Origin of the sequence: Haloquadratum walsbyi C23, assembly GCF_000237865.1 — an archaeon.
Taxonomy (GTDB): Archaea; Halobacteriota; Halobacteria; order Halobacteriales; family Haloferacaceae; genus Haloquadratum; species Haloquadratum walsbyi.
The window spans coordinates 1,211,104-1,326,446 of the sequence record NC_017459.1 but is presented as its reverse complement, the minus strand read 5'-3'; the positions used below and the strand labels follow the sequence as shown (position 1 = coordinate 1,326,446).

Here is a 115,343-nt window from a genome sequence, read left to right as displayed (position 1 = left end):
TACCGATAGTGATTTATGAGGGGACGGATCCGGAAGGATAATCGAATCTGTTCCACCGTTGTATTGAATTAAGCGGGTTCCACCGAAGTATGGTTAGTAGAAAATCACTCGCAGGATTGGATGCAATCGCATGGTTTGGATCAATATCGCTCGCCCAACGCCGAATATGCTGCTTTCAGAGAATCACTGCGTAATTATATCTTTCACCTGCGGTTTGGGATCGTTGTTGCCGTGTATATCTGGTTATATAATGTTACAATCCACTGGGTCAGATGTAGAATCTCTCAATTGGAGATGAGAGGCGAACCAGCAACAACCGCGGTGATCCGTGAACTCGCGCGCCGCAATCATCGTGGCTGACGACGGTAATAACATCTCCAGCATCTCATATAAGTACGCGAACATTTATTTGCTCATACATGTATATAGAATTGAGTGAGTGAGAGCGAATGAACATTGATGATATAGCGGATAGCGTGACGCGTCAATACACGCCTGGTGAGATATTTCACTCAGAATGGCTCTCAGACCTTCTAGCAGGTCAATTACTTACATATATTCAATATTCGATAGTTTGAGGACAGTGTGTATGAGAATGACTCTCGTGAAAAGTTTTAATTATCCGATAATACAATGTAAATATAATTATGTCTACGGGTGGGTTGGGAGACTCGGCCAGTAAGGCTCGAAACCGTCCAATCTTTGAGCGATGGTTTGGAAGTGGATTCATCGAGGATGACAGTAAGCTCTATTTTGCGGATACAGAAATGGCAGCCATTAATTCGGTAATGGAGGCAATCGAGCAGACAGAGTCGTCATATATATACGATCCGCTTCCAACCAATGACGTCCCCCTTGCAATTTGTTTAGCGTATCTTCGCTCACAGGATACCCGTTTTCCAACCGATGGAGTCGTTGGTGCCGGGAAGTCATTGATGGCTCTTCCTGCACTGAGTCAAGGGTATGTGACGCGCTTCGATGAACTGCGGGAAGATGGAATCGGTCGAAACCCACGCTTACTTGACCGGCAGTGTATTCAACAATTAAGTCAAGTCCACGATGATGACTTTTATACGGCAAAACATGGATTTGAATTTGATCAGTCATGGTCCAACGACCGCATCGGGGCGATTTTTATTGATTTGCGAAAAGCCGAATGGCGCGAGCCAAGTCGTCGACTAGAAACAATCATAGACTTACTTGACGAGGATACGCCACCGATTATATTCTACACAGACACTAACCGCGGCGTGTTCGACCCTATTCAAGACCAATCTAATAACTTCGCAATCACGAGTGAGCTACTCACCACCGCGAGTCCAGGGTCAACAGCTAAAGCAACGACTATGGCTGCCGGATATGAACGGCTACTTGCCACCTCTGATTTGTCAGTTAGTTGCATTTCTTTTGGATATCCGGACAATGGAAAGGCCATTAACAAACTTAGAGAGATGAAAAACAAACTTCAAGAGCGGGGACTTGCCCCGATGGAAGTCGGATGGGTTTATAATCTTCTCACCAAGCTTCCTGTTAAACCTGAGCACTGGGCAGACGCTGTTACTGGAGATTTCTATCAATCTACAGTAAAAGACCTGGTGCAAGGACTCCGGGGTATTGCACAACGAGCAAATGGGCAGACAGCTGAACTTCTTATTAATTACGTTCAAGGAATCAATCACCTGCAAGGAATATTGAACAAAGAACATCCAGTCCAACAGGCACTGTTCGAAGCTATTGAAAAAGCAGAATTAGAAGGTATTAATCGTACAATAGTGGTCAAGGATGATCACGAACACCAGGCGTTACTTCATGCCATCAACATGGAGAACGGGACAATGCCTGAGAACTATGCATCAATTCAAACTCTAGATGACATTGAGCCCGCAACAAGCGGAGAAACAGTATATGCCCGACCGTTCGAGTATAACTCGCATCCGTACCAATTTCCTCTTTGTTCAGACATCACGACATATCAATTCGTAACTTGGGGCTCGACTGTGTTGGGTCAAATTAAATCTGGACTCGACAATACCAACGCTACCTTTGAGACACAGGTTATTGGTGAGACAAAGTCTCAAGGATCGAGTTCCAGAGAGGGTAATACTGACACTCGTCGAAAGTATCAGCGGAATAAACAGAATGGTAGGTCACGAGGAAGTTCAAAAAGCCAGGTGACTGGTAGCAAGGTGAGAGTTGAACTATCCAATGGGGACGTGCGGACTGTTGGATTGCACTCAAAGTTCCCAGTATACAACGATTCAGGGGAGATTGCGCGAGTTAGGGTTGAGGATCTCGATGTTGGGGATGATATTCTTCTTCTCAGCACAGCAACCGATGATATTTATGAGATGTATCTTGATTCAGCCAAAGAGCAAGATAAGATACGGAAGTGTGGAAGGACAGTACAACAATGGCGTGACGTTCTCCAGTCAAATATCACGGATGGCGATACATCATACTCCGACGCACTCAGAATGATTCGGGCAGCCGGCTCGGATGTGACATCAGAAGTCACTGTTCGACTCTGGACGAATGGTCGCACAATCGGTCCGAGCGATGACAAAGATGTATCTCGTGTGCTTGAAGTACTCCAGCCAGAATTGAAACCACGTGCCCCCGCAATCGTCCAATCAATGAAACAAATCCGACGGATACATCAAAAGATTGGGCAGCGAGCCCGCCGAGCTGTCGAGGCGCAAATGTGTGTTGGCAGCGAGCATAAGTCGACATCTGATGATCTTGATAGCATTGACGGTGTAGAGGAGGATATAACTCAGGTGTCAATTGAAGCAATGGAGAAACTTTCTAATGAGTGATTCAGAGACGCGACAGGTAGATGTCCAGCAGTCAGCAAGTGACGAAAATGACATAAACCTAACTCCAGCACATAAGATTGGGTCACACCTGACAACGGAAACGCTCAAACGCTCACGAGGACAGCATCAGTCCTACTGCTCAGGAAACTTCCCTCACGATCAATATCATATCTCGAACCTCGCACCAGAACATGATCTGTTTGAGGACGAGGAATTTGAAGCAAAGACCAGACCCAGTAGTATTTCACTAGAATTCACTCCAGTTTCAACCGGCGATACGGTTGATATATCACTTTCTTTTGATGTCTATTACCCTGCAGTTCCTACGTACGAGGAATATCTACACCTATTCGAAAAATCATTGCAAGCAGCACAGGTGGAGGCAGCCAATCGAATGGATGGGAGTATCGACCCGTCTGATGTCTCAGAAGAAAATATCAACTTTGATTCATTGTATAATTTAGATAAACGATTCTTTCGTCGTGTTGGCATCAGCGTCGACACAGAGTTTGATCCAACGGCGCATGAGCAGGAGGCAAGCCGCATTACCGAGATGCTTCAGTCTAAGCTTAAAACGACAGTTTCAGACTCATTGGACGATTTTCCTGGGGTGAATAATTCATTATCTGAGCAGCCGATAACGTCAAATAAGACATCAACAACACCACTCTCTGAATCAGAATACACAGCACGCGTTGAGCAGCGAACAAAACTATCCGAAGCGGATCTTAAGTGGGATCTTCAAGCTGAGGTCACCAGAAGTGGTGATGAGTTTGCGCTTGCACTCGCTAACTATTCGCCCGATGGTCAGAGTTCGGATGAGTATGATGGGATATTTGAACGATTTATTTTTAACCCAAAGATCACCGCAGTCGGTCAATTTGAGCCATATACTTTTGATTTGGTACCGGAAGATTATCGCTATGACCAACGGGTGTGGAGTAAGGGACACAACTGCGGAACGACGAGTGAGATAGATGACCATGGGAATCGACGAATTGAGACAACAGCAGTGCCACGTTGTCCAGTCTACGAGTTTGTTTTCAACACGGCATATGAAACCAATTTTGACCAGTTGGCGAGTGGAAAGACAATTGAAACACTCGAAGATATTGAGTCAGGGATGATTGAGTATCTTAATTCATGGCAGGGATCTCGACGAGAGGAGATACGCCGCGAACTGGGACTTTCTCAGGCAGAACTCGAGCAATACGACGCAGCAGCTGAAGATTTTACAACGGAAATTGAGCGGTTTCAACAGGGAATTGACATACTAAAACAGGATAGTCAGGCGCTTCGCGCTTTCCGTCTAATGAACGAGGTCAACGACCGTCAATACGATTTCCCTGGTTGGCGACTGTTCCAGGTTGTTTATATTGTGAGTAATCTCTCGAGTATTGTACGACGGGAATATCCAGAATTTGAGTCACCACATGACGATGCTGCTGGTGTGCTATGGTTCCCAACGGGGGGTGGCAAAACTGAGGCATATCTGGGGCTAATACTGTTTAATTTATTCTACGATCGGTTACGTGGGAAAGAACAGGGCGTCACTGCCTGGATACGATTCCCATTACGACTCTTGAGTCGCCAACAGCAAGATCGGTTTCTTGAAAGTCTTCTCTACGCTGAGGAGATACGTCAGGCAAACAATAACCTCGGATTGGATAGTCGTGGCGAGCCGTTCTCGTTAGGATTCTACGTTGGCAGTCACGATACACCAAACGCTATTGGAACAAGTCGAGATCGGTACCGAGAGGCCTTCTCAGAAAGTCAACAGCGATTAGAGGAGGAGTGCCAGGTTGTAGAAACATGCCCGCTTTGCCAGAGCGACGTTAGGGTGGAATTTGATAAAGAGAAGAATAGTGTCTTTCATCACTGTACTGGCGATAGCTGTATTGGTCAACTGCCGCTCTATGTCGTTGATCGTGATATTTACCGATATGTCCCGTCCGTACTGCTAGGTTCACTGGATAAGATAGTTGTCTCTGGTATGCAACCGCGGTTCGCGAACATACTGGGAAATCTTACCACAGAATGCCCGATTCATGGATACGGCTACTCTGGTAAGTGCTCTGAGCACGCACACTGTGATGTCGACTCAGAAAATCTGCGTGAGGTAGACCCAAATGAGCTGTATGACCCAGTTCCCACGCTACATCTCATCGATGAGGTTCATCTGCTAAGTGAGGAACTGGGGACGTTCTCATCACATTATGAGACACTTTATCTGACGCTTTGCGACGAGATTCATGGAAAGGAGCCGAAAATCCTCACATCTACTGCCACAATTGCCAAGTACGAGCGGCAGATGCAGAACCTCTTCCAAAAAGAAGCAGTCAGATTCCCAGTCGATGGGCCGAAACGCCGGGAAACGTTCTATGGTCACCTTACGGATACGATTCAGCGAGAGTATGTTGGGTTTATGCCTGACAACCGATCTCATCTGTATTCGATTCTAGACACTATTCAGAATTATCACGAACTTATTCGAGATGCACGTGAATTGTCTTCTGAGGAACTCGCAGATAGAGTTGGACTTGATTCATTAACTAAATCGAAAAAGCGTGAACTCCTTGATTTGTATGAGCTAAGTGTAATTTACTTTACTAATAAGGTTGAGAAGGATCGTTATCGGGAAAATATTGCGAAGCATACGAACCCGAAGATGATGGAGAATGGATATGAAAATTCGATAGTTGAACGACAGTTGACTGCGGATACAGAAGATTCGGATCTTCTTGAAACACTTGAGAATCAGGGTGATATTCCATTTGAGAATCGGGTAGATACTGTCCCGTCAACTAGCTTCATTGGTCATGGAATCGATGTTAATAGGTTCAATATGATGATGTTCTACGGATTACCGGCGCAGACGTTCCAATATATCCAGTCTAGCAGCCGGGTTGGTCGCCAATCAGGGGTCACGGGGTTCGTATTTAATGCATTTAATCCACTCGAAGAGCGGGATATGCACCGATACCGGTTTTTCGAGAAAATGCATGAATATCTTGACCGAGCAGTCGAACCTGTCCCAATTGACCGCTGGGCAAAATTCGGTATCGAACGGACATTCGTCGGTGTCGCTAATGCACTGCTTATACAGCACTATCGCCCGACGATGTGGCGATCAGAAACTGTAACCAAGGACACGAAGCAAGTCCGTGCCAATGTACAGAAAGCAAGCCATTTGTATAAGCTCATGACTAGCAACAATTATTCTGATTTCACAAAGCAGAACATGAAAATATTACTTCGTAGCGCCTTCGGGGTTGATGAGCAAACGACCGAGACGCGATATTTCACCTCACAGCTAGATACAAAATTAAATAATCTTTGGCGGTACTGGGAACAGAATCTTCCATCAATGAACTATCCGGAGTTTCCCCGTGATGAAAAGCCGATGGTAAGCCTTCGGGATATCGGTAATTCAGGGTCAATTACCCCGCAATTTAATAATCAACCATTCATCGATGCGTTATTCAAAGGGGATGATGGGCGATGACGATGGAACGTTCAAAATCAAAGTTTATTTTCGACTTTCTTCCAGAGAATACATTCAATCACTCTGAATCTGACTTGAGTGGTATGATTACGCGGCTTCATGAGGACAGAGACGATTCAGGGAATGCAGCTGCCGATGAGTTGCCGGATGAATATATCATCAGACGTGTGCAACGACATGTAAATCGATGGTATAATAGTAGCCAACTTGACTTTGGATTTGAGACTGCGGAAGTTGTCACGCCGGGGGCTGCGAATTTTGAGGTATTCCCAAGAAGTTTCAAATGCGCAAACTGTGGAACTGTAAACCAGTTCACTCCAACAGAGATACGTGATTTCCCGGATGCCGAAACGACAGTCCCATGTGAGCGGTGTGGAACTGGTCTTTCTGACCGAGATCAAATGCGTATGATTTCGTACTGTCGATGTGGGGGCATTCAGGATATATACGTGCCAGAGCATTGTGGCGCAGGAATGGAGTATCGAAACCCAACTGTCCGATTCGAGGACGCATATTGGCGGTGTACAAATTCTAGTTGCTCGTACACGACCCGGTTCAATGGAGGATCAACTTGTTTCAGTCCTAGCTGTGATATGGAAGATATCAAAACGCTCCCTCACTCAGCATCCAGCACATTCTATCCACAGACGCAGACGCTGATTAACGCTCATCAGAAATTGAATGCACTACAGGATAATCAGGAGTATCAGGCGCAGATTATATCTGATTATTTACTCCGTAACAGCGGTAATGACAGTCCAAGCGAGGATGAACTGTTGCAGGAGGCTATGAAATTAATGGCGAATGATGAGGCATCAAACCGGGAACACGCGCTTGAGCTGGCCAAAGAGCGGCTTACTACAGATGCGACTGATCATCGTAGTGAAGTAAAACAGTTCTTACAGGCGGAGTTCGACAAGACGAAGAGACTGCGTCTCAGCGAAGAGCTTTTTGAGTATTTGTCGGTGACCAGCGATGAATACGATGACAATGACCGTATTGAGACATACACATTCAGTTCACTACTCGAAGATGTCGATACAAAAAGTCATCTCTCAGAAGATGAACTTGAATATTATACAGATCTTCGTTCTAATCAGAACCTTTCGGAAATTCGGCTGATTAAAAATTTCCCCGTGACGACCGTTACATATGGATATACTCGAGGGACGCCAATTCCAGGTGGCGACACTGAGGACGAAATGGGACCGCGATTAAATGCATTCTCTAGTGGGCAGTGGGCAGAGACGCAAATTTTCGCTCGGACGATGGACGCGGAGGCAGTTATGATCTCGCTCGACAAGCAGGCAGTGTTAGATTGGCTCTTCTCTAACAATATTGTTCAGTCAACAACTGTCAACAATCTCGACCGTTGGTTCATTGAGAAGATGACTGCTCCAAACCGTTTTGACTCTCTTCCAGCGGAACGAACACCCGCTCGACACGCATTCACACTACTTCACACCCTCTCACACCTATTCACTGACTCGATTGGAGCACTCTCTGGATATGGGCGCGATAGTCTCGTTGAGCATATACTTCCAAGAGCTATGAGTTTCATTATCTACAAGCGGCCGGACACGAACTTTACACTAGGCTCAATCTTCTCCCTGTTTGAAGAGCGTTTTCCAGAGGTGCTCAATCAATTGGAAGAAAGTGCATTTTGCACGTATGATTCTGTCTGCCGACGCGATCACAATGGCTCGTGCGAGGATTGCCTCTTTCTTTCGAACATTACCTGCGCGAATTCTAATAATAATCTCAGTCGATCCGTGTACTTTGGCGGCGAGTTTGACGATGAGACTATTGCAGGATTCAGTGATCAGTAGTAACGACAAATTCTGGACACTGAGTTCTGCTGGTGGTTTTCGGTGTGTGCATCAAAATTATTGTTATGATTACATTTAGTGAATAGGATTTTTATGAATTCAGTCTAGATATACAAACCTCTTCACAGCTTCCTTTGCTGATTTCTCATTTTCATAACAATTGATATCCATTGGCGTTAGATTCCGATTATTAATCACTGGTGCGATTAGTTCCTGCACATCACATATCCGATTGGTCTCCAATTTCTCATCTATCTCATTGGATGAAATGAGCGTCACATTCTCCTCAGCCATCGCCTGATTATCGTCGATTATCTGGAGGAGATGTGCGAACAACGGATCACCTGGTAATAACAACCGCAATGAACCACGCTCATTCACAAGTTCTGTTGAGAACGTCACGACAAGAGCATCCTGCTCAGCAAACACCTCCTGTGCGGTTTGCTCGTCCGAGTCAACCTGCTGATTCAACAGATAATCAACCTCTGACTCATCAGGAATTGACAGCAGATATGCCTCACGTACTGCCTCAGGAAACTCATGCCCACGCTCATGATTCCTCAGGCTCTGAAACGACCAACCAGCAGTTTCGAGTGACGAACTTTGGGTAAATAGATACTCAACAATAGACGGCGTCAACACCGGATCAAACCGTCTGGCATCGCTTCCAATTCTGTTAAGTGCTGAATGCGTCCGCTCGCCCCATCCAACAAGTGCAGCTTCCGTATCATACTCAACATCCGTGAGTCCAACAGCGGCCATCGTATTGCTCATCTCATCAGCATCCCGTGCTTTTTCCTTAGTCAGTTGCTCAATCGTTTCTGTATCCTCTTTCAGTGCGATATCGCGAATTTCGGACTCGATTCCGGCAAGCACAGGTCGCGTATCACCGACGACCTGATCAAAAATATCGAGTTTATCATCAAGACTCTCATATATTTGAGCGTCAATCTCATCTTCGTACGCATAATTCACAATCTTCACCACCTCATTTTCCTGCCCGATTCGATCAATCCGACCGATTCGTTGCTCAACCTGCATCGGATTCCACGGCAGATCATAATTGATCAGTAGCTCGCCTGTCTGAAGGTTGAGTCCCTCACTTGCACTATCTGTGCAGACCAAAATCCCAATTCCGTCGTCATCTGCAAATGATTTTTTGACTCCTTCTTTTCCGACGTCAACCCACTCGTGATTTCTGTACACGCTTCCGCCATCACCACTGAATATGCCAACATCGTTGAGCAACTTCAGCTCATTTGCGATATCATCCATCGTGTCAGTATACTGTGTGAAAATAACGATATCGTGATATCCCTCCTCGCGATATTCATCAATCGCGCTCGATAACTTGCTTACCTTCGGATCGGTCTTTTGTGATCGGAGTTTCGTAATAAACTGCTCAATTTGGGACTGCTCGTACTGTATGATCTTTCGTTTACTCACCTGATACTGATTGATTGTTTCGTCATCCACAATCGCCCTCACGTCAGCTTCTGATGCCTCACTCCCCCGTACTTGTGACTCAAGCTCGTCAGCATCATCAGGGAGTTTGTCACCAAGTGAATTGTATCGGCTCCGTAATGTGCTCTGAATAGCCGCAAAACTGCTCGCTAATCGCTTGCGATAGATTGTCATCACAAATCCAAGAGCGGCTTTCTGCTGGTCATCAAGCACTTCTGTCGACCGCTGATACGTGTTTTTGATGTATGATTCGATCTCGTCAAATAACTCTTCTATCTCATTATCAAGCGGGACATGCTCTGTCGAAACATCACGACGTGGCACTGTCGCGTCTAGACGTCCGTCCTCTTTCGCATCGCGTAACACCTCCCGAGTGTTTCGAAACATACGCGACTGAACTGGATTCATATCTTCGGACATCCGAACGACAAGTCTCCACCCGAGTTTGTCGTCGAGATCATACAGAATCTCCGCAGGATCATCAACAAACCGACGCTCATCAGAATCAATCAATCGCTTCAATTGCTTGCGCAGTGAGAACCGTACTCGCATGCCTTCATCAGTCTCAATAGTATCAGCAAGTTGGTCAATATAGTCAGTGTAGCCCGGATATGACGCGGCGTGATCGGCAATCATTCTTGCGAACTGCTCAAATCGTGCTCTGACTACTTCGAGTGAGAGGTCATTTTCAATATGACTGTGTCTTGATTCGTCAAATCGGTCTGCATACTTTCGCTGGAACGTTCGTTCAATCTCTCGCTCAATATCGCCAAACGAATCGCCAATTCTGCCTTCGGCTAATGTCTCACGGAGGATCATTTTTGTTCGGAAGAAATTCGCCAACTGTTTGCGGTCATCCCAAGAATCAGGCAATTCGGTCAATCGAAGTATGTCATGCAACTCCTCAATCCGAACCTGCATCGGGGTTGCAGAAAGTGCATACAATGCTCGTGAACTGTCTCGCACATCCCCCAGCAGTTTGTAAAATTTCGTGTCCGGATTCCGTGCGTTATGCGCTTCATCGACAACTGTCGCATCCCAGACTGTCTCGTCTGTTTGTGGGGCGACATGCTGTTGATTACCAGTCATGCGGGCACGGTGCCACGATTGGATGATAATAGTCGGACGATCACGCTTGTCAACAAACCCACCAATTGGTGTATCAGACCAGTCGGAGGCTGTCACATCACCACTGAGCGTCACAGTACTGCTGCTTCCATCTCCATATGACCCGGTAACGACAGGATATCCGCTCTGTCGCTCGAATCGATAGGCGTTCAGATTGAATTTGTCACGTAATTCGCGCTGCCACTGTTCCATAAGACTGGCTGGAACAAGTAAGAGTGCAGTCTCAACATCGCCGGTCTGGATTAATCGTGAGAGCGTCAGCCCGACCTCAATCGTCTTGCCGAGTCCAACCTCATCACTCAAAATGAAATTGCTCGGATAATGGCTCACAACAGTATCTGAAATCGACCGTTGGTGTGGCCATGGCGTGATTGTACTCACATCCTCAGCGAGATGCAATCCTCCTGGAGTTTGACCGTTCACAGATAGTGCACGTGCTAGCTCCCATTCTGATGGGGCATTCTCTGGTCGTCCCTCACGAACAGTTTCCCTTGCTTTCTGCAGTTGTTGCCCGCCGTCGGGTTGCCAACTCGCAATATCTTGTTTGTCAGCTTCGCTCAACTCATACACATCAACATATGAGTGGTTATCGTTCCACAACATATCGAATGTCTCCCGATCACGTTCGACATATTCTCTCTCGACATACTTCCACGATCGGTGTATTTTGAACCGCTCATAACTCCGCAACCACCCGTTCGGTGTTTCATTGATGCTTCCTTCGAAAGTGAGCACATCATCATTCGCGTCAACCCCAATCCCAAGTTTTGAATGAAACATACCAGTCTGCTGTGAGACATCAGCAACTTTGATTGACAAGTCACCTCGATCAAATAGTTCGGCGATGATGGCTAACTGAGATTTTGTCCAGTTAGGGAACGTGCCCTCGGTATCGGTTAACAGATATTCTCTCTCGCGCTGTTGCAGGTCAGCGCCAGTAATCACACGAATTTCACCGTCTGTCTCAAGCATCGAGTCAACACCTTCAAGCGCTGCTGCAAGCCCCCGGAGGCTCAAATACCCAGCAATACGATTGTACTGTTCTGCCTCAGATAAAAATGGCTCATAAAAATCTGTGAATAAATCGTCAGTTCCGCTTTCATATGTTAACTGCCAACTATTGTTGCTAAACATGAGCAATACACTCTTGATTACTTATACTCCTCAATACCGCTCTGCCTAGCACTGCTCGAATTACCAATACTGAGCTCTTCGACACTAATATCAAGATAATCACCTGTTTCACCAGCGGTGAGATCTTGAAGTATCTCTCGCGTTCGACTGTCCACAGGCACCGCCTCAAGTAGCGCTTTGATTGCTTTTTTAAATTGCTGATTACTCTTGAATTCACGCTGTGCGAGCCAGTCGCGAGTTGCTCTCTGTCCTTCTTGTTTATATATATGGAGTGCAGCATGAACAGCGTCAATCGTGTATGTGAAGCTGTCAGCCGTCGGATTAACGGGGTACTTTCGGGTTGATGGATTGTCAGCACTGTTATCGCGCAGCTTAACAATATCTTGTACACGATCACTGTGATTGTTCAGACTTACATTACCGCCTGATTTTGACCAAATTTTTGTTGGTCTCTTGATCTCGTTGATATCAATATCGGCACCGATACCAAGCTGATTCGCCTCATCAAATGGAATATCAGCATCATCATAGAGGACATTGGCAAGGATGTACCATCGCGAAACACCATCCAGTCGGTCAGTCTTGGTTGACAACTCATCGTTTGCAATGACACTGTATACCTCGTTTCGAACTGTCGTGAGCACCTGACCCGGATAGACCGTGTCACCGTACTTATCCTCAACTGGATATGCATCTGAGTACGCTTCCAGTGCAGCTCCAAATGCTTCGATTGATGTATCTATTTTACTGATAGTCTCAACAGAGAGTAGCCGCTGTGCTTCCTTCCGAGCGATAGACTCAATGGTATCTCTTATCTCCCTCCATTCAGACGTATCTGTTTCATTTGGCGTGTTGCGTGCTGTAACAAAGATAGAACTTTCAACACGGGCTTTGTCGTGCATACCGGCTTTGTCGCTCGCCTCTGTCTTGATTGGGTGTGCGGCAGTGATTGTAAAGTCAGACTGAATAAGCGTCTTCAGAATTGTATTCCATGCTTTCGTCTCTCTGTCGGTGAACATGAGCGTCAATATACCATTTTCAACGAGAATCTCTCCCAATTCTGCAAACATGTCCCGCATCATTGATTCATAGAATTCTTCTGGGTTATCATGCCGGACATTGTTGACAACCATCTGCTCGTCGTTGCTTAGATTCTGCATCGCGTCAGGAAATATGTCATCAAGCACTTCTCTATGACTGATCATCATGAAATCAGATAGTTCACCATACATAACACTATCAAAATATGGTGGATCGATGACTGCAACCTGAACAGCATTGGCGCTTACTTCCCCAGATAAGGAGGTCGCATCAGTATTATAAATATCAATGTCTGAATCTACTTGGGATACTTGAGATGCTAAGTCCTCATAATTATCAATTACATGTTTAAACCGTCTTTTTAAACCCTTCCTTTCAGCTACTATGTTATTATCAACAAACATTCTCTTCATACTGTAACTCTGACTAGCAAATGTCTCATGACCAGTTCCATGTTGAGGAAACCACTTAGCTAGTCTATTATTAAATAGAACCTGCTGATTAATTGCCTGTGTTATCAGCGTAATAATCAGCTTTGCTTTTTTACTCGCATATGATTCACGTATTCCATTCTTTACTTCATTAATTACTTCAAATAGCTCGTAATGAGTGACCAGCTGCCGCGGTGTGAATAAGTCTCGCCACTGATCTATCCCATAGTTTTTTACTCTATCACACTGTTTCGGAGCGTATTCTTCAACAAAGAAGTCCATCAACTCAAAATCAGACTCAATACGCTCACTGGCTTTGTTTATGCCTCTAAGATCTATTTCATCGCCGGCACGATATTCATATTCGCCAGTCTCACTCTCATAACTGACCCCAAAGACACTGTACTCAAACTCATTATTTTGGAATTTTTCTCTGATTCGTGCTGCATCTGTTGTAACACCACAGTGTGGACATTCAGCGTCTCCACCACGGGCGACAGGTGCATCTGACGGGTCAAACTCTGGTGTCTCTTCTCTCCGTGCATGGTTGTATGATACATTCCCATCCTGATATGTTGGCGTAATCACGTCTCCACCGGCTGCATCGTCATTCAATCGCCAATTGTTTATTAACGGGAGTCGCCCCATACAGGAGTCACAATCAATGATATACGTCATCGCATAATTCAGTATCTGACGACCAGATTCCTTTGTTGGATAATACTGACTGATTCTGTCTTTCGTCCGTTCAATTATCTCCTTTGTCCAACGATCATATGATTCAGCAACAGACCCGACCTCTGGTGCAAGCTCTAATGTAATCTTACTAATAGTAAATGGGACCGGATCAAGCTCATTTGATATCGCTGGTAGTCCGTATCGCATCGCCTCAAATGGAATTGTTCCTCGACCAGCGGTTGGATCAAGAATTGTAGGCAACTCTCCACCCCAGTACTCTTTGACATGTTGTTTATTTTCTTTAATCTGGGATTTAGAGGGGGTCTGGCTATTTGGGTTCGGATAATTATAATGATCGTCTAATGTATCGTATCTATCCTTCTCTTCGGTGTATTTTTGTCTCACATACTGAGCTATATTTGAGTCAATTTCGCTAGGTCCAATCTGCATTAATTTTAGTAGTTCGTCATCAGTTATCTGACGTTCTGGATATACAGACCCGAGTATTGCAAGTCGCACAGCTGGGATTGGTCGGGCGGCAAACCATTTTGAAAACCTCCTGCTGGCGTGCCCTCGGTTTGCCATGATATCCTTTTCATTTTCAATATCAATTGCCATGAGTGGCAAGTCATCTTCAATCGCAACCGTGCTTGGAACAGTATCTTTTGCTTGTTGTGTTTCCCTTTCGGTACTCTCTGTGTCTGAGGTATCGTATGCCATGATCAGTTAATGTGACTACTGAGAAGTATTCGAAGTGCCTTTGCACCACTCGGAACCGTTGGCGACCGCATTTTGGCATGCCAATAGTAACACTCACCAAGTGTCATATTACTCACCCCATCAGCAATCGCCTGAAGTCGATTCTGCTTTCTGACTGGGCGCAACGCTCGAAATCCAATTGACAACCGAATGCCGACCGACTCTGATACTGCAAGCGAGCCGTCACTCCCGACACAGACCGAATCCGTATCATATTCCCCAGAAGTGAGTACTGGTCTCACAAGCGAACTAATCGCGATCTTGTTTCGTTCACCACCGAGCGTTACAATCTTCAACGCTTGCCAGTTCGACCAGTCATGTGTCCCGTCACCGTGACCACTTTTGATATCATTCGGTGTCTGACCGTCTGCGATGATATCAGGGAGTTCGTGAATTGTCAGACTTGCCGACGATGACATATCATCAAATCGCTCCCTACGCGTCTGTGCGATATTATCTGGCGCAAGCTCATACAGTGTCACCTCTGGTCCTTTCTGCTTCCACCGCCGTGTCAATATGAAAACCGGTCGATCACCATATCGACCTGCAGTAAATGCGAATGGCTCTGAATTGTATTGTGTTCCGCTCATGCAGTTATGGAGTCATCTCTTGTTTCTCATCTTCGGTCAATTCAAGAGCTGTTCTCACACTCATTTCGATAGTCGTCGCACCAGGGATAATATCCTCAAGAATATCAAGCCGATTTAATTCAAGTGATGTGTCAGCCTTGATCAAGATTTCAATATACTGATCATCTGGTGACCCACTCGGTTTGTTTGTATGTTTGAGTGTGTCTGCAAACATTTTGCCAGTACCATCGAAGTGAGTCTCAACATGACTGTCATCATATCGTGCCTCATACTCAAGTTCGACAGCAACATTCTGAAGTCCATCTTGCTCTGGCATCTGTTTGGCAATCCACTCACCCTTCTTCCACGCGTCATCTCCCTGTAGTTTGAGAGTCAGTCCGTCCAATGACTGCTTGATTTCATGTGTTGAACTGTTGAAGTTGTGTTTGATTTGGGTCACCTTATCCTCAATCTCTGCGGTAATCGTATCGACAGCTTCAGTGACAACCGCTGGACTATCCGTCTTCCCTACTACTGTTTGCGGCCATGGACACGGTTGGTGCTCGGTGAGTGACTCTTCTGTATTGAACGTCCGCCCGCAGTTACTACAGTCGTAATTTGTACCACATGGTAAGTGCTGTTCATACTCTTGTTGAGTTGAGAAGGTGTCAGGACATTGTCCGCACTCAATTTCTATCTGACATGAGTGCTCAGCATACTCGCGTGTTGAGTCCAAGTAATCACCACAATCAGAGCACTGCCATGTAACGGCGACACTCTCTATCAGCGTTTCAGTCGATTCATATACTTCTTCTGAGCTGTCAATACCCACGTCCTCAAGCTCTTCTGCGGCGACAAGATTATGCGCCTCATCGAATGTGACCGTCTCATTACGCTCATCAAATATTTCCTCAAATGCACTTGGATCCACATACCCACGCTCGTGGTGATGGTTCCAGTAGGCGAATTTGCTGTCGGACTCTCTAATAGCCCGCCTGATTGTTTTCTGTAGTGGACGCGGGTCAAGCAATATCTCCGCACTGCGCTGCTTTCCAATCTGTTGTTTCAGCTCAACTGTTGTCATTGAATCGCCAACAGCCATCCAGAGGTTATTTTCTAACCAGTTCGGGCTGTACGCTGGCTCATTATTTGTAATAACTTCTCCAGAATCCTCCAATTTGGCGATAACTGCGTTAATAAGTGTACTGTCAGTAACGGTGATATTGTAATGTGCAAGTCCTTCATGTGGTTGGTCTGGCGACGGATTGCTCGGGATATATACATGTGAATACGCGTTCTTAACCAAGTTCTCAAGATCACCACGCGCTTCATCTCGCTTTGTTGGGAGTTCATCTAACTGCGCATCCTGCAACCCAAAATCATCTGGATTATCCTGTACAACGCGAACCGAAGCGAGGCGACCTGCCTTGCTCCGAGCGCGCGAAATCCTGATACCCGGCACGAGAAAAATTAGATTGTTCTTATACGTTCGCGGCTTCTTGTTTCCGTGCTTGGAGCTTGCGGACCTCTCATAAATTTTTGTGACAACAGTTTCTGTAATATCATCTGGCTCACTAATCGTGAGTGTCGACGGCTCAACAACCACAAGCTGTCCGAGCGTCTCAATCGTATCGTCAACCTCATGCACAGCCTGTGGGTTTTCATAGATTGTCATTGAGGATCCACCAAGTGCGGCATTGTATAACGTCTCATCAAGCAGATTATCAACACGACTTGTGCGCGGATTCGCCTGATTAATCGCTTTCTCGACTGTGACAATCGTCTTGAATTTCAATTGTTGGTTATTCTCACCATGTAAGTAGAAACATGCTGACTCATCGCTCTCACCAAGGAGATTCCCGATGGCGCTATTGTAGTGATCAATCGTCTCACCAGGCTTCGCGCTCGCGTATCTAATGTAATCACGACTCGTTCCTTTGCTTCCTGCACCTTTTACGAGTGATTTCCAAATTGTCGTCGTTACAACTCGGGTTCCGAGTGGTGGCTGCCCTCGATTGATCCAATATTTATCCTCATACAGGGCATTTGGTGTATCATTCGGATCCGTATTGTATATGTCATCCTTCACCGCAGGCTCAAAGTCCATCTCAATATCACCAAAGATACTCTTCAGCATCTTGCTCGTGCGCTCATCCTGTGGATGTAAATCATACAGACGAATCAGCTCACGATCTGCTGTCAGTGGACCCTGACCTTCATCAGTCCATAATCGCATGACGGCTGGGGCAAGTAACTTGAGTGCTCCACGAGCCTTCTGAAATGATGGAACGGCATCAATCTGCTTCGTTAGCGTGTCGACGACTGTTGGGTGAAACGGATATGTTTGCTCAATTCGTTCGCGTGCTTCCGGCTGTGAGGCTTCATCTGGGAATGAACTACTATCGGCATCATAGAAGTCGTAATATCGTTGAGCGATATCCTCACGCAATCCAGTCTCGATGTTATTTTTGAATAACCGATTTCGCAGGACGTCTGCAACATTACTGTCCTCAACCGGAGTGATTTTATTCGCGACACGCTCCTCAATATTCTGAAATTCCTGAATGGTCTCTTTTGCAATCGGGATGGAAACATCGGCATCCATCACCTCATCATCGTAAGAAAGGTCGCGTTCGAAAATCGTCGCGAAATCTTCGAATGCGTCAGCTGCAACACTCATGATCACCGTCACATCACTATTGTTTGACGCATAATTGAACAGCGCCATCAAGAAATTGAGCGTCTGTTCTGCGAGATTTCCATCATTAACAGACACAGCGGTTGCGTGAGATAAGTGAGCCGCAATCTCATCCATAATGATAACAGCCGCCTCATCAGACAGTGAAAACAGATTACTGAGCAACTGCTCACCAGGAGCAACGAGATTATTCCCACTACTCACTACCTGATATCCTTCAACACCATACAATTGATAGGCGATATGTCCCCAGATTGTCTGTATTTCTGGGGTATGCTCGCCTTGCCGGACTTGTTTTGGCTTGACCGGTTTCGGCGCGTACTTTGTCCCGACAAAAACAGACGTCAGTACTGATTTATTATTTTCGAGAGCGCGATACTCATGAGCTGTTTCGTCACTTTGTGTGTATCGCGTTAGATCAGGAATTTCGTCACTATGTTCAGCAAGATGGTATGCGGCAATTTGGGAGTGCGTCTTTCCTCCCCCAAATGACGTGTCAAGCGTGATAGTCCCATTTTCTTCCGGGAACTCACCACGATAATGCGCAATCACACGTTGAGCAACCGCTTCGATAACACCCGTGACACCAGATGTTGGATATGTTAAATCGAAGAACGTCTCTGTATCATCATATACATCCGGCACGTTATTCCCATATGCAACTTCGTGTGCATCAGCAGCAAGACTCTCATCTCGAATTTTACCCTGGAGAACATCTTCTCGAGGATCCCATGCATCTTGTAATGTTGGAATATCAGTCTCACCCATTGGTTGTGTCATATATGTTGATCAAATGAATCCGCCACATTATCTTATCTTATACGTTATTTGTTTGTCAGTCATAATACTATGCCTCATCTTTTCCTACATTATCTACTCAATCTAATATGTGAGATAAGATTGATATGGTATTCAAATCAATTTTCCGTATCTTCCATTGCTCTACCAGTTCATGTCCGGATAGAGACCACTATATCTCGACAGGCAAGTTATCAGGGTCTCACGCCCGAGCAGTTATACCGTAGCTAGTTCCAACACACTCTAATGACACCTTCGGCTGATTTTTCCAGTATCGACTGGCCACGTGTGATTGAGACTTCAGAAAACAACTTTATCTCAGAGTTTTATGTTCCAATGCTTACTCATGCCATCGAGTACAAGCGCGGAGTTGGCTACTTCACAACTGGATGGCTTGAGTCAGCCAGTCGGGGAGTAATAAATCTCGTCGAAAATGGAGGTGTTGCGAGATGGATTACAAGTCCAATCCTCTCAGAGAAAGACTGGGAGGCAATCAAGAAGGGAGGAGTTGCTCGTTCTGACGAAGTATTAAAGTCAGCACTAGAATCATCAATAAGCTCCCTTGAGGAGGAACTTCATAGCGAAACTCGCAACGCAGTTGCTTGGATGATTGCTGATGGACTCCTTGAACTCAAATTTGCAATACCTCATGGATCGCTGCGTGGTCAGTTTCATGACAAGTTTGGAATTGCTCAGGATACGGAAGGTCACCGTATTGCTTTTCATGGATCTCAAAATGATAGCCAGCACGCGTTTGAGAATTATGAGGCATACACGATTGACTGTGACTGGATGGGCAATCGTGAAGCAGAGGCTGTGGACATTCATGAGCGTCGATTTGACGATTTATGGAATAACGAGAAGAAAAATATAACGACTATTACACCTCCTGAGAGCATAGAGCAAGATATCAAGCAATTAAGAACAACAGACGAACGCCCATATACACCCCCGGATAATATAGAGACCAATCATACTGTGAGTAAAATATCACTTCGTGATTATCAGCAGACTGCTGTTAATAACTGGCATAATAATGGCCGCCACGGTCTCTTCAAGATGGCCACTGGGACTGGAAAGACATACACCGCTATTGGTGCTATGCGTGATATACTGCGAGAGTATGAATATCAAGATGATCCAATGCTCGCCGTTATAACCGTTCCTATGACGCATCTGGCGAAGCAATGGGCAGATAGTTTAGATGATTTCGACTATACTTCATATAAATTACTATATGGGTCGCACTGCTCTGATTGGAAGTCAGCACTACAGACAACAATTGATGGTTTGGAATTAGGGTTTACAGATAGAGAAATAATTATTACCACCCATCAGACCGGATCGACAGACTTCTTTCGTAATCAACTCAAATCAATCCCGTTTGATAGTCTCATTATAGCTGATGAGGTGCATAATCTCGGTGCTGAGATTCGGCGTAAGGGCTTAGTTCCACAGTTTAATTATCGATTAGGGCTATCTGCGACGCCTGAACGTTACTATGATGAAGAGGGGACAGAATTTCTGTCAAACTACTTTGATGACATTGTCTTTCAATATACATTAGCCGATGCAATTCCAAAGTATCTGACACCGTATGAGTATTATCCACGGATAGTGGAGATGGATGGGGAAGAGCTCGCTCGCTACAAGAAAATTTCACATAAATTGGCACGTTTAGGCGACAGCGATGATGACACAGTCGAAGAAACTCGGGAAAGGTTGCTCACAAAACGAGCAAATATACTGAAAAGTGCAAAGCAAAAATATAGTGAAATTGAGAAAATACTTGATGAGATAGATATTGACCACCTTCTTGTGTATACAAATTACCAGCAAATAGATGAAGTACAACAGCGAATGACTAACCGGGGTATCGTACAACATCGTTTTACAGCAGAGGAAGATGACGAGGAACGTCAGAAACTACTCTCTGCCTTTGCAGACGGACGTTATGAGGCTCTTGTTGCGATGAAATGTCTTGATGAAGGGGTTGATGTGCCCTCCACGCGGCAGGCCATCCTGATGGCAAATAATCGTAATCCTAAGGAGTTTGTCCAGCGCCGAGGCCGGGTATTAAGACAGCACCCAGAGAGTGGGAAAGAGAAAGCGAGTATATATGATATGATAGTCGTCCCGGCTGTGGAATCTGATTCTGAACTTGGCGCCTCAGAGAGAGGGATTCTCGAACGAGAATTGGAACGGTTTGAAGAATTTGCCGAAACTGCACTCAATGAAACAAGGGCTCGGTTGAAATTGCAAGATATTAAGCGTGAATTTCAGTTATAAGAGTCCAGAAATTGATATTTATTATGTGGTATCTGATAATTTACGCACAAATTAAAGTAGATGGTCGGATATGCATATATTGATGGATTCAGAAGAAGTCAATGAATTGATCACATCTGAAGTTGACGGGATTTCCGACAGTAAATTGAAAGGATTTATTAAAGAGATATTAAAGATTGAGAGAGGAAATATGGGTAAGGATAATTTTGAGTATAAGGAAGATTATAAAAATCTAATTAAACAATACATGGAGAGCGGTGACAGTTAATGCGATTACTTTCTGTTGAAATATCAAATTACCGACAGTATTCTGGCACACAGACGGTTAATCTCAGGACTGAGAAGAGTACGAATATAAATATTATTGAAGGACAGAATGGCGCAGGCAAATCAAATATTCTTAACGCGCTTACGCTATGCTTCTACGGACGCGAACTCCATCAAGAGTCTCGAAGCGATGATATGGAAACATTGCCATTGGTAACAGAAGACGCACTTGAAAATCTAAGTGCTGGAGAGTCAAAGAGTGGGCAGGTGAAAGTTGAACTCGGAGAATCAGAGCCGAGATATATTTTTGAAAGACAATTCACCACATATAAGATTGCTAATGGCTCATACAACGATGACATTGATGAGCTACAATTACGTCGGAGAGTAGGCAGTCAATATAAAATCATCGAAAATCCAAATAATACGCTCAATCAGATATTACCTCCAAGGGTAAAGGACTACTTCTTGTTTGATGGTGAGGCTCTGACAGAATTTTTCGAAGCAGGATATAAGCAACGTGTTGAAAACGCAATTGTTGATGTTTCACATATCGGCTTGTTAAACAGCTCACATGATCATCTCGAAACTGTTAAAAAAGAAATTAGACGTAAAGCGAATAAGTTTGAGGGTCGGCCAAGTGAGATTCAAAATACCATTGAAGAAATTGAGACAACCATATCTAATAAACGAACTCAAAAAAGTCAGAAGGAAAAAGATATTGAGGAGATTACTCGGAAAATTTCTGATATAAAAGATGATCTCCGAGGTGCAGCTAATGATCGGGCTCGCAATCTTGTAGAGGAACGGGAGAGGCTTGAACAAAAGATTGATCGGCTGAAACGGAAAAAATCTGAGGCACGGTCTGAATCATGTAAACGATTGAATATGGCTGGTCCTGCTGTCTTCACATTGGATGCTCTCAACTATACCCATGAGACTCTCATTGAGATGGAACAAAAGGGACAGCTTCCACCGAAGATCCAAGACTGGTTCGTCCGTGAACTCATCGATGAAGGTGAGTGCATCTGCGGTCGTGAAATTATGGATGATAGTGACGCTCGCAAGCATCTTGAGCAGACGCTTGAGAATGCCTCAGAGGTATCAACAGATAATCTTGAGGGGAAGGCAGAGATTCCACGAATCATCCGAGATGGGAACAATCGGGCTGAAGAGCTTGAAAAAAGACGACGACGAATGACCGATTTGTCCAAGAAAATTGAACAAACAGATAGTGATCTCATGGAAACGAAGGCAAAACTGGAAGGATTCGACGTCCCAGATGATATAAATGTTAGTGCTCTGTCAAAGCAACAAGATGATCTAGAAAAACAAAAGTCTGAATTGGAAACAGAAGTAGGAAGGATTGAGGCAAAAATAGATTCAAACCTCAAGCGGAAACAGAAGAAGGAAAAGGAGTTTCGAAAAGAAGCAAGGAAGCAAAATCGTCATAAGGAGATAATCAATCAAGTTGAGTTTGCTGACACGGCACTTGAGGAGATAGATTCAATCCGCAATACTATTTTGGGTCAGATTCGTGAAGATACACAAAAAAATCTCAATCAATATTTTAATGAACTTATATGGAAAGCTGAAGAATATACTATCCACCTAACAGAAGATTATGGTATCGAAGTCAGCGGACCGGATAGTTCAGATAATCGAATCGGGTCACTTTCTGCTGGTGAAAGCCAGGTGTTAGCACTCTCTTTCATGGCTGCACTATCGGACATCAGCGGCTTTCAGGCACCAATTATAATTGACACCCCGCTTGGCAGAATCGCTAGTGAGAATCGAAAACGAATCGCTCAGAATCTACCAACATATCTTGAAGACAGTCAGATAACGTTCCTGATGACCGACACAGAGTATGACGATAATGTGAGAAATCTTATGAAACACCGTGTCGGGAATGAGTATCGGCTTAATTTTGAGGACGGTCAGACTGAGGTGAGAGAGTATGGTCGATGATTCAGGTGCCCCCCGAGATATTTATATCCCTAAGAATAAGCGGCAGATGTTTAGTGAGCTAACAGAAAGTGAAGACTCTCCATTCCATGGTGAGAATCTAAATGATTTGTTTGTCTTTGCAGCGTGTTATGGGTATAATAAGGGTTTGCGAACAGAGCTTGAAGATTCGAGACATGCACTATTCCAGCGGAGATCTCTTAGTGAGAGTCAAGTCTGGATCCTCAAGTCTATCGCAGTAAAGGAGGTTGAAGATTCAGAAATGCTCAAAGATGGCGCTGGTATATACGAAGTGGCTAGGGAGTTCGCCAATGGTGGTGTCAATCAACTTTATAGCCAGTATACGGGACCGGGCAATCTATTCAGCAGCATAAGCAAAGATATTATCAACAAGTCTTCGACAACTGGCAGAGATGAGTGAACTGGATAATAAATGTTGGATTGAATTGCCCATTGAGGATGAGAGCTTGCAGTTTTCCTCTCGCCCAGCAGGTGCGAAGTACCAGATTGCACATCGTTACGGAACTCCGGAGAACAATGGTCATACAGTACTTCTGACAGACGGCGACCCAACTTTTCATGAGCGGCTAGTCAATCCACGAAGCACTGCCCGATCTGAAGAAGGCACAGCAGCTGTTGCCGACTGGCGTGAGTACGGCGTTTCAACAGGGAGTGAAGTGATAGTCAGAAATGAATCGGGAGACTTGCTATCTCGAATCGAATTAAATGAGAGTTCTCCATTCGTGTCACTCTCTGCTGATGGGTCCTACTTAGCGGTGTCGCCGTATAGTGGCAAGACTCGCGTTATTGAACTGGACACAGAAGAACTCGTGATGCTTCATAGTAATATTCTAGACGATCGACAGAAGCCCCGATTTATTGGTTCGGAACCAAAGCTACAGTTTAGCCAGAATAATGATAATGAACCAGCCTACGCGATTTCACTCACTGATACGGTTGTTTGGCAGAGTGATAAGTTTCAACAACACGATTTTATTAAATCATTGTCACTTGAAAAGGGGGTTGACTGGCACGAGACTTGCACTCAATTACGAGAGACATACGACAATGGCACTGTAGAAATACAGCAACGAGTAGTAAATAAACTTACGCAAGCATCCTTGGCGAATATCAAATCTGCAGACACATTAGAGATGATACGTGATAATGTTCAACAAATGTATTATGCAATGGATTCAGACAACGCTCTTCTGAAGCAGATTGTTGGTCGGGTAAAGCTATCGCCGTGAAAGCGTAGCGGGCAAGAGTGACGCGACGCGTCACCTGAACGCAATGTTCCCATTTGAATTGCTGAGCTCAGAGGCGAGCGCCGCGAACCTGCTGGAGCAGGTTCGCTGGCGAGAGGGCCTCTGTTGCCCGCGCTGCCAGTCTGAGTCGGTAATCAAACACGGCAGCTATCGAGAGTATCAACGGTACCTGTGTAAGGATTGCGACCGCACGTTCAACGACAAAACCGGCACGATTTTTGCGCACGCGAAGATCGGCCTCGATAAGCTGTTGTTCGCGTTCTACTCGTTCCTCCGGTTCAACACGAGTATCCGCCAGTTAGACGCTGAAATTGACGTTTCGTATCGCTCGCTTCACCGGCGCGTCGAGCAGTTCGCCAGAACGCTCGACGCGCCAACAATCGATCTCGTTGGACCGGTCGAGATCGACGAGTTCTATGTCTCTGCTGGGAAGAAAGGTCGCGAGCGCGATCGAGAGTCGCGCTCGCGTGCCCTCTCGAAACGCGGACGAGGAACGTATGAGGGTGATAAACCGCCAGTGTTCACGCTCGTTGATCGGGGCAGCGGTCAGCGATACGTCGTCCCAGCGAAATCCGCCGATGAAACGACCGTGCGACTCCTTCTCGACAACCACGAGAAGGAGTCGCTGAGCATCTATACTGACGGATTTCGTGCCTACGATCCACTCGACAATGATGAGAGCTTCCACCGAGAATCAGTAATTCACGGTGACGGCGAGTACGTTGATGGAGACGCACATGTGAACACGTGCGAGAGCCACGCGTCGCTGGCGCGACGGTGGCTCTCGCCGCATCGAGGCGTCTCAAAGGACAAACTGACAGCATATCTCAGGCCGTTCCAACTTCGGCGACGAATCCTCCGCAAACCGGGACAAGAAGCACTGAAACAGATTATCCGAGAAGTTCTCTGACTCACCAACAATGTACTTCACAAGAGCGTCAGACAATCATCAAAAAGCGGCCAGTATTCTGCTTGGTGATGCAAACTATCGACTGGCGCGTGCTAAAAAACGTGATCGACCCACCAACGAATGTCTTGATGCCGTTGAAGAGGCCCTCAGTTACGGATACGAGGCTCTGCCATGGTATGACGCAAAGACACTCGTGGTCAAATCTTACCGGTTTAAGACTAGGATGTATAAACAAAGAGGTGACATTGGACTCGCGATTGATAACGTAGAACAAATGTTCGAATTTAGTGAAAAATACGATGTAAGGCTCGTTACTGATGCAGATCAGCGACTCCGAAGTGAATTATTGAATTGACTACTTATGAGGAGCTCTTTGATCTGCAGGATTAATTTCACCCTCCCATTCTTTCTCAAAATACTCTGGCGTGTACTGAGATGATCGATCTTCACCCGTATTAGTATTAATAATTGACTGAAAATCAACCAACAAATCATATAACCCCTGTTTTGAGTGGTGTTCACCACTCAGGAACCGCGGAATGAGTTCTTTATCTAAATATGCGAGTTTGTCTTTTTTTGCAATCATATATGGACCTACTTCGGGAGCGAACGAATCGATCGCATTTGCACCCTGAATGACTGTATTTAAACTATTGATTTGACCCATGGAGTTGGAGCTCAATCCAGTATTATTACAGAATTGTTTCACTGCACATGCATACGCTGGATGAACCCCTCCTCGATGAATCCGAATTATTGGAGTCATCCCATAACCAATACTGTATGATGTAGTATGTATTCCAGGTCTGAAAGCAGCTAAAGCGTCTATGATCCCTGCTATGTATTCAACCGGATAGTTATCTCTAAAAGTACCAACTGGAATATCTATTTTATCGAGTGAGTCTGTACTAATATTGAATTTACTCGCGAACTGCTTTGGCTTCGGATGCCATTTGGGAGTTAACCGTTGGTCAAAAAATAATTCATAGATTGCTGTTATTAATCGGTATACCTCAGGTGGTTCTAGAATTTTGGTGTTAAAATGTTTCTGATACGGACCGACCACAAATGATAGTTCACGAATCAGTTGGGTTGATTCGCCATTCAGCAGTCGTCTGATTTTTCTAATATCTTTTCTGAAAAAGACGTGAAAATAATTATACGTATTCTGTCTAGAGAAAATATCGAATTCAATGTCATGTGCCTCAAGAAATTCTCCAATCAGACTAGTAAGATGAGAATCATCTTGAGTGCGAATTCGGAGCGATGAGCGAACTGTGAACGTTGTCTCTCCCTCATCTTGTTGAATATCAAATTGAACCCTCGCTAGTGAGTCTAATACCCCTGCGTAATACGAGATGGGTAAGAGATTATCCTGCATGCTACTCACATATGCAAGGTTTCTAATGAATCTTTCTGGGACATTTCCCCAGTTATTATCTAAAACCAACATATCATTCAGATAATAGTAACTCCTTCTATATGATTGTCTAAATCACAGTGAAATTAGATTCTGGCTATGATTGAAAAGAAAACAATCCAAGTGAGCGCAAATGTGTTTAATAAACTCGCACAAGACATGTGGGCACATAGGGTCAGTGATTAGAACAGATGTATAATAGCATGTGGAACTGATTACGTCCGGTTTCCAAAGACTCAACATTTCAGTGATGGGGGTCTGGACGGTGTTGTCGGCAAGGTCCGGGGAGCATCTGATAGAGATATTGATATTAAAGTTATGTTGTGGCCCCCTAACGGGACGCCAGTAGCAATATTAACTCCTCAGGTTTCACCGGCATAAATTGCCACAACATAGCAAACAACTGAGTCGTCGATCTCCTATCGGGGCGAGTGATTCGAACAAGTGTTTCAAACTGTTCAATACCCGGAGAATGACTGAGCATTCTGGGTCATCAACTCCGGAGTCAGTCGCAGACGATGACCATTCTTATCACACATGAGTAGGAGTCGTATGCACTTCGAGACACCCCACCTTACTCATTTCTCGACATCTTTTTGAACCATATCACGGGTCCTCCAATCCTGATTGGTAGAGAGGTCACAGTATCATGAGATCATATCACGGGAGCACCCAATCAGGGGTCAACAGCGCTGCCGTGGTGACAGCGAAGTGGATGCGTTCAAGTAGCCCCAGAACTGTTTGCGCCAGGCAAATAACGACCCAGTGAGATATCATGCCCTCCGCTCATGCGCTATTCGCCGCCAGCGACGACCGATACTGTCACGTCCCCGATGTCATTCGCCAGCGAGTTTGAATCAAATTTAGATACTCTCATTTCATATGTCAAGAATATTTAAAATGAGAGCAACCCGGTTTAACCAGGTCAAAATGCTTGAGTATATCTAATAAAAAATTAATACTCCCTAAGCAGCGCAGGATTAATTCCTTATCGAACTGTGATGTTAGGGGGTTTAACCAGCAGATTATGTATTGTAAGTATCAAGTGGATCGATGGCTTTGTGAGATACAATTTCTCAATAGACACACCTCAATTGCATCCATCTGTCCTACTGTCTGAATTAAACTCAAAATATTTGTATGCAGTCGAAAGAATTTTACTCCTGATCATAATTAAATATCTTCAAACTCACCCTCCATCTGTTCAAGAATTCCAATTTCCATGCTTTTCTTATTGGTATCTTGTTGCTGCGACTCATCCGAATCCTCAACGGCATTAGCATGATACGTTCCTGCATCATCAACGAATTTAATCTCATCAGCATCCCGCAGTTGTTGGAGAACTTGTCTAATCTTTGCCCGAACGTGATTATTTCGTGGGTGCTTTGAGGCTAGTCGCTGCTCTGAGTAATCATAGAAATCGTGTAATCGGAACTGTCGCTGTTCTTTCTCTTCTTGATACCGAATCAGTTCTTCTCGGATATCCTCTTTCCAAGTCATTGAGTAGATAGTCTCATCCAAATCTTCTAACTAAACTACATAAGTCCACTGGCAGAATGTATAGGACTAAACGAATTGAGTCAGTATAAGCCCAAGCAACGGCTTCGACGGTCGCTCCTATGATGTAGGATGCGGAGTACAAACTAGAGCAGTCTTGAGGGTGATCAAAAGCAAAATTATGTTACGCTCGCCCGCACTGCTCCGGTTCTGTTTCGTCTGTATCAACCGCGATCATATTCAAGATACTTCTTAATTGACTCTTCCCTCCTATGTAAACGCTGATTCACGTCTCATGCCTACGATATATATCTCAGTTACGTACTCAAATTGATTTATTATTTATTTAATGAGCAATTCAAAACCTGATATATTCAGTTTCATTTGAGTAACAAGAAAATGCAGCTCTCACCGATTTAGGATATAGACACGAGAGTATATCAATCGGAAAGGTCAGCATGTTGAGAGAGTAAATCCTGAGATATGACAATGTGAGCATCCCGAGTGACTCTAGCGTCCACACCACAATTATATGCATAGCTAGGCGAGGAAAGAGGTGTGAATCGTCGCTCAGGACTTGCCGTTTCGATGCTTGTTATGAGTCTCTGGATGGGACAGATGGCTTTGAGTGAATCGGGGCTATCATCGGTAGCGCTGGGTGTTGCAACCCTTGCACTGACCTGTCTGAGCGGTGCACTCATCTCTGGATTTTATGAGCCTGAGGCAATCCCTGAGGAAGAATTAAGCCCCCTTAGGAGTCGTATTCTCCTTGCTATGCTTCTGATTGGCGTGGTAGTCTCTTTGTTATCATTCTTTCTCTAGTGTAACTCGGTGCTGACTCGTGGAACGCACCACTTGGACGGGTCAAAGAGGTCAATCAGGTATCTCATAGCATAGTCATACTCTGTTCGAAGAAAGAAGTCCTCTTTACGTTGTCCTGAACAGTTAATAATGTCTTTCCATTCGTCACGAGAGAGAGTCATCTGGATTCTCATCGAGAGAGAGAGACATCTAGCACAAGAAATATGATGTATCGTCAATATCCGCCAGTGTGAACAAGTCGTTGTTGTATCATGGATCACTGCTAAGTTGTGGCGGAGTGCTCGTACTTCTCGGAGCGACGGAGATAGGGACGGAATTCAACAGAGTACTGTCCGTTCTGTTTGGCGTTGGAGTGATTCTTGTCGGTGGATATCAGTGGAAGACGATGTCTGATCCGTCTGTTGAACTCCCCGCAGACTGGGTTGTGTGGGTAATGACTGTGATGACATTCATCTCGATTGGCTTCATAGCCATCACTGTGCTCGGAGTTGGATAACATCACACCTTACAGGTTCAATAACTCTGATTTGTGTCATACTCGCTAAGCGATATCCCATTCTGATAGAAGAGACGATTGCTATTTGCTGTTTGCTATTTGTTGTTTGATATCGATTCATCGATGCAAACGCTGAGTAAAATCCACACGGCGAATACACATCAATCACAACCCTCTCACGGAATTGTTACTGCTTATACTCAACACCCCACAGAGGATTCCCACCCCGTGATGACACGTGTGTTTCACACAGAAGACGTCCAACAGATTGAACAGCTGACTGTCTTCAATTACTGATAGCCGCGTTCACTTTCAGATGAAAATGAATCGTTCGCTTCTGCTCTATTATATATCAATGGTGATTTGTGGTGGTGGATTGATTCGTATCGGGTTGTCAGACACAGGTCTCACGAGCATACTATTTCTCATCAGTGGAATCGGGGTTGTATTCAGCGTGAGCTATGAGTGGGTGACGACATCTGATCGGTCTGAGTTACTCCCCTCTGAGTGGGTTATTTGGGTTGTGACTGCAATGGCACTCATGACACTCGTGTCGAGTGTCGCTATATTTATTCAGGATTACATTTTCGCTCTGAGTTCCTGTGGAGTGTGCAATTAAATTGAATCAGATCAGCGGATTAATTATTAATTCTATACATACCAGCGATGTGATCGGTCAGTGAGAGCAAACACGACCACCGTGAAGCCTGCTCATGCTGCACTACGCACGTAGTTATTTGATGATGTCTTCTGTATTAATTGTGCAATAGATTTATATAAGATGCAAAACATAACCAAGGTGAATGGTAACATCTCACACGGAAACTGTGACGGTTGATCGTATTAGTAACAGCGGCAATCCAATTGCTCAGCAGCAGCATGCTGGCAAGAGTATTCATGTGCCTGCTGGTGATATCGGAGATACCCTTGAGGTTCAGTTGGTAGATAAGGGAGGATATTTTATTGCTCGGCTTGTCGACCGCGCTGATGAAGTCGAACCCCGCCAGCCGAGTGTCAGTTCAACAGCCACAGTTAGTGACAGTGCAGGGAATCTTGGGACTAAAAGCAACTCACAGTCCCACTCATTTACCATCCGAACATCTCCAGCAGGCGGGAGATCTGGGTCCAGTAGCGGAAGACAGGCTCGCGCACGGATGTCTCGCCGGAAGAAATAATAAGTACTCGGTCAGTTCGTGTCATCCCGGATTCTCATTTTTTGTATCAATGAAGCGAGAGATAGTCAAATCATACCTCACGGACATCATTATTACGAGATATAATCAATGATATCTCCAGGCTCTAAGCGTGAAGATTCTCTCACAACCTGTTTTTTCTATCCAGACAAGACATAATCAAGGAGAGCAAGAAGTATAAATCCAATCAAAAGGGTTGCTATTCCGAAGATAATCGGTGGAATCCCCCCAAATATCACAGAATGTTGAGCAACCAGACCGATACCCCATCCACCGATAAGAAGAATGGGTGTGAGGATAGCCATGAGCATCCTCGCGATTCGTGGGTGATTCCATTTAGCATCATCTGTCGAGAGCAATCGAGAACTGAGTCTCCCTACGAGTGTGGACATGCCTCAATTCGATGGTTGCAACGGCAAGTTATCATGGTTATGATAATCCTCAGATTGTCACAGAAATCACTTCAGAGTGAACACCGGGGTCAAGCCCCGAGGTCGTCGGCTTGAACCGCGATACATCATCCTGGATATCAAGAAGTCACACTCCAATCAGGTTCCGGTACGCGAGCAGCCAGGCAGACACTAGCAGTGTCGCCGTGACGACAGCATCGTGTATCTACCGGGCAGAGGCTCCGGGGGAGGGATTCGCCGCGGAACGTCGAGAGGATGGCATCCGCAACATCAGGGTCAGCCGCGATGATGTATCGTTTACCGGCTTCCAGTCGCGTCTCAGAAGTGGTTATCCGATCTCCCCCTGCTCCGAAAATCACGAGACTCTTCTCTGAAAGATCAGCACCGTCGAGAAACTGCCCTGTGACCAGCGACTCGGAATCCAACGCGCCCGCCGCCAGCAATATATGGACGCGCTCTGTGCTCGCCTGTGTCATTTCCGCCGAGATGAACCACCCCGTGGCGTCTGTGCTCTTTCAGTCTTCTGTGCGTTCCTGACGCTGGCGGTCTTTCCGATTGAATCCGCCGGTCGTCCCTTGATTGCGGGCTTGGGAGATACTTTCCGAGACTGACCTGTGGGCTGCTTCGGCGCCATCACCGTCATGAGCCATGTCCAGAGATCTGTCGCGGTCCATTCCCATCTGTTCGGCGGTGAGCGCCGCGTCTTGGTTCGCGCCAATAAACAGGAATTCCCAACCGTGCTCCTCACGATACTCCTCAACCCGCTCGCGGACAACGTTCTGGGGTGTTTCGGAAGCGTTCTCTTTGCCATCGGTCAACACCACGATAATAACATTCTCGACGTCCGCAGCCGCGATGTAGTCGTCAGTTTCATCAATCGCTCGTGCGATAGCGTCGTGTAAAGCGGTCTTGCCACCCGGGCGGTAATTATCGGTGTCCAGCGTTTCGGCATCGGCGATTTCCGACCCCCGGTACACCAACTCGACGGTGCTATCGAAGTCATACAGCGTCACCGCCGCCTCACCCTCCTCTTCGCGTTGCTCCATCAGAAACGTGTTAAATCCACCACGGGTGTCGTCGGCGATTTTTGACATTGATCCCGACGAGTCTAGCACGAATGTGACGTGTGTTTGAGACTTCATGCGCAACAGTCATAATCCCGCAGTCAAAAGTCATTCGACTAATATTATCGGTTTTTGGATATATTCAGGCATCAATCCCCGTCTTAGCGCGCTATCCTATTCAGCAGATTTGTCTTAGCATCTCATCGAGTGAGTGAGAAGCACATATCACTGCATATCAAAACCTAGAATCCAAGAGCACAGACCTAAGGGTCACAATCGGTTTTTGTGTATCAGAGGATATGAGTCTCACAACTACTGACTTGACGGTAGAGTCGGATCATTTGACTTCAACGAACGAAATGGTGTATCCAATACAAGCAGATGGACATGTCACAGCATCATACCCTACCGATGAGACAGCATATTCACGCCAGTGTACGCGGGATATGCTCACTCGGCTGATGAAGCATGAACACGTGTGGGACATATACGCTGGGTTGTCTGAGTTGGCAGATAATACATGCGAGGAGACAGATGATTGATTCACTCCCCAGTCGTCCACTCAAACCCCCTGAGGTGGATGAAGTGGAGGCGCTGGTTGACTCAGGAGAGGTATCACCGTTGACGACGATGAAGGTGTTTCCAGATGATACATTGGCGCCATTTGATGAGATCGATGAAGCCGGTGATTTCCTGCATGTGTATGAGGCACTGCGTGTATACAGTCTCATTCACGTCACCGAAGAACACGGCACCACAGTTGCATTCTCCGAAGAAGATGGAGAGTGGGTGCAGGCGATTGAAATGACAGCAGAGTATGATGCAGATGAACTTGAAACGCGCACACACGAGTTTGTTCAAGAGCACATGAGCATAGATATTGATACTGATTTTAATCCAGTGCCAGTGACATCGGAGTCATCTGATGGAGATAATAATAATGCCGATACATGACCCCCAGGAGGATGGATTTTGCTACACATGCATGAGATGAATTAATTCAATTGAATGCGGATACTCGGGGACTGATGACACTCGAACTCGATTTGGTGACACAGTAGATGATCTGCTATCTGTACTCGTAATCACAATAGAAGTAGGTATGAATCTCAGCGATTCAACGTGACTCATGAGGTCAGGCACGCGCTGGTGGCTCTGTTCTCGCTCAGAGCGTAAACTCTGTCAGCGTCTCAGGATTGACAACGTGCATGGGCTGTTCATCGTTGAGAAGCGCCGTAATATCATTCACGGTCAGTTCACTATGCCGTTCGATGACATCCTGCGACGCTGAGGCGATATGCGGTGTTGTGACGACGTTTTCCATCTCTAATAGCGGGTTGTCTTCAGCAATTGGCTCCTCGGGGTACACATCGAGTGCTGCGGCTTGTATTTCGTCGGTCCTGAGCGCTTCAATGAGCGCGCCGTCCTCAATGAGCGCAGCCCGTGCCGTGTTGACGAAGTATCCATCACCAGGCATTGCCGCGAACTCTGCCGGACCAATCATATTGCGTGAACCTGGTGCAACTGCGGCATGAAGACTGACCACGTCACTCTGTTGACATAATGATTGAACATCTGTCACTTTATCGACCTGGAATGGTTCCATCTCAACGTGGTCAACAAACGGGTCATATGCACGGACATCCATCCCAAAGCCGTCACCGGCTCGCTTCGCGACTCGCCGTCCAATCCGACTGAAGCCAACAATGCCGATTGTCCGATCGCGAAGCTCTGGTCCCCGAAGCGTTGTGTATGGTGATTCGGATCCGATTCCCCACGTTACATCTTCACGCTCTCCACCTGCTGCGGCGTCTTCCTGTGGGGTACCAGTATCTCTGCCCATCCGTAGTCGATGATGAGCCTGTGCAATATTTCTCGTTGCAGCCAACAGTAATCCCATTGTGTGATCGGCAACAGTCTCTGCGTTTCTGCCCGGTGCATACAGGACAGGAATTCCACGATCAGTTGCGGCACTGATATCCACGCTGGCTTCAGGACCACCCCGCGGACAGGCGATTAATTTGAGATCATCGGCAGCATCCATGAGTTCAGCTGGCACACCCTCAAACCCAGAAATAAAGATGTCGACACCTTCCAAACGCTGTGTCAGCGTATCGACCGGCATCCGTCCGTCTCTGGTTTCAATTGGATCAAAATTGACATCAAATCCAAGCTCTGTCAATCGCTCAATTCCGGATTCAGTGAAGTTTGACGTAATGAGTACATTCACAGTTGTGTACAATCTATACAATTACATTATAACAGCAACCTATTAATACTGTTGTATACTCATGTTTTCGCGGACATGACTATCATATAGTATTTCACGTCTGATACACTACCGCGTTTTTGACGTTCTTTTGAGTATATTGACACCCTATGTGTTTCAGGAACACCAACGGGGGCACACGACTCAATCGATGAAGCCCAACTGGTATGTCAGCGTCTACCCAATCTCACGGAGTAACCCAGTTGATCAGTATTCGTGAATCCAAGTGTATCGGGATGCCGACCATCGATAGTGATGTGATGTGATGTGACTTACGTCTCATTAAGACATCCGTGTATGTCTCTTCATGTGACCCGAGGACATGGACGAGTGGTCGATACCACGTGTGTTCAATTCGTCGATAACATGCCCGAAAACCACTAATTCATCCATCGTGACCAGATATTTTAGACTCACTCACTTTGAGATTGTCCCAGAGTTATCGACACTCGATGAGGATTATTGTGGGCTCTCAGCGTAACGGTCGGCGCATGAGCGGTTATGTTTATGTTGGCTTTATTCTGTGATCACAATCACGCCGCAAACCACGACACGAAATGGAAATTGAGTGGGTGAGGGTGACGACGTAACAACTGAAGCTCACGCTCTGAATCGGTCCACAAAGTGAGTGCTTTCGGTGACGTTGCCGTTCATCATATCAATTAACTCTAAATCATCAACAAACTATCGTGTTGTAGACAGAGCCTCAGTTGTGCGTTTCTGTGTTTGTGATTGGTGAGCGTTATTTATATTACTGTGAGATAATATGTATGGATACATCCATATTCTACAGATGCAACGGTTTCAATTGCATATCTATACCACTACACTGGTCGCTGGCGGAGTTTTGATTGGAGGACCAACAGCGTACTCACTCATCAGTGGCGAGTGGAGTCTCCCGTTACTGATCCGGACAATTGGTGGGTGTGGACTGATGCTTGCCGCTGTCGATACGTTACTTCGAACCGACCCTGATGAGTTTTCGATTCCTCCCACAGGGCTGGTGTTGCTGGTCGGTGCTGTCTGTCTTTGCGGTCTCGGGACGGTTCTCTTTGTCATCTCTGGTGGGTGATTCGGCTAACTGATTTAGACTGCCCTCCGAATAACGACCTCATTCGAGAGACAAACTCTGTATTCAACAATAGCTAATGACAGACGGGCAGTCTCAGAATAAATACGACACATGATGTCTGTATGTCTCTTCTATATCAGACGTCCCCACGAACTCAGAGACTAGACACACTTCGGGTAGCAACTATGTTCGAACTCATCGCGAGTGAACTGAGTAATGTCGTCTGGAATTGCCGCGTCATCGCTGCTCAGTTGACATCCTCCTTCGCGTAAACACGGAGGAATCCCACGGCACCGCACCGCTGGATTGGGATATTAGGGTTTGCAGTCTACCACTTGACCCTGCGGTTGGAATCCGCTGGACAAGTCGTGAAGGTAGACTCCGGGCTGTGCCAACCAGCCGGTACTCCTATCCTCGTCCAAACTGGCCGAAGACTCGGAGTTACTTTCGTCGTTAATGTTGAGGCGGATGTTCTCCGCCCCATTCACATCAGCGTTGAACGCATCGTCGTGTTCCTCGCACACGTACAAGCTGCTATTTATAACGCACAAATGCTTACTCAACCGAGAACATCACTCTTTTATTGATGACTTCTGTCACATGTTCAGCGGCGTCTCCCATACTCATATCTGTCGTTCCAGCGGATATAGTAATATAATCCAATTTGACATTCTGATACCCCCGACAGATGAGATTACTGACCGTCACTATAATATGATGACTTACGTGAATTATATCGGTGTGCTTTCTCGTATCTGCTCGTGGGTGCCCGGTCTGTTGCAGGGTGCATGTATCCTCCGAGTGATAATATCTATTTATCGATATGACAATTTTATTGATGAAATTCATGAGATAAAACGTGATATACATAATAGAATTGTGAATACGCATAATATATCAATAAAAACTATCTTACACTTTTCGGCTCAGATGAATTATTAAATTAATGACTACTATATACGGATGTTATAACACCCGTACTCTCATTATACTCTACATAATTTGACCTGCTGGAGATGAGATATGATACTCAAACATAGCACTGGCAAACTACATGATTCAATGATTCATGATTGAGCACAGGAAATAAATGCAGGAGTGATTTCATGATGCTCCGTGTATTTGATTACTGAATCGTTACTTCTCCATCCTCCACAGTAATATCAACTAAGCTTGTCACGTCATGTTCAAGTTCATCCATCGCAGACTGACCGATTTTCCGTATGACGACAACAATATCTATTATTTCTGTCCCGATATCGTCTAATGCCCCACAGATTGCTGCAAGTGTTCCCCCGGTCGAAAGCAAGTCATCAATAATCAGTATACGATCACCTGCTTCAATATCGTTGATATACATCTCTGATTCGGAGTATCCGGTTGATTTGTGCAATGCTACTTCTCCAGGGAGACCATACGAGCGTTTGCGAATAACGACCAGTGGGACATCCGTCTGAAGCGACAGCGCTGTCGCTAGATGTATACCCATCGCCTCGGGAGCGACAATTTTGTCAACATTAAAGTCAGACTGCTGCATGATGTCAATGACGACTTCCCGCAACAACCCCGGTTCCAACACCGGGACTCCATTGCTGATTGGATGGACTAAATACTCGTATCCATCCTTATCAATAATCGGTGCTTCATGCAGTGATTCATGCAGTCGTTCCATATGCTGCCGTTTTCAGCAATAGTAAAATACCCTTTGTAATCGGGTTTAGTACTCACAAAAAAGCCAGAGAATCCCAAAGCCAAACTAACGATCTTAATCTAACACTGGCTGGACCAGTCTAGAAATGTGACCTCTCTCAAAACCCGCTATTGCCGGTGCGACGGGAGTTGTCGGGTCATGATGGAGCGACCGACTCCCACGGACATGTCGAGTGTTCAGGTGTTACTTCGAGCCGATCCATCATCGAAAGTCGGGAGGGATTAATTTCTGTTTTCGGACGCAATGCAGCCGAAACAAGGAAGCCTCGGGGCTTGACCCCGAAGTGGTTCACTTCATTGTCTATGCTGGGGGAGTGACTTACGCCATTTTGATAGTGATATCCTGTGTGCCGTCAGTAAGTGTACGCTCTTCAAGCGTTTTGAGTTCTTCGCGGCTTGCATTCACCGTCGCAAAATGGTTACCCGCCAGTTCACCAGCAGGGCTTTTGAAACAGGTCGGTCCGCAGGACCAGAGTATCTCCTGTTCATTTTCATACCCTGGATAGAGCAGTAAATCACCGATAGAGGGATAGACGGTGTGGTTTTCACGTGGTAGTTCCGACAACTCGATATCGTCGATATTGATCCATGTCGCGATACCACTCCATCGAACGTGCATGAGTTCTGAGTGAAGCGGCAGAAAGTCCAGAACAGCTTCGACCGATTTGGGGGCTTTTGTCTCCAATAATGTTGCCGTGTATGATTCATCGCCCACAGTCAATTTGATCTCACTCATTGATTCCTCCAACTTCTTATTTGAGAGGATTGATCCCGTTGGTTACGGTGGCAGTCAAAAACAATGGCATTTGCAACAATGTAATCTATCACATCTAATAGCAGCGTAATCATGCATAAATAACACGAAGATGTTGACAATTCTTTCCAGTTATCGACGAAAATATCGATTAAATTATTATACCACGAAACACAGTGGCAGCGTGAGACGTATGAATCTCTTTTACAATGATCAGAAAATCATCGTTACAGATAGTCGTACGGTCGGATGGGACATGCAATTGTCAGTATATCTGCCTCAACGTACGCCATCAATAGCAACATATGATGATAACCCAGTCACTAGAATAACATTAACATCCGAACAAATGAGAAAACCTGACTCAAGTGCAAATCCCAAGCCGAAGGCAACAAATTGCGGTGGAAACTCGGTCAGGACCGATATATGAACGTTGATTTACTCGTCAAAAACGGGACACTGGTAACAACTAAGAACACTATAGAAGCTGACCTTCTTGTCAATCAGGGAAGTATCGTTGGGATGGTCGCACATGGAACACATGTCGATGCTAACGCTACTGTCGACGCATCTGACCGATTGGTGCTTCCCGGGATTGTTGATCCACATGTCCATATTGAGGGTCCAAACACCATCGATTCCTATGAGACCGGAAGTCGGGCCGCAGCCCTCGGGGGCGTAACGAGCATCATCACCTTCGCCTGGCAGGCATGGGACGAACTGGGACCACCATGGGCAAGTGATCGCACACTTCACGATGCGGTTGAACGTCAGTTTGACGCCGCAACGTCCTCACTCGTCGATTACAGTGTTCACGGGACAATTGGTCGAGACGACCCAGCGGTCCTTGATGAGATTGAAGATCTTGTGGAATCTGGTATCGTCTCGTTCAAAATGTTCACAACTTACGACTTTGGACTCTCAAATGGGTTCATCGAGCGTGTCTTCGAGGAGATCGAAGCGACTGATAGTGTCGCCGTGCTTCACACTGAAGATGATACCATCTGCTCAACACGGGAAGCGACGATGCGCAACACCGGGCGTGGGGAGCCGACAGCGTACCCAGAGTCCCGACCAGACCACGCAGAAGCGATGGCTGCGGACGACGCCGTCCGAATGGCACAAGCAGTGGGTAACAAGTATTACGGCATTCATACATCTTGTCAGGCAGCCGTTGAGGTGCTCGCCGCAGCCCAAACTGATAAGTCTCAGATTCGTGGCGAAACATGCGTTCACTACACCACTCTCGATAGAAGCCGATATGCCGAACAGGGGTTATTACCAATGATTGCACCGCCGCTTCGAACACCCGATGACATCGAGGCGATGTTCAAGCATCTACAGAGTGGGACTCTTGATGTTGTTTCGACCGACCACGTCGCATTCACGCGCGAGGATAAGCAAGCGGACAACTGGTGGGACTCAGAATACGGAGCAAACGGACTTCAGCGCTCACTTCCGGTGTTCCACGACGAGGCAGTCGTCCAACGAGATCTGTCGTATCCAGATCTCGTCCGATTGATGTGTTCGAATCCAGCTCGTATCTTCGGTCTTGTTGATAAGGGGACGCTCGAGCCGGGCACTGATGCTGATTTTGTGCTTTTTGATCCAGACGCGACTCAAACAATCGATGCAACCGATAATGCTTCGCGAGCTGATTTTTCAATCTATGAAGAAAAAGAAGTAACCGGAAGGGTCGACGCGACATACCTTCGGGGTGAATGTATTGCAATTGACGGGACGGTTGTCGGTGAAAGCGGGTATGGAAAACAGCTAAATCGAGTCCCGCCCAATTGGGAGAAGTGATGTTGATACGGTGGGCTGAACATCAGAAGCGTCGAGACGACTGAGAGTTCAGTTATACATAAATAACAGTGCCCTGCTCTCATTATTATTACCAATCATGGTTTCTGGTCCTGCGCGTCAGCTCGTGCATCAGATATATCAAGCGACTCGGCAACCTCTGTGGCTGATTGACGAATCGAATCAGCGTCGGCGATAGTGACCGTTCCGTTTTCCATCAGTATGTTACCATCGACCATCGTAAATTTGACATCATTACCGCGTGCGGCAAATACAAGATATGAGAGAACATCGTACAGTGGTGTTCCTCGTGTGGTATCCGTGGACAGTCCGATGATATCAGCCCGCCAGCCTGGTTTGAGCTCTCCAAGCCGGTCAAATCCAGCGGCTTTTGCACCGTTAATTGTCGCCATTTCAAAGATATCTTCCATCGCTGCCACAGTTGGGTCTAAGTTATCGACCTTCTGTAACACGCTTGCTTGTTTCATCTCGGTAAATGGGTCAAGCGTATTGTTACATGGCGGACCGTCGTTTCCAAGCGCGATGTTAATTCCCTTATCGAGATAATCGACGACAGGAGCGATCCCACTTGCGAGTTTCATATTCGATGAGGGGCAGTGAGTGACGTGGGTCCCGGTCTCTGCGAGTAACTCGCGCTCAGACTCATTCGTCCAGACACAGTGTGCAAGAACAACATCCTCACCCGTAAGCCCGACCTCATCAAGCCAGTGAATATTGCGGTGCCCCGTGTCCGCTTCGACGGTCTTGATCTCATTTTGATTTTCGCTTGCATGGGTATGAATACGGACACCGTCATACGCATCTGCCAACTCTCTCGTCCGACGAAGACATTCTTCTGTGCAGGAGACGGCAAACCGTGGCGTCACAGCATAACGGATACGATCATCATGACTTCGGTGGTACTTTTGAATCAGTTGTTCTGTTTCAGCAAGCGCATCCTGTGTCTCCTCAATCAGTCCATCTGGTGATCGCTGGTCCATCAATACCTTACCCAGCACGCCACGGATTCCCATTTCGCCAGCAGCCTCAAACGCCTGCTCAGCATGGGCGACCGAAAGGTGGTCAATCGCCGTTGTGGTTCCTGTTTCAATCAATTCGAGATAGCCAAGTTTAGCGGCGATTTCCATCTCATCAGCAGTCAATGTGGCTTCCATCGGTAGTATGTAGTCGTACAACCAATCGATAAGCTCTGTGTCATCGGAGATACCACGACCGAGACTCTGGACAGAATGAATATGACCGCCAACCATACCTGGCATAATAATATCGTAGTGCTGTTCAGGGTGGTCTGGATACTGCTCACATATATGCTCCCGATCACCAACTGCAATGATTTCAGTATCTTCGACGACAACCGCCCCATCCGGTATTATTCTCGAAGAATTTTGAACGATATCTCCAGATAATTTCATCAGTTTTGCTAGAATGTGGTCTCATACATAAGTCATCTGCTCGTATTGGTGTCATTGCAGTCGATATCTTGAAACCGTTGAGTTATCCCTCATCTTCATTTGAGGAGTTTTTTGAATTCTGTTTCGATGACAGCATATGTGAACACCGATTGACCAGATCAAAGTTATATTCGTAGACGGAATTTCGGTGGATATCAAATTCAATTTGATGCTGAAGAGCGTGTGATTATTTTCCTTAGAATACGAGTTCTTTCATATACCAGAATGATGTGACCAACCGTCTCTACGCTCGAAGGCATGGTAGCAGACCTTGGATATCTTGTATTACTGATTACTATGAGGGTTGTTTGTTGTTAAGATAGGCTTTCAAAAGCATTAAATTGTGACCATGTAAATACAAACTAATGGACGAAATCGGATGTATGCAGTATGATTATGGATATATCACGGCGTAGAATACAAGATTTCACATTTCATCCTCACGGAGGAAGAGATGAATAACGAATTAGAGATAGATCGAAAGGCCGTGCAAAATGATCTTGAACGGTCGGCTAATTTCGGGATGGTTGATACCGATGACGGTATTGGGCGCACCGTGCTCACTGGGACGCCAGCGAATTTTGCTGCTCGTAATTACTTTGTTGATCAGCTGGTTACCGCCGGACTTGATGTATCAGTCGATGCCGTTGGTAATATTACCGGGCGCTGGTCACCGCCAGAATGTGATGACTCTGCTGACCCAGTTGCCGCAGGCAGTCATCTCGACTCCGTTCCTGAGGGTGGGATATTCGACGGACCACTCGGTGTCTACGCTGCGCTGGAAGCAGTTCGCACTCTTAAACGGGGCACTCAGACGGTTGACCGCCCGATAGAGGTCGTCTGTTTCACTGGTGAGGAAGGAACACGATTCGCAGATGGAGTCCTAGGCTCCTCAGTCGCAACAGGCAAACGATCCGTTGAGGATGCACTCTCGCTCAGTGATGGTGAGATAACCCTTGAAGCGGCATTAGAAGATATTGGATTCCGCGGTGAGGGGCGAATTGACGCCAGCAAATGGGATTCATGGATTGAATTACACATCGAACAGGGGATGCTATTAGAGCGCGCCGAGGAGCCGGTCGGCGTGGTATCCCGAATTACTGGAACAACACGATGTCATATCCATATTGAGGGTGAAGCAAACCACGCCGGGACCACGCCAATGCATGACCGAAACGACGCACTCGCTGCAGCAAGCGAACTCATTCTGACGATTGAGTCTGAAGCACAAGACATCGCAAATCATGAAAGCAACTCAGCTGTTGCGACCGTCGGGTCGCTCAATGTTGAACCAGGCGCAATAAATGTCATTCCTGGGACTGCGACACTAGATATAGATATTCGAGATGTGAAACACTCCTCAATCGATCGGATACTGCAAACGATCAAGGACACTTGTGAATCAATTCGAAAAGACAGAGGTCTGTCGGTTTCAATCAAAACGCCGTATAGCATTCCTCCGCAACCGATGACAGAGCGGGTCCGCAACGCGTTACGAGATGGTTCCGAGCGATTGGATATAGCGCCACCCACACTTTCCTCGGGTGCAGGTCATGATACGATGCAAGTCGCTGATGTCACTGACGCTGGAATGCTTTTCGCTCGATCTCGTGGCGGTCATTCTCATAGTCCTCTTGAACATACGGATTGGTTAGACTGTGCCTTTGCAACGCAGGTCTTGACCAACGCAGTGGCTAAACTTGCCGGTGCAGAGTGAATACCTCAATAGCCATGGACGGTAAGCTCACACCAGGACAGTCACCTCGACTATCTGTACGACTATTCGTTAACAAAACCGGAAGCCACAGACCGGTTAATTATTTCAACAGCGATGTTAGCTCCCTCGGTAAGTCGTGTATCCACCCGGTGACAGTAATAATGGAACATGGTAATGTTCGTCTGCGTTATCGATTGTGAACCGGACTGGGACCTCTCCGAGGAAGGTGCTTCCAAGTGGTTTCTCTTCATAATACGTCCCAACATCAAACACGAGTTCATAGGTTCCAGGCTCAATCTCTTCGGGACCTAATAATGGTTCCTCAAGTCGTCCATCGTCATTGGTGATGCCTGATGCAATCGTCTCGGAATCCTCCTCAAGCCGTTGGAGCGTCACAGAAACACCTTCTGCGGGACCCTCTCGACTGGTATCGAGGACATGTGTTGTCAGCCCAGCACTCATTTTTCGCTCCTCTCAAGATCACTTCGATCCATCGAGAACTGTTGAAACCCGGTTGGAGCGGGTGGTTCTCGGAGCACCTTACCATCGTCATCAAGATCATCATCACGCACACCAATCCACGTCCGATTGTTGGCCTCAAAGCGCACTGAATTGAGCTGGGAGAACCGTTTGAGGATTCGTTGTCCAATTTGATAGATCAGTTCTTGAATCGAGTTGACATCCATGTCATCAAAGACAACTTGAACGATATCACTCACCTGCTCGGCTGGGACGTATGCTTCAGGATCCGAACCAAGGGCGGTCTCCGCGTTGTCGTATGTCCAGAAAATATCGAGACCAACATACAATGTGCGGTTTTCTCGTTCTGGTAGCGTTGTATACTCGTCTTGAACATATCCAGTGAATGAATTATCTTTGACCTTCACCAGTTCGATTCCGGTGACACCGCTTGTATGTTCAGTAATTGTTATTCCGGCATTTGTTTCATCAATACGGAGTTCAGCATAGCCTGATGGACTATCTGAAACGCCAAATACCAACTCACTTGGAGTGAACTCTCCGTCATCTGGAACCTCCGTTTTATCGAATGGGAGTTGGTCGGCTGACATGGTCACAGCCTCCATCTGTGAGTATGTATCAAGTATTTCTGACCCAATGTATTCAAGCAACCCCTCGAGAGTCGCACCGTCATACTCGCCCATATGATGATAGATGAAGTTCTTCATCGAGTCAGTTGCCACTACCATGCTGTTGTCACCGTCACTGAATGATGGCAGAAAGTCCTCGCCTTCTACCTGCATTCGGATATCTGCCCCAAATAGAATATTCTCTCGACCGTCAAACGTAGATTCCGGTATTGTGCGCACACCTTTCAGTGGTGTTGCATACGTTCGGTAGACTGAGACGTTCTCTTTCCCGTAGTTCATTGTCCGGTCGTCAGTAGAGGAGTTCTCGTCGCTGATCATCGCTCAATAATATCTCCACATTGCTGTCGGAACATGCAATTCAATGATTGTTTTACTTTTTCATCGCTCACGTTGTCAATTATCATTTTCCAGTTCTAACTCTCGAACCAACGTGCAATATATCTTGTTTTTCAATACGATATTCAAAATAGATATCTCATAGCTACCGTTATGATTCAAGAAAATGCTACGGCGCGAATAACTCCTGAAGACGGAGCTTTGCGATTTCATGCACCTGACTGAGTGCAGTTTCAAACTCCTGGTCTCTCTCGTGTTCGACTCGATCCTCCATTGTGGTCTGTATCGCCTCGGGCGACTTATTTTTAACAGCCATGATGAAGGGAAACCCGAACTTCTCGCGATACTGGTTGTTTAATTGCTGAAACGTATCGTACTGCGCTGGGCTTAGATCGGTGAGCCCAGCAGAAGCCTGCTCGGTCTCTGAAGCATCCGTCATTTCGGTCTGCTCACCAAGGTCAGGGTGAGCCCTGAGCAGTTCCAATTGTGTATCCCGGGATGCGCTGTCAACCGTGTCCCGCATCGCATCATTCAGCGCTTGGACCGATGAAAACGGTCGCTTTGAGTGAACCTGTTCTGCAACCCACGCAGATTCCTCATATACATCACTCAGCAGTTCGACAAACTCATTTTTCTCAGAATTATTTAATTCCTCAATACTTTTATGTTTCATCTTGTGTAAATATGTAACTCTGATTATTTAAACTTCGGATTATAGATATTTTTATTTCAGCAGTTTCTTCGTATTAAATTCACATATAGATTAAAAAACGCAACTTTATTTGATTGATATCAATAATATAGCTATCAAACCATACATTTATCGAATATAAGGTATATATTGGGTGGATTGATATATCTGTATATTTCAGATTTTGTATGGGAAAAGAAGAAGTGGCTAGTGACGGGGGTAGTTCGGTCGTACAGTACGGCATTGAGGACCGCCCACCGTTAGGAGAGGCACTCCCACTTGGGATTCAACACGTCCTTGCAATGTTCTTAGGTAACGTTGCGCCACCATTGATTCTTGCGGGTGCAGTTGGTTCGGTTACCGGTCAAACGACCTTTCTCGTTCAGATGGCACTTATCGTCGCCGGAGTCGGAACAATCATCCAGGCATTCCCGATTGGTCCAGTCGGTGCACGATTACCCATTGTCATGGGGACGAGTTTTGCTTTTTTGGGACCGCTAATTGGAATTGGCAATCAGTTCGGTATCGCCGCGGTCTTCGGTGCTGCGTTGGTCGCAGCGCCGGTCGAAATAGGAATGGCGTTCTCACTCGATCGATTTCGAAGCTATTTCCCACCGCTGGTAACCGGTATCGTCGTGATGCTTATTGGGCTCACTCTGATCCCGACAGGAATGAACTACGCAGCCGGTGCCTCAGCAGGACCATCAGTCGAAAGCTATGGGTCATTACTCAATCTTGGGCTGGCAGGGCTTGTGCTCGTTGTAACAGTCGCACTCAACCAGTTTTTCAGTGGATTTGTCCGCGTCATCAGTGTCTTCGCCGGTATCGCCGTTGGGTACGTCGCAGCACTTGCCGTTGGAGTCGTTGATTTCTCTGCTGTTGCAAGCGCAGGATGGTTTACTGTGCCAATTCCATTGAAATATGGACTTACATTCGAACCAAGCGCGATACTCACCGTTGCGTTTCTTTATATCATTACTGGCGTCGAGACGATCGGAGATATCTCCGGGACAGTGTCAGCAGTTGGTCGTGATGCTGATGAGAAGGAATTCCGAGGCGGACTCATGGCTGATGGTGTGATGAGTATCTTCGGTGCGATATTCAATGCAATGCCAAATACATCATACTCCCAGAATGTCGGTCTCGTGAATTTTACCGGTGTTGCAAGTCGGTACGTAGCCGGTATCGGTGGCGTGGTTTTGTTAGCGCTTGGCTTCGTTCCAAAAGTCGGTGCCGTTGTTTCGGCGATGCCTGATGCGGTGCTTGGTGGTGGTGCTTTGATCTTGTTCGCAATGATATTTTCTTCTGGAGCACGCATCATCAACCAGAACGTGACACTCAATCAGCGAAATTCAACTATTCTCGCGCTCTCGATGGCACTTGGACTCGGTGTAGCGTTTCGACCTGAAGTGCTTCAGCAGTTCCCGACTGAGGTTCAGACACTGTTTGGCTCCGCTCTTGTCACTGGTGGCATCGCAGCACTGGTGTTGAATATCATTCTTCCCGGTGGCAGTGTTGGCGTCGGCGAAACTGAGTACTCACCCGGTCTCCGACCCGATGATGAGGCTCCAGACGCTGTAGCAGACGATTAATTTCAAAATAAACACTAATCGAATTACCAACCATTTGTATGAAGAATCACAGCGAATTAATGAATTCGAGATAACTAGTTTGAGATTGCTTTTTCGAGTGAGCGACGGACATACGGTCCAAGCAGAGCCTTCCGATAGTCGGCAGATGCCTTTTTATTATCGAGTATTACGTCGGTATCTATGTCATTGCCAGCAGCATCTGCTGTTGATTCAATTGTTTCCGGGGTAATTATGCAACCTCGGAGAGCCTCCTCAGCAGCGGTAATCCGCACAGCATGCGTTTGGAATCCGTTTGCTGCGATTCGAGCTTCACTGACGCGACTGCTGTCTGCATCCTCAAATAAAAGATCGGTCGCAATCCCAATAACCGAGCCACCTGATGCAGGCTCTTTCTTTTTTGCATATCCTCCACAGCGTTTTTGTTTCCAGCTATCGATTTCAACGGCTGTCACAAGCTGTGACTCCCCAAGGCACGTCTTGCAGGCACCGCAAAAGAACTCCGCTGCTGGGACTATCTGCTCGCCGTCTGGACCAGCAATGTGGATGCGCGCCTCGGATGCACGCAACGCTCCGGGATAATCGTATGCTGGGTGTGCACGCGCGATATTACCACCAATGGTTGCGACATTGTGGACCTGTATTCCGCCACTAATCTTCGAGATCGCCGCTGGGAGTACAGGCACAAGACGAGCAAGCAAGTCGGAATTTGTTATTTCTCTGTGCGTACTAAGCGCACCGATTCGAACTCCTGAGTCTGTCCGCGTTATGCCATGCAGTTCGTCAAGATGACTGATATCGATGAGCGTCCCGGGTGCGATTTTGCGCTTTTTCAAGAGTGGAATTAGTGCTTGCCCACCAGCCAATGGCTGACTATCCTCGATTTCCTCGAGCAGACGGATAGCATGCGAGACGCTATCGGCGCGAGTATACTCGAATGGCTCTGCATGCATCTATGTGCCCTCCGTGTTGATTGCCCGCCAAATCTTTTCAGAACTAATCGGCGGTGTCATCGGTTCAGGGTCGAACGGCTCAATTGCGTCTTCGATTGCATTCAATATGGCACCAGGAGCCGCAATCGATCCCATTTCGCCCATGCCTTTTGCCCCATGTGGCGTATGCGGCGAGGGTGTTTCGGTTGAACGAATGGTTATCTCAGGCATATGCTCTGCTTTCGGAAGCGTGTATCCGCCCCGAGAGCCGACTCGTTCTGTACGGAAGGAATCAGACAGAAGTGTTCCGTCCTCACCATACTCGACATCCTCATACAGTGCCTGTCCAACCCCTTGTGCAATTGCGCCGATGAGCTGTCCCTCAACGATGGTTGGGTTGATTTGAACACCACAGTCCTCAGTCGCAACGTAGTCGAGAAAATCGAACTCACCTGTCGTGGGATTGACTTCGATGACGGCAATGTGTGTCCCAAACGGCCATGTGCAGTTTTCAGGGTCATAATATGTTTCTGCCGCAAGCCCTGGTTCCATATCATCAGGGATGTTTTGTCCTAAGTGAACCTTTGACGCCATTTCATCGAACGAGAACGACTGTATATCACCGTTCTCAGTGGTAGCGGTGAACTCCCCATCGTCATATGTAATCATCTCAGCGGGGACAGCAAGTTCGTCTGCAGCCACTTCGATACCTTTTGAGATGATTTTTCGGCAGGATTTGGTCACAGCACCCCCACTGAGTGCCGCGGTACGACTCGCGAATGTCCCAACTCCCTCATTTACTTCTTTTGTAGAGTTTTCAATAACACGAACATCATCGAATGGGATATTGAGCTCATCTGCGGCGACTTGTGCTAAGGACGTTTCGTGTCCCTGTCCATGATTTGAGCCGCCAGAGTAGACAGTCACATCTCCTGTTGGATGTACCTGCACACTACCATATCCCCATGACGGAGCGTCAATGTGACTAGCCGGACCAAGACCAGCAACCTCAGTTGCACAAGCGAATCCAATACCAATATATCGGTCTTCCTCTCGAAGACGTTCTTGTTTCTCGCGGAGGAGTTCATAATCAATAGTCTCTAACCCGAGGTCGAAGTTTCGTTCATAATCACCACTATCATAAAGAGCGCCACCTGGGGCTTGATATGGAAATTGATCAGGCTCAACAAAGTTTTGCTTTCGGACCATTGCCGGATCCATATGTGCCTGTTTCGCAACCTTGCTGACCAGTCGCTCAAGCATTAATATCATTGGCACTGATGAAACGCCACGATATGCGTCAACACGGGCTGTGTTGGTCACGACACCGGTGACGTGAGAGTATGCAGTTGGGATATCGTACAACCCGGTCATGAGAAGATTGCCAGCCTCTGCAAGAGAGGCTGCCCCCCATGCAACCCACGCGCCAAGGTCATATCGAATATCCGCCCGGACCCCGAGGAGATCGCCATCATCAGCCATCGCGATTTCCCACGTTCCCTCATAACCGCGACCGTCGTTCTCGACGAGTTGATTTTCAGTTCTGGTTGCTCGCCATCTGACCGTCTCTTCTAACTCGATAGCACACCACCCAAGGAGCACATCAGCGGGATAAGGATGTTGACGGGCGCCGAATCCCCCACCCATATCAGGAACTGTCACGTCAATATGATGTTCTGGATAAGCAAGCATCTGTGCCATCAATCGCCGGTACGCATGTGGGATTTGCGTCGTCGCCGTGAAATCAAGATGTCCTGATGCTGTATCATACGCAGCGATTGCCGATCGTGGTTCCAGTGGACTCGGTGAAAGCCGCTGTGGGTCTTTTTCGAGTTCAGCGGTGTAACTTGCTTGTTCGAACATCTCCGCAACCGACGCCTCATCACCCTGACCAGCCGAAAAAACAATATTATCTGGGACTTCCTCGTGTATCGCTGGCGCGTCACTAGCAAGCGCTTCGGTTGGCGTCAGCGCCGGTTCTAAAACGTCATATGTGATATCTATCGCCTCAAGCGCATCGCGGGCGATTCTTTGTGTCTCCGCTACGACGAGACCGAGGATCTCTCCGTGATAATGTGCTTTTTTATCGGCGAAACACCGTTGCCAGAGCGCCTTATCAGGATAGTCAAGACCAGGCATCGGCGCGGCAAACAATCTGAATGGGAGTGGTGTCGATGTCTCACATTGCTTGATATCTTCAGGAGTGAATACCTCAACGACATCGTTCATCTCGCGTGCGGTCTCAGCATCAATACTAAATCGAGCATGAGCCTTTTGACTGCGGATAAACTGAATGTGGAGTGCATCCGAGACATTGATGTCATCTGTTCCTTTTGATTCCCCAAGCAGAACTCGCCTGTCCTCTCTACGCTGTACATCACTACCAATACCACTGTCGGTCGCCATATCTACTCCTCCAATGCGTCAGACGCGACATCAATCGCATCAACAATATTCTCATACCCGGTACAGCGGCAAAGATTCCCCTGTAGAGCCTCACTCCGAATCTCGTCTCGTGAGGGGTCGGGATTATTATCAAGATATTCATCAACAGTCATGAGTATTCCTGGGGTGCAGTAGCCACACTGCAGGGCGTGTTCTTCTGAGAAGGCTGTCTGAAGATCTCCAAGAACCCCATCATTAGATAATGTTTGAACCGTTCGAATCTCGGAGCCGTCTTCTTGAACGGTTAATCTTGTACATGATTTTATTGCTTTCCCATCTACGTGGATCGTGCACGCACCACAAAGCGTTGACTCACAGCCAATATTGATACTGGTATAATCGAGTCGCTCGCGGAGCGTCTGTGCTAACAGTTCTCTTGGCTCGACGGAGACAGAATGAGACTCACCATTCACTGTCAAATTGACGTCCACTTTTTCCGAGCTCATTTGTATATCTAGCCTATATCAGTGTATATTTGTAAATAATTTCTTCGATATCTGTAGACATACATACGAAAATAAGCGAAAAATAACATAGATCATGAATGTATCCGCCTTCGTTGCGTCAATCCTCTTGATGTCCTAACAATATTATCGGCACGCGTTGGAAGAGATTAATCATACGACTACCGACTGCCACAGTATGTATACACCCACTGTTCTACTTCGTTGTCGTGAGTGCTGATATTAATGCACGTAGTTGGAGACGATGCGTCCAAACAAACATTGCATCAGTAAAACGAATAAAAAAGATTATAGCTGAATGTGAACGTTAATATTCAGGCGTATCGAACCAGTCGGCGCCGAACGCGCGCTCGCATTTCTTCGACTTCTTTATCGGTTGATTTCTTCGCGGGAGCGTTTATTACTATATTGTCCATATGAACAATTATCAGCCGATAATTAAACATTTTTGGTATATCTGAAAATGTGATAGGCGTGAGGTTTACATTTACAAAGATCTCCCGAATATCGTTCTTTGGTATAACATATAGAAGTTAGATCCTATATTAGTTGATATGGTATCATAACTCGGTATATCTCATAATTGCAGCATCGAATATAAGAGACGATTACACATCTTTCATGACGTGCAATCCAAACCGAGGGGGTATTACAGTATCCGATATCAAAGTATTCCGTTCAAGAACTTGGCACTTCTCCTTCGATACCCTCAACATAGCTGCCCATCTGGCTGAAGAGGAATTCATCAGATTCACCTTCGAACTGGCTTCCCTCCCAGACGCTGCGCTCACCGTTAATAATTTCTTGTTTTTGTGTTTCGACTTCACTGACAATATCATCACTAACCTGCGGACCGAAGTCATCAATATCGATCACGCCTGACTCAAGTCCCTTCCAGTACGCATCAGACTCCCACTCGTCGTCATATACTGACTGTAGCGTAGGCTTGTAGAATTCTTCCCAATTAAAGATAGCCGAGCTACCATAAAATTCGCCACCAGCGTCAGCCATTGACGTTGTGTATGTGAACGCGTAGGCGTCGTTCTCGGCGGCGGTCTGCACAGCTGCGGTTGAGGTTTGATGATTGTTGATAACATCAGCGCCGTCATTGATAAGCGTATTTACAGCCTGCGTGACAGTTGGCGGATCTAACCATGCGTTTGTCCATCGAACACCTGCAGTCACATCTGGATTAACACTTCGCGCACCGAGCACGAAGGCATTGATCTGACGGACCAATTCGGGAATCGGGAACGCACCGACATACCCCAACTGGTTCGACTCGGTTAGCAGCCCGGCAGCAACACCACAGAGATATCGTGCTTGATACAATCGACCATAGTATCGACCCATATTATCCGTTGTTTTGAATCCTGAACAGTGCTCAAAAACCGTGTCTGGGTATTCCGGTGATAGTTCGGCTATTGGATCCATAAAGCCAAATGTTGTCCCAAAAATCACGTCTGCTCCACCGGTGATGTACTCTTCCATGACGCGTTTAACATCACTGGAATCAACCGCTTCAGAGAATCGAGTATCCAGCCAGTCGAATTCGTCATCAACAGCTTGTCGGGCATCCTCATGCGCTCGGTCCCAACCGACTTCACCAACCTCAGACTCATACAGGAATGCTGCAGTCAAACTATCTGTGGAGTCACTACTACTATTATCACCACTACTACTAGTACCACTACAGCCAGCTAACCCGGCTATACCTACCGTTCCTGCCGCTTTTAATGCTGCTCGTCGTGTGATCGGCTTTTTACTCATCGTGATTAATTCCTCCTTCGGTATCGTCAATTGCTGTTTGAGTGCTCGTCGTTTGTTCGCTTATCATTAATAATTGGTATTGTTTCATATTTGGCTTAATTATATAATGTTTGTTTACTACTTCTATTGGCAGTTTGCCATTCAGACACATATTCTGCATATTTATAAATATTTGTTATAAGTCGATTTTTACCTGACAGTATGTCGACTCAGGGTGGTGATTCCGTATAGATCGTGTATATATTCATGTTGTGGTCCTCGAGTAAGCCGTTAATCAATCTCCCGACTGTAAGACTGAACCAGGGCTGAAGGCTGCGCGAGTTGACGGTTCTCTGCTCGAACAACGGTAATGACCAACACGAGCAGTGTAACTATATACGGGTACGTTGACATGATAGTTGGATTCATGACAAACTCGATCATTGGGTTAAGCAAGCCAGAGAGCGCTGTTTCTGGCGCGAGGGTGAATTTCAGACCTTGAGAGTACAACTGAATCGCATTTAATAGCCCAAACAAGTATGCGCCAACAAGTATTCGTCCCGGTTCCCACCGCGCGAAAATAACCAAAGCCACAGCAATCCAACCGTTTCCAGCAGTCATGCCTGATGACCAGATTTGATTGAACGCAAGCGAGAGATGCGCACCTGCAGCACCAGCGAATAATCCTCCAATAATCACAGCCAAATATCGCATTTTAAACACGTCAATACCCATTGTGTCTGCTGTCTCTGGGTCTTCACCAACAGATATCATTTCAAGTCCAATATTCGTCTTATAAAGAAACAGCCAGACAACTGGGATCAATAATAGCGCGATGTAGTCTGTAGGCGTGCTGTTGAATAGCGCTGAACCGATTATCGGAATCTCAACCAGGAATGATCCAATGATTGGCAGAGTCACTTCGGAAAATCCTGAAACAGAGTCACCTGTCCAGGGATTTCCGAAGTATGTTGTCAAGCCAACACCAAGAAGTGTAAGCATAATCCCACTTACAGCCTGGTCAGAATTAAGTGAGACACATAAAAACGCGTGTAGCAATGCCATTGCACCGCCAGCGAGAATCCCAATGCACAGACCGAGCCACGGACTTCCAGTTATCGATGTGACAACGAAACCAGATAGCGCACCGACGAGCATCATCCCCTCAACACCGAGATTAAGCACGCCTGATCGCTCACTTATCAATTCCCCGAGTCCTGCAAGAATGAGTACCGTACTCGCGTTGACCGTTGCATTTGCCAACCCGGTTACGAATCCCGACATCACACATCACCTTCCGGGTCACCGGGTGCACTTGGAGTTGGTGTCTGGTCGAGTGATAGTCCCACACTATAATTCTTGAAAAATTCTGCGGTGATAAGGAATAATATAATCAATGCTTCCATAACATTGGTAATTGCCGAAGGGACGCCGAGGCTTGTCTCAATGCTGGATCCACCAATGAACAAAACAGCAAAAAACAACGCTGCGAGTAACACTCTGAACGCGCCGTTACGACCAAGTAGCGCAATTGGAACTGCAGTAAATCCATATCCAGGATCAAACGATGCCCGCAATCGACCCTCGACACCGGATATTTCACTAATACCAGCGAATCCAGCCATCGCACCGCCAGCCATGAGTGCAATGAGATATATCTTTAGCTTGCTCATCCCAGCATGCTCGGCTGCGTTGTCGTTTGCACCCATGAACGTGATTTCATATCCAAGTCGCGTATAATTTATAATAGCATATGTGACTGCAACGAGGACTATCGCCAACAGAACTCCAGACGGAAATCCAATTATAGGGATAGACGGAAGTGTCGCTGCAGTCGGAAGCGATGCCGACTGTGGAAAATTTGATTCAGCTGCCTGTAGTGGTCCACGAACGACATAATTCAATAGCGACTGCGCAATAAAAACGAATAATAGCGTGGTTATGATTTCGTTGATACCATATCTTGCCCGTAGCCACGCCGGGACGGCAATCCACATAGCACCTGCGATTCCGCCGGTAATAAACATCAACGGTAGTAGCGCATATATCGGAAGCGAGACACTCAACCCAACCGCCGTACCGACAATGGCTCCGATTATAAGTTGTCCTTCTGCACCAATATTCCATAGTCTCGCTTTGAGCGGTAGATACACTGCCAATCCAGCAAAAATCAATGGCACGGCTTTCACTAATGTGTTGGTAATGCCAAAGCTGGTAGTCAGCGTCTGGACGAACATGATATTGTAAGCTACCAAGGGATTAACCCCTAAGCTGAAGAGTGCAAATCCACTTACAATCAGCGCAGCCAGTATTGTGAATACCGGAGTCCCATACGCCATCCACGTTGGAATGTTTGACCGTGGGGTTAATTCGACATTCAATTTCATTAGAAGCCACTCCTGCCACCGTCAGCAGCTATTTGCGTCGGTTGCTTGACTTCCTCTTTGCCACCGTTCATTTCAAGGCTAATGCGTTGGCGATCGGCTTCTTCTGGGGTTGTCTCGTGAACAATCTCTCCCTGATAGATAGTCAGAATTCTATCGCTGAGGTCGAAGAGTTCATCAAGATCTTCAGATAATAAGAGGACCCCGGTTCCCGATTTTCGCTGTGCAACGAGTCGCTCCCGAATGAATTCAATAGCACCCACATCAACCCCCCTGGTCGGCTGGTTCGCAACTAACAGATCTGGTTCACGCAACATCTCTCGTGCAAGAATGAGTTTCTGTAGATTCCCTCCAGATAATTCTCCTGCATTAATTTCTCGAACATCATTAATTCCTCGGACGTCAAACTCCTCGACCAAGGTGTCTGCATATTCCTCCATCGCCTCATAATTGAGTTTGAATCCATCAGAGAATTCAGAATCGGCGTATCGTTTCATTACGGCGTTATGCATGATAGAGAGTGTTCCTGCACAGCCGTCTCTGTGTCTATCTTCAGGAACAAACGATACACCATTATTGATGAATGCATTTGGCGACTCATTGGTTACATCATCGCCAGTTATTTCTATTGAGCCGCCTAGCGTCTCTCGGACGCCGACAAGGGATTCAGCGAGTTCTTTTTGCCCGTTTCCACTGACTCCCGCAAGTCCGACAATCTCACCGGATCTGATACTCATGTCCACGCCAGAGACAGCTTCAATACCTCGATCGTTTGTTGTCCGAAGTGATGAAACATTGAGTACCGTTTCGCCCACCGAGACGTCATCTTTGTCTACATTGAATAATACTTCCCGTCCAACCATCATCCGGGCGAGGTCATCAGAGGTCTGCTCGCTTGTTTCGACGGTTCCGATATCTCTGCCATCTCGAAGGACTGTCACACGGTCGGTGACTTCTTTAATTTCATCAAGTTTATGTGTAATTATGATAACCGTGAGACCTTCATCTGTTAACGTTTTAAGCGTCTCAAATAGTCGTTCTGCCTGTGTGGGAGTAAGCACCGCTGTTGGTTCATCAAGAATTAATAAATCGACATCTCGATACAGTGCTTTGAGAATCTCGACACGTTGGCGTTCGCCAACACCGAGTTCCCAAACAGGCACGGTAACATCAATATTAAATCCATAATTATCAGATAACTGTTGTATCTGTTTTTCCGGTGTATCAAGTCCGAGCGTGAATCGTGAAGCAAGGCCCTGGACGATGTTGTTAGAAGTGAGTGAGTGAAGAACACCTGATTCGGATCCACTATTATCTTTGAATGCCGCAATTGGCTCTCGTTTCCCTAGAATAATATTTTTCGAAACAGAGAGGCGTGGAATCAATTTAAAGTGCTGGTGAACCATACCAATACCTGCATCAATTGCATCTTGCGGAGAGTCCATTTCAAGACGATTATTATCAAGCCAGATATCCCCTTCATCAGCCGAATACAGTCCATATAGGATCTTCATCAGCGTGCTCTTGCCTGCTCCATTCTCGCCTAATAACCCGTGAATCTCGCCTTTTTTTACTGACATCGATACGCTATCATTCGCGACAACCCCCGGGAAGGTCTTAGTAATATTTTCCATCCGAACAAATTTGTCATCACTCATTTATTTATTGTAAATCTATGTCAGCTATTAATATATAATTCCTTTTTCTTTGGACAAATTTGCGGACGAACGCAGTTATTCTATCTTTTTGGGTGTTATTATATAACACTCGATAGTAATTGAAAAAGCGTCGAAATCCAGTGCTAAGATGATATATAATCAATTGTCTATCAGGAAAGCCAGATTACTAAAATATGTATTGTATTATCATATCATCATATCATCATATTATCATATTTGACGTGAGAAAACCATAGATGTATATTAATCATGCAAAAATAATATGTTATCACATGTATATCCGATCCTTTGTAAAGATATTTATCTTCACACCAATAGATGCCGCCGTATGAACAGACAGTCACGGTCGAAAAATACCAGTGAGAGCCTCCATGATCAAACAATTCAATCACGGACAACATGCCGATGACGGAGTTGCTTGTTATCAATGGGACGGTTATCACACAGGATGCCGACCGAACTGTGCTCACAAATAGTGCCGTTGCTGTCCAAGATGGCAACATATCCGCAGTTGGACCGACTGCTGATATCACCACCAATCATGATGCTCAGACGATTATTGATGCCGACGGCGGAGTCATTATTCCTGGGCTCATTAACCCACATACGCACGTCTCGGATATCCTGCTTCGGGGTTCATTCGCTGAAAACCGCGGTCTACTTGACTGGTTATATAATGTCAAACGACCGGGAACACTGGCGATGCAACCCGAAGAGCATGCCACTGCAGCGACACTATACTGTATCGAGGCAATTCTCGCAGGAGTGACGACATTTGTTGAGAACGACACCGAGGTTCTCTGGGATGATTGGACAGATATTGAGGCGAAACTAGAAATATACGATCAATCTGGTATTAGAAACATCTATGCAGCGGGAATGGTTGACTGCGGCGCAGATAATGCATTCCAAGAGCTTGTGTTGGACATTCAGACTCGAGATAATGATGTTGACCATCCACCACTGGAAAGATTTGTTGAGGAGACCGACACTGTTCTCAAAGAGGTCAATTCACTCATTGAGGCATATAACGGGACTGCTGACGGTCGGCAATCGATATGGCCAGCACCAGTCGTCGTTGAAACTACAACGAACCGCTGTTTCCAAGCGGCTTATGCTCTTGCTGAAGAACACGATGTGATGACGACTGTCCACGTTGCAGAAGCAGAAGCACAGGAGCAGCGCTCACTGTCAAGCATTGAGTATCTTCGAAATATCGGATACCTGGGTGATAGGGCGCTGTTGGGTCATTGTGTTCAAATCGATGAGAATGATGTTCGTATTATCGCTATGACTAGTACTAAGATTGCACATAACTATATGGCGAATATGCGTCTTGCGACTGGATTCGCGCCAGTAGCGGCGATGTTGGACGCCGGGGTGACGGTCGGACTTGGCACCGATAACTCGATCTTGAATGATACGGTCAATCCAATAAGTGATCTCCGAGCGATGACTGGAGGGCACAAAGGATATCATCGTGACCCAGGTGTCGTTTCGACTCAGAAAGCATTCGATATGATTACCATTGACGCCGCGAGAGCTATTGGTCGCGCCGACAGTCTTGGCTCCTTAGAGGTTGGAAAGCAAGCAGATATCGCTATCGTCGATTTTGACCATCCGCATCTGACCCCCAGTCCGAATCCAGTATTCGGTCTTGTCCACGCCGCACAAGGATTTGAAGTCGACACTGTGATATGTGACGGTGATGTTGTGATGCAAGACCGACAGATACGCTCGTTTGATGAGCCCGTTGATAGTGTCTTATCAAGAGCTGAAAGGATGGCTGCAGATCTCGTTGACCGCGTTGGATATGCCTAATACTGCCGGTTGTGTCAGACTAATACGGTTCAACATCGGTGTGTCACCGTTTTATGCTTCGCTGAGGAATGCTTACTCCTCTCGATTTGCGCTGTTTGAGTCCTGTCATAGATTCCGGTAACAGGCGGGGGAAACGAAATCATCAGTATCGTTCGAGTTAATATCAAAATGATGTCTAATACTGAACACGTGCATGAGCAGGTTGATGAATCGGTTGAAAATCGCGAAATGTGGGCTCGACGTCGTCGAGAAGGGATTCCGACAAATGAGAATTTACTTGTTATCACTTGTATCGACGAGCGTATTCCGGTTGAGGAAACTCTTGGGATTGAACTTGGTGATGCGCAGATCTTTCGTAATGCCGGTGGTAAAGTCACTGACGATGTGATTCGCTCAGCCGCGCTGACAACGAACTTCTTTGATACTGACGAGATTATTCTTATCAATCATACAGATTGTGGAATGATGAGTGCCCCTGATGAAGCGGTTCGTGAGGGATTTGAAGCCGAAGCTGGTGATCTTGATCAAATCGATCTTGACCCATCATTACCAGCATTGAACATTGATGATGCTGATATCATGGATTGGGTGAAAATGACGGATGATATTGATGAAGCCTGCGCTACACAAGTTGAACACCTGCGTCAGTCTGAGCTGATTCCTGACTCAGTCACGATTACAGGATATGTCTATGAGGTTGAATCTGGTGAGTTACGGCGTCCTGGTGACCGCGTCGGTGAGATAATCAGCGAGCGTCAGTAATACGCATGAGCACATCATTCACGCGAATTGCCTGAAAGATCTAATAGCTTATCATACAACGACAAATCTGAGATCAACTAGCCTCTGCATCGCACACTGGTCGTCTGTTGTGTGCGATAGTCAGTAATTGTGTTTATCTCATATTCTTTTGACTCCGGCGGTCATCATGTGAGAAGGAGACGAAAATCCGTAGCTTCAGCATATGTATTGCTCTATAGATATATTAGCAAGCGCCATGTGACCCTCCAGCAAGAATATTAGTATGCAAGATTCGAATACGCAACCAAACTATCTACTACTGATCACTCAATGAGTACTATTGGAATTATCACCGATATTCATCTCCGAGAAGCGTATCATGATGAAATTATTGAACGACTGCATAAAATAAAGCACGAATATATGAATACCGGTCAAATTGCACATACATTTATTCTTGGAGATTTACTACAGGACTCGGCTCTGCACGTTTAAATAGGGGCGTGATGTAGGCAGCATTGAAACTTGATGCTGCCGATTACGGATTTCCTCTCGTGCACCGACGTGCTGGATGAATTCGACTCGCTATCATATCATCAAACGACTCACGCCAAAACGTACGTGACAGGTCTTGCTGCGGGCCGCAGCAAGACTGTAACCGGAATTGCACGAGAGGTCCTTCCTGCCGGAAGTGACCGAGCACTCAACAAGTTCATCACCGAATACGATTGGGATGAGGATCAGCTCAATCACGAGCGGTTAGAGGAACTGCAAAAACACGGAGAGACACGCTGGTCACAAAACGGCTATATCGTTATTGACGATTCAGTCATCCAGCGAACCGGGAAGTCCCTTCCCGGTGCTGGAGAGTTCTACGATCACTCTGAGGGTGAGCCTGTTTGGGGACAGAACCTCGTCTACGCGTTCTATACCGATGATAAAACGTCCTATCCACTTGCTTTTCGCCAGTACGAGAAGGTCGACGACGAGGACGAGGAAGACGAACAGGAGACAAAATACGACCTCGCACGAGAGATAATCACGGAATTAGAAGAAGAGGTAGGTGTGCCTGCGGGCACCTACCTCTTCGATGCATGGTTTGCTCATGACTCCGGTCTGATCGAACACGTCGAATCACACGGCAAGGACTGGATTGGACCACTACGGGGCAACCGACAGGTGACCTACGCGAACAAAGAGAGACGCGTCGATGCGCTCGAAGAGTGCATCGACAAGGAAGAGCGAGAAGTTGACGGTGAAACGTACAAAATTTGGACTAAGACAGTCCCTGTCTCGAAATTAGGTGAAGTTCGGCTGGTAATCACAGAGAAGGTTACCGATGAGGACAAAGAGAATCCAGTAAAGTATCTTGCGACGAGCAAGATTGACGCGCCTTCGGCACACATTATTCGGAGCTATTCGTACAGATGGCGAGTAGAGACATTCTTCGAGGACTCGAAAGAGGATCTTGGCTTAGGAGACTGCGAGGTTCGTGATTCTGACGGTGCCAGTCGTCACTGGCACCTTCAGATGCTGGCCTACAGCCTTCTTCGGCTTGGTCCGGAATCGAGCGCCTCGGAGCGACTTGTCTCGAAAGCCTCGTCGCTCCGATCACAACTCGAACACGGTCTCAAGGAGACGATCTACAACATGTTTTCCTGGGTGCGCGATCAACCAGACCGCGATCTCGATGGACTGATGGAAGACATTGACCACCTCTTTCTCCATTCTGAGGGTAGTTTATAAACGTGCAGAGTCGAGTACAGGAATCAACAAATCACGCTGATCGAGAGCATTTAGATGAGATCAAATCAATATTTGATGAATGGGTGTCACCAGTAACCTATCTACTCGGTAATCATGATGTAGCCACACATTCAAAGGACGAACTCAGTGAAATCCTTGATCAAGATAGATTTCATGGGATAGTTTGGATTGATAATCAAGCATATGTCTATCTTGACTCCGTCAGGGAAGATGTCGGGGCTCGTGGAATAATCGGTCCCGAACAGCGCAGTTGGCTTGATGACACGCTACCATCAGATGCGATTGTATTATCACATCACCCGCTTGGACCATTTTCAATCGAAGATAATGTGTGGTTTGGAAACTATCCAGAGCGTGCATACCCATGGGATCGTCAAGAGACGCTTGAAATCCTCCAAAAGACGGCTAAAGCAAGCGTAAGCGGTCATATTCACCAGCCAGGACGCACGGCATTCCGTGGAGTTTCACATATATCGGTTAACGCCGTGAGCAAGCAAACCCCAAAGAACCCTGTCAGTGGGAATTATGCACGTCTCAATACTGGGGAGTCACTTGAAATAAAAACAGGTCATGTAGAGTAACGGAGTCACATGCTGTGTAAAATACGTCAGTGCACGATAACCCCCGAATGGCTGAACGGATGGACAATATAACAGGGATATCATTTCCTTTGCCACCGTCTATGATAGTAACTTCCAGTGCGAGGCGAACAAGCGATGTGATGAGGAATGTGCTACCCGACTGATTGACAAGATTGATTATATATCATCGTATAACTAATGTGTCAGTTCAAAAGTAACGCTCGTAGAACTACTCCAAGTGGGACTTCACTTGGAACATACACGTCACGTGAGTTATTTATGATTTCAGGATTTGACCCAGTGGCAGTCACGTATGGCTTTTGAAGATATTCATTAATTTGACCCTGTCCGGAAACAGCAATGAACCGATCAGCAATTGATCGCATTCGAAGGTCTCGAACAGTATCTCCCGCTGCAACAATGCGGTCCCAATCATGCTGTTCATCCAGCGTTGTGAGCATTTCAGATTTATTTATTGAGTGAAATTCCCCGGTAAAGCGTTCTGTCTGGTCGGTCTCAAATCTCGTCGCAACGGTCGTTTGAATCGGAGCTTCAATTGCCTCGCTCGCGAATGTCTCAGCTATCGTAGTTGGCATATCTGTGATAAGTATGATATCAAGTGATGACGATGATGTGGAAATATCCTCCAATGCGGTGGCTGTTGTTTTATCGATAAGGGTACATCGACTGATGATGTCATTAATTGCTGTTCGGAGCTCACTCTGATGATGGGTGGTGATTGCTTTCGCGTACGTCGTGAGCAATGAGATTCGCATTTCGTCATAATCGCTTGCCGACGGCGAGTTGAATGTGTATTCAGGATCAATCACACTGTTGAGTTGTGTCTGGAACTCTCGAAGCGTGTCAAGTAATGAGAGGGCTATCTCATCAGTTCCAATACGCTGAAGCAGGTCCACTATTCGGAGTGTTATCTGCCAGCGTTTTTCTGTCCATGCGTTCCCATAATAACGCCCAACAAGCCCAATCGCCTGTCGAAGCACATGACGGTCAGTTGGTGACCAATGACCGGATTGAACGAATGGAAGATAACTGAGTGACTCTATAAACACAGACCCGCCACGATAAAGCGTGCCATCAATATCGAGACACAGTGCTGTTTTTGAATCCGATTTAGACATTGTATACAGCCAGTTGAACAGTATCACTCAATTTGTGTGTGATTTTATTATCTCTAATCATCGACTCTCGATTTATCCCAGGACGGAAGTTCATAACTGTAACTTCGAGATTGATATATCATCGATAGGCAGAATATGAATATACAGCGTTTGATGAAATATTAGAATAATAAATTGATCTGAATTAATGATACTCAAGTCAATTTTGTTAATCGGACTCAACATTCTCGCCCCAGTCTCGCTCAACTGGCGTATCGCTTGCATCAATTTGATTTTGAAGCCATGTTATTGCACTCGTGAGTGTCTCTCCATCAGTGGCTGTCACTTTAATCCGATTATGACCCGCATTTCTGTCTGGATAACAGCCGATTGTCACATCAAATTCCTCACTAACTGTTTTCAGTGCCGAAACGATGTTTGCCTCTGGTTTGACCGTGTAGAGGACGCTTGAAACTGCTTCACCAGTAAATTCCTCTGCGATTTTATTGAACATCGTTTTTAATTCACTCGGAATTCCAGGTAAAACATAGACATTCTCAACAACGCATCCAGGAGCCAATCCTTCAGTGTTGAGCAGTGGGCGTGCATCCTCGGGAATCGTCGCTTCGGCATCAATATCTACATCGATATTCGGCACTGTATCGCTAAGAGCTTCAAGTGTCTCTATGACATCAGCCCGGGCTTGTTCGCTAATCACAAGATTGCGGTCAAATGCATCCGCAACAGCATCAACAGTCACATCATCAGGCGTACTACCAATACCACCAGTAACAATCACCGCATCAAAGTTTCCACTATACTCACGAACGCGCGATCGAATAAGAGAATGTTCATCAGGCACAGTGAGTATCCGCCTGACTGTGACACCGCGTTCTGTCAGGCGCTGTGCAAGCCATGTTGCGTTCGTATTGGTTGTATCACCTGCAAGGAGTTCATCGCCAATAGTCAGGACGGCAACTCTCATTCATATATCATACATACGTATCGTATAATACCACTTTCGTCTATGAACAGATATCATTCATCTTTAATGAAGTATAGATTATACGGATTTGAAAAGAATACTTGCAGCTTTCGCTATCCCCAGAAATCTGTGAGTTCTAGTGTGCAAGCGAGACCAGCGATCTCGGTAACGCAAGATGAATTCGACAATCCGGACTCATTCCACGTTCGACTGCTCACCCGAGATTTCACTCCGTGATCTTAATTCGCAGACAACTCTCTTCAAAAATAGGAGTTAGGCGAGAATAGGGTGATTCCCGCCCAGTCTGACGATGGCGACCTGCTCGCCCCAAACGATCAAATCATAATCGGAACAATTGCAGCGTCGCTATAGTGTGAGTATCCATTAGGTGAATAGCAATATTTATATCAATTATTTTATGACCGATAAATTATTATTTTGAGCAATTTAATCCTGAATAATACCAGATTAACATATGTCTACGTATTTATCAAAATATAATTGTATAATACACAATTCCTGCATTCATATATAGGATGTTTGGCGTTACATTTATTATCATTTGTTACATACGTTATTCATACTCATGGGAATTAGTGAGCTACTGTATATCCTACCAACCAACGAGGCTGATCAGACGCCTGCCACAGACGCACATATTGAGTGTCGTAATTGTGGCACGAATCTCAAGCCTGATTTGGAGACATGTCCTGATTGCGGGGGTAACCCTGCAGTATATGAGATATCATAGTGTGTCTATCGGGAAGCATATGATATTAGTCGATGAGATATGGATATTATTATTAGCTCTTGAGACTCAATTTTTTTCTTCTGCCCCAGTATTTGTAGTTATTGTCAGTCACTTGTGATATCGGATGAGACTGATAGGATCGAGTTATTATAGATTCGTTCGTATAATCTCATTGATCGTTGCCACTTTATTAGGGTTGAATGTCCACTCAGCTTTCCACTCGTTTGGGGCAACCTCAATTGCCATCAATGCTGCTGCTGCCGTCTCAGACTGATGGACAACAAACCATGAGTTGCGATAATCACACATGTATCCGCCATGTATTTTGACATTGTACCCACGTGGCGGGACTTGATCCGGCACTCCATATACGTGCGTATCGACGTCAGCATCCCCAAGCCGCCGATAAACGCTCTCAGTCCCACTTTCATCTAGTAATCGAGAAAGTCGCTGGAAAGATGCCCGATGGACACCTCCATGCTCATATGATAACCGCTCAATATATCGTGAGATAAGTACCAATATCAGTTTTTCTTTATTTGATTCAGGATAGCCTTGAAGACGAAATTGTGCTTCAGTCAGAGCTGTAATAACATCCGGATATTCGATATTTTCAAGACTTGCCGCACCAGTGATGTATCTATCTGAGTTAACCAGCAGTAGCGACGATTCAATCTCCTGCAGTGGCGAACTCGCTGCGATACGACCATTATTTAGCAATATGAGTCGACTCTGCTCATCGCCACTCAACGCTTTGGTATCGACCTCGACAGGCTGTCGGGTGAACATGTCTTCAATCATCTGTCCAATAAGCGATGGTCGATCTGCATTCTCAATAACAAGCGCGTATTCTGTATCGTCAGTACCGGCGATGTGCTGATTCAAAACGGATTCTTCTGGAGGACACGACAGTTCCGTTGTCAATGTAACGGTTATAATACCTTGCTGGTATTAAACCCAATGCAAGCGAATTCGTGTATTTCAGAGGCTCTAAGCACAATATAAGGTAGCTGTAAAGAACAGATGACTGGCTTATCTGATGAGTGGAATGATAAATTCGCGGATTTATACCTATGGATAGGCTATATAAATCGGATATGAAATTCGATGCAGACGACAATAGACCGGCCCTGCTAGCCGCCGGGGTAATGGGAGCTGTAGCGACCGTTGCTGGGAAGCAGATTGTCGCACAACTCACACGCGGTCGTTTAGGTGACGCTGAGGAATATAATGTAGCAAAAGTCATTATTTCGGGACCAATTCAGCGTGACCGCGGTCGACCATCACCATTATCAGCTTCAGGGGCGTCAGCCGCCGATGATATTGTCGAGCGGATTGAGGATGCTGACGATGATGATGCGATTGAGGCACTTCTTGTTGAACTCAATACACCTGGTGGAGAGGTGCTTCCAAGTGATGATATCCGTCGGGCTGCGATTGAATTTGATGGTCCAACAATTGCGTATGCGACTGATACATGCGCATCAGGTGGATACTGGATTGCGAGTGGATGCGATGAGATGTGGGCAAGAGATGTCAGTCTTATTGGCTCGATTGGTGTTGTTGGATCCCGACCAAATGCGTCCGGATTAGCTGATAAACTTGGTATTTCATATGAACAATTCACCGCTGGAGAATACAAGGATGCTGGTGTTCCCCTTCGCGAGATTGAAGACGGTGAACGGGAGTATCTCCAAAGTATCGTCGATGGGTATTATGACCAGTTTGTTGAGACCGTGAGTGAGGGTCGTGATATGGATCCTGAGCAGATCCGTGACACAGAAGCCCGCATCTATCTTGGAAATGATGCACTTGAGATTGGACTTATCGACGAACTTGGGACAGAAGATGACGTCAAAGATCGAATCGAGAATCTAATTGATGCCGAGCCTGAAATTCAAGAATTCAAGCCGAATAGGAGTCTTGCTGAGCGACTGAGTATCGGTACAGAACGTATTGCTTTCGCTGCTGGAAGCGGGGTTGCAAGTGTGTTTACAAGTGATGGAGGCGATATTGATGTCGAATTAAAATAACAAGCATAGGTATAAGCATAAGTATAAGTATAATTTATCTCGAGATTGATTGTCCACTAATCTCATTTTCTTTCTACTCATAGTGTTGCTATGGATTCGATGACGTTTTACTGCATTATTGATTTTGATAGCGCACAAACAGATCAACCAGAGGGAATCATCCGAAGTGCTGTCCAACAGATACTCGATTGTGGCGATGCGGCAGTCGACTCATTTGATGTTGAGAAAGCCGACATGGTTAATGAATATACTGAGCGAATCGCCACACAGGCAACAGTCCAGTTGAGGGTGAATGGATTACAAATAAAAATAGAGACCGATACCGACACTGACACCGACACTGACACCGACACCGACACCGACATCGACACTGACACCGACACTGACACCGACACTGACACCGACACCGACGCAAAACGATGGATTGAGACTCGAATGAATACTGAAACCCCCGCGGGTGTTTACGGGATTCAACTGACCAAACGGTGACATTTGACGAGTGAATAACTGTATAAAAGTATGACTTCTTGATATGATATGCATCAAACTAAATCTTAGCATTGGGTCAGATTTGATGTGAAACTGTACATATCTATTATTTATACATCTTTGAGCGCCGAGGACACCGATAAAAATCGATATTATGAAGATTCATTTACCCACAAATTACAATCAGAGTATGTCCAAGGATACGATACCAACGCTGGTCAATCCAGAGTGGCTTGAAACCCGACTTGATGTCTCTGATGTGCAAGTGCTTGATTGTACAGTCTATCTGCAGGCTGGAAGTGGTGAGAAGAATTATGATCTCAAATCTGGGTATGACCATTGGAGTGAAGCACACATTCCAGGAAGTCAGTTTGCTGATCTTATTGAGGATCTCTCTGAAACCGAAAACCCAGAATACCCATTTCAGTTACCAACACCAGATGTGTTCGCCTCTGCAGTGAGTGAGTTAGGAGTGAGTAATGACTCACGAGTTGTTCTATATGATACTGTCGATCAGGGAAACAATAATGAGTGGGCAGCTCGCCTGTGGTGGATGTTTCGTGTATTTGGGCATGACCAAGTTGGCGTCCTCAATGGTGGCTGGCCTCGGTGGACAGCTGAGAATCGACCGATATCATCAACGGTGACCACACCAACATCGGCTAATTTCACCGCCGAGTATCGCGAAGAACTCGTTGCCGATAAGGAAGATGTTCGAACTCAGATTGAGGATTCCGATGCGTGCGTTATCAATGCGCTTCAATCAGGCGACCATGCGGCCGAGCGGATTCCAAACAGTGTTAACGTCCCTGCAGTTGGTGATGAGGGTGTGCTTGATACCGATGGTACATATGTGTCTGATGATACGCTTCGAGAGCAGTTCTCAGAAGTTGGCGCAACAGATGCTGATACTGTTACTACCTACTGTGGTGCTGGTATCGCAGCAAGTAGTGAGGCATTAGCACTTCATCAAGCTGGTATTACTGATGTTGCTGTGTATGATGGCTCACTCAGCGACTGGACGGCGGATCCAGACCTTCCGACTGAGCAGGGTGAATGATGGCGCATCGACCGCAATCCACAGATTGCGACTGCGATATCTATTGAAGTCTTCTTTCGATGATATGAACGCCATTTGATTGCTTTTGATTGCTTTTGATTCCTTTTGATTCCTGATTTCTCATATCCCGATTATAATTGGGCACTATATCACTAGAGCTCGCCGACGGAGGTATGTGGATTACGCTCTAATATATACTACTGAGATGACCCATCAATCAAGCCCTGCTGAGCAGGCGGCGGCGTTGGTCACTAATCCAAACCTCTACGACTCTCTCGTTGATGAATATGACACAGAACTCGAGTTTTATTCGACGCTCAGAAATGATGCACAAAAGTCACTAGAAACGTTTGAGGAGTATGTCAGACTCCGAAGCGTGTTCTTGAATCGAGGTCCGACTGAGGCAATCCGTTCTCGAATTGAAGACCGACTTGACCGAAGTCTAAAAAATATGGTATTGAATAAAAGCCCTCGCGGTCGCGCGTATGCTGTTGATACGCTCACTGAGCTTGAAGGACGTCGACAGACATTTATGCGATTGAATGTTGAAGTCCCTCGGTTGATGACAGTCGTTCAGACAACAATTGAACATCTATATGATGACGTTTCCTCGCCAACGGACGTTCGTCAACCCTGTGAGTCATTACTGGAGGCAACACCAGCAAATCAACGAGGCGCAATCGAATATCTCTCACGGGTTCGACTGACAGAACAACTGCTCGCCTCTGATAGCCCGCAATCCGATATCAACACTGTCGCACTACAGTATCTCGAAAACATATCTTTCCCGAATGTGGACACAGAAATGACAGCTGCGGAGTATCAACGAGCCGCTGAAGAACGGTCGCCTACCGACCCTGATAAGCAACGTCTCTATGAAGCTGCACTACACGCTGACCCATCAAGCGCACGAGTAAGTGACTATCTGTATTTCACAGCATCAAATCTTATTGAGGACTATCGGCATGGAGGAGATAATATAACCCGGGCTGAACTCATTGTCGCACAAAGACAATTACAGGCAGTTGCCCATATCAATCCAGAGACATGGGATCAAACAAAGCAGGCATATGCCGAATCATATCGGCATATAGCAGATGCCATTGAGGCGGGTGGTGGTCGATGGTTCTCAACACATGCTTCCAATCTTCCGCCCGAGTGGTGGAGTGTCGCTGAGGCGTATGTCAAAGCAGCACAAGCAATCGACGCTGTTGATATGGTTCGGGCAATCAAGTATCTCAGTAAATCTGTTCGACACGCCGCGCATGCAACAGATGACTGGAAAATCCGAAAGCATCTCCATCGAACAGCATGGGCGACGTTCGACCGGTTTGATTCGACAGGTGTTGCTGAAAACCCTGAACAATCACGAAGCGTCGAAGAAATTGAGACTGCAATTGCAGGCACACGCTCGGTTCATCAGTGTCGAGAGTGTGAGGCGTCTGCACACGTCGCATTTGAAGCGGGTGATTATGAGACAGTCCACACTGCTAGTGACCGCGCACAATCCGCTGCAGAGCAATCTCCACAAGAGTATATTCATTTTCGAGAATTAGAGGCGATTGAAACGATTGCGACCGCTCGTCAAGCTGAGCAGCGCGGTGAGTATGAAACCGCATTGAAACAGTATCAGCAATTTGATTCTGAGGAATCGCACCTCCAATCAGGAGCTGCCTATCATGCACAACTGTGTGAGATCAAACAAGCAGTGAATAATGATCGGCATAACGATGCACTTCGCATCGCACATCAAGAGTTTAATTCAGAATCCATCATTGTCATCGCGACTGAGGCTAGTTGTGGTGTCCTTCGAACGGACTTTGATGATAGTTCTGAGCTTACCGTTACAGACCAGTTTTTATCGATCAACACTGATGCTGTCTCTACTCTTTCTGTCATCCTTCGTTTGTTACAGACTGGCGGGACAACAACGCAGCTACTACAACAGCAGGCAGCTGCCTGTCTTCAGAATCTCTGATAGTGATTAGTTTGAATAGTTTCACTGACGATGTCGAATGACGCGGATTCAGCGGCTCCCATCACCGACACCGATAATCACGGCGGTAAAGACTTGCACTAATCACTATGAATCATATAGATAATAAATTACTAATGAACTATACTCGAAGAATAGCGATATATGATATAAATAGTATATTCGATGCTGATTACACTGATGCGCAAGCGATACGAATATCTGAGAGCTCACATATATTTTCAGATCAATCTCATTCTTACATTTCAAGTAGTCTGCGTTATTTGTGTGGAATCTCCATCTCTGACGACCACAATCTCCCCATCAAATTGTTTGTTTGCCTGCGATTCGAGTTTCTGCTCATCACCCTCATGTCTTGGGGAGATATGCGTGAGCCAGATCTTCTCACTATTAGATTTTGACGCCACTTGAGCTGCTTCTGACGCGGTTGAATGACCAGTCGAATGGGCTCTTTTTGCCTGCGCTTCGGTAAACATTGCACTATAGATTAACAACGATGCGTTTGACGCTGCATCAACAATAGCATCGGATGGTCTGGTATCTCCAGTATACACTATTTTTCTTCCAGGCATTGGGTCTGATAACACATCCTCAGGTTCGATTGTGTCTCCATCATCCGTCTCAACGGTATGTCCATCTTGTAGTTTTCCATATTTCGGACCAGGATCAACACCGAGCGCTTGGGCTTTCTCAACAAGGAATTCCTGTTTCGATGCCTCTTGTATGGAGAACCCATGGGAGTGTTCTGTGTAGGGAGTCTTGAATGGATGAACAGTGTAGTCTTCTGTGTGAATTGCTGGTTCATCGCTCTCATATCCCTGTATCTCTACTGGATAGCTTGGCCATTCATACGCCCCTGTAATCATATCGATTGCTCGTTGTCTTCGTTGTTCTGGGACATAGATATCAAGGGATCTCTCACGCTCATCCATCTCAAGAGCTTGTATGAGTCCAGGCAACCCGAGCGTATGGTCGGCATGAAAGTGACTAATGAAAACAGCGTCAACGTTTGGTGATGAATTGTATTTCATCAAACGCTGTTGAGACCCCTCTCCACAGTCAAATAGAATTTTATCACCAAATACATTCAAATAGATACAACTTGTCCCGTATTGAGAGGTGGGAACACCACCGCTTGTCCCAATAGCAGTAACCTGCATACCTCAGTCTATACATCCACATGACTAAATCATATGCATCACACATCGCTCATGACCCGACATCAAGGATAATTGTACAGGCGGTCAAGGCGACTGCCCCAGGGGTGAGTTCACGACGCAGACTAATATATCATCGAATGACTTGGACAGCGTTAGGCGTGTTACACCATTCGATTCGACAATTGAACATGACAAGTGACTGTATTTATGCTCTTCATCACGGTAAAGCTGGTATTGTAATTCACCGCCGGTATATTACATCTATATTTCAAGCTACGACACGCAAGATATGAAATTTCAGTAAGTGAGGAAACAACAAAACATACTCACATATACAAAGAGAGAACGTCTACTCAAGTCAAGTTAATCAGTAAATGCCCGTTATTGAATATTACTTTCTCATCAGATTAATACAACTCATCCCATTTATTCATAAATCATCGCACAGTATCAAAATTACATGATTCGTAGATAAATTCAAATATAGGGTATAATATCACAGAATTTTGCTATTATTTTGGCAAGGCTATAAATATATGATCCAAAAACGGCTATTGATATGTACTTTATAATAGCATAGCGGCAAATATCATAATTCAATTTATGATTGAATGGTTATTATTCGACGGTATCAACAGCACATGTTCCCGATCGATCAAGCGCTGATAAATTTGCGGCATTACCATCCATTGGGATCCCGCCAATAGGATCCTCAGATAATAACAGTGATCCATCGAGATCGACATAATCGAATAGGGGAGCAAGATTCCAAGCCGCTGCGATTGATACGTTTGATTCGACCATACAGCCAAGCATTGACTCACAATTTACAGCATCAGCGACAGCAGCGATCCGACGCACCTCGCGGAGAGTGCCGCATTTCATGAGCTTTGCAACAATGATATCGACTGCATCGGACACCCGAGAAACGTCTGCGGCTGTAATAACTGACTCATCAGCTGCAACTGGAACGCTCCCGTACGCTTGAACGAATTGTAACCCGTCAATATCGTCAGCAGGCACCGGTTGTTCGAGAAATTCAATATCATAATTAGCCAGGATGTCAGATATCTCAACAGCCTGTTGTGATGTCAATGCAGCATTGGCATCAGCCCGAATTTGTGCATCGGGTGTTGCTTGACGGACTGCTGCTATCCGCTTGTGATTACGCTCATTATCATGACCAAGCTTCAGCTTCAAAATATCAAATCCGTTGTTTACTGCCGTTTCTGCCTTCGCTTGCATTGCACGAGGGGTATCTAAACTGATTGTGTATGAGGTTTTCGGGATATCAGTTGGATCTAACCCCCAGAGCTCATAGAGGGGCATGTCTGCTCGCTTGCCAGCTATGTCAGCCAATGCCGTTGAAACAGCAGCGCGAGCGGCTGGATTCCCTCTGACGTGATTATAGAGACGCTGCTCGATAGCATGGCGCGGTTCCATGCCATGACTTTCAATAATCTCAAGAAACTCCGGCAGAATAGCTCGCATCGTGGCTGCGGTTTCACCATAATACGCTGTAGGTGTAGCCCCACCAATGCCGATATGCCCATTCTCATCTTGAATTCTGATAAGAGTGATTTCGACTCTTTCAGTTGTTCCTCGAGCGATATTGAAACTGCCCGTGATATTGAGACTGATTTGATTGAATGAGGTTTTCATTTGAGCACCGCATTGAGAATCTTTGTTGCATCAAATCGAACTGGATCCGTGGCAGGCGCATCAATAGCAGCAGCATAATCTGCAACCGCCGTACGTGCTTTTGCCTCTTCGATATGATGCGTATTGATCGCACCTGCAACGACCTTCGCTGGTGATACGAGTCCAGAAAGTTGTTCATAAGTTCTGGTATATTCATCAATCGGTGGAAGCGAGATATGGTCATATCCTCGGATAGCTTCGCGGTTGGCAGCATGACAGAGGATAAGTCCGTCTGGCATTGCTCCGTGGAGAATACTTGTCGTCACGCCTGAGTATGCAGGGTGAGCAATCGACCCCTGTCCTTCAACGATAATAAGATCATTCTCAGCAGCTACCTGCTTGATCATACGCTCAACTGCGCCAGCAGCAAAGTCTGAAATGACACCATCAACAACAATCCCCCGGTCTGTGATCATAACACCAGTCTGACCGGTCGGGATAACGGCTGCATCGATTCCCTGATCACGAGCCGCCTGTAGAAGTTCAAATGAAGTGGTCATTTTTCCCGATGAACAATCTGTGCCGACTGTAAGAACAACCGTAGCGTCGACATTGTCTGCAGTGCCATCGCTGACGGTCAAATCATCTGGGGGCTTACGAACATCCCATATCTCACAGTTATGTTCATCAGCGAGGCGAGAAATACGTTTGTCATCTTCTAAAAAGTAATGGAGTCCATTAATGATGTCACAGCCATTAATAAGCGCGTCTTGGATATCAGAACGCCACGTGGAATCAAAATCACCACCAATCGGGGCAATGCCGATACTCAGTGCATCAACTTCACTGGAGACTTGACTCATTTCTTCAATGATAGGCGCGTCTTGAACATCTGAGACATAATCACAAACGCGTTCGCCTATCTTTGTTCTGTCAAGAACCGCAACGACATTGTGATCGCTATACCGAAGAATTCCAATGGCGGTCTTCGCGTGGTTTGGGAACTGTTCATGTGCAAGTATCGCAATACGCATATATATTATATACCTCTAAACTGAGATAAATCGATCTTATTTATAATCTTAGGCAAGCAGAATGCAGAAAGCAGATATAACCTCAAATCATCGCTTCTCGACGCTCAATAGAGGATGATAGTATGACACTCCTAGTCTCTCTGGTATCAAAGACTCAATCGTGATTAACCATACCGTTTGAGAAAGGTGAGATGACATAGAGAAAATAGTTCATACGATGATGCTGTGACTTCATGAGCTTCGGGTATGTACTGAAAATCTCTCATATCACCACTATCCAGATATTTTTGAGTGAGACTCCATTATGCTCTAAATATGGGCATTGAGTCGGAGAGTGGTGATACAAAGAAGCTGAATGACCACGCCTCATTGCGGAGAGAACTCGGCAGTGAAGATATTGCGTTTGTGAATGATATAAATACGCAGATTGGGGATCTTGTCGAAGGAAGTCCGGCGATTGAGCATGAATATATTCTTGGAGATATCTCCGATTACAGTATCTCCTCGAATGGTCATGGTCACTTTGATTTGGTTCATGAGGATTCATCACTTCACTGTGTTATATTTCGCTCTCGAGTAGACAAGCTTCAAAATGATATTGAGCAAGGAATCTTAGCCGCGGTGAGTGGAGATATTTCTTATTATGAAAGTGAAGGAAGCGTCTCGATTATTGTTCGAGATATAATTGCGGTCGGACAGGGGATATATCAGCAGACATATCAGGAAAATAAACAGACACTCGCAGAAAGTGGCTATCTTGATGAATCAGCCAAGCAATCACTTCCATATTTGCCGAAGCATATTGGGATTGCAACTAGCGGTGACAGTGACGCTCGTCAGGATGCCGTGACAAGCATCCATGATCAGTATCCAGACGTTAATATCACTGTTCAAGATACGAGCGTTCAAGGAAACAACGCATTAGTCTCGTTGATGGATGCAATCAGCAGTCTTGACGATAATGCACGTATCAAATTAATTATCCTGACTCGTGGCGGTGGTGCAGAAAAGCATCTTCGGGTATTCAATGAAATCCCATTATGTCGTGTGATTCATGAGACAACAACGCCCATTGTGGTTGGTGTTGGTCATGAGACGGACCGAACGCTTGCTGGGGCAGTCGCAGATACACGCGTTATGACACCGACTGAGGTTGGCAAGACTGTTCCAGAAAAAGACGGGTTGCAGGAAGAACTTGAACGACTCTCTGCCGATCTTAATCATGCGTATACCAACACAGTCAAACAAGCAATTGAACAGAAGCATGACCGCCTAAACAGCGCGTATGATCGTCAGGTTACAGACGAACTTCGATCGGTGTCCAACCGTCTTAATACTGCATATGAAACGGTTAAACAACAGAAGGCACACGAGCGTGAGAGAGCCAAAATGATCAAGCCATATGAGCGTACGATTCAACGACAGCGGCTCATAATCGGAGTGTTAAGTATATTACTTGTGGTAGCAATCATATTGATTACTGGTAATATATGAGCGATAACCAAACACACACAAGCGATGAGTCAATCACGGCACAGATTGAGCGTCTTGAAGCTATTATCACCGAACTTGAGGGTGGTGATATCTCATTAGAGCGAGCACAGCAGTTACACACTGAGGGAGAGCGTATCCTCAAAGCACTTGAAGATGAGTTTGATCTTGGCGAGGGAAAGATTATCGAGCGATCAGAAAATCACAATTGATACTGATTAAGGCGAATAGTTCCATTGACGGTGCCGGAAGGTGCATTTTCAGCGACTCCAGTCATTGATATGGATCGCCACGGTGCTAAAGACTCGAAGTAATCACAATTGAGAGTTGAGAGATAGTCCCGCACATGACTATCACATGTATATATCTCATGTATATGTGTATGCTCGACGATTCGATGAACCGTCTCAGCCTCTCGATAGCCATTGATTGACATCCTCCCGCGCTTGTATTCTATAATAATGGATAGGCAACAGAGATCATAAAAGTGAAATTACTATCCAAGTCATAAAGCCAAACTCTGATTCCAAAGTATCAAGCGTTTTCTCACCCTGGTGAATGAGTAATGTCGGGTCAGACGCCTCATGGGGGTCATCATCCTGGACCACCTCGTTTTCTTTCCTGCAGTGATTGTATTGTCGATCCAATATTTGTTGATACGGAACATGGATTCGATCGTGATAATCTTGCTCCGACAATATCAGGTCAGCCGAATAAAGATCCTGAAAACTATGATTCGGATGCGTTTAGCTGGCGTGTCATTACTCGACCACCACAGAGTACAGCCACAATTGAGCATGCATTGAGCCCATACGACCATCGAGAGCGTTACGACCATGGATTACACAACACCGCTGAGTTCAATCCAGATGAACCAGGAACGTATACAATTGAATTGAAAGCTCCTGATACGACACATGAATTGACGATCCATGTATTCGACAGTCCAGGTAAGCATCAAAAAGCGGATGATATAGCGGATAATGCTTCTCCCCCACGTATTAGTCTTGATGGGTATTATGATGCAGAGATAGAATCATTTGTAATTGAGTCACATCCGGCACTTGCACCCAATAGTGAGGCACGTGACTCAGATCTTATCGTTGAGTTTCTCCCACACGATGCGAGTGAGCTTGATGCTGAGGATATCAATATAACTGAAACAAAAGCACAGATTCCAATTACGGCACTAAGTTCTCCAACAAATGTGTATGCTGCCCCTTTCGATGGTCAGTGTGTCGGTGTGCGGGATCAAATATGTCTTGACCCTGAAACAAAGACAGTTTCACTCCCAAATCGTCCACCTGATTGGCTCGACAATGCCGTAATATATGAGATTTTCACTCGTTCATTTGCAGGGACCCCCGGTGAAACCACATTTGAAACGCTGAGTAAACGAGTATCATATCTGAGCTCTTTAGGTATTGATGTTGTATGGCTGACCCCAATTGTTCCCGCATGGAGCCCAACCGTGGACCGTGCTCCAGGCGGACCACATGGGTATAGCGCAACCAATTATTTTGATATTGCTGATGATTTAGGTACGCTGGCGGAATTTGAAACATTTGTTGAGGAATGTCATGATCATGATATTCGCGTCTGTTTTGATCTTGTCATTAATCACTGTGGATGGCCGCATACGTTTTTTCAGGACACTGTTGCTAAGTTAGATACTGATTCGGATTCAGATGATATCAGCACCTTTCCGGATATTACATCCTGGAATACCAACTCAAAGTATTTTGATTGGTTTGACCGCCAGCAAAGAGGGAATAAACACGATGCTGCCCCTGCACAGACAAGTTTCTTTGATGTGAGATATCAGCCAAATCTTAATTTTGGTAATGTTGCGCTTCGGGAACATATCCTCGCTAGCATCGAATTCTGGGCTCGGCGGGTTGATGGATTTCGGTGTGATATTGCATGGGGAGTACCGCACAGTTTTTGGGTAGAGGTTCGTGAGCGAGTTCGGGCACAGAATTCTGAGTTTTTCCTGCTTGATGAAGCAATCCCGCGCAAGGCTCGCTTTGCCGCCTCGGAGTTCGATTGTCATTTTGATACGTCAGGATTCATGCGATCTGTGCATGCAATCGCACAGGGGAAACGGTCACCAACAGATCTCCTCGCCGATATTGCAGCCCGCAGAAACGATGGATTCCCACAACATACTCACTTACTCAATGCGACGGAGAACCATGATGAAGCTCGATTAACCTATCAGGCGATGCTTGCTCAACGACCCGCTGCAGAGAAAATCCAGCGAGCGGCAATGGCAGCAGCAGTCATGCTTCCGGGGATTCCAATGGTATATTATGGGCAGGAGCGATTGATCACTAAGCATGGTCAGCGTCGAGAGGCTGCATATCCGGACGACCCGACCCAAAGCGATGATATCGAGTCAGATCCATATAAGCGAGCGTTCATAAACTGGTCGACACTTCCTACAGAGCACTTTGCCTTCTATCAGCGTCTTATCGCGCTGTATCACGACTCACCAGTGTTTGGGGTGAAATCAAAACTCACCCGAGTCGCTCACCGGAGTGAGACACCCACGGACGTGCTTGTCTTCGCTCGAAACGCGGGGATGAATGAGCCGAAGCGAGTAATTATCATTAATTTCGCTGAAGAGTCCCGATACGTGGACCTTCGGGCAGTTGTTGATACGACAGACCAGTTTACTGGTAATGATATCAGCGTGGATACAACACCATCTGAAGATATTGTTACTGTTAACGTTGAGACAGTGGCAGTGCTCAAGACTCCATCACTACTTGGACAGAATGTCCCGCCACAGTCATGATGTTATGTATGTATTGTTTATGTATTTCAATAGAGTGAATTGTGGTAAGATCACTTACTGGGTTTCTCTGGATTCTAGAGCATGACATCCTCCGCGCTGTGAACGGCGCGGTTTCCTCCGTGGGAGTGTTGGAGATTGCAGGGTGCAGTCCCACCGACCCTCGGAGCTGGTGTTGCCCGGCGAGAGTCGAGTCAACATCAGCGGACTCGGAGTTACTGCGTGTCTGCTTCCAGTAGTCAACTCCAGTCAGTTTCTATGAGAATACGCTGGGTATCGACTGGTTCCGATAATCGCTTGGGTACCGTGGGCGGGCAGGTCGCCATCGCAGGACTGCGCGGGGAATCGCTCTGTTTTTAGTGTGTTTCCTACATAGTTCACTGTGAGCGTTCACATCTTAGCGTGGTCACATCACGTGGATAGATTCCCAAGTGATGGCGCGTATCCACGGTCTGCGTGGGATTGCGCCTGTTCATCAGATAATTGATTAAATGATTCTGAAGCGGCTAGCAAGCGATTGTGCAATATCGAATAAGAATAATATTTTATCAATTATCCGTTGTATCCACACGACAGTGTCTATGATGAATGTCAGAGGCTTAGCTTATAGTGAGTGATTGATAATTATTGATTATACAACTATTTGATACGTAAGACTGACAGACTCAGTATTACGTGATTTTCCTTTGGCATCGATTCCGCACTGTCGATTGCTCGTTTTTATCTAGGCGTACTGTTTGTGGATACGGTCCATGCGTGCGGCCATCACAAAGTCCGTCTTATGCAGTCCGTCGATTTTGTGTGTCCACATTTCAATATTTACTTCCCCCCATTCGAGGGAGATATCTGGATGATGCCATTCTTCCTCAGCGAGTTCACCAATTTCATATGTGAACTCAAGTGCATCACGAAAGTCCTCAAAATTATATGTTGCCTCAAGATGATGATCATCAACGACCTCCCAAACATCACCTCTGAGTTCAGTATGATACTCTGCATATTCGCTCTCAACAAGCGGTTCATCTTCTGAGGTACATGCCTCACACGCTTCATTTGCTAATTCTAACATCACATGCAGTATATGCTTGCTTTGTGTTTATATTTTGATATGCATAGTGATACACGGTTTATCCATCAACAATAGATCGCCGGACGGATTCACGTTTTAGTTTATTTGACGGTTATCTTGTACGGGGGTGATAAAACTCACATATCCATGATCAAACTTAAATATAAATTGGAGATGACTCACTGGATAGAAATAGATGCCATAGAACTCATTATGAACAGGGCTGACCATCTATTATGGTAGGACCTCGTACACTGACAACTGATGCCGTCATTGAATTTGATGGAAAAGTACTTCTCATGAAGCGAACTCATCCCCCGTTTGAGGGATCATGGGCACTTCCTGGTGGATTCGTTGAGCAAGATGAGACAGCACGAGAGGCATGTGTCCGTGAGACAAAAGAAGAGGTTGGTCTTAGCATTGTCATTGAGGAATTTATTGGTCTGTATGACGGTCCTGACCGTGATAAGCGCGGAAACGTGACCGCAGCCTATCGATGCAGAAGCAATACCAATGAAACACCAGTTCCACGAGAGGAAGCCGCTGAGGTAGGGACATTCAATTCAAATGACCTCCCTGAGATGGGATTCGATCATAAACAGATTGTGATTGATGCATTGGATGGATGATGATCATATCGGTGATATTTCATTGTAACCGGTCATGACAGATTTAGTATCCTGGATTTTGTATTTACCACCGGCGGTGGAGTTCCTTGAGCAATCTCATATACTGTCTCATAACAGCTAGTCTCGGCAGTGACTGGATGCAACTCCCGAAGTGTGAAGTTCTGAATATAACTGATTCTACTGGTCATTCGATATCTTAGGGACATAAGATAGCAAATTGCAAAACATATTTTCTTTTGAATTCCATTACCAGCAGTGTCAGGGTTTAATGAAATAGGTTGTGGTCAATAGAGAAGAATCAACGACTCACCTGCACAGACACCAATGAGGTTCATCTGGTGACAGCTACAGCATCCATGCACTTTGATTATGAATTAATAGAGATATTTTCAACTCGAGTTTTCAGATATGATTGAAGCTCATCATCACAGCAGTACAGATAGCAGCCTTTCATCCCACGGGTCAACAGTGTCCGATACGTATTTTTAATTACCTCTTCAGCGGTCTCAGCCGCTTTGTTAGGATTCTCTCGAAACATTTTCTTAATCCCGAATAATGATCTGTCGGTGCTCGCTCGCTCTTCATGATCTACGATGATATCTCCATCGCGATATTTCAAGTCCTCACCAATAATTACGCCAACGTAATCAAATTCAAGTCCCTGACACGTGTGAATGCACCCGACTTGATCAATTGACCCCTCAGTAATCGCCCATGGGTCATTTGTATCAAGATTCCAACTCCGTTCGTAATTACCAATCGTGATATCACTGATAGAAGGATCAGCGCGACCGTCTTTTTCCCACTCCCAACAGTATCCCGCTACAACACGCGAAACTCGGTTCTGATTATTCTTTTGTTCAATCGCCGTATGAAGAGCATGTGGGGAATCAAACACATGTATATCAAACTCAAGATCAAATCCATCTGCGTTGGCTGTCTGTCGAATCTGTAGCACATCATCTACCCAGGCGACGTATCCTCTTGACCCATTGCATCGGAATTGTGATGTAAGGGTCATCTCTTCAATATCAGCATTCAAATTGCGTGCATGCTGCCGGATTTCTTGTTTTGAACCGATATCGTCGATATGGACGCGCTGATTTTCGTCAATAAAGAAAACGCTAAATTTGGCAGCATTGATAATTTCCATAATTTGGTTTTCACCGCGACCAAAAAATGTCGATTCCTCGTTTAGCCGATGAGCCTCATCAGCAATCAATGCAGGAATTGTATTTGTCTCTGTCTCAACGAAACTACCCGCGCCTGTGAATAGATGTTTGATCTCTTTAACTAATTTATCTCCACGAAGTTTCTGTTCATAGACATCTCGTGGCGCTCGATTTTTTGAGACGTATTGCGTAATCATATCCTGTTGAATTAACTCAGCGAGGATATTGATTGCAACAACTGTCTTGCCTGTTCCCGGACCGCCTTCTATGAGTAATACACGTTTCTGCCCATCACGTCGTGACTGTATTGCTAGTTCAACGGCTTTTTCAAAGACAACTTTTTGTGAATCAATTAATGTGAACTCGTCCTGACGTTCGAGCATTGATAATAATGAGCGTTGTAATGATTTCGCCGGTCTGATTTTCCCGTTGCTCATCTCATAGAGATTCTTCCTGTTGTCTCCAGTATCAATCTGTGATGCAACGAATTCACGCAATTGTCTTGTATCCTCACGGATATAGAGCGGTGCTTTCGCAATATATGATTGATATGTCTCATTATCGAGCTTTTCTCGATGCTCCGATTCGAAGTTATGAAGATATGCCAGTGGATATAGATTAATCGGCTTTTCACGAACAGTGACGTTGAAATCTTTTAACAACTGAGCGTATGAGCTTGCTTGATAACTTGGATGGGTTGTCTCATGTATACCACCCCCCAGGGGAGTCTTCACAATTCCATCTTTATCTGCGACCATTTGAGTGCTGTCGCCGCTCCACTGTTTAAGCTCAATGATTATGACATTCGCATTATCCGCATTATCATATCCTGAAAGAAGAAAATCGACTCGGCGTGAGGTAAGTGGGATTTTAAATTCGATTGCTACCCCTGCATTGTCTGGCACTGAACTGTTAACCAAGACTGTATGCATGTACTGCAGTGAGTTCTTCCAAGACCGAATTTCATTGGAAGCGCCCATCCCAATCCCGTGTGATTGATATCCCCGCTTAATCTCTGAAACTAACCGACCTGCCAGGACATCATCTAAGAATCCAGATTTTGTACTCTCATACACAAACATCGGCAATTACGTGTTAGTATATTGAATGTCTATGATTATATTAATTTGTTGATATTACTAATCAGAATGTCGTATATACAACGCTTATGAGAGCGTCCATCAGCGTCGCATAATCTCATTTTATAATGTCCTCATAGAATTGCGAGGTAGTATCAAGTGTTAGCGATTTTATCATATACTGCGTGCTCAGTGAGAATATCAGTGCGGACGGATAGTGGTGTCTGATCTTTCATATAGACGACGAAATTGTGAGCGAGAGACTCGAACATCGCCAATGCTAGTTATTGATGTATCCACCCCATGGCAGTCCGAACCACCAGTTTGCAATAAATCGGTCTTATTCGCCAGTGTCGTTGCTCTTGGAGGGCTGAATCCAGATGCACCATACTCATATGTCACCTCTATTGCGTCTAATCCTGCCGTTTTGAGTCTCTGAATTAATGACGCAAGTGAATCAAATGTATGTTCTGATGTGGGTGGTTGAAAATATCCGGGATGTGCAAGCGATGCAACGCCACCCGCAGCATGAATCGCGCTGATGACTATTTCACACGCAACTAACTTGAGTGGCTCATGTGTTTTGACACCGGATTGAAGATATTGCTGAAACGCCTCGTCATGTGACTCAACAATGCCCTCACGTTCGAGTTGCTCGGCTAAGTGCGGACGTGTCAAAACACCATCAACACGATGAATGAGCATTTCGTATGTGGCTTCCAGTCCGGCGTGAGTGCGGAGTGCATTCACAATGGTTTGATTGCGGTTGATTCGGTGTTGTTGGACGCGCTCAAGGACATCTTGAAGCTCTGATGATGTCGGATCTAAAAATAGTCCGAGAATTTCGATCTCATGACCTGCGACACCCGCTCGAATTTCAGCCCCATTAATAACGGCACAATGATCTCGCTTCATAATTGGTTTCGAGAACGCTGGATGAACACAGTCATGATCAGTTACAGCAAAGATAGGAAGATCGACCTCCCTAGCACGGGCACATCGTTCAGAAAGCGTGTCAACCCCATCAGATGCAGTTGTGTGAACGTGCAAATCCGCAAATCCGTGTTCGTTTATCATTTCTACGTTCACATCGGTGTGCGTACGTGATAATCACCCTCATATCAGTTGTTGATGCGTTGACAGTGTTTCTCTCCGAAATTACACTCAATTGAGTTGAGTTGGCGCGCTCCATTCGGTTTCACATACTGACAAAGAAACTCACAGTATCGACAGCTGATCTAATATACACTCCCTACATATCGATATAATTCGGTCTAGTACAATCCTGACAGATAGTCTCTTTATTAGGTGTGAACGCGTGGTATCAGCATAGTGAGTGATTGTCGAAAGACAATTTCCTCTGAAGCAATCATATACATTTATGTCGACTCACCCAGGGTTCCGCTCTCTTCAGTCAGAGGTCGATAATAAACAACTTGAGACTCAAGGGACGGTTCCTGCGTGGCTTGAGGGGACATTGATCCGGAATGGACCAGGGCTGTTTGATATTGATGGGACGCGTGTCAGCCACTGGTTCGACGGATTGGCGATGTTACGGCGATATCATTTTTCTAACGGAAACATCAGATATAGTAATCGATTCCTCCGAACTGATGCATATGCTGATGCGGCAGATGGTCGACTGACCGGTCAATTTGGGACCGATACACGAGGATGGCGGCGATTGATTGAACCGCTTCGTTCAGGACTCCCAACACCCACAGATAACACAAATGTACACGTTGCACGTATCGACCAGGAGTATGTGGCACTGACCGAGGCGCCGCGCAGAGTATCATTCGACCCTGAGACACTACAAACGCAAACCGAGTTTGAGTTTACTGATGAAATAACTGAACATCTTACCGCAGCGCATCTTGTTGATGATCAAGACCAGCGTGAGCTTATTGGATTCGCAACACAGTTTGGGCGCGTACCCCAATATCACATTTATAAAATTCCATATGAGAGTCGACAACGAGAGCGGATTACATCAGTTGACGCACGTGGACCGGCTTATATGCACGATTGTAGTGTCACAGACGAACATATCGTTCTTGTTGAGGTACCACTCGTTATTTCCGCGTTACAGACGCTTAATCCATTTTCTGAGGGAATTCAGGATCTTCTTAGTTGGGAACCCGATCGTGGAATGAGATTACTGGTAATCGAGCGGGAATCTGGTGAACTCATCGCAGACCCAATCGTGGACTCAGCATTTGTCTTTCATCATATTAATGCATATATTGATGATGATACAATTATATTAGACTTGATTGAGTACTCGGATAACCGTGTTCTTGATGCGATGCAAATGCAGCAACTCGATGCGTTCAGTTCAAGTCCAGCCCCAGATGGGAACCCTATCCGATATCAAATTAATATAACAACGGGGTCCGTTGAACGCTCGCCACTCAGCGATGTTGGTATGGAATTACCACGTATTGCACAACCTGATGTCAGCGGACGTCATCGATACACCTATGCACAGTTGACAGATCAAGAGGGCGGAAATGGACTTGTGAAGCTTGATTGTGATACTGGAGAGACACGTGAGTGGTGGGAGCCATCTGTGTATCTTGAGGAACCCCTTCCAATCCGAGACCCCAATGGTCATGCCGATGATGATGGTGTCGTGATTGCGCCAGCACTCGATGTCGAAGAAGATCGAACGACGGTGATGATATTTGACGCATCAACACTCGAAATACAAGCACGGGCTCAACTGCCGCACTCAGAGCCATTCGGATTTCATGGTCGGTTCTTCCCGTCGATGCAGACTGAGACTCACCCGACGATTAACTGAAGCGAAGCTACTCGGAGGGCTGTATCACTCACGTCTCAGATTGCGACTGTTATATAAGTAATCCAATATAAACCGACAATAGCAGAATGGATGATACCTTCCGTGAGATAATCTCATTCGATTGGCGGTGGTGTATCATCGCTTCACATGAACTTTTTTTGATGATTGACGTTCGGGCGTGAGAAGATGATCGGAAGTGATATGATACGTATGAGAATCAAACTCACCCACGCAGCGATTCCACCGGTGGTTCCCATGCTGCTTTATATGCTGGGTAGAGTCCACCGATAAGGGCAACAATAACGCCAAATCCAAATCCAATAAAGACAATAAGTGCATTCAATGGAACGAATATCGCTGAAATCGGGAGTTGTGTATTCATCCCAACCGCGATTACTGTGATCACTCCACCACATGCTCCGACAAACCCACCGGCGACGCCAAGCAGTGTTGATTCAATAATGAGTGTTCGAAGCACCTGTTGGCGGTGAATTCCCACTGCACGTAAGACACCAATCTCCCCACGACGTTCGGAGACTGTCATCAGCATAATATTAAATATTGACACACCCGCAACGACCAATGAGATGCTTGCGATTGCGAGTAAAAATCCGTTTAACAAGCCGAAAAACTCCTCAATCTGTGTGAGAACGCTTTGCAGTGAGAATACTGAAACCCGATTTTCTCGTCCATTAAGTCTCGATCGAACCTCTGTTGCAATTGCGGTTGCATCCCCCCCTGAATTTGCTTTGATTACTACTTGTGAGTAACCACTTGTGGTGAACGCACTCGGTGGAAGGATGATTGCAGAATTTCCTTGAATTGGTGAAATACCAGTTTCAGCCTCGAGAATAGCAATCACGCGATAGGAATTCGGTCCCACTTGCACCTGTGATCCTTGTTGGACATTAAGTGAACTCGCTACGTCTGCCCCAACAATTGCCCCTTGGCGATGAAATTCTGGAATTGAATCATCGGCATTAAACAATGTTTTCGGTGTTGTTGTCCCATACACCTGTGTGGCAGTCTGAGCCTCGCCATTGCTCGCTGTGGTACCGGTCGTCTGCAGTGGAATTACTGTTCCTCGACTAGCAGCAGCACGTTCGATTGCCTGAAGATCGCGACTGTTTAATGCCTCATTTGATGACTCCTCAGACGGGCTAATAATAACTTGATTCCCTAATCCCCCAAGTTCAGCAGTCGCTGCCACTTGTAGGGCAGTTCCCAGCGTCCCAAGGGTCACAACCGCAAACACGCCAATGACGATGCCAAGTGCTGCAAGCGCCGCCCGAGCGCGTTGTCGAGAGAGATTTTGTCCAGCTAACACAGCCGCTGGGAATCGCTGCTCAAACAGCTTACGAAGCATCTGTTAAAACACCATCAACTAATTCAACCGTCCGATCAGTGTACTCACGAACGAGATCATCATGTGTGACAGCGACAACGCTAACACCCTCATCAGCGATTGCCCTGATTTCTTCAAGAACTGCCGCGCCGGTCTCTGAATCGAGATTCCCTGTTGGCTCATCTGCGAGTAACACATCTGGCTCATTAATCAGTGATCGAGCAATCGCTACGCGTTGTTTCTGCCCCCCAGAGAGTTCATCAGGAGTGTGGCGGAGACGGTCACCAAGACCGACCCGAGTGAGCAGATCCTCAGCACGTGCCGTCGCATCCCCCGGAAGAAATGCTGTGGGTAACCGGACATTCCCAACAGCACTGAGAGTCGGAATCAAGTGAAAATCCTGGAAGACAAATCCAATCGTCTCACGCCGAGCAGTCGTTTTCTCTATAGGAGACAGCCCTGTTGCAGGCTCATCATGAAGGAGAATACTCCCTTCAGTCGGCTCATCAAGAAGACCCAATATATTCAACATTGTCGACTTGCCTGACCCTGAAGGACCAATCACAGCAACGACCTCTCCAGCATTAACACAAAAATCAACCGTGTCAAGTGCCGTCACCCGGTCCATGCCACTCGCATAAGATTTCGTTACGTGTCGTAATTCAATTGGGGTCGAGTGCGTCTCCTCTGTCTTTCCTGTCGCTTTTGTATTGATTATACCTTCAGTTTCACTCATTCTCGACGCCTCATAATGAATACACCACTAATCACAATTACTGCGCCAACAAGGAGCACACTCAATATGACACCTACTTCGCCTCCACCTGGAGTGGTCCCATCTGTTTCATCATTCGGGGGAAGTGAGATCGTAGTCGTCTCAACAACGCGGTCAGCACCGACAGTATATTGAATGCGAACCGGAACCTCTGTTGCATTCTGCACATCAACTGAAGCAGTTAATTCAACCGGTGCGAATTCACTGCTACCAAGTGTTCCAACGAAGTAACTTCGTCTTGGATACTCGGGTGTAACGTACTCGCTGCTTACCACTTGCACAACTACACCAGAAATCTCACTGCCGCCAGTATTGGCGAGATTACTGCGTAAATCAACCGATCCATTTGATTTGACCGAAAGATCCACGCCAGTGAGATCAACCGCACCAGGAGTCTGTCGATTAAATTTCGCGGACACGGTGTGACGTTCACCGGCAAGTTCATATGCTGCAGCGAATTGTAGTTGTCCAATCTGCTCGGCTTGGGCTGTGTCGACAGTGACAGTTGATGCAGTTCCTGGTGACAATGTCTCATCAACAATCACACGCCCTATCTCCGTGACAATCGTTCCATTAGCTGTTTGTGGAATGACAACAACGGAATCAATCGGAGCGTTTCCAAAGTTTGAGACAGTCACGTCCACTTCACTCTGTTCAGCCCCATCTTGCTGTGACCCACCAGCTTGAAGATCGCTCTGTCCACCAAGAATCCCACCAATCCCACCTGCGACTCCGCCTGCATTATTTTGATCATTTCCTGTGGAACGACTAACGCGAACACCAACGTCATTCGCCAATGGTTTCACGCGCATCAATTCCGTTTCATCTACGGTTTGGACCGTCCCCGAAGGTGTTAGATATGAGATATCAGCAGTTAGTTGCTGTTGTCCAGGTTGCCGGGGTTGAACTGAAAGGTTCAACGTTGTTGTCGTTCCAGCAGCTAAGACTGGGATTTCACGAACACTGCGCTCACCTGTCTCAGGTGTCATAATACGCACCGATAGATTGCGTAAGGCAGCATTTGTTGGATTTGATACCGTTGCCTGCACAGATGAATCTGCTCCCACAACAGCATTTGGTGCATCAAATGAGACCTGCGGAACACCCTGTTCAACAATAACAGAAATTGGTCGCGTGACTGTCGTTTCGTCATTGTCAGCATCAGTAACAGTCGCTCTGATTCGGAGATCATGCTCACCTGGCGTATCGAATGTTGCTGTGATTGGAACTGTTAGTGTCTCACCAGCTGAGAGTGACCCAAGGTCAGTCGCACGAGCCACTACATCGTCACGGAAGTTGTCATCATCTGAACTAACAAGGTCAACACGATCAAGTGTTACAGCAGAGGTACTCCCACCTGACAATCGGACCGTTGCAGTGACCGTCGTTGGAGCTCCTGCTGTTGGTGTTGCAGGTGTCACTGTCGCATCAGACACTGCAACTCGCGCAGCAGGAACCCCAATCGCGACGCCACTGGCAAACACTGTCAGCAAAAGTAGGACAACAATGGTCAATATCGCCATCCTTTGGCGCCGTCCGGATTGTTTCATCTATTCATTATTGCATACGCACGCTGAATACATTGTTGGATGGCAGTTATATTTTTAATCACTTGATTGTATAGCGGTTCTCGCTCGAGAGATTTAATCAAAGGTAGTAATATCCACTATCGTATTGCTGAGATTGACAACGCAATACTGCAACAACCATGCAAGTGACAATCGATTGTACTATAGATACTATTCGGTCGCTCCTGAAGTGCAGTGCCCATAGCATATTCACAAAATTACAAGCCGGATGCTACAGGGCTTGACCCTGAGGCACTTCACAGTTGATATACGAAACATCTTTTTGCGTCTATATGATATTATGAGATATGAGAAAAATTATGCTTGCGGCACTGATTGTGCTTGTTGGTCTTATTGCGGCAAGTGGAACTGCCGCTGCAGCAACGGGCAGTGGAGATCCTCTATCAGCACTCCAAGGTCTCATCAGTGCACTTGAGGAAATTCTGGCAACCTTAGAGACCCTCAGTCCGTAATACAATAATTCAGTTGAATATCTGCATGGGTATTAAATAACCAACTATTCTAGCGTGCTCTGATTTGTATGTGTCACTCAAATGCATCGTAATATCCTGACTGTCCAATCGTATTCTGGTATTCGTATCTACATCTAGTGTTCTCATTATTTCAATGATAGATCATAGCTCTCGATCATCTCCCAGTCTGGGACTTCTTTTTTTGTATTAATGAGTGCAATCTCATCAGAGTAGATTGTACCTTGCAATGATGAAACATCAGTCGAATTAATAATTTGTAGTCGCTCCGTTATATTCATTTCACTGTATATGATGCTAAGATGTGGAACATACATTCTGTGATCAATATTACATGTATCTCTCATTGCTTTATGTGCAGAAAGAATGTTCACCGTCGGTTCAACTAATAAAAACACACATTGGTGTTTCGTTGTCGAACACTGTACTCCCGTCAACACAGTTTGCACTGGATTACATTCCTCAGCGAGATTTTTCACATCCTTTTTTAGAGTTGAGACATCGCGGTCAATTCCACCAAGGATGGTGATGTGCGGTCTGAACTCAGGGGCATCGTCATACATCTCAGCGTACTCACTGATTATAGTTGATAAGCGCCGATATGCATCCGAGTCACGGTCAGGAATGAACCATATTGAGTACTCATTTGACACGAATAAATGCTCTACATATGCTATTTTACTTTTGCGGGATTAAGATTGTGACACTTACCTTGTCCTACCTGTACAAAAGAGCATTTAATTAACACCGTCAACAGTCATATATGACTGATTGGATTGGTGAGACATTCACAAGTAACATCGGATGGAAGCATCTTGAGAGGCTTGTTGATATCGATATCCGGATGGCTGGCAGCGGTGGGGAACGCCATGCTGCTGAGGTGACACGTGATGCACTTACAGATGTTGGTGTACGAGATGCACATCTCGAAGAATTTGAAATACAGGGCTGGGCGCGTGAGTCTGCTGCGATACATGCTGGGGATACAGCGCAGGACTGCATTGCTCTTCCTCGCAGTCCAAGCGGAAATGTAATGGGTGAATTAGTTGATATTGGGCACGGACTCCCCGCTGACTTTGATTGTGATCTTAATGAGAAGGTCATCCTTGCTGCCAGTGACATCCCAGATTGGCACGATCGTTACGTTCATCGACGAGAGAAATATTACCGAGCAGTCAATGCTGGAGCCTCAGCATTCATCTATCGGAACCACGTCAACGGATGCTTACCCCCAACCGGTAGCGTTGGAACTGAGGAAGCTCCGATCGGAGAAATCCCAGCAGTTGGTGTCTCAAAAGAGGTCGGAAAACGGCTTTCTCGACGATTTACAGGGGATGATGTGGTTGTCAACACTCATGTCGATATTTATGACACGACAAGTCAGAATATCCATGCTGACCTTGGTCCAAAGACAGAGAATGCTGTTTTATTGACAAGTCATGTTGATGCCCACGATATTGGAGAAGGGGCGGCTGATAATGCTGCTGGAACCGCAATAGTGCTCGAAGTTGCACGCGCACTTGCACAGCGTGAATCTGAGCTTGATACCCGCGTGCATCTTCTTGTGTATGGAGCCGAGGAAATTGGACTCGTTGGGTCGCAATACGATGCTGATTCGCGTGATTATGAGACGATTAAGGCAATTATAAATAATGACGGGGTTGTTCGGAATCGAACGCTCGTGTGTCATGCACATGGGTTTGATGATCTTATCGACGCTGCTGACCGCGTTGCTGCCCGCATGGATCATCCGATTGATGTGCCACCTGAATTGAATCCACACAGTGACCATTGGCCATATGTCACATGGGGTGTCCCGGGGTATCATATTCGAGCAGATACAGGCGATGTCGGTCGTGGCTGGGGTCATACTCACGCCGATACACTTGATAAATTATCGGTCCGTGACCTTCGTGAGCAAGCGATTTTATTGACCGAACTGGTTATTGAACTCGCCAGCGACGATACAACAGTCGCCCATCGCCCACCATCAGCGATTGCTGATCAACTTGAGCGTGAAAATCGCGCTGAAGGGATGCAAGTCATTGGCGATTGGCCGTATACGAAAACTATAGATCGGTGATTCCGTCCACTCTTCTCAGTCATTTTATCTTGGCGGTGTACCTCTTTGCTCAAGCCTCTGGATTGTTCCACCCAGAGAATGGCAGGTTGCGAATTTCAATATCCCAACGCCTGAGAATCCTCGCCCTCCAGGATATGGAGAATATCAAATCTCGATGGTGAGGTCATCATGTTCAAATAGATTAGCAAGTGCCCGGAATTATTTGATGAAAGCAATCAGCAATCCCTGTAATACTGTAATAAAGCGCCACTGAGAATAACTCTAGGGCTCAAAATACTAATTCGACTGACAAGTGAGATGGAGTAGCTTACTTACAGAAATGTAGCACATATGTTAAGTATGTTAAGATATTAATTATAAAACATGATGAGAACGGATCCAAACTATTCTGTCGGCGATTTACATATCTGTCGTGATTGTGGAACTGGTGTCGAGGATGTAGAAGAGCAGAGTCGTTGTCCAAAATGTGGCGGCACAATGAGAAATACGACTGTCGCACACGACTAGTGTGTAATCTGGGACATTCGTTTCGACAAAGACGCGCTACGATCTTGAGGCGCCGAATCGTGTGATTCCCCTCCGACAGTGAGAGAGATTCAAAATTGGCGATTGTGGTCCAACCAGAGATCAATGATATCTCATGAACCTCATAATGTTGTCAACAAGTCACCACAACTTTGTTTTTATTGATCTTATGATTCGGATAATATATACTATATCTAGTTTATCTGATCTTATTCAATTGATTCTGTTTAAGCGGTTCCAACTACACGAGCAGAGGGATGAGACTTGGAGTCGTCGGACCCATATCCAGTGACGTGGTACTGTGGAATCACTCTATGTCATATGAAGAAGCGGTAAATAGGGCACGCAAGCCATCCGCTACATTATCAATACACTACATGTCTAGAAAATAATGACACTGCTCCTGACGGTACCGCACGTGGAGGCGGATCCTACAAGTCTCGTTCGCAACCAATTGAAATGAGCTCTGTTTCACACGACTCACATTCCCCTCGCTCGCTTGCGCGTACGCCGCAGGTAGGACATTCATACATCTCACACTGCTCAATGTCGACGCTCGGTCTCATGCATGAATATAAGAAATGTAGTCTGATATGCCTTCTGTGACAGCTTTGATATTCTCACCGGATTGAATCACGAGGCTTCCCTCGTGGAGCAGCACGCTGGTTGTGCATCCTCGACAGGACCCTGGCCGAGACCATCGGCATCTCAGTTATGATTTGTATACAGGCGGTCAAGGCAACTACCCCGAGGTGAGTTCACTACATCGGGTCTCGCTCGAGGTGAGTTCACTATATCGGGTCTCGCTCGAGGCGAGGCGTGACATGCTTGGGGCTGGGTATCCGTTTGGATCTCACAGACACTGCCATCGATCCGACTCACCCACGAGGGTGAGTGGTTATCCGACGCAGGATTGCTTTGTGATACTGGAGACCTCAAATCAACTCTAATCTTCGTCTGATGTACTTACGACTGAATGTGCTATCACGCAAATTAATACTTCGCGGGTGGCGTCCCTCATGTCGGATTTCCCCACAACAAAGCGCGAAGCTTTCTTCTTGAGATTCCGTAATTAGTCTGTGCACACATTATATGATGTTCATAAAGAGAGGGTTGTTTCGATATTGATCAAGCCTTGATGAATTCATTGCTCTGGGACTCAATATCAATCTGTGAGTTCACGCTGTCTATCCGTTATGTCATCAAATGCCTAATATAATTGATAAATAAGTCGTCTCAAGGTAATGAGAGAGACTATCAAGTAGTTGTTTGGACCTGGTTTACAGCAAGTTCTTTTCCATCACATTCAATCATCACATCAGCCTGAGTATGGAGCCATGATGGTACACGGTCAACATACGACGCATGAGTCTGTGGTCGATCTGCGTTCTCTGCATGCAAGATTGCCGGTTCGGAGTAGTGTGTTACTGGACATACACCCCACGTATCTGCAGCCAACGCGAATGCTTCACGATATGTGGTCCCGTCCGTAGAGAACGAATGATGATGATAGTCGAATGTGATAGGACAGTCAGTGATAGTCGAGATACTTTCAACAAGTTCTGTCACAGACCAGAGATTCGGGCTATCATCATTTTCAATCACAAGTCGATCAGCAACACTTGATGAGACCGTCTTCATAAATTCGATAAAGCGGTCTGCTGTACTCGCTTTGTCACCGTAATGACCGCCAATATGGATATTAATCGGATATTCATTCGTTTGTGGGAGACCCATCAAGTCGAGCCATGAGCCATGATTTTCAAGACTTTTTCGAGCTTTCTCGCGGGTACTTCTCGTCGTGGAAGCCGGTTTAACGAAATAGTCTGGGTGAAATGAAAGCCGCATATCGTGATCTTGAATAAATTCACCACATTGTTCAGCGACTTCTCGAATCGTGTCGATATTTGGGAGTGATTCAATATTATACTGAGAATTCCACGGGACAAATGACTGTGATGTACATCGATAGAACCCGATATCGTGTTCATAGTTCCATTGAAGAATAGTTAGCAGGTCGCGGAAGTTCTGTTCAGCAAGTTCACCAGCGTATGGGAGTCCTTTGTCCTCCCAGGTTTTCTTTTGCATCCCTCGGTTGCATCTCACTGGGGGTTGGTGATCCCGAAGCGTGTTGTTACGACCAGCGTATCCAAGCATGTATAGAATGAATTGGACGATTGGTTTGGGTGTATCGAATCACCCCACACATTGAGTCCCATTATCAACGACGATTAGCGTATTAACACTATACGAACCGAATAAAGCCAGTTCAACTGTTCGTTAGTATTATTCTGAGTTAAATCTGGTAGTGAGTGGCTATGAGTATCTCTGTCTATTGGTACACATTCTTTATCTATGCTCATTCAATCATATCCGCGATAGAACAATCAAACGCCAATAATCAAAGAGAAACTGAAACTGAACGGACGTTTATTCGAGAAGAATGAGATTTTGAGCAGGAATATCGAGTTAATGCCGCCGATGCTGGTCGGTTCCTGATTGAAATCGGCGAACAATTTCAAGAAGGCAACGAGTTAACACTCATCGATCAAGATTGGAAGTTGCCATGCATATTTGGGGAGCCGATTGGACTCGAAATAGGATTTGAGAGTTATGATGATGCAAAATACCGGCTGGAATCAATACAGGACATTAGAGGACCGATTAACGCAGTAAGATACATTTCATCTTCGAGAAGTTGGAGGAATGATCAATACAGCGAGGTTGACTATACAATCGTCAGAAGAGTGAATATGACGAAAGTGCTGGTCATGAGACATCAACCTCGGGTGCTGCCTGAAGTGATTCTAATTCAGTGAGAAGGGTCTTAATATCAGGTCGATCAAACGTTGAACTTCCTTTATATGTATACGCAATTTCCGTTGGTGAGAGACGACGATCGAGAATGACAACCGCTGGCATCCGACCGAAGAAGTCGCTGAATCGTCCTAATATTCCAAACCGAACAGGTTGGTCATAAGCCTCTCCAGTTTCGGCTGCTGGATCGGCTAATAGTGGATATGGAAGATCATATTTCGACTGCCATTCTGCGACACGCTCGACAGGCTCAGGGACGATCGAAACAGCTTCTGCGTTATGCTCGTGAAAGGCATCTATTTGTTCGGCGATTGCTTGTACCTGTTTACGACAGTTGGTGCAATAGTGATCACGTTGAAAAAAGAGAACGACAAACTCAATCTCCTCCGATAATGTAGCTACCGAAAACGGGTCCGGTCCAGCAGATACATTAGGTAATGAAAAATCAGTTAGTCGAGTTGACATACGAAAAAGAGTCCCTCATGAGGCTTTATATTATCGATTCATTGATTTCTTAATTGCCTCAACAACCGACTCTGTTGTCGGAACCTGGTGTCCCTGTGAAAGACGAGTCCCCTCAACAACGATAACGGGCGGATGATAGCCACCATAGCGAAGTGCAAAAGGAAAGTGTGTCCACCACGAGACAACTGATACATCTACATCGACATCAACCTGTGCGGCCGCAGCATCTGCGGCTTGGACAAACAAGTTGCACTCCCGACAGAAGCTCTCCGGGATTTTGAGCTTTCCATGGTATCCAGTCACGATATATAATTTAATCTCGATATCAGATTCAGATCCAGACCCAAATTTAGACTTCGATCTTGACTCCGGTCCAGATGACCGCCATGGTAACAGCGATGCCACCGGAGGCGACGGTGAATCGCTCAAGTGTTCTTTTGACTTCTCGTTATGAGATATATGATGCGTCATCTCCTGTGTTGGTTCATTTGATTCGACTAGCTCCTGAGCAGGGTCCGAAGACACAGATATTGTCAGGTCCTCGTGTATCATACATGAATATATACGTTGAAGATATATTTTGCTTCGCCACAATTGTATATATTTCACATAGGAATAACGTATATATTCTTCCCACAATGCGAATTGATATGAGTCAAATCAAACGGAGACTGGAGTCAACGACAAGCCTCTGTCCGAGTTGTCTTACTCTCATTCCGGGTGAATATGTCACCGATGATAGCTCAGTGTATCTTCATCGTGAATGTCCAGAGCACGGTGAGACGACACGGAAAGTTTGGGATTCACTTGATCACTGGGAGTGGGCAAAGCAATTTCAACCTGATGCCGAATTTAATCCGGATGGGGATTTCACTGTCAGTAATGACCACGCTTGTCTGGCAGTCATTGAGGTGACCTCTGACTGCAATCTTTCATGTTCATTCTGCTTTGCAAGTTCGGGACCCGGTGGGACACATCGATCATTCGAGACTGTTGAAAAATTGTTACAGACAATTGTAAAGAGTGGTGGTCCACGACCGATTCAGTTCTCTGGTGGTGAGCCGACAGTTCGCGATGACCTCCCAGAGATTGTTGAACGAGCAGTTCAGATGGGATTCGAACACATTCAAATCAACACAAATGGTATTGAGCTTGTTGAAAAAAAGGGGTATGCCAGTCGACTCTCTGACGCTGGGGTTACTGCGATATATCTACAATTCGATGGGCTTCAATCAGAGACATATGAAGCAATCCGAGGGGTTGACTTAGCCGATCTTAAGCGTGAAGCAGTCAAGACCTGTCGAGAAGCTGGACTCTCTGTTGTATTAGTACCGACAATTGTTCCTGGCACGAATGATCACGAGATGGGAGATATTGTTCGATATGCATTAGAAAATCGCGATATTGTTGAGTCCGTCAATTTCCAGCCGGTGGCTCACTTTGGTCGGTATGAGACGAATGACGGTCGATTCTCATTAGATACGGCTGCGAAACGTCTTGCTGAGGGATTTGAAGTGATTGAGCCACGGGATCTCATGCCCGTTCCGTGCTGTTCGGCATACTGTCAATCAGCCACTGGGTTACTCCCTAGTGAACAGGGTCCAGTTCCAGTGACAAAGTTCCTCTCAGCGGATCTGTTCACTAACATATCTGGTCTGGTTGATGAAAGTGACTGGATGGAATTAATTGCAAAAACTCCGGCTGGTGGTGAGGCTGCCTGTCAGACGGCTAATTGTTGTGGAGGAGATGCTCCTTCGCTCCCAGCAGGCGCGGATGAAATGCTTGATCGTGTGCTTCCAATATCATTAACCGGGTTCATGGATGCCGATGCTGCCGATGCCGGTCGATTAGATAATTGCTGTATTTCTGTGCCGACCGAAGATGGTGAATTAGTCCCATTTTGTGGATATAATATGACGACTGATGACGGTGAATATGCACTTCGGAATCGAAACAACTGGGGAGGGAGACCAGGAGTCAATGAGCCATTACCTATTGATGATGACGCTGGGTGTTCTGTTGAGGATGCTGAGCAGGATTCCAGTGTCACTGAGGCAATAGAAGTCACCGATCAATCAGCATCACGTGGTGAATAATATGCAGGGAATGCTTGAGACTGCGCTTGCAAACCCATGGGATACGCTTCGCAGCATTCTTGATGATCCGCTTCACCCAGGCGGTCGCGAGGCAACAGAGGAGCTGTTAGATCGCGCCGCGGTAACTACAGGAACGCAAGTTGCTGACATTGGCTGTGGAGCCGGTACGTCGCTCTCCATAGCGCGTGACCGTGGGGCTAATGTTGTGGGAGTTGATCGTTCACCAAGCGGGAGAGAGACCGTCCGCGGTGATATGCGACAGCTTCCGCTTTCAAATAATAGCGTCGAGGTCGTGCTTGCAGAATGTGTAATGTGTCTCACTGAACAACATGAAACCGCACTCACTGAAACGGCTCGAATCGTCGAGCCAGACGGATATCTTGCGCTTTCAGATGTGACTGTTGAGGGACAACTGCCTGATTTACCAGCCCCAATTACCACTGGACTCTGTTTAGAATCCAGCCGCAGTCGACAGGGAACAATCGAGGCAATTGAAGCGGCTGGATATGACGTGATAGACGTTCAGAACCATCGTGATGACATCTTAGCGATGCAAGAGAAATTAGAAAAGAAAGTTGATTATGAACAAATACTTGGACTGCTCGGTGAGCGCGGACGGCGGTTACTTGATGGAATTCACGAAGCGGAAGCCGCTGTTGCAGAGGATCGTATTGGCTATCTCTCAGTGGTCGCGCAGCGGTCTATGTAAACTGTCCTAGCCTATTCTCTTAGAGAATCACTGCTTGCTCAGGGAGTCTTTCTTTTGAGTTTGATGAGAAAACACCGATAGACGACAACATCAATGGAAGCTTGGACTCATTAATATCGCTGCTGTCCCAGAGACAATAACAACAGCAATGACGTGGATGATCAGGACATTTTGAAGTACTGACCCTGTTTTCAGAACGGGAGCGATCGATAGTTGGAGCAGACCAAAAAGTGCTGTTTCAGAGTCTGCACGGCGAAGAAGGCGAGCCGTTTCTGGATCAAGATTAAATTCATGCGAACCCTCATTTGAAATTCGGTACCGACCTGCTCGCCAAAGTCCAAGCAAGCTTGCCCACCAGTTCGTCCCAATGCGATATGAGATATCCCACCCAACGAGCAAAAGCACATACATGACAACAATTGGTGGGTTCGCTCCGAGAAGCGAATGCAATAACGGTCGTACACTCTGTTGGGGCTCAAATACAAACAGATGGGTGATAAGTGCCACATAAACCAACACTCCCAGAACAGTCTCTACCTTTGAACCAAACAATAACCGCTTATAGCTTGTTGGTACTGCCCGCGAGCGGACAAGCCGACTGATACGGAGCATCTCGACACTACCGAGTGTGGCAAGCAGAACCGCAGCACTCCCAACGATTGCAATCGCGCCATTATTATCCCACACTGCGAAGGCAAGAACTGCTGTCTCGAAAAAGACAAGTTGAATTCCAATCGCAAGGGTATTCGGGATATCGATACCAGGAAGTGCGCTGATAATACTTTCATACACCCATGTTTCACCGAACTCTTTTTGATTTGCAGTTGTCATGACTTTGCGTTCGGCATCATAGAGGTCTCGGTTGGTCTCAGCACCTCATCAACAGCTGTTTCGAACCTGATCGGGTCAACACCAAGCGCTATTGCTGGCTTCGGGTCTGAAACGACAGCAGGTGTTGACAGGCTCTCGACAAGTGGCGAAACCGTCTGGTATGGGACATCTGTGACTGCAGCAAGACCAAGAGCTGCCGCAGGAAGTGGCATTCGAGGGATAATGTGAACGCTGAATCGTGTCTGAAGTGCATTAGCAACCACTCTCAGTAAGTCGGCATACGGTCGAGCATTCGGTGCACCGACCTCAATCACCTCAGCAGTGGTCTTGGTATTGATGATAGCAGTAAGATACTGCACGACATCGCGTACGGCAATTGGTTGACATGGTGTATTTATCGCCGGGGGAACCGGCGCAACAGGGACCCGAGCAGCACATTGTCGCATTAATTGAAAACTGAGGCTATTCGAACCGATGACGACACCCGCTCGAACTGTTGTCAGTTGATAATCATACCGGTCAGCACCGAGAACAGATTCGACTGCCCTCCGAGAGTGGAGATGATCATCCCCATCTCCGTCTACATCTCCGAGACCGCCGAGGTAGACAACGCGATTGATACTAGCCGTTGATGCAGCACGGGCAAAGGCTGTCGCAGCCTGACAATCTCTATCTGCGTAGTTTGAACCTGATCCAAGTGAGTGAACGAGATAGACACCAATGTCTGCATCGCAACAGCACTCGTCAACACCTGCTGGGGTGAGCAAGTCGCCTTCGACAACTCGAACGCCTGGGGCTGAAACAAGCGATTCGGAACGAGGCGCTGAGGCATCGCGGACAAGTGCTGTGACTGTATGACCAGCATCAAGAAGCCTCGGGATTAATCGGCTTCCAACGCACCCAGTCGCTCCAGCAATAGCGATACGCATCAATGTACCCCACAAATGGGAGAGGCGCAGATCGGCGCATCATTGCATGAGACAGTATAATAATTGTCCATGTAAGATGTTCACATGCAGGCATAAGTGTGTTATGCGGCAACAAAACACATAAGCTTATCAAAGAGCATCTCAGCGAAATCAATGAAATAGTTGATACTCAACAAATCGACAGTCTTTGTGCTTGCACACACCCAGCAAGGATATATGATGCTGCGGCGAGCGCACATGCGAGTGGCGCAAATACAAATATGTCAGTAGATCTGGGACACCGAAATATAAGTAAATGCTTAGTATGGTACCATTGATTCAGTATTTTTGGATTACTGTCATATTCAGAGACTAGAGAGTACACCGTCTCCCACAGGATTGTTATCCAGAGAATCTCCAATCAACTTCACTCCGCCGCGATTGGCTACTCTGTGGAATTACGACGGAATGAAACTTATCAGACCGATGAGAGCCATAATTCCTGCTGCTGCGTACCCCCACCGATACTGATTAAAATCAGCGATAATATCTGTTTGGGTCTGGTCAGAAATAATTGTTAATTCCTCACCCTGTCGAGGTTTCAGGACTATGTCATCTGGTCCAGTCGGATGAGTTGTCTCGCCTGTTGCTGTCGCTTCACAAAGGAGATATATTTCCTGTCCCGGAGTGATTGTTTCCTCGAAGTATCGGCGTTTACTTTTGCTCTCCAGATCCATCTCCCCAAGCTTGATTGTCGATTCAGACCGCTCTGGAATATCGGGGTCAGCGCTCTCAAATGCGGCAATTTGCGGTGGTAACTCACAGTCGGATGATACGGAGTGCTCAACAGAGAATTCATCAAACACACAATATACATCATCAATCGAGACTCCAACCGAGAGCATCCGGTCAATGTCGAGTCCGCGCCAATTAATTTCCCATTCCGAATTAGATTTCGATTTGACATGATCCTCAATATCGACCCGAGTCTGCCCTGTTCCATCATCAATAATAAACGGTCTTGCGTCGATGCCTGAAACCCGAGTTTCCCACCCAGTATCATCATATTCATCGACTTCCCACACCGAAAGGACACATTCCTTATTTCCGATTGGTGAGTCAAATGTTTCCCCATCGATCACCTCGGCTTGAACCTCGACGATTGGGGCTTCAGAGAGTTGTCCGAGATCAGTCGTCGGTGTTTTCGATATAATCGACTGGCGTCGGTGAAGTCGTCGACTATACCACCCAATGAGCACCGCCGCAATCAACAATACCGTGCCGACAACTGGCGCATGGAACGAAATCATGATCATCGTGTGCTGATTCTTGACATTTGAAATCAAATCAAGACACGGAATTGAGTTTTTTTATTCAGCCGTGACTGCGGGCTGGGGTCGAATTATCTCATAGAATACCCTTCCGTGCAAATACAGTGCAACAGAGATCGGCAAAATTGGCATGGGTATCTACTGATAGATAGTATTGACAAACTGATAATCACGACCACAGACTCCTCTGTTGTTCTATTATCTTTAGATCATAATTGATCTGTTTGGATGTCTTAAATAGCAGCCATCGATTCTCCAAATGAAACTATTTCACCAATCAAAAAGCGTGCAATCAGGAAATCCACTTCGTGGACTCCCATGGGTTGAGATGTGTGATCCGGACCTCAATCAGAGGTTTCCACCAGCAGGTCAGGACCATTCCGCCATTCCTTGGGTGATCCATCATACACAGCGATCTCTTCAGATAGGTGACTGTGGATGATACCGGACGATCCTCGCCTGTCCAGCGCTTACACCCGCCATTTAGGATATCGACCTGATCGTGTCTGAATGCACGTAATATCATGGAGAAATAACAAAATAATAAGTTCTAATACCATGACGCACATATAATCTATTGATGGCAACTGTAGAATATCTGAATTATGAGACCCTTGATGATAAGGGCTGGGAAATGGATGATAATGATCTTTTCGAGAAGGCTGCTGATTCCGATCTCGATACTGAAGATTACGGATCACTTGAGGTAAACGAGGGCGAATACATTCTTGAAGCTGCAGAAGCACAAGGGTATGATTGGCCATTCTCCTGTCGTGCAGGTGCATGCGCAAACTGCGCTGCAATCGTGACGGAAGGAGAAATCGACATGGACATGCAGCAGATTCTTTCCGATGAAGAAGTCTCTGAAAGGAACGTTCGGCTGACATGTATCGGATCACCAGCAGCCGATAATATCAAGATTGTTTACAACGCAAAACATCTTGATTATCTCCAAAATCGCGTCATCGGCTAACGTATATCAAATCACCAGTAGCCGATGGAATCCCAGATTGTCCACAATCTAAACCATCCCGATTCGGTTCGAAACCGGGTTGTCGGGACAACAGAAATGATGGCATAGTAATCGAAATCCCGATTTCAAGATACTCAAGCGATTAGTTCTGAGTGTTATCATATTGAATATCGGGTCTCGAATCTGAGTTAGTATCAATAGGATATGATGTCAGTATGGAGCACGGATGTGAGTTCCATTTCTATTGAGAAGATTTACTTGGAGAGCTAAGATGTATATTCTGCTCAAATACTGATACCACATTTGTCGATTCTGAGAACTGAGTCACAGTGCTGTATCATCTCTTTTTGCGTGTGCACTGTTTTCGTCATAATTGTCTCAGAGTAATTAGTGCAAGTCTTTACCGCCGTGATTATCCGTGCCGTGATAGGAGCCGCTGAAACCGCGTCATTCGACACCGTCGGTGAAACTATTCGAACTAATCACTCTCAGAGTGCCGCCGCTCATCGATTGGGATATGAGTTAACGAATGACTCTTAATATCTCCTCCGACCTGAACGATGGGATTTTATTTTATATTTTCATAGTTAGCTGCTGTTCATATCACCAATTACCGTATACAGATCTGCTTGAATGTTTTATGACTCAATGCTATCTTCAAGATATCTAACTGCCTCTATTGGTACTTCAATATGTTCGATACCGTAAACACCATTAACGCGATGTGTATCAAGACCAGCCACTGGTTTCTTAAATGTAAGCGCATGCCCTATTTCTGAAAGTGTCCCAGGACCACCATCAACAGCAACGACGCCATCACCATTCATTACAATAACTGGATTCCGTGCATCATTGATTCCTGTTGCAATCGCTGTTTCAACATATTCGTTTGCTTGCTTCGGATCCTTGCCTGGAATGATACCAATTGTATGAGCCCCTGTATTTTGTGCACCCTTACAAACCGCTTCCATCACGCCACCTAACCCCCCACAAATGAGTTCGTGACCCCGCTCACCTACTACCTCACCCAGACGCTCTGCTCTTGCGTACTCATCATCTGTAACCGTACTTCCACCAACTACACTTATACGCATACTCTATGATGGGTCCTGATGATGCTGATAGTTTTGATTTCTTGTGTCGGAGTATGATATATCCTGGGACCGTATTGTGATTGGAGATTCTGGAGTTGGTGAGCTCATGGCACTTGTTCGTCATATAATTTGTTTCGCAGTCTCATTGTGCACTCTCTATGTGTCAGCGAAGCGCACTTCGGCAATCATGTCTGTGGTCTTTCGATCATATCGCAAAAGTATCATGAGTGGTTCGGTTATACTGAGTTTTACCGTTTAAAGGTGTGTCATCAATTAAAATCTGTAAAAAATATCTTCTCGATTGAGATCAAGTTCGGTCACCGCTGCAGGTGCATCCTGTCGAGCAGCGAATAAGATTGCGCCGACAACATCAGTCACATCAAGAGTTGTATCTGAATCAAGCGTCTCGTTATTTGAACGTTCGCGGAATTGCGAACCAAAGTTTGTCGTAACTCCAGACGGATTGATGAGGGTTGTCGCAACTCCATCTGGTCCGACACGACCGGCCACGCTGGCTGCGAATCCCCGGAGCCACCATTTTGAAGCAGCGTATATCGGCGTTGATGTACTCGGATATTTACCTTTGAAACTCCCGATGAAAATCAGTGATCCATTGGTTTCTCGCAAGTGAGGGATTGCTGCACGAGTTGTATAAAACGCACCGTGGACATTCGTCTCAGTTACTTGTTTGAATTGCTCAATAGGTATCTCTGGGAGTGCGGTGTCAGCGGACTCGCCGGTTCCAGCATTCACGATGCAGATATCGAGTTGATTAAACCGTTCAATGGTGGCATCAATGAGCGCATCAACTGCGGTATGGCTGACGACATCTGTGGGGACCGTAAGCGCGGTCCCGCCCATCGCCTCACACTCACTTGCCACTGTCTCGAGCGTTGCTTCAGTCCGGGCAGCGAGCACAACAGTCGCTCCAGCACTCGCAAATCGCCGCGCGGTCGCTGCTCCGATACCTGAGCTCGCACCTGTGATAAGTACGACTTGTCCGTCAAATGACTCCATATTATTCATATATAGATTTCCTAGGCGATATTTTAGATATGATCAGCCTGCCTCTCTTGATGTTTATATCGATCCGACGAGTGAAGATTGGTTGAGATATTGAGTGAGTCAGAGTAATACAGATACTAACGGTATATTTGATATTATCACGCTATTGGAAAAATGACTGAGACTCGTGCATTCTCTTTTATATGAATCCCTGTCGAAGGAACAGACAATGGAATCATTGGGAGCGATTCGACGCGTATCGATGGGTGAGTGGCTCCTTGTTCAAGCATTTCTGTCCGGGGTTGAAGATGCGCTTTTGTTGACAGTGATTCGTTATACTCAATCAAATATGTTCCCTCATCAAGATGCCACCACTGGTAAGTATCGCTCTCGTTGTGAAGCTGTTTTGAATGCGACTGTACGTCTGCAGGCTTAATCTCACTACCACCAAAATCGAGTTGTCCAGGCTGCTGTATGTTATATATTTCATTCACGGTGATATCAACCCCACCATCATCGCGTATTTGTGTTGGTTCATGTATAATTTCAGCCACTGCCTCTCCAATCGAATCCATACTATGCGCTACATCAGTTAATCGATATAAACCCGACGTTGGACTGCATCCGATTAAATAAGACCGTCAGCGACTCTCACGGAACCGTTGCCAGTTTCGATGAGCGCCGTCTGGTCTACACCGCTTCCAACACGGCACTCAGCCATGTCGACTGATCCAGTTTCAATCTGTGCCGTGATGGTATATGTTGCAGCCTCACAATACATTTCAACGGTAACTGCCCGTGAGGGGGTAGCCTGTAGTGTTCGCTCATATACACATTTTCCTGCAGCGTTATGAACTTGCACATGAACTGTATAGGTCTTAGAGGCGTCATAATTCCGAATGACCAGCGTCTGTTCACCATTCTGGCGGTTTTGGCTATCATTCGGTATGTCTTGACCGGATTGATTATCAGAATTGACTCGTACTTGCTGTGTTGGCATAGGTTACACATCTGGTGTATCTGATATATAACCACAAAGACTCTCTCAGAGTGAGAAACATTAATTAAAATGACTTGATTATGGGAGTCCTTTAGAACAATTCATACTAATGAGCATATCTGATTACCCCTTTTCGATGAGATATTCAATTTTGTCACGGAGTGTCTCTAATTCAGCTTCAAGTCGTTCTTGACGTTGTCGTACCTCCTCAATGTCACTGTCTTTGATACCGGAATTGGAGGTAGAAGCCGAAGTCGGAACGGAATCAAGAGCAGGCTGCTCATCACCGTTTCCACGCTCAGTTTCGATTGGAATCGGCTCAAGATGTTGTGCTACCTGGATTGTGCTCGCGGTCGTGTTATCAGAGAGGTACTCCTGCAGATGTGCCGCAGCATTAGGAGGTCCATGGATAAGTGAAATACCCTGTGGATTTACCTGCCGGGCGAATGACAGCAGATCATTCGCGCCCGCGTGAGCAGACATGCCACCAATCTCGTGAATCCATTCAGTTGGCACATGTATTTCTTGATCCTGAAACGCGAATTCACCAGTCACAGGGTCATAGTCCTCACTGGCGGGCAGTGCAGTCACATGCACATCGGCAATATCGCCTGATGCCTCAATGAGACGTCTTCCTGGAGTTCCCTGTGCTTGATACCCAATAAACAACACCCGTGCATTCTCATAATGTCGCGTAAGATCACGAAGGTAGTACGGTGACCACCCGCCTGTCAGCATCCCTGATGGTGCAATAACAATCGATGCCTCATCACCAGTGAGGAGTTGTTCGCGTTCATCCATTGTATCGGGTGTTCTCGCACACTCAGGTGTGAATGGTTCAACATCACCAGAATTGATTCGATAATTAAGCATCGATTCAGACATAAATGCATCCTGACAGAACACCTCATAGACAGACATCGAATCCGTTATCATTCCATCATAGATGATTGAAGGCTCGCCATTAACGGCATTTCGCAGGTCAGTCTCACGCTCACGAAAGATTTGGAGAATTTCTTGTGCTCGACCGACAGCAAACGTTGGAATGAGGACTGGAATCCCACTTGCAAGAGCCTGTTTTGCTTGTTGATAGAGTTCAGTACGAGCGTCAGTGAATGAGCGATGCTGTAATGTCTCTCCATATGTTGATTCAAGGAAAAGCTCATCTGCCTCAGGGGGGTCATCAATATCGCCGAGATGAGCGCTTCGACCGCCAAGATCTCCAGAGAATACAATACAGCGGTCATTATACTCAATAGCAATCCACACACTGCCGAGAAGATGAGCGGCATCCCCACATTCATATGTGATGTTCAGATGCTGATTACGGTCATAACCAATAGTCATAATCCTGGAAAGAACTTGTTCAATGTCGGTGGCAGTGAATTGCTGAGGCTGATTGAGCTCTGCGGTCTCTTGTTTGTGAATCTGTAACGAATCGTGAAGAAGAATACTTGCAAGAGCATTTGTCGGACGAGTCATGAAAATCGATGCATCATCATCAAGAAGTCCGTGATGCTCAGCAACAGGAAGTCCACCAATATGATCAATATGTGCATGTGTAATGAAAACTGCGTCAATCTGTCCTTGGCTTACATCTTCGAAAAGGGGATACTCAGGGGTTTCAGACTGTTTCAGCCCACAATCAATAAAATAGTCATAGTCGCCAGCCTGGAGATGATAACACGACCGACCAACCTCATCTCCCCCGCCACGTGGAGTGACAATCAAATCGCTCATAGCTTACATCTCGACACTCAATTTAATTATATCAATCGGGACACTTTCTTGCCATTCATCGTTTGTCAAGAGAGATATCATGTGCAGAGGAGAGGAACCGTCACGGTCATAATGTATGAGTTTAGCAATACCGTTGAATTGGTCCATCAGCGGATTCCAATTGCGGATGCACCTGCTCTCAATACTGAGAATTATCGACTATGCGAGAAGACTGCAGTTCATAATGCGATCGCGTGGGCGACTGATGAGACAGCGAATCAAATCGGGACACACCAGAGAGTAACCACCTCGATACGGTCAATGAAGCCATTCTGATAGATGGCAAGGAGAACGCCTCCAAAACGTCACGCACTGTCGTTCGCGATCGTATTAACCATCGACAGAGGGGTTAGAATTTTTATTTATCGACAGTAATCAGAACACTGCGCCGACAACCGAAGCGTATGCGTCGACCTCGAAGAATATCAGCCATGCAAGACAGGAAGGGAAGACTGGAGGATACACAGAAGAGGACCGGAAACCATAATTAAAGCCAGATGACTGCTAATAAGTTCATATAATAATGACGGTGTGTGTAATAGTTATTGAATAACATCTGAGTAATCTACCTCGGGGTCATATCAACCCCAGAACACACCCTGTTTCTCTGTAGAAGGCTCAGCACAAAACGTTATGAGTATTTACTTGATATATCAAATCCACTATCAGACCAGAGAGGACAGTCGCTATCTTAACAGCGGCACTCTAAGTCAGTAATGATCATAACCGACCATGTCAACATAATGATACCATTCTGAGTATCCCGACTAGAAGATTTTATTTTTGCTCATCGATATATAATTAATGTGCCAAATACAGAGACGACAAATCGAGTTCTCGAGATACTCGAATCAGCTGACGAGCCACTATCGGCGTCAGCAATCCAGCATCGCATTGCAACGCGAAGTCGTGATATGACGACGGGAATTATCAGAGATGTCTGCAAGGAACAGGTCGAGGCGGATATGATTGAAGCAACCGATGATATCCCGCCAGCATACCAGCTTGCTGATGAGTGATTAACGGAAGCCCTAGCGTGTAGGACTAAGGAGATGTCAGATTAGAAATACTGTCTACTTACTAGGACATTATATTCATATGAGGTAATGAAATGAGTCGATATATTATTTCGGATCATCACTTTGGGCGTTTACAGGTCATCGAGGACACAGACCGATCATTTGACTCAATTACTGAGATGAATCGAGTACTCTTGAATCGATATTATCGGACGGTGGGTGAAGATGATACCATCATTCATCTTGGTGATGTCGCCACGGACACGCGCGATGGAAGTGAGACGATTGCATTCTTTAATCATCTTGATGGTGATATGCTCATCCGTGGAGATCATGATACCAGCTTAGACGCTGCAGATGCCCCGTTTCCAGTGGTACAGTCGTGTATTCTAGAACATGGTGAGCGACGATTTTATTGCACGCACCAACCTGAAACAATTCCTCCCGATTGGGATGAGTGGGCAATACACGGCTACGTTTGTGATAATCCTGAAGATTTCCCGTTTATTGCGTATGACGACCGCCGAATCAACGTGAGTAGCGAATTACTCAACTATCGACCAATCACACTCAAGACATTAGAACACATTCTCGATTGCTGTTCTCCTGGATCACGATTCCGTGATATCACCGCTGCCCGAGCCACACTCGGGAAGCATAGATTGGAATGATACATAATGAATTCAGTGAACTCGCATGTATTACTGTTCAAGACTGCGATGCATCCATGCATTGTATTCAATATCAGTATATGTCTGAATGAATGTATTCAGCTAAAGACGATGACAGTCTCTCAAATTGGTCGGTTCAATCCCTGGTTAAATTTGATTGATAAAAATTCATGTTTCTTCTAGATATGAGTGGTATTTTTGAAACTACGGGATATCAAGGAGAATGCCCCGAGGCTTGACCTCAGGATTAACTCCGATACAGTATGAAATAAATCATCAATCTATAAGTAACAAATAAAAATTATGATGGCATTAACCATGTCTGAGTTAGTATCCGGAAATAAGGAGACTCAGACGCTTTGCCGTCGATATAAGAGGGTTTAGGTAGATAATGAATCCACGCTTGTGGAGACTAGAACCTCCGTGTCTGCATTAGATGCAAGTTCCGTCGGATAGTCAAAAACTCCTGGGGGGCTTTGATTTGATCTAGAAGCGCTTCACTAGCTAATTAGCTAAATACAGGTGCTAAGCCCCCGTCCTCAACAAGCGAGGGCGGATAGCCCCGAGCGCGGCAGGTCAGGGCAGTTCACTAGTCATACGACTAAGCCAGGACCGTTTGTTATCAGGCATTCATAAACTATCATCGTCCAACGTCCAAACGGGGTATACCGCAGCGCTGAATATGAACTCTCCTACTGTTTCTTGACGATAGATCTGGGACAGTAGAGTTTATTCGAGTGGGTTTCGCCGTATCTCTTCATATGGGATGAAATATGAAGTCAATCCGGCAATAATTCAGTAATTATCCGAGATACATTCATTTCGCCAAAAGTAATTATATGAATCCAATTGAGTAGTGATATATACTATATTTCGGCATATAGTGCACGGTGATGCCGTTTGTTGATATATTAGCTCACAACGCTGACGAACATTGGAGTATATAAATACAAATATGCAATAAGAAAGGTATATGTCATTGAATCATAACTCAGCATCGAGATTATGTGTTCACATTTGTGCTATCTATCGAATCGATAGACATTTTATCAAAATGTTATAACTGATGTACTTTCGTTATATGATTAGTATCTTAGGTGTAATCAACCATAGCAATCACATATGGAATGAAAATAACTGCTAACGGTATCTCATCGCAGTATGAGAGCTAATATAACACTATTTTACATATTTCTATTTTCTGTAGTCTCATCCCCATGCTGAGTGGTAATAAGCATCAGTATCGATAGGATTATAATAAAAAAGGCTACTCCGATGATATAACACTATATTTTATGGTATTTCTTTTTTATCCTATCAATTAGAAAAATGTACTTGGAAAATGGGGTATTGTATATACAATTATCAGGTTATTTTAAATTCAAATCCATAAATTGAGATATCAATATAGTTTGGACACGGGGCTCGTCAGACAGTTCGCAATTGATACTGTATTTAATGATGAGCGATATAGTAACATTGAGTACGGACGACTATTATCTGCGGAGTGTTTTGTCAGTGAGTTACCCTACCCTACTCCGCTATCGATCCGTTGAGGGTGGGGCTTCTGTGCTCTTGCATCGGACTTTCTGTTTCTGTGACAGTATTTGCAAGTGGTACGTCCGGATGACGCGTACCCACAGTGCTACCAGTCTCCATAGACGTTCTGAGTCGGACTGTCCCAGCCCTACGTAATAGTGACGACGATAACTCAAGCTGACCGTGGTTAGTATCCCGCTCTAAGTCAGTCTGATGAATACTGCTCGTCACAATTTAGTGTTAAAAAGCATGCTAGTCATTTCTTGGCAAGATAGTGTACGGCTGTATCCCTTCCCTACTCGTTCGTTTCACTCACTCCTTGAGGAAGAGGACTTAGCCTCGTAATTATTAAAATTCAAGAGAATAATAAATATTTAGTTATATTAAATACTAAGTGAGTATTTCTACATATCATATTCAAGCGTGAACGTTCAATATCTTCAGTACGTGTGTTCTATATATCATGTCCTCACAGGACTCATCCACAGATCAATGTCCACGTTCACGTTCACTTGAGGAGTTACCAGTAACGGATGCTGGTCAACCCACTGAGTCGACAACGCGTCAAACAATGTGTACGGATACTGTATCGGATATTGATGCAGGGTGGACACCATACTTTCGATATGACACAATCTATGCGGATCAACGCGCTGCAATTGAGTCATTTTTAGATACTCTTGGAGAGCAGGGCTATTATCTGAAAGAGGGTGCATGTGGAACTGGCAAGACACTCGCTGCGATAACAGCGAGCATTCATGCAATCCGAAATCCTAAGCAATTGAACGATCGGTCACCGACAAATGCATCCGCTCCAGAGTATGATCGAGTAATAGCTGTCACGCCGGTCAAGAAACAGCTTCAACAATTTATTGCCGAATTACGTGGCATAAATGCAACACTTCCAGCGGAGACGGACCCGATACAGACGGTCGTCTTGCGAGGACAAGCTGATATGATGGCGATCAGGAACGCAGAGCTCCCAAAAACAGACACTCAAGAAGCAACCCAGGATCTTCGTGCCACTACGAGAGAGGTCATTCGATTCAATAGTGATATTCCACTTGACTGGCCAGATAATCTTAGCCCCCCAGCGTACTCAATGGCTGAGTATGATTGGTCAACCCCGAGTGAGGGGGCGGTACAGGCGCAAGAAAATCATCAGTATGATCCAAACAGAGCGGAGGCTATCAGACATATTGTTGCACAATTAGAGCCGCGAGATACAGAAAGTAACGCACAATTGTGTATTGATGGTATTGAGACCCCGTATCCACAGCATGTCCCGCATACCTCAGAAATTGTCGATTCAACTCGGCTTGACTCGAATTATAATCAATTACCATCGGATCTACAAGGTCGATTTGACCCATTCTATGCGGCGACACTCGCAGGATTACAGGAATCAATCGTTGAGTTTGCGGATGCTCCATCTCATGTTATCGATAAACAAACACTGTTTGAGGCAACGGTCGCGAGTGGATGCTGTCCTCATGAATTAATGTGCATTCTTGCACAGCAGGCAGATGTTATTATCGGGAATTATAATCACCTGCTTGATCCCGAAACTCGGTATTTGACTGATAGAAAACTAGGGTTGCTTAATGAGCGAACAATTGCAATTATCGATGAAGCACATCAACTTGAGGAGCGTAGTCGAGATAATCTTTCCACGTCAGTTGATCTGTATACCCTCATGAAAGCTCGTAACGATGTTAGAATTGCCCGTCAATATGCGAGTGGCAGCATTGTTGACAGCCCGACTCCAAATCTTCCTCGTGAGGATGCGGAACTAGCGCAGAAAATTGTCGAAGACGGAGCAAAGTTGAGAACGAGCGGGATTGAGGTTGAGGAATTGCGAGCTGTAGAGAAACTATTGAATATTGCAAAGCAGAGACTCATCGACGCAAGCGAAACAATTGATGCAGTAGGTCTGATACATCGATTCGGGCAAGAGGATTCGGAAGCACAAAGCCGGGAAATAAAATCACTGGTTGATCCGAATAATCTTAATTGGGGAGATCAGTTGACAAGAGATCTCGAGAGAGACGAATCCATCTCAATGTCGGTAATGCAAGGCGCGGAGCGAATCATGAGCCGATTAGAAAAGGTATTTACTGCATTCACCGAGCACGGGATTCTCAACCGAACACCACAGGGTCAAGAGGTAGGGGCGTTCTTCCGACAGTGGGCACAGGCTCCGCATGCGGTATATCATCCGGAAGTTCGCGTTATTCCATCACAAAAGGAGTCATTTCCAGACCAGTTCCCAGCGTGGGTCGAACACTGGACGCCGGAGTTGCGATTATTTAATTGTATTCCAAAGCGCGAATTGCGAAGAGTGTTCTCTGAACTTGGGAGCGGGATATTGATGAGTGCAACTCTTCGCCCAAAGGAGCCATTTCGTGAATCGATTGGTATTGATGCCGTGCCACAACTTGGTGAATTAGACACAAAGGTGCAATCTACGGAAGATGAAATGACACTTTGGATGAATGGGATTACAGATGAAATGACTGAGGATGTCGAAACCCGACCAACGACATTCGACCGATTTCCGCTTCGCTTCTCGCCGAAGAATCGACTGTCTGTCGTGGTCGACCTCCCGAAATTCACGAAAGCCAATCGTGGTGAGCGAGAGACTAATCATCAGGCAATGACCGATATTCGCGAGCAGTATGCCGAGGTGATCGCACAAGTAGCACGGACGGAGGGTAATATCCTCATTGCAATGCCGAGTTACAGCGAGGCTGCATGGGCATATGAATATCTTAGAACATTGTCAATCGAAAAGCGCTGTTTTGTTGATAAATCCAGTACAGCTGACGAGACCGACACGTTGTTATCTAAGTTCTTCGAGTCAGGAGATGCGATTCTTTGCACCAGCCTCCGTGGTACAATCACAGAAGGTGTTGATTTTGACGGTGAAAAGCTTCATACATGTCTATCAGTCGGAGTGCCACTGGCTCCGCCAAGTTCAGAGATGGATGCAGTTGAGATTGCATATCAGCGAGCAATCACTGAAACAGGTGGTCAGGAGGCGGCTCGGCTAATTCCATCAACACGGAGGGTTCGACAGTCTGTGGGGCGTGTGATCCGTGGTGTGAATGAGACTGGTGTTCGTATTCTGGCGGATGAGCGGTATGGGACGAGTGACAGCACGAATCTCCGTAGGTATCTCTCACCACAGCAACAGCGAGAATTCACACCGGTCGAATATACCGACCTGGGAGGTGCAATCACACGATTCTGGCAGTATCACAAATAGTTCTTATCAAGTTTATAAGCCAATTTATATAAAATAAATTGTACTTGAGTCGCTAGCTGGGAAACCAACTCATTGGATAAGAGCGGCACTGTCAGAACTCATCCGATATGTGTATTTCAACGCTAGAATTTGGATATCCAGACATATGAAATACAACCTGATGAGTTATTTCTTGGGTTTGATGCATAATTCACGCTATATCTATAATAAAATACTGTTCGGATTGATAAAACAGAATCCTGGTAACTTAGCTATGTGACGCCTAAATATGATTCAGATCCGACTGATATGTCAAATACAAATAGACCGTACGATATCGTCGTTTGGGGTGCAACTGGGTTTACAGGAAAATTAGTGTCTGAGTATCTCACAGAGCAATATACACAGGATATGATTTCACTGGCACTTGGTGGGCGAAGTGCAGATCGTCTTGATTCAATCGTATCAGAACTCACCACACAGAACAAGGGGTGGGATAGTATTCCAACAGTGATTGGCGACGCAACAGATCAAGAGAGTCTCCGTGAGATTACACAGGACACGCAGGTGATCTGCACGACGGTCGGTCCATACACAAAGTACGGAACCCCATTGGTTGAGGCATGTATTGAGACGCAGACAGAGTACTGTGATCTGACCGGCGAAATAAACTGGGTGAGAGAGATGATTGATCGGTTTCACGATGCAGCAGTCAACGCTAACACGCGGATAATTCACAGTTGTGGATTCGATTCTGTACCAGCGGATGTCGGGACATTACTCGTCCAGTCATTTGCGATTGAAAACTTTGACACTCACTGTGAGATGGTTCGAATATATCTTGAGGAAGGAAATGGAGGAGTAAGCGGTGGAACATTGGCTAGTTTCGCCGAGTTATTTGACGCTGCTTCTGATGATCCAGTGACTCGGCAAACACTTCAAGATCCATACTCGCTTGCGCCACCAGGTGAGCGAGATGGAATTGACGCAGGCGGACAGCGCTTACCACGGAGTGATCAATTACGGTCAGTGTGGACAGCACCATCTCCGATGGCACCAATCAATGAACGTGTTCTCCGACGGAGCAATGCACTTCTCGGATATCCCTGGGGTCGGGAGTTCCGCTGTACAGAGGTCATTCCAACCGGCTCTGGAATTGGTGGTGCAATCGGTGCCAGTATTGTCGCCGGTGGGATTGGTCTCTTTACAACTGCAATGTCTATTGATACTGTTCGTTCAGGAATCCGGCAGTTTGTGTTCCCCGACCCGGGAGACGGACCGACGAAGAAACAGATTGAGAACGGTTACTTCACCGTCCGTGCGCTCGGGCGTGGCACGGGTACAGATGATCCATTTACCATCGAGGCTGAGTTTAGCTCGAAGTTGGACCCTGGATACGGTTCGACTGCACGGATGCTTGCCGAGAGTGCACTGTGTCTTCTCCGGAATGAGACCAACTCATCACTGTCTGGTGGGATACTGACACCTGCATCAGGCATTGGCGAGCCACTGGCGACGCGACTTCGTAATATTGGATTTACTATCACCGTCGGCGAGCGGACCGAATCTGGATCCTCTTGATGCAAGGATGATTGATATTTGTTACTTCCGGGTAGAATGTGAATCGCCTCGGGGTATTCGCCTTGTTTTTTAATAGAAGACTACAACCGCGCGATTTTGTGGTTACATCCATGGTGGCTGTTGACTGCGGCGACAATGATGTGAAAGTTATACAATTCAATGGTTAGTATGCTTTGCTTGAGCCGAATCATAAAAGAATTTGCTATACAGATTCTGTCATCACTAATCCGTGTAGTGGGTCAGTCTTTTCATTAAATCCTGGTGAGGGGACGTCATGAGCGAGGGTTCCCAGCGCTTATTGCTATGTTAGCCGAATCACGTTCGATGGACGACCGGAAGTATGATATTTTGACCGAATCAGAGATTGACGACGGTCAAGCGACGGCGGCGTACTTTCTACGCACTGAAACCATACTCGACCACGTTGATGAGAACCCAACAGTCACTGCAGAGCTTTCCGCGCCTGAGGGGTGGCACTTGCTCGCGGGTCTTAATGATGCCGCTCAGTTGCTGGAAGGACTTCCTGTTGATGTATATGCACCTCCCGAAGGGACGCCAATCTCTGGTGGTCCCATATTACGTATTGAGGGTCCGTACCGCATGTTCGCACGGTATGAATCATCGTTGTTAGGATTTCTTGCT

Annotated in this window: 92 protein-coding genes and 1 pseudogene (1 of these 93 running past the window's edge); 45 read left to right on the top strand and 48 right to left on the bottom strand. The window is 46.0% G+C overall.

All coding sequences use genetic code 11. The features are described 5' to 3' along the window. Nucleotides 1-647: 647 nt before the first annotated feature. The 3 genes from HQRW_RS05790 to HQRW_RS05780 are packed head-to-tail and all read left to right on the top strand — an operon-like array spanning nt 648 to nt 8,150. Nucleotides 648-2,816, top strand: coding sequence for a DrmE family protein (locus HQRW_RS05790; RefSeq protein ID WP_014555854.1), 2,169 nt, complete (start codon nt 648-650; stop codon nt 2,814-2,816). Then, nucleotides 2,809-6,321, top strand: a complete 3,513-nt coding sequence (locus HQRW_RS05785) for a DEAD/DEAH box helicase family protein (RefSeq protein ID WP_014555853.1) — start codon at nt 2,809-2,811, stop codon at nt 6,319-6,321. The genes HQRW_RS05790 and HQRW_RS05785 overlap by 8 nt, the downstream gene beginning before the upstream one ends. Next, entirely contained in the window at nt 6,318-8,150 is a 1,833-nt protein-coding gene (locus HQRW_RS05780) for a hypothetical protein (protein WP_014555852.1), read from the top strand. Before HQRW_RS05785 ends, HQRW_RS05780 begins: the two co-directional genes overlap by 4 nt. A 99-nt stretch (nt 8,151-8,249) precedes the next feature. Here the strand turns inward: HQRW_RS05780 and HQRW_RS05775 are convergent, their stop codons facing one another. The 4 genes from HQRW_RS05775 to HQRW_RS05760 are packed head-to-tail and all read right to left on the bottom strand — an operon-like array spanning nt 8,250 to nt 18,832. Beyond that, nucleotides 8,250-11,876 carry a DEAD/DEAH box helicase gene (locus HQRW_RS05775; protein ID WP_014555851.1) on the bottom strand — a complete coding sequence of 1,209 codons (3,627 nt, stop codon included), beginning with the start codon at nt 11,874-11,876 and terminating at the stop codon, nt 8,250-8,252. Nucleotides 11,877-11,893: 17 nt separating this feature from the next. Then, nucleotides 11,894-14,746, bottom strand: coding sequence for a DUF1156 domain-containing protein (locus HQRW_RS05770; RefSeq protein ID WP_014555850.1), 2,853 nt, complete (start codon nt 14,744-14,746; stop codon nt 11,894-11,896). Nucleotides 14,747-14,748: 2 nt separating this feature from the next. Then, nucleotides 14,749-15,375 carry a DUF7680 family protein gene (locus HQRW_RS05765; RefSeq protein ID WP_014555849.1) on the bottom strand — a complete coding sequence of 209 codons (627 nt, stop codon included), beginning with the start codon at nt 15,373-15,375 and terminating at the stop codon, nt 14,749-14,751. 4 nt (nt 15,376-15,379) lie between these two features. Then, on the bottom strand, nt 15,380-18,832 hold the full coding sequence (locus HQRW_RS05760) for an ATP-binding protein (RefSeq protein ID WP_014555848.1): 3,453 nt from the start codon (nt 18,830-18,832) through the stop codon (nt 15,380-15,382). 264 nt (nt 18,833-19,096) lie between these two features. On the opposite strand from HQRW_RS05760, the gene HQRW_RS05755 reads away from it, so the two are divergent. The 7 genes from HQRW_RS05755 (at nt 19,097) to HQRW_RS05725 (ending at nt 25,907) form a co-directional block, all read left to right on the top strand. Further along, the gene (locus HQRW_RS05755) at nt 19,097-21,139 is read left to right on the top strand and encodes a DEAD/DEAH box helicase family protein (RefSeq protein ID WP_014555847.1); all 2,043 of its coding nucleotides are present in this window, start codon (nt 19,097-19,099) and stop codon (nt 21,137-21,139) included. 82 nt (nt 21,140-21,221) lie between these two features. Further along, nucleotides 21,222-21,407, top strand: a complete 186-nt coding sequence (locus HQRW_RS05750; protein ID WP_014555846.1) for a hypothetical protein — start codon at nt 21,222-21,224, stop codon at nt 21,405-21,407. Then, nucleotides 21,407-23,377: an AAA family ATPase gene (locus HQRW_RS05745; protein WP_014555845.1), complete on the top strand. Its 1,971-nt coding sequence runs from the start codon at nt 21,407-21,409 to the stop codon at nt 23,375-23,377. The genes HQRW_RS05750 and HQRW_RS05745 overlap by 1 nt, the downstream gene beginning before the upstream one ends. Beyond that, nucleotides 23,367-23,795 carry a hypothetical protein gene (locus tag HQRW_RS05740; RefSeq protein WP_014555844.1) on the top strand — a complete coding sequence of 143 codons (429 nt, stop codon included), beginning with the start codon at nt 23,367-23,369 and terminating at the stop codon, nt 23,793-23,795. Before HQRW_RS05745 ends, HQRW_RS05740 begins: the two co-directional genes overlap by 11 nt. Beyond that, complete coding sequence (locus HQRW_RS05735) at nt 23,788-24,624, top strand: hypothetical protein (RefSeq protein ID WP_049891714.1); 837 nt, start codon at nt 23,788-23,790, stop codon at nt 24,622-24,624. Before HQRW_RS05740 ends, HQRW_RS05735 begins: the two co-directional genes overlap by 8 nt. Nucleotides 24,625-24,667: 43 nt before the next feature. Next, nucleotides 24,668-25,552 carry an IS1595-like element ISHwa6 family transposase gene (locus HQRW_RS05730; RefSeq protein ID WP_014555843.1) on the top strand — a complete coding sequence of 295 codons (885 nt, stop codon included), beginning with the start codon at nt 24,668-24,670 and terminating at the stop codon, nt 25,550-25,552. A gap of 10 nt (nt 25,553-25,562) precedes the next feature. After that, a complete protein-coding gene (locus HQRW_RS05725; protein ID WP_049891711.1) occupies nt 25,563-25,907 on the top strand; it encodes a hypothetical protein in 345 nt (114 codons plus the stop codon). Here HQRW_RS05725 and HQRW_RS05720 read toward each other — a convergent pair whose 3' ends face one another. Next, a complete protein-coding gene (locus HQRW_RS05720) occupies nt 25,908-27,005 on the bottom strand; it encodes a hypothetical protein (RefSeq protein ID WP_149031521.1) in 1,098 nt (365 codons plus the stop codon). Nucleotides 27,006-28,145: 1,140 nt separating this feature from the next. After that, nucleotides 28,146-28,472 carry a hypothetical protein gene (locus tag HQRW_RS05715; RefSeq protein WP_014555840.1) on the bottom strand — a complete coding sequence of 109 codons (327 nt, stop codon included), beginning with the start codon at nt 28,470-28,472 and terminating at the stop codon, nt 28,146-28,148. Nucleotides 28,473-29,027: 555 nt separating this feature from the next. Here HQRW_RS05715 and HQRW_RS05710 point away from each other — a divergent pair. The 3 genes from HQRW_RS05710 (at nt 29,028) to HQRW_RS05695 (ending at nt 30,962) form a co-directional block, all read left to right on the top strand. Continuing rightward, nucleotides 29,028-29,291, top strand: coding sequence for a hypothetical protein (locus tag HQRW_RS05710; protein ID WP_014555839.1), 264 nt, complete (start codon nt 29,028-29,030; stop codon nt 29,289-29,291). Between the two features lie 229 nt (nt 29,292-29,520). Then, nucleotides 29,521-29,787, top strand: a complete 267-nt coding sequence (locus tag HQRW_RS05705; RefSeq protein ID WP_014555838.1) for a hypothetical protein — start codon at nt 29,521-29,523, stop codon at nt 29,785-29,787. A gap of 803 nt (nt 29,788-30,590) precedes the next feature. Continuing rightward, the gene (locus HQRW_RS05695; RefSeq protein WP_014555835.1) at nt 30,591-30,962 is read left to right on the top strand and encodes a hypothetical protein; all 372 of its coding nucleotides are present in this window, start codon (nt 30,591-30,593) and stop codon (nt 30,960-30,962) included. A 158-nt stretch (nt 30,963-31,120) separates the two neighbouring features. Here the strand turns inward: HQRW_RS05695 and HQRW_RS05690 are convergent, their stop codons facing one another. From HQRW_RS05690 to HQRW_RS05680, 3 genes are all read right to left on the bottom strand, one after another. Further along, a complete protein-coding gene (locus HQRW_RS05690; protein WP_014555834.1) occupies nt 31,121-31,372 on the bottom strand; it encodes a hypothetical protein in 252 nt (83 codons plus the stop codon). A gap of 137 nt (nt 31,373-31,509) precedes the next feature. Beyond that, complete coding sequence (locus HQRW_RS05685; protein WP_014555833.1) at nt 31,510-31,866, bottom strand: hypothetical protein; 357 nt, start codon at nt 31,864-31,866, stop codon at nt 31,510-31,512. A gap of 39 nt (nt 31,867-31,905) precedes the next feature. Continuing rightward, on the bottom strand, nt 31,906-32,532 hold the full coding sequence (locus HQRW_RS05680; protein ID WP_011571334.1) for a vWA domain-containing protein: 627 nt from the start codon (nt 32,530-32,532) through the stop codon (nt 31,906-31,908). A 221-nt stretch (nt 32,533-32,753) separates the two neighbouring features. Between HQRW_RS05680 and HQRW_RS05675 the strand changes: the two genes are divergently transcribed. Both HQRW_RS05675 and HQRW_RS05670 read left to right on the top strand, forming a co-directional pair. Further along, a complete protein-coding gene (locus HQRW_RS05675) occupies nt 32,754-32,996 on the top strand; it encodes a hypothetical protein (RefSeq protein WP_014555832.1) in 243 nt (80 codons plus the stop codon). Further along, nucleotides 32,989-33,408: a hypothetical protein gene (locus HQRW_RS05670; protein ID WP_014555831.1), complete on the top strand. Its 420-nt coding sequence runs from the start codon at nt 32,989-32,991 to the stop codon at nt 33,406-33,408. The genes HQRW_RS05675 and HQRW_RS05670 overlap by 8 nt, the downstream gene beginning before the upstream one ends. Before the next feature lie 211 nt (nt 33,409-33,619). Here the strand turns inward: HQRW_RS05670 and HQRW_RS05665 are convergent, their stop codons facing one another. Then, the gene (locus HQRW_RS05665) at nt 33,620-34,684 is read right to left on the bottom strand and encodes a 2-hydroxyacid dehydrogenase (RefSeq protein WP_014555830.1); all 1,065 of its coding nucleotides are present in this window, start codon (nt 34,682-34,684) and stop codon (nt 33,620-33,622) included. An 832-nt stretch (nt 34,685-35,516) separates the two neighbouring features. On the opposite strand from HQRW_RS05665, the gene HQRW_RS05660 reads away from it, so the two are divergent. Next, nucleotides 35,517-35,795, top strand: coding sequence for a hypothetical protein (locus tag HQRW_RS05660; RefSeq protein WP_014555829.1), 279 nt, complete (start codon nt 35,517-35,519; stop codon nt 35,793-35,795). Between the two features lie 314 nt (nt 35,796-36,109). Here HQRW_RS05660 and HQRW_RS16380 read toward each other — a convergent pair. The 3 genes and pseudogenes from HQRW_RS16380 to HQRW_RS05640 form a co-directional block, all read right to left on the bottom strand. Next, nucleotides 36,110-36,337, bottom strand: a pseudogene (locus HQRW_RS16380) (RNA-guided endonuclease InsQ/TnpB family protein); the annotation flags it as partial. Between the two features lie 584 nt (nt 36,338-36,921). Further along, the gene (gene hpt, locus HQRW_RS05645) at nt 36,922-37,467 is read right to left on the bottom strand and encodes a hypoxanthine/guanine phosphoribosyltransferase (RefSeq protein WP_011571316.1); all 546 of its coding nucleotides are present in this window, start codon (nt 37,465-37,467) and stop codon (nt 36,922-36,924) included. 357 nt (nt 37,468-37,824) lie between these two features. Further along, nucleotides 37,825-38,241 carry a DUF3830 family protein gene (locus HQRW_RS05640; RefSeq protein ID WP_014555828.1) on the bottom strand — a complete coding sequence of 139 codons (417 nt, stop codon included), beginning with the start codon at nt 38,239-38,241 and terminating at the stop codon, nt 37,825-37,827. A 444-nt stretch (nt 38,242-38,685) separates the two neighbouring features. Here HQRW_RS05640 and HQRW_RS05630 point away from each other — a divergent pair, with 444 nt between their 5' ends. Further along, on the top strand, nt 38,686-40,065 hold the full coding sequence (locus HQRW_RS05630) for a dihydroorotase (RefSeq protein WP_014555827.1): 1,380 nt from the start codon (nt 38,686-38,688) through the stop codon (nt 40,063-40,065). Nucleotides 40,066-40,160: 95 nt separating this feature from the next. Here the strand turns inward: HQRW_RS05630 and HQRW_RS05625 are convergent, their stop codons facing one another. Continuing rightward, nucleotides 40,161-41,495: a 5'-deoxyadenosine deaminase gene (locus HQRW_RS05625; RefSeq protein WP_014555826.1), complete on the bottom strand. Its 1,335-nt coding sequence runs from the start codon at nt 41,493-41,495 to the stop codon at nt 40,161-40,163. A gap of 493 nt (nt 41,496-41,988) precedes the next feature. Here HQRW_RS05625 and HQRW_RS05620 point away from each other — a divergent pair, with 493 nt between their 5' ends. Continuing rightward, nucleotides 41,989-43,251: a Zn-dependent hydrolase gene (locus HQRW_RS05620; protein ID WP_014555825.1), complete on the top strand. Its 1,263-nt coding sequence runs from the start codon at nt 41,989-41,991 to the stop codon at nt 43,249-43,251. Between the two features lie 117 nt (nt 43,252-43,368). Here HQRW_RS05620 and uraH read toward each other — a convergent pair whose 3' ends face one another. The 3 genes from uraH to uraD all read right to left on the bottom strand — a co-directional run bounded on the left by uraH (nt 43,369) and on the right by uraD (nt 45,369). Further along, on the bottom strand, nt 43,369-43,713 hold the full coding sequence (uraH, locus tag HQRW_RS05615) for a hydroxyisourate hydrolase (RefSeq protein ID WP_014555824.1): 345 nt from the start codon (nt 43,711-43,713) through the stop codon (nt 43,369-43,371). Continuing rightward, entirely contained in the window at nt 43,710-44,678 is a 969-nt protein-coding gene (gene pucL / locus HQRW_RS05610; RefSeq protein WP_049891695.1) for a factor-independent urate hydroxylase, read from the bottom strand. The genes uraH and pucL overlap by 4 nt, the downstream gene beginning before the upstream one ends. Nucleotides 44,679-44,865: 187 nt before the next feature. After that, the gene (gene uraD, locus HQRW_RS05605) at nt 44,866-45,369 is read right to left on the bottom strand and encodes a 2-oxo-4-hydroxy-4-carboxy-5-ureidoimidazoline decarboxylase (RefSeq protein ID WP_014555822.1); all 504 of its coding nucleotides are present in this window, start codon (nt 45,367-45,369) and stop codon (nt 44,866-44,868) included. Between the two features lie 206 nt (nt 45,370-45,575). On the opposite strand from uraD, the gene HQRW_RS05600 reads away from it, so the two are divergent. Beyond that, the gene (locus HQRW_RS05600; RefSeq protein ID WP_014555821.1) at nt 45,576-46,979 is read left to right on the top strand and encodes a uracil-xanthine permease family protein; all 1,404 of its coding nucleotides are present in this window, start codon (nt 45,576-45,578) and stop codon (nt 46,977-46,979) included. Nucleotides 46,980-47,053: 74 nt separating this feature from the next. Here HQRW_RS05600 and HQRW_RS05595 read toward each other — a convergent pair whose 3' ends face one another. The 7 genes from HQRW_RS05595 to HQRW_RS05565 all read right to left on the bottom strand — a co-directional run bounded on the left by HQRW_RS05595 (nt 47,054) and on the right by HQRW_RS05565 (nt 56,608). After that, nucleotides 47,054-47,929: an FAD binding domain-containing protein gene (locus tag HQRW_RS05595; protein ID WP_014555820.1), complete on the bottom strand. Its 876-nt coding sequence runs from the start codon at nt 47,927-47,929 to the stop codon at nt 47,054-47,056. Next, on the bottom strand, nt 47,930-50,314 hold the full coding sequence (locus HQRW_RS05590) for a xanthine dehydrogenase family protein molybdopterin-binding subunit (RefSeq protein WP_014555819.1): 2,385 nt from the start codon (nt 50,312-50,314) through the stop codon (nt 47,930-47,932). 2 nt (nt 50,315-50,316) lie between these two features. After that, a complete protein-coding gene (locus HQRW_RS05585; protein WP_014555818.1) occupies nt 50,317-50,799 on the bottom strand; it encodes a (2Fe-2S)-binding protein in 483 nt (160 codons plus the stop codon). Between the two features lie 696 nt (nt 50,800-51,495). Further along, nucleotides 51,496-52,587, bottom strand: coding sequence for a BMP family ABC transporter substrate-binding protein (locus tag HQRW_RS05580; RefSeq protein ID WP_014555817.1), 1,092 nt, complete (start codon nt 52,585-52,587; stop codon nt 51,496-51,498). A 270-nt stretch (nt 52,588-52,857) separates the two neighbouring features. Continuing rightward, nucleotides 52,858-53,850: an ABC transporter permease gene (locus HQRW_RS05575; RefSeq protein ID WP_014555816.1), complete on the bottom strand. Its 993-nt coding sequence runs from the start codon at nt 53,848-53,850 to the stop codon at nt 52,858-52,860. Beyond that, nucleotides 53,850-54,953, bottom strand: a complete 1,104-nt coding sequence (locus tag HQRW_RS05570; protein ID WP_014555815.1) for an ABC transporter permease — start codon at nt 54,951-54,953, stop codon at nt 53,850-53,852. Before HQRW_RS05570 ends, HQRW_RS05575 begins: the two co-directional genes overlap by 1 nt. Continuing rightward, the gene (locus tag HQRW_RS05565) at nt 54,953-56,608 is read right to left on the bottom strand and encodes an ABC transporter ATP-binding protein (RefSeq protein ID WP_014555814.1); all 1,656 of its coding nucleotides are present in this window, start codon (nt 56,606-56,608) and stop codon (nt 54,953-54,955) included. The genes HQRW_RS05570 and HQRW_RS05565 overlap by 1 nt, the downstream gene beginning before the upstream one ends. Before the next feature lie 420 nt (nt 56,609-57,028). Here HQRW_RS05565 and HQRW_RS05560 point away from each other — a divergent pair, with 420 nt between their 5' ends. The 5 genes from HQRW_RS05560 to HQRW_RS05545 all read left to right on the top strand — a co-directional run bounded on the left by HQRW_RS05560 (nt 57,029) and on the right by HQRW_RS05545 (nt 61,539). Then, nucleotides 57,029-58,450 carry an amidohydrolase family protein gene (locus HQRW_RS05560; RefSeq protein WP_197535325.1) on the top strand — a complete coding sequence of 474 codons (1,422 nt, stop codon included), beginning with the start codon at nt 57,029-57,031 and terminating at the stop codon, nt 58,448-58,450. A gap of 168 nt (nt 58,451-58,618) precedes the next feature. After that, nucleotides 58,619-59,212 (top strand): beta-class carbonic anhydrase, encoded by a 594-nt coding sequence (locus HQRW_RS05555; protein WP_011571312.1) that lies wholly within the window; start codon nt 58,619-58,621, stop codon nt 59,210-59,212. 309 nt (nt 59,213-59,521) lie between these two features. Beyond that, a complete protein-coding gene (locus HQRW_RS15445; RefSeq protein ID WP_231852444.1) occupies nt 59,522-59,686 on the top strand; it encodes a hypothetical protein in 165 nt (54 codons plus the stop codon). Between the two features lie 33 nt (nt 59,687-59,719). Continuing rightward, the gene (locus HQRW_RS05550) at nt 59,720-60,937 is read left to right on the top strand and encodes an IS701-like element ISHwa4 family transposase (protein WP_014555765.1); all 1,218 of its coding nucleotides are present in this window, start codon (nt 59,720-59,722) and stop codon (nt 60,935-60,937) included. 2 nt (nt 60,938-60,939) lie between these two features. Further along, nucleotides 60,940-61,539, top strand: a complete 600-nt coding sequence (locus tag HQRW_RS05545; RefSeq protein WP_049891694.1) for a metallophosphoesterase family protein — start codon at nt 60,940-60,942, stop codon at nt 61,537-61,539. A gap of 203 nt (nt 61,540-61,742) precedes the next feature. On the opposite strand, the gene HQRW_RS05540 is transcribed toward HQRW_RS05545, so the two are convergent. From HQRW_RS05540 to HQRW_RS05530, 3 genes are all read right to left on the bottom strand, one after another. Continuing rightward, nucleotides 61,743-62,678 (bottom strand): HAD family hydrolase, encoded by a 936-nt coding sequence (locus HQRW_RS05540; protein WP_014555811.1) that lies wholly within the window; start codon nt 62,676-62,678, stop codon nt 61,743-61,745. 208 nt (nt 62,679-62,886) lie between these two features. Then, entirely contained in the window at nt 62,887-63,642 is a 756-nt protein-coding gene (locus tag HQRW_RS05535; protein ID WP_014555810.1) for a competence/damage-inducible protein A, read from the bottom strand. Nucleotides 63,643-64,540: 898 nt separating this feature from the next. Then, nucleotides 64,541-65,317 (bottom strand): DICT sensory domain-containing protein, encoded by a 777-nt coding sequence (locus HQRW_RS05530; RefSeq protein WP_049891692.1) that lies wholly within the window; start codon nt 65,315-65,317, stop codon nt 64,541-64,543. Nucleotides 65,318-65,490: 173 nt separating this feature from the next. Here HQRW_RS05530 and sppA point away from each other — a divergent pair, with 173 nt between their 5' ends. From sppA to HQRW_RS05510, 4 genes are all read left to right on the top strand, one after another. Then, nucleotides 65,491-66,426, top strand: coding sequence for a signal peptide peptidase SppA (gene sppA, locus HQRW_RS05525; protein ID WP_049891684.1), 936 nt, complete (start codon nt 65,491-65,493; stop codon nt 66,424-66,426). Nucleotides 66,427-66,516: 90 nt separating this feature from the next. Beyond that, nucleotides 66,517-66,915: a hypothetical protein gene (locus HQRW_RS05520; protein ID WP_014555807.1), complete on the top strand. Its 399-nt coding sequence runs from the start codon at nt 66,517-66,519 to the stop codon at nt 66,913-66,915. Nucleotides 66,916-67,105: 190 nt separating this feature from the next. Continuing rightward, nucleotides 67,106-67,975 carry a sulfurtransferase gene (locus HQRW_RS05515; RefSeq protein WP_014555806.1) on the top strand — a complete coding sequence of 290 codons (870 nt, stop codon included), beginning with the start codon at nt 67,106-67,108 and terminating at the stop codon, nt 67,973-67,975. A 205-nt stretch (nt 67,976-68,180) separates the two neighbouring features. Next, entirely contained in the window at nt 68,181-69,953 is a 1,773-nt protein-coding gene (locus HQRW_RS05510) for a hypothetical protein (RefSeq protein ID WP_014555805.1), read from the top strand. A gap of 263 nt (nt 69,954-70,216) precedes the next feature. Here HQRW_RS05510 and HQRW_RS05505 read toward each other — a convergent pair whose 3' ends face one another. The 3 genes from HQRW_RS05505 to HQRW_RS05495 all read right to left on the bottom strand — a co-directional run bounded on the left by HQRW_RS05505 (nt 70,217) and on the right by HQRW_RS05495 (nt 73,806). Further along, entirely contained in the window at nt 70,217-71,131 is a 915-nt protein-coding gene (locus tag HQRW_RS05505; protein WP_014555804.1) for a ribonuclease Z, read from the bottom strand. 618 nt (nt 71,132-71,749) lie between these two features. Then, complete coding sequence (locus HQRW_RS05500) at nt 71,750-72,793, bottom strand: dipeptide epimerase (RefSeq protein ID WP_014555803.1); 1,044 nt, start codon at nt 72,791-72,793, stop codon at nt 71,750-71,752. After that, a complete protein-coding gene (locus HQRW_RS05495; RefSeq protein WP_014555802.1) occupies nt 72,790-73,806 on the bottom strand; it encodes a DUF1611 domain-containing protein in 1,017 nt (338 codons plus the stop codon). The genes HQRW_RS05500 and HQRW_RS05495 overlap by 4 nt, the downstream gene beginning before the upstream one ends. A 315-nt stretch (nt 73,807-74,121) precedes the next feature. On the opposite strand from HQRW_RS05495, the gene xseA reads away from it, so the two are divergent. The 3 genes from xseA to HQRW_RS05475 all read left to right on the top strand — a co-directional run bounded on the left by xseA (nt 74,122) and on the right by HQRW_RS05475 (nt 78,097). Next, nucleotides 74,122-75,300 (top strand): exodeoxyribonuclease VII large subunit, encoded by a 1,179-nt coding sequence (xseA, locus tag HQRW_RS05490; RefSeq protein ID WP_014555801.1) that lies wholly within the window; start codon nt 74,122-74,124, stop codon nt 75,298-75,300. Beyond that, nucleotides 75,297-75,509: an exodeoxyribonuclease VII small subunit gene (xseB, locus tag HQRW_RS05485; protein WP_011571300.1), complete on the top strand. Its 213-nt coding sequence runs from the start codon at nt 75,297-75,299 to the stop codon at nt 75,507-75,509. The genes xseA and xseB overlap by 4 nt, the downstream gene beginning before the upstream one ends. A gap of 353 nt (nt 75,510-75,862) precedes the next feature. Continuing rightward, nucleotides 75,863-78,097, top strand: a complete 2,235-nt coding sequence (locus tag HQRW_RS05475; RefSeq protein ID WP_014555800.1) for an alpha-amylase family glycosyl hydrolase — start codon at nt 75,863-75,865, stop codon at nt 78,095-78,097. Between the two features lie 721 nt (nt 78,098-78,818). Here HQRW_RS05475 and HQRW_RS05470 read toward each other — a convergent pair. Next, on the bottom strand, nt 78,819-79,163 hold the full coding sequence (locus HQRW_RS05470) for a 4a-hydroxytetrahydrobiopterin dehydratase (RefSeq protein ID WP_011571297.1): 345 nt from the start codon (nt 79,161-79,163) through the stop codon (nt 78,819-78,821). Between the two features lie 236 nt (nt 79,164-79,399). On the opposite strand from HQRW_RS05470, the gene HQRW_RS05465 reads away from it, so the two are divergent. Beyond that, complete coding sequence (locus tag HQRW_RS05465) at nt 79,400-79,792, top strand: NUDIX domain-containing protein (RefSeq protein ID WP_014555799.1); 393 nt, start codon at nt 79,400-79,402, stop codon at nt 79,790-79,792. A 367-nt stretch (nt 79,793-80,159) separates the two neighbouring features. Here HQRW_RS05465 and HQRW_RS05460 read toward each other — a convergent pair whose 3' ends face one another. Both HQRW_RS05460 and HQRW_RS05455 read right to left on the bottom strand, forming a co-directional pair. Beyond that, nucleotides 80,160-82,046: a DUF2075 domain-containing protein gene (locus HQRW_RS05460; protein ID WP_014555798.1), complete on the bottom strand. Its 1,887-nt coding sequence runs from the start codon at nt 82,044-82,046 to the stop codon at nt 80,160-80,162. 198 nt (nt 82,047-82,244) lie between these two features. Continuing rightward, the gene (locus HQRW_RS05455; RefSeq protein ID WP_231852443.1) at nt 82,245-83,132 is read right to left on the bottom strand and encodes a PHP domain-containing protein; all 888 of its coding nucleotides are present in this window, start codon (nt 83,130-83,132) and stop codon (nt 82,245-82,247) included. Between the two features lie 292 nt (nt 83,133-83,424). Here HQRW_RS05455 and HQRW_RS05450 point away from each other — a divergent pair, with 292 nt between their 5' ends. After that, complete coding sequence (locus HQRW_RS05450; protein WP_014555796.1) at nt 83,425-84,849, top strand: carotenoid oxygenase family protein; 1,425 nt, start codon at nt 83,425-83,427, stop codon at nt 84,847-84,849. A 223-nt stretch (nt 84,850-85,072) separates the two neighbouring features. Here HQRW_RS05450 and HQRW_RS05445 read toward each other — a convergent pair whose 3' ends face one another. The 3 genes from HQRW_RS05445 to HQRW_RS05435 form a co-directional block, all read right to left on the bottom strand. Beyond that, nucleotides 85,073-86,215, bottom strand: coding sequence for an ABC transporter permease (locus HQRW_RS05445; protein ID WP_014555795.1), 1,143 nt, complete (start codon nt 86,213-86,215; stop codon nt 85,073-85,075). Then, entirely contained in the window at nt 86,205-86,822 is a 618-nt protein-coding gene (locus tag HQRW_RS05440; protein ID WP_231852479.1) for an ABC transporter ATP-binding protein, read from the bottom strand. Before HQRW_RS05440 ends, HQRW_RS05445 begins: the two co-directional genes overlap by 11 nt. 104 nt (nt 86,823-86,926) lie before the next feature. Next, nucleotides 86,927-88,492: a CARDB domain-containing protein gene (locus HQRW_RS05435; RefSeq protein WP_231852442.1), complete on the bottom strand. Its 1,566-nt coding sequence runs from the start codon at nt 88,490-88,492 to the stop codon at nt 86,927-86,929. A 353-nt stretch (nt 88,493-88,845) separates the two neighbouring features. Here HQRW_RS05435 and HQRW_RS16090 point away from each other — a divergent pair, with 353 nt between their 5' ends. After that, nucleotides 88,846-89,010: a hypothetical protein gene (locus HQRW_RS16090; RefSeq protein WP_014555793.1), complete on the top strand. Its 165-nt coding sequence runs from the start codon at nt 88,846-88,848 to the stop codon at nt 89,008-89,010. 146 nt (nt 89,011-89,156) lie between these two features. Here the strand turns inward: HQRW_RS16090 and HQRW_RS05430 are convergent, their stop codons facing one another. Further along, nucleotides 89,157-89,681, bottom strand: a complete 525-nt coding sequence (locus tag HQRW_RS05430) for a 2'-5' RNA ligase family protein (RefSeq protein WP_014555792.1) — start codon at nt 89,679-89,681, stop codon at nt 89,157-89,159. Between the two features lie 110 nt (nt 89,682-89,791). Here HQRW_RS05430 and HQRW_RS05425 point away from each other — a divergent pair, with 110 nt between their 5' ends. Further along, nucleotides 89,792-91,111: a M28 family peptidase gene (locus HQRW_RS05425; protein WP_014555791.1), complete on the top strand. Its 1,320-nt coding sequence runs from the start codon at nt 89,792-89,794 to the stop codon at nt 91,109-91,111. A 363-nt stretch (nt 91,112-91,474) separates the two neighbouring features. After that, nucleotides 91,475-91,618, top strand: a complete 144-nt coding sequence (locus tag HQRW_RS15440; RefSeq protein WP_014555790.1) for a rubrerythrin-like domain-containing protein — start codon at nt 91,475-91,477, stop codon at nt 91,616-91,618. Between the two features lie 1,275 nt (nt 91,619-92,893). Here HQRW_RS15440 and uvsE read toward each other — a convergent pair. From uvsE to HQRW_RS16375, 3 genes are all read right to left on the bottom strand, one after another. Continuing rightward, nucleotides 92,894-93,793, bottom strand: coding sequence for a UV DNA damage repair endonuclease UvsE (uvsE, locus tag HQRW_RS05420; protein WP_014555788.1), 900 nt, complete (start codon nt 93,791-93,793; stop codon nt 92,894-92,896). Nucleotides 93,794-94,405: 612 nt separating this feature from the next. Beyond that, a complete protein-coding gene (locus HQRW_RS05415) occupies nt 94,406-94,918 on the bottom strand; it encodes a peroxiredoxin family protein (protein ID WP_014555787.1) in 513 nt (170 codons plus the stop codon). 30 nt (nt 94,919-94,948) lie between these two features. Then, on the bottom strand, nt 94,949-95,470 hold the full coding sequence (locus tag HQRW_RS16375) for a hypothetical protein (protein WP_231852441.1): 522 nt from the start codon (nt 95,468-95,470) through the stop codon (nt 94,949-94,951). A gap of 98 nt (nt 95,471-95,568) precedes the next feature. On the opposite strand from HQRW_RS16375, the gene HQRW_RS05405 reads away from it, so the two are divergent. Next, nucleotides 95,569-97,014 (top strand): radical SAM protein, encoded by a 1,446-nt coding sequence (locus HQRW_RS05405; RefSeq protein WP_231852440.1) that lies wholly within the window; start codon nt 95,569-95,571, stop codon nt 97,012-97,014. Nucleotide 97,015: 1 nt separating this feature from the next. Beyond that, nucleotides 97,016-97,723, top strand: a complete 708-nt coding sequence (locus HQRW_RS05400) for a class I SAM-dependent methyltransferase (protein WP_014555784.1) — start codon at nt 97,016-97,018, stop codon at nt 97,721-97,723. A gap of 90 nt (nt 97,724-97,813) precedes the next feature. On the opposite strand, the gene HQRW_RS05395 is transcribed toward HQRW_RS05400, so the two are convergent. From HQRW_RS05395 to HQRW_RS05385, 3 genes are all read right to left on the bottom strand, one after another. Then, a complete protein-coding gene (locus HQRW_RS05395; protein ID WP_014555783.1) occupies nt 97,814-98,554 on the bottom strand; it encodes a DUF7530 family protein in 741 nt (246 codons plus the stop codon). Further along, nucleotides 98,551-99,483, bottom strand: a complete 933-nt coding sequence (locus HQRW_RS05390) for an NmrA family NAD(P)-binding protein (RefSeq protein ID WP_011571274.1) — start codon at nt 99,481-99,483, stop codon at nt 98,551-98,553. The genes HQRW_RS05395 and HQRW_RS05390 overlap by 4 nt, the downstream gene beginning before the upstream one ends. A gap of 437 nt (nt 99,484-99,920) precedes the next feature. After that, the gene (locus tag HQRW_RS05385; RefSeq protein ID WP_231852439.1) at nt 99,921-100,772 is read right to left on the bottom strand and encodes a hypothetical protein; all 852 of its coding nucleotides are present in this window, start codon (nt 100,770-100,772) and stop codon (nt 99,921-99,923) included. Between the two features lie 601 nt (nt 100,773-101,373). Between HQRW_RS05385 and fer the strand changes: the two genes are divergently transcribed. Then, the gene (fer, locus tag HQRW_RS05380) at nt 101,374-101,766 is read left to right on the top strand and encodes a ferredoxin Fer (RefSeq protein ID WP_014555781.1); all 393 of its coding nucleotides are present in this window, start codon (nt 101,374-101,376) and stop codon (nt 101,764-101,766) included. Between the two features lie 638 nt (nt 101,767-102,404). Here the strand turns inward: fer and HQRW_RS05375 are convergent. The 5 genes from HQRW_RS05375 to HQRW_RS05355 form a co-directional block, all read right to left on the bottom strand. Further along, nucleotides 102,405-102,860 (bottom strand): TIGR00725 family protein, encoded by a 456-nt coding sequence (locus tag HQRW_RS05375; protein ID WP_011571270.1) that lies wholly within the window; start codon nt 102,858-102,860, stop codon nt 102,405-102,407. 273 nt (nt 102,861-103,133) lie between these two features. After that, on the bottom strand, nt 103,134-103,886 hold the full coding sequence (locus HQRW_RS05370; protein ID WP_014555780.1) for an SDR family oxidoreductase: 753 nt from the start codon (nt 103,884-103,886) through the stop codon (nt 103,134-103,136). Nucleotides 103,887-104,023: 137 nt separating this feature from the next. Further along, complete coding sequence (locus HQRW_RS05365; RefSeq protein ID WP_014555779.1) at nt 104,024-104,440, bottom strand: dCTP deaminase/dUTPase family protein; 417 nt, start codon at nt 104,438-104,440, stop codon at nt 104,024-104,026. A 53-nt stretch (nt 104,441-104,493) separates the two neighbouring features. Further along, complete coding sequence (locus tag HQRW_RS05360; RefSeq protein ID WP_014555778.1) at nt 104,494-104,865, bottom strand: hypothetical protein; 372 nt, start codon at nt 104,863-104,865, stop codon at nt 104,494-104,496. A gap of 123 nt (nt 104,866-104,988) precedes the next feature. Beyond that, nucleotides 104,989-106,605 carry an MBL fold metallo-hydrolase gene (locus HQRW_RS05355; RefSeq protein WP_014555777.1) on the bottom strand — a complete coding sequence of 539 codons (1,617 nt, stop codon included), beginning with the start codon at nt 106,603-106,605 and terminating at the stop codon, nt 104,989-104,991. Between the two features lie 111 nt (nt 106,606-106,716). On the opposite strand from HQRW_RS05355, the gene HQRW_RS05350 reads away from it, so the two are divergent. The 6 genes from HQRW_RS05350 to HQRW_RS05325 all read left to right on the top strand — a co-directional run. Beyond that, nucleotides 106,717-106,920, top strand: a complete 204-nt coding sequence (locus tag HQRW_RS05350; RefSeq protein WP_049891678.1) for a hypothetical protein — start codon at nt 106,717-106,719, stop codon at nt 106,918-106,920. A gap of 530 nt (nt 106,921-107,450) precedes the next feature. After that, nucleotides 107,451-107,663 carry a hypothetical protein gene (locus tag HQRW_RS05345; protein WP_011571265.1) on the top strand — a complete coding sequence of 71 codons (213 nt, stop codon included), beginning with the start codon at nt 107,451-107,453 and terminating at the stop codon, nt 107,661-107,663. Between the two features lie 92 nt (nt 107,664-107,755). After that, nucleotides 107,756-108,334, top strand: coding sequence for a metallophosphoesterase (locus HQRW_RS05340; protein ID WP_014555776.1), 579 nt, complete (start codon nt 107,756-107,758; stop codon nt 108,332-108,334). A gap of 2,002 nt (nt 108,335-110,336) precedes the next feature. Beyond that, nucleotides 110,337-113,141 carry an ATP-dependent DNA helicase gene (locus tag HQRW_RS05335; protein ID WP_014555775.1) on the top strand — a complete coding sequence of 935 codons (2,805 nt, stop codon included), beginning with the start codon at nt 110,337-110,339 and terminating at the stop codon, nt 113,139-113,141. Between the two features lie 288 nt (nt 113,142-113,429). Next, nucleotides 113,430-114,701, top strand: coding sequence for a saccharopine dehydrogenase family protein (locus tag HQRW_RS05330; RefSeq protein ID WP_014555774.1), 1,272 nt, complete (start codon nt 113,430-113,432; stop codon nt 114,699-114,701). Nucleotides 114,702-115,004: 303 nt separating this feature from the next. Further along, nucleotides 115,005-115,343, top strand: the start of a protein-coding gene (locus tag HQRW_RS05325) for a nicotinate phosphoribosyltransferase (protein ID WP_014555773.1). 834 nt of this gene lie beyond the right edge of the window; only the first 339 of its 1,173 coding nucleotides appear in the window; the start codon lies at nt 115,005-115,007; the stop codon falls past the right edge of the window.

What these genes read in the sequence shown, in the direction of transcription:
- HQRW_RS05790 (WP_014555854.1), top strand. Translation starts at nt 648, where the DNA reads ATGTCTACGGGTGGGTTGGGAGACTCGGCCAGTAAGGCTCGAAACCGT.
- HQRW_RS05785 (WP_014555853.1), top strand. Translation starts at nt 2,809, where the DNA reads ATGAGTGATTCAGAGACGCGACAGGTAGATGTCCAGCAGTCAGCAAGT.
- HQRW_RS05780 (WP_014555852.1), top strand. Translation starts at nt 6,318, where the DNA reads ATGACGATGGAACGTTCAAAATCAAAGTTTATTTTCGACTTTCTTCCA.
- HQRW_RS05775 (WP_014555851.1), bottom strand. Translation starts at nt 11,876, where the DNA reads ATGTTTAGCAACAATAGTTGGCAGTTAACATATGAAAGCGGAACTGAC.
- HQRW_RS05770 (WP_014555850.1), bottom strand. Translation starts at nt 14,746, where the DNA reads ATGGCATACGATACCTCAGACACAGAGAGTACCGAAAGGGAAACACAA.
- HQRW_RS05765 (WP_014555849.1), bottom strand. Translation starts at nt 15,375, where the DNA reads ATGAGCGGAACACAATACAATTCAGAGCCATTCGCATTTACTGCAGGT.
- HQRW_RS05760 (WP_014555848.1), bottom strand. Translation starts at nt 18,832, where the DNA reads ATGACACAACCAATGGGTGAGACTGATATTCCAACATTACAAGATGCA.
- HQRW_RS05755 (WP_014555847.1), top strand. Translation starts at nt 19,097, where the DNA reads ATGACACCTTCGGCTGATTTTTCCAGTATCGACTGGCCACGTGTGATT.
- HQRW_RS05750 (WP_014555846.1), top strand. Translation starts at nt 21,222, where the DNA reads ATGGATTCAGAAGAAGTCAATGAATTGATCACATCTGAAGTTGACGGG.
- HQRW_RS05745 (WP_014555845.1), top strand. Translation starts at nt 21,407, where the DNA reads ATGCGATTACTTTCTGTTGAAATATCAAATTACCGACAGTATTCTGGC.
- HQRW_RS05740 (WP_014555844.1), top strand. Translation starts at nt 23,367, where the DNA reads ATGGTCGATGATTCAGGTGCCCCCCGAGATATTTATATCCCTAAGAAT.
- HQRW_RS05735 (WP_049891714.1), top strand. Translation starts at nt 23,788, where the DNA reads ATGAGTGAACTGGATAATAAATGTTGGATTGAATTGCCCATTGAGGAT.
- HQRW_RS05730 (WP_014555843.1), top strand. Translation starts at nt 24,668, where the DNA reads ATGTTCCCATTTGAATTGCTGAGCTCAGAGGCGAGCGCCGCGAACCTG.
- HQRW_RS05725 (WP_049891711.1), top strand. Translation starts at nt 25,563, where the DNA reads ATGTACTTCACAAGAGCGTCAGACAATCATCAAAAAGCGGCCAGTATT.
- HQRW_RS05720 (WP_149031521.1), bottom strand. Translation starts at nt 27,005, where the DNA reads ATGTTGGTTTTAGATAATAACTGGGGAAATGTCCCAGAAAGATTCATT.
- HQRW_RS05715 (WP_014555840.1), bottom strand. Translation starts at nt 28,472, where the DNA reads ATGACTTGGAAAGAGGATATCCGAGAAGAACTGATTCGGTATCAAGAA.
- HQRW_RS05695 (WP_014555835.1), top strand. Translation starts at nt 30,591, where the DNA reads ATGGTAACATCTCACACGGAAACTGTGACGGTTGATCGTATTAGTAAC.
- HQRW_RS05690 (WP_014555834.1), bottom strand. Translation starts at nt 31,372, where the DNA reads ATGTCCACACTCGTAGGGAGACTCAGTTCTCGATTGCTCTCGACAGAT.
- HQRW_RS05685 (WP_014555833.1), bottom strand. Translation starts at nt 31,866, where the DNA reads ATGACACAGGCGAGCACAGAGCGCGTCCATATATTGCTGGCGGCGGGC.
- HQRW_RS05680 (WP_011571334.1), bottom strand. Translation starts at nt 32,532, where the DNA reads ATGAAGTCTCAAACACACGTCACATTCGTGCTAGACTCGTCGGGATCA.
- HQRW_RS05675 (WP_014555832.1), top strand. Translation starts at nt 32,754, where the DNA reads ATGAGTCTCACAACTACTGACTTGACGGTAGAGTCGGATCATTTGACT.
- HQRW_RS05670 (WP_014555831.1), top strand. Translation starts at nt 32,989, where the DNA reads ATGATTGATTCACTCCCCAGTCGTCCACTCAAACCCCCTGAGGTGGAT.
- HQRW_RS05660 (WP_014555829.1), top strand. Translation starts at nt 35,517, where the DNA reads ATGCAACGGTTTCAATTGCATATCTATACCACTACACTGGTCGCTGGC.
- hpt (WP_011571316.1), bottom strand. Translation starts at nt 37,467, where the DNA reads ATGGAACGACTGCATGAATCACTGCATGAAGCACCGATTATTGATAAG.
- HQRW_RS05640 (WP_014555828.1), bottom strand. Translation starts at nt 38,241, where the DNA reads ATGAGTGAGATCAAATTGACTGTGGGCGATGAATCATACACGGCAACA.
- HQRW_RS05630 (WP_014555827.1), top strand. Translation starts at nt 38,686, where the DNA reads ATGAACGTTGATTTACTCGTCAAAAACGGGACACTGGTAACAACTAAG.
- HQRW_RS05625 (WP_014555826.1), bottom strand. Translation starts at nt 41,495, where the DNA reads ATGAAATTATCTGGAGATATCGTTCAAAATTCTTCGAGAATAATACCG.
- HQRW_RS05620 (WP_014555825.1), top strand. Translation starts at nt 41,989, where the DNA reads ATGAATAACGAATTAGAGATAGATCGAAAGGCCGTGCAAAATGATCTT.
- uraH (WP_014555824.1), bottom strand. Translation starts at nt 43,713, where the DNA reads ATGAGTGCTGGGCTGACAACACATGTCCTCGATACCAGTCGAGAGGGT.
- pucL (WP_049891695.1), bottom strand. Translation starts at nt 44,678, where the DNA reads ATGATCAGCGACGAGAACTCCTCTACTGACGACCGGACAATGAACTAC.
- uraD (WP_014555822.1), bottom strand. Translation starts at nt 45,369, where the DNA reads ATGAAACATAAAAGTATTGAGGAATTAAATAATTCTGAGAAAAATGAG.
- HQRW_RS05600 (WP_014555821.1), top strand. Translation starts at nt 45,576, where the DNA reads ATGGGAAAAGAAGAAGTGGCTAGTGACGGGGGTAGTTCGGTCGTACAG.
- HQRW_RS05595 (WP_014555820.1), bottom strand. Translation starts at nt 47,929, where the DNA reads ATGCATGCAGAGCCATTCGAGTATACTCGCGCCGATAGCGTCTCGCAT.
- HQRW_RS05590 (WP_014555819.1), bottom strand. Translation starts at nt 50,314, where the DNA reads ATGGCGACCGACAGTGGTATTGGTAGTGATGTACAGCGTAGAGAGGAC.
- HQRW_RS05585 (WP_014555818.1), bottom strand. Translation starts at nt 50,799, where the DNA reads ATGAGCTCGGAAAAAGTGGACGTCAATTTGACAGTGAATGGTGAGTCT.
- HQRW_RS05580 (WP_014555817.1), bottom strand. Translation starts at nt 52,587, where the DNA reads ATGAGTAAAAAGCCGATCACACGACGAGCAGCATTAAAAGCGGCAGGA.
- HQRW_RS05575 (WP_014555816.1), bottom strand. Translation starts at nt 53,850, where the DNA reads ATGTCGGGATTCGTAACCGGGTTGGCAAATGCAACGGTCAACGCGAGT.
- HQRW_RS05570 (WP_014555815.1), bottom strand. Translation starts at nt 54,953, where the DNA reads ATGAAATTGAATGTCGAATTAACCCCACGGTCAAACATTCCAACGTGG.
- HQRW_RS05565 (WP_014555814.1), bottom strand. Translation starts at nt 56,608, where the DNA reads ATGAGTGATGACAAATTTGTTCGGATGGAAAATATTACTAAGACCTTC.
- HQRW_RS05560 (WP_197535325.1), top strand. Translation starts at nt 57,029, where the DNA reads ATGCCGATGACGGAGTTGCTTGTTATCAATGGGACGGTTATCACACAG.
- HQRW_RS05555 (WP_011571312.1), top strand. Translation starts at nt 58,619, where the DNA reads ATGATGTCTAATACTGAACACGTGCATGAGCAGGTTGATGAATCGGTT.
- HQRW_RS15445 (WP_231852444.1), top strand. Translation starts at nt 59,522, where the DNA reads ATGAGTACTATTGGAATTATCACCGATATTCATCTCCGAGAAGCGTAT.
- HQRW_RS05550 (WP_014555765.1), top strand. Translation starts at nt 59,720, where the DNA reads ATGCTGCCGATTACGGATTTCCTCTCGTGCACCGACGTGCTGGATGAA.
- HQRW_RS05540 (WP_014555811.1), bottom strand. Translation starts at nt 62,678, where the DNA reads ATGTCTAAATCGGATTCAAAAACAGCACTGTGTCTCGATATTGATGGC.
- HQRW_RS05535 (WP_014555810.1), bottom strand. Translation starts at nt 63,642, where the DNA reads ATGAGAGTTGCCGTCCTGACTATTGGCGATGAACTCCTTGCAGGTGAT.
- sppA (WP_049891684.1), top strand. Translation starts at nt 65,491, where the DNA reads ATGAAATTCGATGCAGACGACAATAGACCGGCCCTGCTAGCCGCCGGG.
- HQRW_RS05520 (WP_014555807.1), top strand. Translation starts at nt 66,517, where the DNA reads ATGGATTCGATGACGTTTTACTGCATTATTGATTTTGATAGCGCACAA.
- HQRW_RS05515 (WP_014555806.1), top strand. Translation starts at nt 67,106, where the DNA reads ATGTCCAAGGATACGATACCAACGCTGGTCAATCCAGAGTGGCTTGAA.
- HQRW_RS05510 (WP_014555805.1), top strand. Translation starts at nt 68,181, where the DNA reads ATGACCCATCAATCAAGCCCTGCTGAGCAGGCGGCGGCGTTGGTCACT.
- HQRW_RS05505 (WP_014555804.1), bottom strand. Translation starts at nt 71,131, where the DNA reads ATGCAGGTTACTGCTATTGGGACAAGCGGTGGTGTTCCCACCTCTCAA.
- HQRW_RS05500 (WP_014555803.1), bottom strand. Translation starts at nt 72,793, where the DNA reads ATGAAAACCTCATTCAATCAAATCAGTCTCAATATCACGGGCAGTTTC.
- HQRW_RS05495 (WP_014555802.1), bottom strand. Translation starts at nt 73,806, where the DNA reads ATGCGTATTGCGATACTTGCACATGAACAGTTCCCAAACCACGCGAAG.
- xseA (WP_014555801.1), top strand. Translation starts at nt 74,122, where the DNA reads ATGGGCATTGAGTCGGAGAGTGGTGATACAAAGAAGCTGAATGACCAC.
- xseB (WP_011571300.1), top strand. Translation starts at nt 75,297, where the DNA reads ATGAGCGATAACCAAACACACACAAGCGATGAGTCAATCACGGCACAG.
- HQRW_RS05475 (WP_014555800.1), top strand. Translation starts at nt 75,863, where the DNA reads ATGTCGGGTCAGACGCCTCATGGGGGTCATCATCCTGGACCACCTCGT.
- HQRW_RS05470 (WP_011571297.1), bottom strand. Translation starts at nt 79,163, where the DNA reads ATGTTAGAATTAGCAAATGAAGCGTGTGAGGCATGTACCTCAGAAGAT.
- HQRW_RS05465 (WP_014555799.1), top strand. Translation starts at nt 79,400, where the DNA reads ATGGTAGGACCTCGTACACTGACAACTGATGCCGTCATTGAATTTGAT.
- HQRW_RS05460 (WP_014555798.1), bottom strand. Translation starts at nt 82,046, where the DNA reads ATGTTTGTGTATGAGAGTACAAAATCTGGATTCTTAGATGATGTCCTG.
- HQRW_RS05450 (WP_014555796.1), top strand. Translation starts at nt 83,425, where the DNA reads ATGTCGACTCACCCAGGGTTCCGCTCTCTTCAGTCAGAGGTCGATAAT.
- HQRW_RS05445 (WP_014555795.1), bottom strand. Translation starts at nt 86,215, where the DNA reads ATGCTTCGTAAGCTGTTTGAGCAGCGATTCCCAGCGGCTGTGTTAGCT.
- HQRW_RS05440 (WP_231852479.1), bottom strand. Translation starts at nt 86,822, where the DNA reads ATGGACCGGGTGACGGCACTTGACACGGTTGATTTTTGTGTTAATGCT.
- HQRW_RS05435 (WP_231852442.1), bottom strand. Translation starts at nt 88,492, where the DNA reads ATGGCGATATTGACCATTGTTGTCCTACTTTTGCTGACAGTGTTTGCC.
- HQRW_RS16090 (WP_014555793.1), top strand. Translation starts at nt 88,846, where the DNA reads ATGAGAAAAATTATGCTTGCGGCACTGATTGTGCTTGTTGGTCTTATT.
- HQRW_RS05425 (WP_014555791.1), top strand. Translation starts at nt 89,792, where the DNA reads ATGACTGATTGGATTGGTGAGACATTCACAAGTAACATCGGATGGAAG.
- HQRW_RS15440 (WP_014555790.1), top strand. Translation starts at nt 91,475, where the DNA reads ATGATGAGAACGGATCCAAACTATTCTGTCGGCGATTTACATATCTGT.
- uvsE (WP_014555788.1), bottom strand. Translation starts at nt 93,793, where the DNA reads ATGCTTGGATACGCTGGTCGTAACAACACGCTTCGGGATCACCAACCC.
- HQRW_RS05415 (WP_014555787.1), bottom strand. Translation starts at nt 94,918, where the DNA reads ATGTCAACTCGACTAACTGATTTTTCATTACCTAATGTATCTGCTGGA.
- HQRW_RS16375 (WP_231852441.1), bottom strand. Translation starts at nt 95,470, where the DNA reads ATGATACACGAGGACCTGACAATATCTGTGTCTTCGGACCCTGCTCAG.
- HQRW_RS05405 (WP_231852440.1), top strand. Translation starts at nt 95,569, where the DNA reads ATGAGTCAAATCAAACGGAGACTGGAGTCAACGACAAGCCTCTGTCCG.
- HQRW_RS05400 (WP_014555784.1), top strand. Translation starts at nt 97,016, where the DNA reads ATGCAGGGAATGCTTGAGACTGCGCTTGCAAACCCATGGGATACGCTT.
- HQRW_RS05395 (WP_014555783.1), bottom strand. Translation starts at nt 98,554, where the DNA reads ATGACAACTGCAAATCAAAAAGAGTTCGGTGAAACATGGGTGTATGAA.
- HQRW_RS05390 (WP_011571274.1), bottom strand. Translation starts at nt 99,483, where the DNA reads ATGCGTATCGCTATTGCTGGAGCGACTGGGTGCGTTGGAAGCCGATTA.
- HQRW_RS05385 (WP_231852439.1), bottom strand. Translation starts at nt 100,772, where the DNA reads ATGATTTCGTTCCATGCGCCAGTTGTCGGCACGGTATTGTTGATTGCG.
- fer (WP_014555781.1), top strand. Translation starts at nt 101,374, where the DNA reads ATGGCAACTGTAGAATATCTGAATTATGAGACCCTTGATGATAAGGGC.
- HQRW_RS05375 (WP_011571270.1), bottom strand. Translation starts at nt 102,860, where the DNA reads ATGCGTATAAGTGTAGTTGGTGGAAGTACGGTTACAGATGATGAGTAC.
- HQRW_RS05370 (WP_014555780.1), bottom strand. Translation starts at nt 103,886, where the DNA reads ATGAATAATATGGAGTCATTTGACGGACAAGTCGTACTTATCACAGGT.
- HQRW_RS05365 (WP_014555779.1), bottom strand. Translation starts at nt 104,440, where the DNA reads ATGGATTCGATTGGAGAGGCAGTGGCTGAAATTATACATGAACCAACA.
- HQRW_RS05360 (WP_014555778.1), bottom strand. Translation starts at nt 104,865, where the DNA reads ATGCCAACACAGCAAGTACGAGTCAATTCTGATAATCAATCCGGTCAA.
- HQRW_RS05355 (WP_014555777.1), bottom strand. Translation starts at nt 106,605, where the DNA reads ATGAGCGATTTGATTGTCACTCCACGTGGCGGGGGAGATGAGGTTGGT.
- HQRW_RS05350 (WP_049891678.1), top strand. Translation starts at nt 106,717, where the DNA reads ATGTATGAGTTTAGCAATACCGTTGAATTGGTCCATCAGCGGATTCCA.
- HQRW_RS05340 (WP_014555776.1), top strand. Translation starts at nt 107,756, where the DNA reads ATGAGTCGATATATTATTTCGGATCATCACTTTGGGCGTTTACAGGTC.
- HQRW_RS05335 (WP_014555775.1), top strand. Translation starts at nt 110,337, where the DNA reads ATGTCCTCACAGGACTCATCCACAGATCAATGTCCACGTTCACGTTCA.
- HQRW_RS05330 (WP_014555774.1), top strand. Translation starts at nt 113,430, where the DNA reads ATGTCAAATACAAATAGACCGTACGATATCGTCGTTTGGGGTGCAACT.